Origin of the sequence: Candidatus Palauibacter sp., from assembly GCF_965208055.1 — a bacterium.
Lineage (GTDB): Bacteria > Gemmatimonadota > Gemmatimonadetes > Palauibacterales > Palauibacteraceae > Palauibacter.
Window position 1 is genome coordinate 2,011,511 of the sequence record NZ_CBDBNY010000004.1, and the last position, 115,343, is coordinate 2,126,853.

Consider the following 115,343-nt stretch of genomic DNA (forward strand, 5'->3'; position numbering starts at 1 on the left):
GGGCGCGAGGAAGGTGCGCGTCACGAGACTCACCCCCACGAGCACGAGCGCGGCGCCCAGCGCCTTGCGTTCCGCACGATTCAGATCCCACACCCCGCACCTCCCCCCATACCAGGACCGATTCCTGCACGAGGATCGGGAAGCGGATCAACCGGGCGTCAAACGGTCATGCGCGGGCGTGTCGGAGGGCGTTGGGATGCGTCGGGACGCGTCAGAAGATGAAGGTGATCTCGGCCCAGCCGTCGACCGGGTTTCCGTCGCGCAGCGCGGGCCGGTATTCCCACGCCCGCACCTGGCGCATGATGTCGCGGTTGAAGTCCTCGTCCGGAGTCGGAGGATCCAGTTCGACGAGACCTGGACGCCCGGTGGCGTCGACGAAGACGCGCACCGTCACTTCCATGCCGCGCACGGAGCCGGGGGGATCCCAGTGCGGCACGACGGATCTCGGCACGGGCGACACGTATCCGTCGCCCTCGCCCCCGCCCGCCCCGTCGTTCCCGGGACCGATCCCGGCCCCGCTCCCGGCGGAGGGCGCCGGCGCGCCGACGGGCAGCAGTTCGGAGGACACTTCGATCGCCGCATCCCGGACCTGGATGTCGGGCATGTCGACGGCGAGGACGGGCCGCGGAGGCGGCGGGATCTCGATCCTCCGCGGCATGGAGACCCGCAACGCCTGCAGACCGCCCCCGCCGGCGGGGAGATCCGGATCGGCGCCGGGCCGGGCCGCCCGCTCGAACTCGGGCGCCGGGCGCACCCACGCGAACAGGAGAAGCGCGTGCAGGAGCACGGAGGCGAGCATGCCGCCCCACCACACGGCCCGCTCCCGCGGATGTGAGCGCGCCCACGCGACCCTCGGTCGCCAACCCCGGCCCTCCCCTGTCGCGCGCACGATTCGATTCGACTCCCGGGCTGTCAGGCGGCTGCCGGCAGGCTGTCCGCCGGCCCACGAGGCATCCTACGGCAGGCCGCGGTTTCAGGTTCCGGCGCTTGCCGCCCCGTCAGACCTTCCGGCACATTGTGCGCCACCCGACACGTCTCCATCCAGGAGCCATCTTCCGTCTCCATGAAAGCGATCCGCAAACCCGGGGCGGTCCCCGGCCTCGTTCTGTGCGACGCCCCGGTGCCCGAGATTCGCTCCGGCGACGTGCTCATCAAGGTGCGGCGGGCGGGGATCTGCGGCACGGATCTGCACATCCAGCAGTGGGACCAATGGTCGCAGCACCGCGTGACTCCGCCCGTCACTCTCGGCCACGAGTTCATGGGAGAGGTGGCCGAGATCGGCCGGCTGGTGCAGAACATCGAGGTCGGCGACCGCGTGTCGGCGGAGGGACACCTCGTCTGCGGGCACTGCGAGTACTGCGGCACCGGGCACGCGCACGTGTGCCGGGAGACCCGCATCATCGGCATCGACCGGGACGGCGCGTTCGCCGAATACGTCTCCATTCCGGCGGCGAACATCATCCATATCCCCGACTCCATCGACGACGACCTGGCGGCGGTGCTGGACCCGCTCGGCAACGCTTTCCACACGGTTTTGCACACCGACGTCGCCGGTCGTGTCGTCGCCGTGGTGGGCTGCGGCCCCATCGGTCTGTTCGCGATCGGAATCGCGCGCGCGGCGGGCGCCTCGAGGGTCATCGCTGTCGAACCGCACGAGGGGCGGCGCGCGCTCGCCGCGAGCATGGGCGCGCACGACTGCCTCGACCCGCTCGAGGGGGACGTGGAGGCCCGGATCGCCGACCTCACGCACGGCTACGGGGCCCACGTGGTGTGCGAGATGAGCGGGCACCCGGACGGCGTGCGCTCCGCGTTCCGCATGTGCCGCAACGGGGGCCACGTCCGCCTGCTGGGGCTGCCCAAGGACGCGGTGGAGGTCAATCTGGCGCGCGACGTGATCTTCAAGGGGCTCAACGTGTACGGCGTCGTGGGGCGCCTGATGTACCGCACGTGGATCGAAATGCGGGACTTCCTCGTCGAGGGGCGTCTCGACATCGACCCCGTGATCACGCACCGGCTCCCGTTCGACCGCTTCCAGGATGGGTTCGACGCCATGAACTCGGGCGAGGCGGCGAAGGTCGTCCTCGCGCTGGACTAGCGGCCCGGCCCCCGTGGCGCGCGCCGCCGCCCCCGTCGTCCCGGCCCTCGCCGTCACCGTGCTGCTGACGGCCGGGTGCTGGCGCATCGGGGATCCCACGCCCAGCGACGCGCTCGTCACCTGGGCCGCCTACCCCGAGACGGTGCGGGTGGACGAACCCTTCTCGTTCGAGTTCGCCGGCCCGGTGTCTCCCGACCAGTGCGGGCGGCTCGACACCGCCACCCTGGCGATCACCGGCGCCTCGATCGAACTCGCCGCCGTGCGGAGCACCTTCAGCACCATGTGCTCGCCGCAGAACGTCAGCTTCTACGAGGCGCGGCCGCTGAGGATCGCGACGCCGGGAGCGTATCGCGTGCGCGGCTCGGCCGGGATCGATCTCGGCACCCTGATCGTCACGGACACCGGGACTTTCTCCGGCACCCGCGCGTGGGGGGAAGGCACCATCCGCGAGGCGGCCGGGTGCTGGCTGTTCGGGCCCGGGTGGATCGGAAGCCAGCGGGTATTCGCGCTCGACGGCCTGAGCCCCGAGCTTCGCGAGGCGGGGACCGACCGCGTCCTCCATGTCCGCGGGCGGCTGCGGGGCTTCATCTCGTGCGGCAACTGGGGGTCGCGCCCCAGAATCCGGGTCGACACGGCGTGGGCCACCGACAGGCGGGTCGGCGATCTCTATCCCTAGCGACACGAGTCCGGGAGGACGCGATCATGGCACGGTATCATGACACGGTATCATGACATTGTATGAGGAGCGGGATGTGATGACGGCGAATGTGAACCGGGGCCTCGAGCGCCGCCTCGTCTCCGAACTCGGGGAGATGAAGGAGAACGGGGTCCACAAGGAACTGCTGCACATCATGGGGCGGCAGGCGCCCGTCGTGGACATCGATGGTCTGGGCGAGACCATCAACATGTGCTCGAACAACTACCTGGGCCTGTGCGACGAACCCTCCGTGATGCAGGCCGTGAAGGACGGGGTGGACAAGTACGGGGCCGGGACCTCCTCGGTGCGCTTCATCTGCGGGACGTTCGACATCCACCGCGAACTCGAGGCGGTGATCGCCGACTTCCTCGAGACGCCGGCCTCCCTCACCTACACCTCCGCGTGGAACGCGAACGAGGGCCTCTTCGCGCCGCTCCTGGGGCCGGAAGACGCCCTGATCTCGGACCGCCTCAACCACGCCTGCATCATCGACGGGATCCGCCTCTGCAAGGCGCGCCGCTTCATCTACGACCACATGGACATGGGCTCGCTGCGCGAGGCCCTGGAGGCGAGCCGGGACGCGCGCCACCGGCTCGTCATCACGGACGGCATCTTCTCGATGGAGGGGGAGATCGCGCCGCTTCCGGAGATCCGGGAACTGTGCGACCGCTACGACGCGATCATGGCGGTGGACGACTCGCACGCGACGGGGGTGCTCGGCGACACGGGACGGGGGACGCCCGAGCACTGGGGCATGCACGGCGAGGTCGACATCGTCACGTCGACGCTCGGCAAGGCGCTAGGAGGCATGGCGGGCGGCTTCACGGCGAGTTCCGAAGCCGTGATCGACTTTCTCAATCAGGCGTCGCGCACGCAGTTGTTCACGAACGCCCTGCCCTGCCACTCGGCGGCCGGCGCCATGGCCGCCATCAGCCATCTGGAAGCGCACCCGGAACTCGTGGCCCGGCTCCGCGACAATACGGAGTACTACCGCGAGGGACTGATCGAACTCGGATACAAGCCGATTCCCGGCGCCACGCCCATCGTCCCCGTGATCGTCGGAAGGACGGCGGACGCGATACGACTCAGCCGCGAACTGCTGCGCGAGGGCGTCTTCGTCATCGGGTTCGGGTATCCCGTGGTCCCGCGCGGCGAGGCCCGGATCCGCTGTCAGTTGTCGGCCGCGCACGAGCGCGAACACATCGACGCCGCCCTCGCCGCCCTGAAGAAGGTCGGCCGGCGGCTCCACCTCATCTGACGCCTCGGGCGCCACGGAGACTGCGGGGAGCATGGAATCGTGACTGAGCGCGGACTGAGTCGGGAGATGCCCGGGGGGATGGTCATCGCCCCGTCGATCCTCGCCGCCGACTACGCGCGGCTGGGGGCGGAGGTGGCCGAGGCGGAGGCTGCGGGAGCGGAGTGGTTCCAGCTCGACGTGATGGACGGACACTTCGTCCCCAACCTCACGATCGGGCTGCCGGTGCTGGAGTCGCTGCGCGCGGTCTCCGACTCGTTCCTCGACGTGCACCTGATGATCGACAACCCGGGCGAGTTCCTCGAGCCCTTCGCGGCGGCGGGCGCCGACATGCTCACGGTCCACCAGGAGGTGTCGGCCCACCTGCACGGGGACCTGCACCGGATCCGGGAGCTGGGCTGCTACGCCGGCGTCGCGTTGAATCCGGCCACCCCCGCGGAGACGCTGTCGGAAGTCCTGGGGTACGTGGACCTCGTCCTCGTGATGACGGTGAACCCGGGGTTCGGAGGACAGAAGTTCATCGCCGAGGCGGTGCCGAAGATCTCCACGGTGCTCCGGATGGCGGCGGATCGCCGGCTGGCGCCCCCGGCCATCCAGGTCGACGGGGGGATCGACCCGACTTCGGCTCCGGTGTGCGCGGCCGCGGGGGCGTCGGTGTTCGTGGCCGGCTCCTCGGTCTTCCGCTGGGCGCCCGGCATCGACGCGAACATGGCGGCGCTGCGCGACGCGCTCGCGCCCTTCGGCTGAGATTGCGGTGAACGGCGGCGGGCTTTCGCGCGAAGAACTCATCCGCTACGGGCGGCATGTGAGCATCCCGGAGGTGGGGATGGAGGGGCAGCGGCGCCTGCGGGCCTCGAGCGTGCTCATCGTGGGCGCGGGCGGGCTGGGATCGCCGGCGGCGCTCTATCTCGCCGCGGCGGGCGTAGGACGGCTCGGACTCGTGGACCACGACCGCGTGGAACTCTCCAACCTGCAGCGACAGGTGCTCTACGACACGGATTCGGTCGGGACGCCGAAGCTCGCCTCCGCCCGGACGCGACTCGCGGGCCTCAACCCGCACGTCGCCGTCGAGACCTTCGAGGCGCGCCTCGATTCCGGGAATGCGATCGAGATCCTCGAGGGGTGGGATTTCGTCATCGACGGGAGCGACAACTTCCCGACCCGGTATCTCGTGAACGACGCGTGCGTGATGCTCGGGACGCCCTTCTCGTACGGAGCCATACTGCGCTTCGAGGGCCAGGCTTCGGTCTTCGCCGCGCCCGACGGCCCCTGCTACCGGTGCCTGTTTCGGGATCCGCCGCCGCCGGACCTCGTGCCCAACTGCGCGGAGGCCGGGGTTCTCGGCGTCCTGCCCGGGATCGTGGGGTCGATCCAGGCAAACGAGGCGATCAAGTGGCTGGCGGGGATCGGCGAGCCGCTCGCCGGGCGCCTGCTCCTCATCGACGCGCTCCGCATGGAGTTCCGCTCGCTGGATATCGCCCCGGACCCCGAGTGCGTGGTGTGCGGCCCCGAGCCGAGCGTGACGGACCTCATCGACTACGAGCGCTTCTGCGGAGAGACCGGGGGCGAGGCGGCGACGGGCGGCGAAGGCGGGGCGGAGGACGGCGCGGGAACGGAGGACACAGGGGACACCATGGAAGATGTCGACATCGATGTGCACGAACTGAAGCGCCGGATCGATGCCGGCGAGCGTTTCCAGCTCATCGACGTGCGCGAAGACTACGAGTGGGCGATCTGCAACCTCGAGGCGGCGGGGGCGCGTCTCGTGCCGCTCGCGACGCTCCCCGCGGCGGTCGAGAGCTTCGACGCGTCGGAACCGCTCATCATCCATTGCCGCTCGGGTCCCCGCGGCGACCGCGCCGTCGAGTACCTGCGCGCGGTCGGGTTCGACCACGCGGTGAACCTCGCGGGCGGGATTCTGGCGTGGGCCGAGGAAATCGATCCCGCCATGCCGCAGTACTGACGGCGGCCTGAGTCTGTGACATCAGCCGTCCGCATCGTCTCACTCCTCGCTTCGGGGACGGAGATCGTCGACGCGCTTGGACTCGGCGAGTGCCTCGTCGGCATCTCGCACGAATGCGACCATCCGCCGCACCTGCTCGACCGTCCGCGGGCGAGCCGGCCCCGCTTCGATCCCGAGGGGCTCACCAGCGGGGAGATCGACGCCGCAGTGCGCGAGGCGATGATCGAACACGGCAGCGTGTACGAGATCGACGAGGCCCTTCTCGCGCGGCTCGACCCGGACATCATCATCACGCAGGCCGTGTGCGAGGTGTGCGCGGTGCCGACGGGCGGGGTGCGGGAGGTGCTCGGCGCGCGCGGGATCGAGGCCGAGGTCGTGTCGCTGGATGCGCACACGATCGACGACATCCTCGCCTCGCTCGGGCAGGTGGCGCATGCGGTCGGGGATCCGGAGGTGGCTCGCGGACCCGGGAGGTCGCTCCGTGGGCGGATCGAGGCGGTGCAAGCGGCGGTGCGGGACGCCGTCCCTCCGCGGGTGCTCGGCATCGAGTGGTTCGACCCGCCCTTCGCGCCCGGCCACTGGGTGCCGGAGATGATCGAACTTTCCGGCGGCCGGAACCTGGTAGGCGAAGCGGGGCGGCCTTCCCGCGAGGTGTCGTGGGACGAAATCGGAGACCTCGACCCGGACGCGCTCCTCCTCATGCCCTGCGGCTACGGTCTCGAAGCGGCCCGTCAGGACGCCGACATACACGCCGCACGTCTTCGGAAGGTGGCTCCGCGCGCGATCGCCGAGGGGCGCGCCTGGGTCGTCGACGCCTCCTCCTACTTCAACCGCTCCGGTCCCCGTTTCGTCACGGGCGTCGAGATCCTGGGCGGACTGCTGCACCCGGACCGCCTCCCGCCCCCGGATCCGGCGGTCGCCGCCGCGTGGACGCCCTCCGCCTGACGGACGGGTCGCGGGACTCGGTGGGGACATCAACGGACCACGCATGAGGGGCGTTAGGGAGCCCCGACGCCAGCCGCTTGTCGGGCGTCAGTCGAAGTTGACCTGGCGTACCTCTTCGACTCCTTCGAGGCCCTCCAGCGCGCGCAGCGTCTCCGCCGGCAGTTCGCCGTCGATCCTCACCACGCCGAAGGACTGGCCGCCGCCCTTTCGCCGCGCAAGGTGGTACTCGGCGATGTTCGCGTGCACCTCGCCGAGCACCGTCCCCACGGCGCCGATCACCCCCGGCTGGTCACGATTGCGGATGAGGAGGCAGGTGCCGCGGGGCTCCGTCTCGATGCGGAAGGTTCCGACGCGCACAATGCGCGGTTCCATCCGGGATCCCATGAGGGCGCCGCCCACAACCCTTCCCCTGCGTCGCCCCGATGCCGCGGAGAGTTCCACGTAGTTCGTGTAGTCGCCCACGGCCTGCGTACGTACGCGCACGATCTCCAGACCCCGTTCCGCCGCGATCGACAGGGCGTTCACGACGTTGAGGGGGGGATCGACCCGGCGTTCGAGGAACCCGACGGCGACGCTCGCCGCGAGGGGTCCGAGCACGCCGTCCTGCGGTCCTCCGTAGTGCACGTCGATCCGGTTGGGGGGTGCGTCCTCGATTCCGGCCAGGAGGCGTCCCAGCCGGTACCCGAGATCCATGATGGGTCCCGCCCCGTCGCGATCCTCGGCTTCGAAGGGAGCGTTCAGCGCGGCGCTGTAGTCGCCCTCGACGAGTGCGTCACGCACGGAGACGGCGATCTGTCGGGAGACCTGACGCTGGGCTTCGTACGTGGACGCGCCCAGATGCGGGCTGAACACGAGTTGAGGGGCGTCCCGCAGCGGGCTGTCGGCGGGGAGCGGTTCCGTCTCGAACACGTCGAGGCCGGCGGCTCCGAGATGACCGCTGGCGAGCGCCTCGGCCAACGCCGCCTCGTCCACGAGCCCGCCCCGCGCGGCGTTCACCAGAATCGAGCCCGGGCGCATGGCCGCGAGTTCCCCGCGGCCGATGAACCCGCGGTTTTCGTCGGAGAGGGGGACGTGCACCGTAATCGCGTGGCACGTCGGAAGGAGTTCCTCGAGGCTGGCGAGTTCCACCCCCAGATCGCTTGCACGGTCGGCGCTCACGAAGGGATCGTGGGCCACGACGCGCATCCCGAACGCGCGCGCCCGCCACACGACCTCCGCTCCGATCCGCCCAAGCCCGATCACGCCGAGCGTCTTCCCGCTCAACTGTATGCCCCGCAGCTCCTTGCGTCTCCATTCCCCGGCGCGGATGCTCGCGTCCGCCTCCGTGATCCGGCGGGCCGCGGCGAGGAGCAGAGCGAAGGCGAGTTCGGCGGTGGACTGCGTGTTCGCGGCGGGCGCGTTGAGCACGGCGATGCCGCGCCGCGTGGCGGCGGGGATGTCGATGTTGTCCACGCCCACGCCGGCACGCCCCACGACTCTAAGCCGGTCGGCGGACTCGATGAGGTCCGGGGTGACCTTGGTGCGGGACCTCACGATGAGCGCCGATGCGCCTTCGAGTGCGCTGCGGAGCGCTTCGCGATCCGATTCCGTGTGATCCTCGACTACGAGCCCGGGGGCGGCCCGCAGCGTCTCGATCCCGTCCGGGAGGAGGGGGTCCGCGATGATGACGCGAAGGTCGCTCCCGTTCGAATCGCTCACGGATTCTCGCTCAAAGGACTTCGTCGAGGACGGCCAGAAGCGCCTCCAACTCGTCGATAGTGTGCTCGCCCATGTGTCCGATCCGGAACGACGGCTGTTTCAGGGGGCCGTAGCCCGCGGCCACCGTGTATCCGTGCGCCAGCGCGCGGGAGACGACTTCGGGACCCGTCAAACCATCGGGAAGCATGATGACGGTCACGCACGGCGAGCGGTAGCCCGCGGGCGCGAGCACATGCCACGACCGGCCCGTTCGCGCGGCCGTATGGTCCACCCATTCGTACGTCCGGCGGGCCATGGCATCGTGACGCTCCCAACGCGCCTCCAGCCCTTCCTCCATCATCCGGTCCAGTTGCCGCTCGAGAGCGAAGAGGAGCGAGACGGCCGGCGTGTTCGGCGTCTGCCAGCGCTCGAGGTTCTTCTCGAACTTGAGGATGTCGAAGTAGAAGCCCCGGTGTTCGACCTCCCGTGCGCGGGCGAGCGCCCGCTCGGAGGCGACGGCCAGCGCGAGACCCGGCGGCAGGGCCACCGCCTTCTGCGACCCCGTGAGGACGAAATCCAGTCCCCACTCGTCGGTCTTCACCGGCGCCCCGGCCAGGGAGGAGACCGTGTCGACGGCGATCAGCACGTCGTCGAACTCGTGGACGACGGCGGCGAGTTCCTCCAGCGGATTGAGGACGCCGGTCGAACTCTCCGAGTGGACGACGGTGACGAGATCGTACCGGCCGGGCGCCGCGGAGAGCGCATCGCGCAGCCGTTCCGGCAGGTTCGGTTCGCCCCACTCCGCCTCGAGCGCGTCCGCGGGGCGCCCCGTCGCTTCGGCGATCGCGTGGAACCGCTTGCTGAACGATCCGTTCGTGAGGCAGAGGACGCGGCGGCGCGTGAGGTTCGTGATGGCGGCTTCCATCATGCCGGTCGCGGACGATGTCGACAGATACACCGGACGCGATGTCCGGAAGAGTCGCGACGCGGCAGGCTGCATCGCTTCGATGAGGCCCGAGACCTCGGCGCTCCGGTGCCCGGCGACGGGCCGCCGCATGGCGTCGAACAGGTCCGGAGGCACTTCGGTCGGGCCGGGAAGAAAGAAGCGGCCGAACGAGATTGGTGGGTTCATGGCGGGAGATGGTATCGTCCCCGGACGCCTGTGGCCAATCGGTCCCGCGCGGTTCTGGAAGCGTCCGGTTGACGCGCCGCCGGGACGGCGGGATTTTGCGGCCCGACCAAGGGGTTCACACATGCGATACGTCACAATCACCGACCTGTCTCCGGAAGATGTCCTCGACCGCGCCAAGACGTTCTTCGGCCGGCATTCCGGGCTCGCCGTGCGCGAGGAGACGGAGGCATCCGTCACCTTCGCCGGGGAAATCGGCCTCGCGAGGTTCGCGGTCGACCGGGCGGGAGGGCACACGAATGTCCGGGTGGAGACGGATCGCGTCGTGGGCCTCGACGTGACCGACCTCGCGAAGCGTTTCCTCTACACGCTCCGGAACGTCCATTGACACCGGAGGCCGCATGAACGCCATCACGGTACGCCTCATCATGCCCGATCGCTGGCTCGAGCACGTGGCCGAAATACCGGCCGACACGACTGTCGCAGACGCCAAGGCCTTCGGCATCCGCGCGATGCTCCAGCGCTCCTCGGACGACCCCGGCGACTTCTACACCGAGTTTTCCGAGCGCCGCATCCGCGATGAGACGCGCACCCTCGCGGAGGTGGGGATTGCGTCGCGCGGCGTCCTCTCGATTCGGGCCTACGACCTCGGGCACTACCCGCCCTTCCGGGGCTAGCGGGACGGGCGGTTGAAGTAGCTCCGCGTCTCCCGCCATACGACGCCTGACAGGAGCAGGAGGCCCAGCAGGTTCGGCGCCGCCATGAGGCCGTTGAGGATGTCGGAGATCAGCCACACGACATCGAGTTCCACGACCGCCGCGAACCCGACGACGAGCACGAAGGCCAGCCGATAGGGGCGGATCACGCGTTCGCCGAAGAGGTAGGCGAAGCTCCGTTCCCCATAGTAGGACCACCCGAGCATCGTGCTGAAGGCGAAGGTCGCGAGGCTGAGCGCGACGATGATGTCCCCCGCGCCCGCGAGAAGACTCGTGTCGAAGGCCAATTGCGTCATGTTCGCGCCCTCGGCGCCCGACTGCCACGCCCCCGTCGTGAGGATCGCGAGTCCCGTGAAGGTGCAGACGACGATGGTGTCGATGAACGTCTGTGTCATGGAGACGAGGGCCTGCCGCACGGGCTCGCGCGTCTGCGCCGCCGCCGCGGCGATCGCCCCCGTGCCGAGCCCCGATTCGTTCGAGAAGATGCCGCGCGCGACCCCGAAGCGCATCGCCTGGAGGACCGTGTAGCCCAGGGCCCCGCCGGCCACCGCGCGCCCCCCGAACGCGTGCTCGAACACGAGCCGGAAAGCCGCGGGGATCTCCGCCGCGTTGGACAGGAGGACGATCCCGGCGACACCCATGTAGAGGACGATCATCGTCGGCACGATGACGCTCGCCACGCGCCCGATGGACCGGATCCCTCCGATGATGACGAGCCCGACGGCGCCCGCCGTGGCGAGACCCGTGACCCAGTGCGGCAACCGAAACGATTCGTTCATCGCGTCCGCCACCGCCTGGGACTGGACGCCGTTTCCGATGCCGAACGCCGCGAGCGTCGCGAAGAGCGCGAAGGCGATCGCCAGGCCGCGGCCGAGCCCGCCCCGGCCGAGGCCGTGCTCGAGGTAGTACATGGGGCCGCCCGCCTTCTCGCCCCGGGAGTCGGTCTCCCGGTAGCGGACGCCGAGCACCGCTTCCGCATACTTCGTCGCCATCCCGAGGAGTCCCGTCACCCACATCCAGAAGAGCGCCCCGGGGCCGCCCGCGCCGATGGCGGTCGCGACGCCCACGATGTTCCCGGTGCCGACCGTTGCGGCCAGCGCGGTCATGAGCGCCTGGAAGTGCGAGATGTCGCCCTCGCCGCCGGGTTCGCGGCGCTTGACGAGCGCCAGCCCGAGCGCGTGCCACAGGCGGCGGAATTGGAGGCCCCGCAGCAGCAGCGTGTACACGAGGCCCGTGGTGAGGAGGAGGATGATGAGGGGGACGCCCCACACCCAGGCCTGAATCGCCTCCAGGGTTCCGACTGCGGAAATTGCGGTCACCTCGTACTGGACGTCATCGGGGGAGCGCGCGCCGGACGGCCGCGGCGAGCGGGCCGTGACGTTAGACGCGCCTCCGAGCCGCCGTCAACGCAACGGGACGGGCATGGCGCTCGGTGCCCGGGCCCACCGCGTGTCTACGCCGCCTCCACGCCGGGTCCACTTTGGACGGACGGACGCCTTGAGTACCTTCCCACCGATGGGCGAAGGCCCGTGCACGACCCCTTGTCCAATCCGTTTCTTGGGATCCCGCTCTTGAACCAGGACCAGTCGGAACCCGCGGCGGGAACGGCCCCGCCGTCTCCGGAGACGCTCGAGACCCTCTCGGGCGCGATCGAGCGGGGACGCCACATCGCGCTCATTGCCGCCGAGGGGGCGGGCCTCGCGCCGCTCTACGCGGCCGCCGCCGTGCGGGATCTTGCCGCGGGCGAGGCGGGCGGACGCGCCTTCGTGCTCACCGCCACCGTGGACCGCGCGCGGCGTTGCGCGTCGCGCATGCATGCCGCGGCCCGCGCCGCCGGGCATGAGGTCGTCGTCGTGCCGGGCGCCGCCGCCGGGGCGATCTCGCGGGCCCCGATCCTCCTCGGGCCTCCGGCCGCGCTATTGGAAGGGGTGCGAAGGGGGGACATTCCGGCGGGGGCGCTGTGCACCCTGGTCCTCGACGACGTGCGTGCGCTCGAGCCGGCGCGGGCCGCCGTCGAGGCCGTGGTGCAGACCTCGGGCGAGGGGGCCCGTCGGATCGCGACGACCCACGCTCGCGATGCGGCGTTCGACGAGTTGATCGAACGCTGGCTGCCGCGCGCGCGCCGCTGGCCGAAGGAACTGTTCGCCGAGCCGCGGGCCGGGGCGTCGGCGGGCGGCCGCGTGGCGGGCACTCCGATCGCCGTCGCGAGCCGGGCGACGCGCGAGGGCCGGCTGGCCCGTCTGGCCGAATTGCTTCACGACATCACGCGGGCCGGCGCGGCCACCGCCGTCAGCGTCGAGGCGCCCGCCACCGCCGTCGCCCAGGTGAGCACGGCGCTGTCGCTAGCCGGGCTGCAAGTTGCCGACTCCGAGGGAGCCGAAGCGGCCGAAACGGACGGCGCTGCCGCGGTGCGGGTCGGGGCGTGGGGCGATGTCGACCCCGCCGCCCATGCCGTCGCGTTCGAACTGCCGCCGGCGCCGGAGCTCCTCGCCCGCGCGGCGGCAACGGCCGAGCGCTGTTACGCCATCGTCGACACGCTGCACGAGCGGCAGCTCGAGCTGACGGCATTGCGGGCCGGGCTGCAGGCCGCGCCCCTGGGCGATCCCGCGGACCCCGCGCTCATGGACGACGTGGCCGCCTTCCGGACCCGCGTCTCCGACGCCCTCGAGCAGCAGGATCTCGCGAGCGGTGCACTCCTCCTCGCCCCGCTCATTGAAGAGCACGGCGCCGCGCGCGTGGCCGCCGCCCTGGCCGGACTCCTCCGCGGGGTGGACCGGCCGGCCCATCGGACCGGCGACGCGGCACCCGGCGATGGCCCGACCCGCGACGGGCCGACCCGCGACCGCGCGGGCACACCGCCCGACAGGAGCGCCCAGCGCGCCACGCGGCCGACATGGACCAAGGTCTTCGTCGGCGTCGGCAGGCGCGACGGCGCCGGCCCCGGCGACCTCGTCGGCGCCATCACCGGCGAGACATCCGCCGCCGGCGGACAGATCGGACGCATCGACATCCGGCAGAACTTCACCCTCGTCGACATCGACTCCCTGATGGCCGACGAAGTCGTCCGGGGCCTCGACGGCAGCCAGATCAAGGGCCGGCAGGTCGTCGCCCGCCTGGACCGCGAGACCCGGTAAGCCCGATGAGCCCGAGGAGCCCGATCGGCCTGATGCGGCGCCTGTTCGACTTCAGCCAGTTCCGGGGCCGCCTCCTCGGAGCCCTCCTCTTCACGGGAGGTCTCTCGGTCGTGGGGACGGTCGGTTTCTCCCTCATGCCCGGGTACAGCCTGTCGGACGCGTTCTTCATGACCGTGATCACGGTCTCGGCGGTCGGGTACGGCGAAATCCAGACGCTGACCGACGGCGGCCGCGTGTTCGCGAGCTTCATGATCGCCGGCGGCATCATCACCCTCGCGGTCTGGTTCGCCCTCATCACCGCCACCCTCGTCGAGATGGATCTGGCCCAGGCATTCAAGAGGCGCAAAACAATGAAGAGGATCGACTCCACCCGGGACCATGTGATCCTGTGCGGCGCGGGCCGCACGGGCCTCGCGGCGCTAGGAAGGCTCGTCGCCCGCGGCACCCCTTACGTCGCGGTCGAGAGCAACCCCGCGCACGCCGCGGACGCGCGGAACGTCGACCCGGACGCACTGATCATCGAAGGGGATGCGACGGACGACGACGCTCTGATGGCGGCGGGGATCGACCGGGCGCGCGGGCTCATCGCCGCGTTGAGCGCGGACACCGACAACGCCTTCGTGTGCCTGGCGGCGCGCGAGCTGAATCCGAATCTGACCATCGTGGGGCGGGCGCGTTCCGAGGAATCTGTGAGCAAGCTCAGGAAGGCCGGCGCCGACCGCGTCGTCACGCCCAATGCGACGGGCGGAATCCAGATGGCCTCCCTCGTCCTGCGTCCCAACGTCACGCTCTTCGTCGATACCGAGACCTCCGGAGACGGCATGGGCCTGCTCCTGGAGCAGGCGTCGGTGGCGGAGACCTCGGAAGTCGCGGGACTCACGCTGGCCGAGGCGCAGATCCCGGCCAGAACCGGGCTCCTGGTCGTCGCCATCCAGCGCGGAGAAGGCGATCGCGACGGCGGCGATCGCTTCCTCTACAACCCGGGACCGGACGAGAGGGTGCGGCCCGGAGATCTCCTGGTCGTCCTGGGTCCGCCCCCCAAGTTCCCCGAACTCCACCGCCTCCTGAGCTGACGCAGGCCGCCCCGACCCGAGGCTGACCTGACGCGCACACCCGGCAGGATCAGAGCTTCTCGGGATTCTCCTGGAAGAAGGGCGCCCACTTCTCCTCGGGAGAGGCCGACGTGAGCAGGCTCACCGCGATCAGGAGGCTGAGCGAGATGAGGACCCCAGGGATCACGATGTAGTCGCTCGAAGCGAAATCGAATGCGGTCCCCCCGATCGTGGCGGTGAAATTCACGCCGAACCGGGACAGGAGCGTGATCCCGACGATGCTGCCGATCCCTCCGGCGATGCACGCCACGCCACCCTGCGGCGTCACGCGGCGCCACAGAAAGGCGGCGAGCAGCGCGGGCGTGAGGCTGGCCCCGACCAGCGAGTAGGCGTACAGCGCCATCTGGAGCACCGTGTCGAACTGGGTGAGCAGGAAGAGCCCCAGACCGCCGAACGCGAAGATGCAACCGCGCTGCAACCACAGTTTCGTACGTTCGCTGGCATCCGGGTCGACGAACCGCTCGTACAGGTCGCGGCTCACGTTGGTGGACGGCACGAGCAGGAACGTGTTCCCCGTCGAGAGCACGATCGCGACCGCCGCCGCGAGCAGGATGGCGCCCGCGAAGATCGGCAGACCGTTGGCCGCGATGTGAAGGATGATCGTCTCCGACGCGGCACGCCCCACCAGCGACACCTGCTCCGGATCCGCCAGCTCGGGGTACACCGCGCGTCCCACGATCGCGATCAGGGCAAGCGACGTCTCGATGAAGACGACCCCGAGGAACATGCCGACGACGGCCTTCTTCGCCGACCCGGCGTCCTTGGCGGAGAAGAACTTCTGGTACATCCCGCTCTCGCCCAGGATGAGGAGGAATGTGGGCAGGGCGACACCGAGCACCCAGAGGAAGTTGTGGCCCCCGAGCACCGTGAGATGCTGTTCCGGCAGTGCGGCGGCGATCTCCCCGACCCCGCCGTTGGCAAACACCAGATAGGGCAGGCCGATGACGATGCCGAGGGTGATGATGATTCCGTTCAGGAGGTCCACGGAGACGATCGACACCATGCCCGCGAGCGCCGTGAAGAGGACGATGGTGATCGCCGTGATGTACATGCCCGTCGTGGGCGAGATCGCGCCGTCGGTGACGATGCTCAGGATCCAGCCGCCGCCCCGGAACTGGTAGGCGGCGATCGTGACGTAGGCGAGGATGATCGCGACCGTGCCGAGGATGCGCGCCGCCGCGTTGTAGCGCTGTTCGAGGAGGTCCGGGACGGTGTACTTCGCGATCGAGCGCACGCGGGGCGCGAGGTAGAAGGCGACGAGCAGACCGACCCAGGCGCCGAAGGAGAACCACAGTTCCGCGATGCCCGTGCGGTAGGCCAGCCCGGCTCCGCCGAAGAGCGACCCCGACCCGATCCAGGTGCAGATGAGCGTGCCCACGAGGAGCGCCACCGGCACGTTCCGGCCCGCCACCATGAAGTCCGCGTGGCTCTTGATCTGCCTGGAGCGCCACACGCCGATCCCGATGAGGACGAGCGGGTAGCCGAAGACGGCAATCGTCAGCAGGTCCATCGGTCCTCCGGTCTCCAGAGTGGCTACTGGGTGGCTACTGCGTGGCTACTCCCCCTTCGACATCCGGCGCTTCAACTCCTCGAGCATCGCGTCGGCCCGCGCCTCCCGCAGCTCCCGCTCGGCCACGAAGTCCCGCTGCGGTGCGCCGGCCATCGGGTCGAGCGCTTCCTCCACCTGGCGGCGCGCGTCGTCGAGGTCGCTGCTTCCCTCCATCTTCTCCGCCATGCGGTCGAACGCGTCCGCGGAGTCGTACCGGTCGGAGGAGTGCTGGATCGCCTTCGCGCGCCGTTGCTGCACGCTGAGCGAATCCCGCCGCGCCATGGCGCTCTTCAGCTGTTCCACGCCCTGCGCGGCCTCGGCCTGCTGCTGCTGGAGTTCGGCCTGCGTCCCCTCGGCCTTGATGACGAGGACCTCGAGCCGCTGCCGGTGCCGCTCCGCGAACCGCTGCGCGACCTCGACCGTCTCGGCGTCCCCGATCTCGGCCGCCTTCGCCGCCCGCCGTTCCGCGACCCGCGCCGCCTCCTTCTCCCGGTCGGCCTGACGCACCTGTGACTCGAGCAGCCCCTCGAGTTCGGAGATCCGTGCCCGCGTATCGACGAGTTCCTGGCGCATGGCGCGGATGACGCGGTCGATGTCGTCCTCGGACGCGCCGGGCTGCTTCGCTTCCATCCGGTCGAGCGCCTCGTCGACCATCTGCCTGAGTTTCCTGAACATGGCCCTGAGTTTAGCAGCCCCCGGCGAAACGCCGCCACCGCCGACGCACCGGATCTGTCGGCGCGCCTCGCCGCTTGCCGATGATACAATACTCCTGTATAGTATATCCGACACAGGGAACGATCGACTCGGATGAGCGGTCGATGATGGACGCGAGCGTGGAGCGAGTGGCGGTGAGCGATGCGGGGCCGCATGCGATGGGGATCGCGGAGGGGACGAAAAACGACCTCGGCCGTCGGTTGGCCCGTATCCGGGGACAGGTCGGGGGCATCGCCCGCATGGTGGAGGATGAGCGGTACTGTCCGGACATCCTGCAGCAGTTCGCCGCCGTTCACTCCGCGCTCCGCGCGGCCGAGAAGGAACTCCTGCTGAACCACCTCGAGCGCTGCGCCACCCATGCCATCGAGGAAGGCGGCGACGCCGCGGCGGGAGTGCGCGCGGAGATCGCGGATCTGTTCATGCGCTTCGCCGGCAAATGATGCGTAAGATCTATCGGATCGCCGGCATGCACTGTGCCGGTTGCGTCGGCTCGGTGGAGAAGAGCCTCAACGCGGTCGACGGCGTGGAGGCTTCGGTGAGCCTGCCGGCCGAGTCGGCGACGCTGACATTCGCCCGCGACGTGAGCTTCGAGGAACTCGCCGCCGCCGTGGAGGGGGCCGGCTACGAGATCGAACCCATCGCGGAGGCCGACCGCGGGGCGGCCGAGCGTTCGCGCCTTGCGGAGACGGAGGCCCGCTCCCGTGAAGCGTGGCGGGCTATGTGGACCGCGTGGGCGCTCACCGTCCCGGCCATGGTGTGGATGCTGCCGGAGATGTTCGCCGGGGTGCGCTGGCCGTCGCCCCTCGTTTTCGACTTGGGCGTCACGCTGCTCGGGGCCGCCGTCCTCGCGGGCCCGGGGGGTCCGACCCTGCGCGGCGCGTGGCGCTCGGCGCGCGGCCGGATGCCGAACATGGACGTCCTCATCGCGCTCGGGGCGGGCGTTTCCGTGCTCACGGGCGTGTGGGCCGTCCTTCACGTCCTCGGGTTCGCCCCGATGATCATGAACTTCGCTCCGGTGGGCGCGATGATCGCCGCCATCCACCTCACGGGACGATTCGTGGAGGCGAAAGCGCGCGGGCGTTCCTCATCGGCGATCCAGGCCCTGCTGTCGCTCGAGGCGCCGACAGCCCGCGTCGAGCGGGAGGGCGCCGAACTCGAGGTTCCGACCCGTGAGGTCGCGGTGGGCGACGTGATGATCATCCGCCCGGGCGAGAAGATCCCGACGGACGGCGTCGTCCTCGAGGGGAGGAGCGCGGTCGATGAATCGCTCGCGACGGGCGAGTCGATCCCGGTCGAGAAGGAGCCCGGGTCTTCCGTCCTCGGTTCGACCGTCAATCACTCCGGCGCGCTCCGCGTGCGGGCGACGGGCGTGGGCGAGGACACGTTCCTGTCGAACGTCATCCGTCTCGTGGAGGAGGCGCAGGCGAGCAAGGTCCCGATCCAGGAGTTCGCGGACCGGGTGACCGCCATCTTCGTGCCCGTCATCCTCGTCGTCGCGCTGGCGGCCTTCGCGGGCTGGTTCGCCCTGCCCGGAGTCTTCACGGACGCGGCGCGCTGGGCCTCGGGGTTCGTCCCGTGGGTGAACCCGGAGTTGGGCCGCCTCTCCCTCGCGCTCTACGCCGCGGTCGCGGTACTCGTCATCGCCTGCCCTTGCGCGCTCGGGCTCGCCACCCCGACGGCGCTCATGGTCGGGACCGGCGTCGGAGCCACCCGCGGCGTCCTCATCCGGGACGGGGCCGCCGTCCAGACGCTGGACCGGGCGGACACGCTCGTGTTCGACAAGACGGGCACGCTGACCCGCGGCGCCCCTCGCGTGGTCGAGATCTTCGCGGCCGGCGACCGTACGGCCGACACCGAGGCGCGCGTGCTCGGGCTCGCGGCCGCGGTCGAAGACGCTTCGGAGCATCCGCTCGCCCGCGCCGTCGTCGACGAGGCGCGGCTTCGCGGCATCCCCTGCTCCCGTGCGGCCGACGTGGAGGCCCGCATCGGGATGGGCATCGTCGGCCACGTGGACGGCGCCCCCGTCGTCGTGGGGAGCGCGCGGCTGCTGCGCGGGGAAGGCATCCCGGACGAGGACATCGCCCGGGTCGAGCGGCGTCTCGGCGACGACGCGCGCACGACCGCCTGGGTGGCCGCCGGCGGGCGGCTGCTCGGCGCGCTCGCGATCGCCGACCCGGTGAAGGAGGACGCGCGGGAAACCCTCCTCGAGCTGAGCCGCCGCGGCTTCAGGACCGTGATGCTCACCGGCGATCATGAAGCCGTGGCGGCCGCCGTCGCCGAGCATCTCGGCATCGACGACTTCCGGGCCGGGCTGCTCCCCGCCGACAAGGTCGAGGCCGTGCGGCAACTCCGCGCCGAGGGCCGCACCGTGGCCTTCGTCGGCGACGGGATCAACGACGCCCCGGCCCTAAAGGCCGCCGACGTCGGCATCGCGGTGGGGACCGGCACCGACATCGCGATCGAAGCCGCGGACATCACCCTCGTGCAGGGAGATCTGCGCTCCGTGCTGCGCGCGACGAAGCTCGCCCGCGCCACCTTCCGCAAGATCCGGGAGAACCTCTTCTGGGCCTACGTCTACAACGTCGTCGCGATCCCGGTCGCCTTCCTCGGCCTTCTCCACCCCGTCATCGCGGAGGCCGCGATGGCGCTGAGTTCGATCTCCGTCGTCACGAACGCGAACCGCCTCCGCCGCACCCGGCTGTAGCGACCCGTTTCGGGCGACCCCGCGTCATGCGCCGCGACGTTGCCTTCGTCGCTGTCGGGGCGCATCATAGGCGCCGTCCGTTCGGGTTCATCCGTTTGCTTCCGAGAGAGGTTCGATGGCCTCACGCTGGGTCGGTCTCGCATTGGGACTCTGGTTCCTGGGCGCCCCGTTCATCTGGGGATATCCGTTCGGTTTCCTGTGGTGGCACAGCGTGGTGCTCGGCGGTTCCATCCTCGTCGTCACCATCACCTTCAACCTCGGCATCAACCGGATCAGCGGCTGGGGACTCATCGCCCTCGGCGCCTACAGCATGCTGTCGCCCTTCATCCACGGGTATCTCGCGAACGCGCAGGCCCTGTTCAACGACCTCATCTTCGGCGTCATCACCGTCGGCACCGGCACCGCGATGGGCGGGGCGGGAATCGAACACTCCGACGAGGCGCACAGCGCCGCCTGAGTCCGGACGTTCCCGCGGGAATGTGGGTCAGCGACGGTCCGCTCCCAAGCCCTTACCGCCTCAACACCCCCCGGACCGCCTCTTGCATGACAACACCCGAATCAACCGCCAATTGCCGCTTCCACGGTCGGCCGCGCCGGCAACCACTTCTTCCACGGCCTGCTAAAAGCAGACCTCGCCTTCGGGGCAACGTACGTCTGACTGCAACACCATCCAGAGCGCCTCTTCGTCGTAGTTGCGAAAGCGGGGGGCGATTTCGAAGCCCCAGTACTCCCGGCACGTCGGCCAGCTGCAAAACTCTGTCCGCTCGTCGGGAGGCTGGTCGGGGGGATGGTCGGGGATGTAGGGGGCAGGCGGATATTCGCTCCGACGGAACTCGAGCGTCCACTTCCTATCCGGCTCAAGCACCCACTGTGCCTGGCCCCCTGCAATTGGGCCGGAGGCGCGCGGTTCACCGTTGAAGAGGAGAGACACTTCGACGAAGACCCGGCCCCTGCCTGGGACGGAGAAGGGTGCGACCGGAAAGTCCTCCGCCGTGAAGGTGCGCTCAATGGCTCCGCTGAGTTCGACCCGGAGGCCGGCGAGGCCACGATCGTCTTCCATGGAGTTGTATTCGTCAGGGAAGGATCTTCCGCTGAAGGGCAGCGGCAGGTGGAGGGTCCCGTTCGTGATGCCCAAGACATCGAGGATGCTGCACCCACCGCACGAGAGGGGTACGAGTAGGAGCAGGAACCGTAGAAGCATGGGGATAGGGTCCGTTCTTCGCGGATTTCCGCCAAATCTAGCCCAGTAAGGGTCGCAGCACCAAGTGTCGGGGCGGCACGCCGTTCGGTGAACACCGTACGCGCTGCGGAACGCGGACCTGCTTCGGGGATCGACTCTGCCGTTGCGGCGCATCCGACGATCAAATGGCGACCGCCGACAACGCGACGTTTACGAACAAGGTATCCGCTCGCCATGCGGGATCTCCAAAGTCGTCCGGCGAACCGTAGACATCTATAAGCATGCTGTCGATCGATACAGACGCCAGCCCGGACCCCTCCGGTGGCAGGAACTCGAGGAACAGGCACCGCTGCCCGGCACCACGAGTAAACAGCATCTCACTGATTCGCGCGGTGTATTTTCCGTTCTCGTCCGCAATCCCGCCTCGAAATCCACGAGGCAAGGGGAACGTATCGCACTCGAAGTCCACGGTGTCGGTGTGGAACCCCTGCACGTGTACTTCGGCAACAGGAGCCCCGGCCGAGTCCGTCACAACCCCCGCTATCAGCCTGGCGGCCCAGCCTCCATCTATTAGGTCCACAGGTTGTTGCTGACAGGCGACCCAGAGTAGCGCTGCCAGGCACCTCATCGCGTTGCCGTGCATCTCCGCTCGTCCTTCCGAGAATCAGACACTCAACGTGGCCATCGCCGTTCGTGAACTGACCGGCATCCGCCACGACGCGTCCGGGGCCGTCGACCGCTCCCGCGATGAGCGCGGCGTCGTTTTTTGAATCCGCAAGAATCTTGATCATCCGGAGCCTCCGCCGAGAACCCGCTCGGGCTGTACGGATTCGGGCGGTCGGGCTAGGCTCCGAACTTCGCGAGGCGACCGGCGGTGGCCGCGGCGAGGCGCATGAGGTCGCAGCCTCGGACGCGGCCGTGGGCGCCGGTGCGGCAGGCGGTTTCGCCGAACGTGGTGGCGGCATCGTTGCGGGCCGGGCCGCCGTGGAGGAGGAAGGGCACCGGGTGCCAGCTGTGGCTGCGCATGATGGAGGGGGTCGAGTGGTCGCCGGTCACGAGGATGACGTCGGGTCCCGCGCCGACGAGGTCCGGGACGATGGCGTCCGCCTCCTCGATGGCGGCTACCTTGCGGTCGAAGTCGCCGTCTTCTCCGGCCTTGTCGGGAGGCTTGAAGTGAAGGAAGAAGAAATCTTGCTCGGTGAACCGCGCCCTGAGGGCGTCGACGAGCGGGGGCGCGCCGGCGGGCACCGTGCGCGCCTCCATGCCGACGAGGCGCGCGACGCCGCGGTACATGGGGTACGCGGCGGCGGCGGCGGCCCGCATGCCGAATACGTCGCCGAAGCGGGGCCAGTCGGGCTGGCTGGAGACGCCTCGCAGGAGCGCCATGTTCGCCCGCGGCTGGTCGGCGAGCCGTTCGCCCGCCGCTTCGAGCCACGCCGCGAGGAGCCGCGCCGTCGGTTCGGCCGCCGCGTTCCGCGCCGCGGGAGACCGGGGCGGTTGACCGGTGACGCCGGGGTCGGTGTCGTTGACGGCGTCGCCCGCCGGTGCGTCCGGGTGCAGGACGAGGACGAAGCGGTGTTCCTTCACGTGGCGCACGGAGCAGCGGGCGCCGTCGAGCGTGATGCCGTCGAGCCGGGCGGCCAGGGGGGCGGCTTCCTCGCACGGGATGCGGCCCGCGCGGCGGTCGGTCACCCGGCCCCGGGCGTCGAGGGTGCAGAAGTTGGCGCGCACGGCGATGTCGCCCGGCCCGAGCGGGAATTCGATGCCGAGGGCTTCGAGCACGCCGCGGCCGGTCTCGTACACGAGGGGATCGTAGCCGAACAGGGCCAGGTGGCCGGGGCCGCTGCCCGGCGTGATGCCCGGCGCCACGGGGTCGTGGAGGCCGCACGTTCCGGCGCGGGCAAGTTCGTCGAGGTGCGGCGTGCGCGCGGCCTCGAGTTCGGTCGGCCCCCTGGGCTCGCGCGGCAGCCCGCCCAACCCGTCGAGCACGTAGAGCAGCACCTTGCCCCCGCCACCCCCGGCGAGACGGGCGATCCGGTCGAGTTCCATGCGGCGGAACGTATGAGCGCCCCCGGTGGCGGGCCAGCAAACGGAGAGGGCGGATCGGCGGTCCCGGACCATCGCGGGGCGGGGCCGGATGCGCGCGGCGGGCGGCCGAACGCGCGCGGTCGCGGAGCGCGGCCGTGAGTACCGCGGTCGCCGCGGAGGGCGTCACCCGGCGCTTCGGGCGGCGCTGGGCGCTGCGCGGGGTCGATCTCGCCGTGCCCCGCGGCGCGGTCGTCGCGCTGCTCGGCGCCAACGGGACGGGCAAGACGACGCTCCTCCGCCTCATCTCGACGCTGCTCAAGCCGACGGCGGGCCGGCTGGAGGTCCTGGGTCACACCCTCCCCGCGGGCGGAGATGAGATCCGGACGGGCGCCGCGTTCATGACGGCCGGCGGGCACGCGTACGAGGAGTTGACGGGGGTCGAGAACCTGCGCTTCGCGGCCCGGATGTCCGCGACGGCACCCACGGACGACGACCTGCGCGACGCGCTGGCCGCGGTCGAACTCGGCGGGGCGGCGGACATCCCCGTGCGCGCCTGGTCGACCGGGATGCGGAGGCGCCTCGAACTGGCCCGGCTTCGGCTCCGTCCGCTGGAACTGGTGCTGCTCGACGAACCCTTCGTGAGCCTGGACGAGAACGGCGTGGGCCTCGTGCACGAGGCGGTCCGCCGGTGGCGCGATGCCGGCGCCGCCGTGATCATCGCCTCGCACCGGGTCGAGGACGCGACCCGACACGCCGACGACGTCGTGCGGCTGGTGGGCGGCCGCGTGGCCGCCGCGACCCCGTGAGCGCGCTCGCGCGGCGAGCCGCCGCCATCCTGTGGAAGGACATCCTCTCGGAGACCCGCACGCGGCAGGGCTTCACGGCGATGCTCTCCTTCGCCGCGCTCGTCCTCTTCATGTTCAGCTTCGCCATCGGGGTGGACAACGACCTGCTCGAACGGCTGGCAGGGGGTCTCCTTTGGGTGGCGATCGTCTTCACCGGCACCCTCTCCCTGGGCCGGACCTTCCAGAACGAGGAACTCGCGGGCGGATCCCGCCTGCTGCGGCTCTATCCCGGCGACGTGCGCGCCATCTATCTGGGCAAGCTGGCCGGCAACCTCGTCGTGCTCGCCGCGCTCGAGGTCGTCCTCTTCCCCGCCGCCGCGATCCTGTACCAGGTCGACTTCACCGCGCAGGCCGGCCCGCTCATCCTCGTGGCCGCCCTCGGCACGTTCGGCTTCTCCGTCATCGGAACCTTCTTCTCCGCGCTCACCGTCCACCTGCGGGCGCGCGAACTCCTGCTGCCGCTCCTCCTCTTCCCCGCCCTCGTCCCGGTCGTCCTCGGCAGCGTCGGCGCCACGGAGGCGTTCCTCGCCGGCGACCCGCTCGGGCGGGCCGGCGGGTGGCTGAGGTTACTCGCGTCCTACGACGTGATACTGTTCGTGGTCTGTCTGTGGATCTTCCCCGTCGTCCTCGAGGAGTGATGCGGATCTCATGAACAAACTGGCACTGCTGGGGTGGATGGCGATCGCCCTCATCGCCGTCGGCAGCGTGCTCGGACTCGTCGTGCTGCCCGCCGACGCGCTGCAGGGCGAGGTCCAGCGCCTCCTCTACGTCCACGTGCCGGTTGCGTGGGTGATGATGCTCGCGTTCTTCGTCGTCTTCCTGATGAGCATCCTCTATCTCGTGCAGCGCCGACTGAAATGGGATCTTCTCGCGGTCTCCGCCGCGGAACTCGGGGTGCTCGCCGCCGTCCTCACCCTCATCCTCGGCACCCTGTGGGGCCGGCCCACCTGGGGGATCTGGTGGGCCTGGGACCCGCGAATCACGACCACGGCGCTCCTCGTACCCATCTACACGGGATACCTCGTCGTGCGATCGATGACGGAGGATCCGGAGCAGCGGGCGCGCTGGGCGGCCGTCATCGGTCTCATCGCCTTCGTCCAGGTCCCGATCGTGTACCTGTCGGTGTTCTGGTGGCGGAGCCTGCACCAGCCCCCGTCGTCCCCGCAATCGATGTGGAGCGCGTACGGGCTGGTGATGCTGCTCGGATTCGTCGCATACACGCTCGCGTTCGCGTACCTGTGGCTGCGGCGATACCGGCTGACTACAACGGAACTCGAACTCGAACTGTCGGGACCGGAGGAGGGGTGAAGCGGGTATGAACGATCACTGGCTCTTTATCGGCGCCGGATACGGCATCACCTGGGCCACTCTCGGCTGGTATCTCCTCCGCCTGCAACGCCGGGAACGCACGGCGGCCGCGGCTTCGCGCGGGGCCGGCGAGGGAGCCCGAGCGAGGGGTCCGGGGTAGAAGCAGTCGGGAAAACGTGCGGTTTACTCCGATTTCCTCTATTATTTCAAGTTTGTATCAAGAGCGATCGGATCGAACCGTGGCGGGGCGGAGTTCCGGTTGGCCCACCCCGCGGCGATGGTTTTCGACAACCGACCCGGGTCAGGATTCGGATTTAATATGGCGAAGACGGCCACAAGCCGACGCATGTTCTTCGACACGCACGCGCTCGACTCGTTCGACCAGTATCTGCAGGATGTCGAGCGCTATCCGCTCATCGAGAGCCCGCAGATCGAGCGGGAGATCGCACGGAAGGCGCGGGCCGGCGACCGTCACGCGGCCGAGCGCCTCGTCACGGCGAACCTGCGGTTCGTGATCTCGTACGTGAAGAAGTACCAGGGCCGGGGGCTCAACCTGGCCGAACTCGTCTGTATCGGGAACGAGGGCCTGCTCAAGGCCGTCAAGAAGTTCGATCCCGACAAGGGCGTGAAGTTCATCTCGTACGCGGTGTGGTGGATTCGGCAGACGGTGCTGCAGGCGCTGGCCGAACAGACCCGCTCCGTACGCATCCCGCTGAACCAGAACTCCAATCTCGTCAAGCTCTCCCGGACGGAGACGGCGCTCACCCAGAAGCTGGGACGCTCGCCGACGGACCGTGAGATCGCCGAGGAGATGGAGGAGCCGGTGGAGACGGTGCGCGCGCTGCGGCGCGTGGCCTCCGCGGAACTCAGCCTCGACGCGCCGCTCGACAAGTCGGACCGCGACAGCGCGTCGTTCGGCGAGCGTTTTTCGGGGATGGACGACGCAGACATCGAGGAGGATGTCGAGGACCAGGCCCGGCGGGAGTTCCTCGAGAAGATGTTCGAGCGCTACCTCACCGAGCGGGAGCGGAAGATCCTCGTCCTCTACTACGGCCTCGACGACGGCGAGGAGATGACGCTGGAGGAGATTGGTTCGCTGCTCGGCGTGACCCGGGAGCGCATCCGGCAGATCCGGAACCGGGCCTTCGACAAGCTGCGCGCCTCGCCGGACGGAGAGGCCCTGGAAGGGTTCTGGCGCGCGACCGCCTGAAACCTCGGGGGCCGCCGGCCCCCGGCCCCGCACCATTCGCCGGAGAGTCGACATGACGCGCCATCGTTCGAGACTCGGCCTCCTGATCCGGCTCATCCGGCTCATCCCGCTGCTGTTCGGTCCCGCCGCGGGCGTGCACGCGCAGTCCGGGGCCGACGTGGCGCGCTCGTACCGGGAGGCCAACGAAGCGCAGATTCTGCGGGACTTCGCCGAACTCCTGACCTATCCCAACCGCGCCCGCGATCTGGAGGACGTGACGCGGGCGGCGGAGTACATCCGCGACGAGTTGCGGGCGGCGGGCGTCACGTCGGAGTTGCTCGGCATCGACGGCGTCGCGCCTCTCGTGTACGGCGAACTGCGGACACCGGACGCGGAGCGGACGCTCGGGGTCTACGTCCACTACGACGGGCAGCCGGTCGATCCCCGGAACTGGACCCACCCTCCGTTCGAGCCGACGCTGTACACGGCGTCGATGGAGGTGGGCGGGGCGCCGCGCGACTTCCCGGAGGCCGGCGAGCCGGCAGACCCGGAGTGGCGGATCTACGCGCGTTCCGCGGGGGACGACAAGGCCCCGATCGCCGCGCTTCTTCCCGTGCTTCGGGCGTTTCGGGATGAGGGCATCCAGCCGACATCGAACCTGGTCTTCTTCTTCGACGGGGAGGAGGAAGCGGGGTCGAGGCACCTGGGCCAGTACATGGAGATGGCGGCGGACCGCATCGAGGACATCGACGTGTGGCTCTTCTTCGACGGGCCCGCGCACCAGAGCGGGCGTCCGCAGCTCACCTTCGGCGTGCGGGGCTCCATGGGGATGGAAGTCACGGTCTACGGGGCCACCCGCAACCTCCATTCCGGCCACTACGGCAACTGGGCGCCCGACACCGGGAACGTCCTCGCCCGGCTCCTCGCCTCGATGAAGGACGAGTCCGGGCGGGTCCTCATCGAGGGCTGGTACGACACGGTCGAGCCGCTCGGCGCCGAGGAACGTGCCGCGCTCGAGGCGATGCCGCCGGTCGACGAGGACCTCAAGCGGGAGATGGGGCTCCTGTGGACCGAAGGGGAGCCGGAGACGCTGTCGGAGCGGATCCTCCTCCCGGCGCTCAACATCCGCGGCCTCACGAGCGGCAACACCGGCGCGCTGGCCCGGAACATCATTCCCAACACGGCCGTCGCCGCGCTGGGGATCCGGCTCGTGAAGGGCAACGAGGCGGCCCACCTGCGGCAACTCGTCGTCGATCACATCGAAGGACAGGGCTTCCACGTCGTGTCGGAGGACCCGGACATGGAGACCCGGCTCCGGTATCCGCGCATCGCCAAGGTCACGGGGGGCGGCGGCTATCCCGCGGCCCGCACGTCGATGGACGATCCGTTCGTGCAGGAGATCATCACGGCGGCCTCGGCGGCGGCGGATCGCGCGTTCGGGCCGGGGTCGCTCGTCCTCGCGCCCGGCCTCGGCGGCACCCTGCCCCTCTACCTGTTCACCGACGTGGCGGGAAAGCCCGCCGTGAACGTCCCGGTCGCGAACCACGACAACAACCAGCACGCGCCGGACGAGAACCTGCGCATCGCGAACCTCTGGTACGCGATCGACCTCTACGCGGCGCTCCTGACCATGCCGATCACGGCCTTCTGAAACACCCGACATCCGACCCTCTGACCGGAGCCGGTCCCATGCGACGATCCCTGCCCGTCTTCCTGTTCCTGGCTCTTGCCCCGGCGGCCTTCGCCCCGGCGGCCTCCGCCCAGACGAACCCGCTGTGGACGCAGGAGAAGGTGAAGAACTACCTGCCGCACATGACGGTGCCGGAGGTGCGGGACTTTCTCACGCGCAGCGACATGGTCCTGATCCCGGTCGCTTCGCTGGAACAGCACGGCAACCACCTTCCGATCGGCACCGACTACCTGAACGGGGTCGAGCAGGCGAAGCTCGTGGCGCAGCGGGCGGACGTCCTCGTGGCTCCGATCCTGCTGCCGGGCCAATCCCCGTATCACATGGGGTTCGAGGGGACGATCACCCTGCCCTCGCCGCTCGTGCAGGAGGTCTACGTCGAGGCGGTGAAGAGCCTCATCGCGCACGGGTTCAAGCGCTTCCTGATCATGAACGCGCACGGCGGGAACCGGGCCATCACGACGTTCATCGTGGACCGCATCAACCAGGAGACGGCGGGCATCGCCGTGGATCTCGGCGCCGTGTCGGGACCGTTCCGCGACCGGAACCGGATGGCCTCCGTCCCGAGGCCGCCGCCGGACGAACTCGACCGGCACGGGGGGACGCCCGAGACCTCGAGCTCGCTCTACCTCATGCCGACGCTGGTGGACATCGACGCGGCGGTTCCGGCGGAGATCACGATGCCGGCCCACCTCGAGGCGATGCTTCCCGACGTGCTGGCCGGCGACCCGACGGCGCTCGCCGTGTTCCTCGCCGAAGGGCTCAAGGACGAGTCGACCGGCAAGGGCACCTCATCCATCGAGATGTCATCCACGGGCGTATGGGGGACGCGCGACCCGGCCGAGGCGTCGCTCGAACGGGGACGGATCGCGACGGAGGCGATGGTCGACGCCGCGGTCGCCTTCATCGAACGCTGGAACGAACTCCGCCCCTCCGGTTCCTGATCCGGCCGGGGCAACGTGGCTTCGCGGCCGGAGTAGCCTTATCCTCGTGTTCCGCATGGACCCGTTCTGTCCGAAACCCTTGATCTGATCAACTACGGATCGGGCCCTTCCGAGGAGAGTTACTGGGAAGCCTACATCGACCAGGATTCGCGCTATGAGGTCTCGCTGACGGGCGCCTGCCCCGTCGACGAGCTGTCCGATGCCGAGCTGGAATTGGCGCGAACCGTGCATGCCGAGTTCGGGATGATGGACCGCTGGGCGGTCGTGGATTACGCGCATCGGTTGCCCGAATGGAGGGACCCGGGGGAGACCCGCGTCCTCCCCATTCGCTACGAGGACATCCTCGTGCACGAGAAGACGCCGGAGGAAAGCGAGCAGATTGTCGGCGATCTGCGCGCCATGGGGGCCGCCGAAGCGATCTTCGGCTAAGAAACGATCGTGCAGGCCGGAGAGTGCTTTCTCATCGGCGGGCACGGGCTCACGCCTCACCTCTGGATCGTGCTCACGCAGCCGTCAGGCGATCCTGCCCGCGTCCTGATCGCAAGTTGTACCTCTCGGAAACCTTGGTCGGACGACACTATCCTGCTCGACCGCGGCGATCACCCCTTCATCCGTAGTTCATCCTCGATCAGAACGATCGCGCGGATGTAGCTCCTAAGTCCGCCGAGAAAGAGCGCGGAATTCGGGAAGGGTGAGGAGGAAGATTCCCAGGGTGATGGCGGCGCTTCCCACGCACCAGCGGCAGATGGCGTGGATGACCCAGAGTTCGAGCGCCGTCAGGTAGGCGGTGAAGGCGAGTCCGCCCAGGGCGAGCACGGCCAGCGCACGCGGGATCCAGGCGGCGGCGCCGATGCCGTCCCGGGTACCCAGCATCGAGACGCCGAACACGGCCACGTACCAGCCCACGCCCCAGCCCGCGACCGGGAATCCGAGGAAGCGGGCCCAGCGCGAACCCTGCACGAGATCGCATCCGCCGCCCGCGCCGCACGCGAGTTCGCCGTAGTAGCCGAGCGCGTAGAGGAAGAGGTAGGTGGAGAGAAAAAGGCCGGCCAGCGCCAGGAGCGCGATCCCCCGGCGCCGGTTCAACTCATTCACGGGCTACGGTGCTCCCTGGCCGCTCTCCGAGGCATCGCCCCCGGAGGAGAGCGCATCGAGCCGGGCCTGGATGAGACCCTCGATGTGGCTGTAGGGCTCCACGCCCGCGAGGTCCACCCGCACGCCGTCGACGAAGAGCGTGGGCGTGGAGTTCACCCCGCGCGACACGCCGACCTGGTGCGACTTGGCGATGTCCTCGAGGGGGCGGCGCTCGCGCATGCACGCGTTCCAGGTATCGGCATCGACGCCGGCCTGACTCGCGATCTCCGCGATGGCGCCGCCCGGGTCGGCGAGCTGATACCAGCGCGTCTGACGAGCGAGGATGAGATCGTGCACCGGCCAGTAGAGTCCCTGCTCACCCGCGCAGCGCGCGGCCAGTGAGGCCGCGACGGAGTTGGGAAAACCGACCATGTAGTCGTACGAGACCCAGCGCACGGGAGCGTTCGCGGTCTCGACGTAGTTCTGGCGCAGCAGCTTGCCGGCGAAGCCCGCGAAAGTCGCGCAGTGAGGGCAGGACGGGTCGTAGAACTCCTCGATCGTGATCGGCGCGGACTCGGGCCCGATCGCCACGCCGACGGACGGATCGGCCTCCGCCTCGGCCAGGACCTCGAGAAGATCCGGGTGCGTCGCGGGCGGACCCGAGCCACCCTGCCCGCCCCCGACGAAGAGCCAGTACCCGCCGACGGCCACGATGACGACCAGGGCGATCGGGAACCACTTGTTCGAGCGCGAGGGAGGGTTCGTCTGCCGTGCCGTCTTCTGCGCCGTTTTCTGAGCCGTCTTCCGTGCCATCTTCCGTACTCTCCGTCCTAGATCAAATCCCGGGCCAGCCATGCCAGCGCTGCAGCGACAAAGAAGGTCACTATCGCGAGAATCGCCCATCGGCCCCGCTTCGACAAGCGTCGGGCGCGAAGGGCTGCCAGCGCCCTGAGGCCGGGGATCATGCGATCGGACCACAGGGCCCCGATTTCGAGGAGCGCCGCGGCGGCTGCGGACACGTACGCCCGGTCGAGCTTCGTCACCTCGTTCGTCCAGGCCCGGATCGCCTCCTCGACGCTCGCTTCCTCCGCCTCGGGCGGGGCGAGATCGCGCGCGTGCAACTGCTGCAGGAGGAGCTGCTGTCGGGCCAACGCGGCGTCGAACGCCGGGTTCAGGGCGCCAATGTACTTGGAAGTCGTCTCCCGCAAGGCGGGCTCGCCCGCGGCGGCCAGCGCCTTCTCGCCCTTGTCCCGGTCGAGACGCTTGGTTCTGACGACCGCCTGTACTTCGGCCGTGTACACGCGTACCAGCTCTTCCGTGACACCGCGAAACGCGGCGATCGCATCCTGCCGCATCTGCTCCGCATCCATGGCCTGAACGGCGCCGGCGACGGAGTCGGCTTCGAGCGCCGCGGAGCGCCGCAGCATGAGGGGGCCCAGCGCGATCTCACCGAGCGTCCGGAAGTGTCGATCGAAGTAGCGCCGATCGAAGCTTTCGCCGATCGAGGGGTCGATCCGCACGCGGTCGACCGCCGCCTCGCACACCCGTTGGAGCGTGTCCGCCCCCACGGAGAAGTCCGGCAGGGGCGCCCGCAACGGGCGCGCGACTTCCCCTTTGCCGAACATCTCGAGGGCCTCATCGGTGTCCGGCGGCGCCGGTACGGTGCTGGCGACCTGCAGGACGGCGCGGATTTCCTCCGGGAAGAGATAACGAATCCCGAAAGAGGCATCGCCCTTGCCGAGTTCGAGGACGGGGCGGCCATCTCCATGGGCGTCGCCATGAGCATCGTCGGTGGTCTCGGCCGCGTGGTCGGTCGGCCAGCGCAGGGTATATTCGTGATCTTCGGCGAAGAGATGCAGCCCGCGCCTCGTAAACACCGCGAGGTAGAGACCGTCGAGGGGCGTCTCGCCGATCGTGCCGGCGATCTCGGTGCCGGCGGTGCACACGACGACGTCGGCGGCCAGTGGCCGGAGGAGGGACCGCCGGCCCGCCACATCGCTACCCCGTTCCACGCTGCGAGCGAAGTCCTCCAGGTCTCCGCTTTCCCCGAAGAAGGCGACGGTGTGCCGCCGGGCGAAGACGAGAACGAGGCCGGCCCGCCTCGAGACCCAGAAGACGGACGGGAGCGGTATCTGCCGGTCTTCGAAGTGAATCCCGGCCGGCGTACAGACGACCGAGACCTGCGGCCGTACGTGCTCGCCCGCCGGGCGAACGTCGAATCGATACGCCTTCGGGTCGCGTTGCGGGCTCTGGTTCATGCGCTGGCCAGAGCCGACATCACGCGGCGGGTGTCCCCGAGAGAAGGAAGGGCTTCATCTGCGCCGGCCCGGCGCAGATCGTCCACGGAAAAGCGTCCGGTGGCCACTCCGAGCACGGACAGGCCGGACCCGCGGGCACACTCGATGTCGTGCGGGGTGTCCCCGATGATCCAGGTGCGGCCGGGGCCATACCGCGTTCCCGTATGGCGGAAGGCCCGCTCGAGCGCGATGGGCGGCAGCCGGTTCCGGTCCGCGTCGTCGCACCCGAAGGCGCCGAACGAAAAGCGGCGCCAGAGCCCAACCGCCGAAAGCTTGCCCTCGGCGCCGGCGACGATGTTGCCCGTCAGAAGCCCGAGCGCAGCCCCCTCCGCCTCGATCGCATCGAGGATCTCGGGAACGCCCGGCGTCGGACGCATCCGTTCGCGTCGCTCGTCGATCTCGTCCGCCAGCCGGGCCGCGTATGCGGGCCACAGCCGGTCGAACCCCGGGGCGATCTCGGCCTCGGAGAAGCCCTCGGCGCGGAGGAGCGTACGCACGATCTGCGGGTCCGTCATCCCGTCGAAGGGGAGATCGTCGATGGGACCGGGCGTCCCGTACACCTCGATCATCGCGTCCTCGATGGCCGCGCGGCCGACCCCCGCCGCGTGCACCAGCGTTCCGTCGATGTCGAACAGCACGAGCTCGGCGGTGCGTCCGGAAGCCCCTGCCCCGTTGGAAACCATCAACCGCCGATCCAGTCCGCGAGGAGCGCGGGCTCGATGTTGCCGCCGGACAGGATCGCCACGGTCTCCCCGCGCGCGGCGGGCGTGACCGCGCCGTTGAGCAGCGCCGCCACCGTGGCCGCTCCGGAGGGCTCCACCACGAGCCTCAGGCCGAAGAGCCAGCGCACGGCGTCCCGGATCGCCTCGTCGTCGACCGTGATGACGCGATCCACCAGATCGCGGCAGTGGGCGAAGGTGAGGTCGCCGGGGCGCACCGGCTTGAGGCCGTCGGCGACCGTGGACACGCGGTCGAGCGTGACGGGCGCGCCGTGCTCAAGCGAGCGCTGCATCGAGGCCGCCCCCGCGGGTTCGACGCCGATCACCGCGGCCTCCGGGCACCGGCGCCGCACCGCGGCCGCGACGCCCGACAGTTGCCCGCCGCCGCCGATCGGAGCCAGCACCAGCCCCGGTTCCCGAGCGCCGAGTTGCTCGATGATCTCGAGCGCCACGGTCCCCTGCCCCGCGATGATGTCCGGGTCGTCGAACGGCGGCACCATCGTCCCGCCGAGCTCCCGTTGAATCTGCTCGGCGCGCGCCTTGCGCTCGGCTGACGTCGTGCCTTCGAGTTCGACCTCCGCCCCGAGGGCGAGGGTCGCCTCGCGCTTCACGTCGGGCGCATCGACCGGCATCACGATCCGGGCCGGCACGCCGAACGCCCGGGCGGTCCACGCCACGGCCTGCGCGTGATTGCCGGACGAGTAGGTGAGGAGCCCGGCCGCCCGCTCTTCCGGCGAGAGGCGGCTCACGTAGTTGTACGCGCCGCGCGCCTTGAAGGCGGAGACGCGCTGGAGGTTCTCGCACTTCAGCCACACGCCGTCCGGCGCATCGGTCGCTCCACGCCCGCCCGCTTGCGGGAACGGGGCGGGGATCAGCGGCGTGCGCCGCACCGCTCCGCGAATCCGCTCGTGCGCGGCCTCGACGTCGGCGAGCGACACCAGGGTCGCGGTCGTGCTGCTCACCCGGCGTCCGAGTCGGCACCGGCGTCCCCGCTGGCGCCGGCCCCGTTGGCGTCGGCCTCGCCCTCCGCATCGGCGAGAGCGTCGGCCCCGGTACCATTGTCCGCCGCCGGATCCGTCCCGATCGGATCGATCAGACTCGCGACGTCCACGAGTTCGTCACCCTCGTCGAGGGAAACGAGCCGCACGCCCTGCGTGTTCCGTCCGATCACGCGGATTCCCTCGGCCGACTGCCGGTTGATGACGCCGTTGCGGGTCACGAACATGAGTTCGTCGTCGTCCGTTACCTCGCGCGTCGCCGCTACCTGACCGGACGTCGCCGTCACCTTCAGGTTTATCACACCCTGTCCGCCGCGTCGCGTCTTTCGATAGTCGTCCACGTCGCTTCGCTTACCGATGCCCTGGTCCGTCGCGGTCAACAGCGAGCCGCCACGCCGCGCGACCACCATCCCCACGACGGTGTCCTCCTCCTTGAGCCTGATGCCGCGCACACCCTGTGCGACACGTCCAACCTCCCGCACGTCTCCCTCGGAGAACCGGATCGCCCTCCCGCGCCGCGTAGCGAGCAGCACGTCGTTCGAGCCATCGCTCAGCTTCACATCGATGAGGCGATCGTCCTCGAGGATGTTGATGGCGCGCAGACCCGGCGCACGCACATTCCGGTACGCGGCGAGGCTCGTCTTCTTCACGAGGCCGCGGCGCGTGGCGAAGATGAGGAAGCGGTCGGCCGAGAACTCGCGCGCCCTGACGATGGATGCGATTTTCTCGCCCTTCTCCATCCTCAGCAGGTTCACGATCGGTTTGCCGCGCGCCGTCCGGCGTGCGAGCGGGATCTGGTACACTTTGAGCCAGTACATGCGGCCCGCGGTCGTGAAGATGAGGAGATAGTCGTGGGTCGAGGCGAGGAAGAGGTGCTCCACCCAGTCCTTTTCCTTGGTGCCCATGCCGGCGATCCCGCGCCCGCCGCGGCGCTGCGCCCGGTAGACCTGGGGCTCGATGCGCTTGATGTAGCCGGAGTGCGAGACGGTGATGACCATCCGCTCTTCGGCGATGAGATCCTCATCCGTGAGGTCCGACGTGTCGGGCACGATCTGGGTCCGGCGCTCGTCGCCGAACTTGCCGACGAGGGTGGACAACTCGTCTCCGACGATTTCCATTCGCCGGCCGCGCGACGCGAGGATGGCCTCGAGTTCCTGCCGGCGCGCACGGACTTTCTCCAGTTCCTCCTCGAGTTTCTCGATCTCGAGACCCGTGAGGCGCGCGAGCCGCATGTTGAGGATCGCATCGGCCTGGCGTTCGCTGAGATCGAAGGCGGACCGGAGTTCCTCCCGCGCGACCTCGGTCTCGGGGGAGGCGCGGATGATGCGGATGACCTCGTCGATGTGGTCGACCGCGACCTTGAGTCCCTCGAGGACGTGCTCCCGGTCCTTCGCCACGCCGAACTCGAAGCGCGTCCGCCGCTCGACGACCTCGTGCCGGTGCTCGAGGAAGTGCCGGAGCATCGTCTTGAGGTCCATCACCTGCGGCTCGCCGTTGACGAGCGCGAGCATGATGACGCCGAACGTGGACTGCAGCTGTGTGCCCTTGAAGAGCTGGTTGAGGACGATCTGCGGCACCGCATCGCGTTTCAGTTCGATGACGACACGGATCCCGTCGCGGTCGGACTCGTCGCGGAGGTCGGAGATGTCCGTGACGCGCTTGTCGCGCACCAGACCCGCGATCTGCTCGATGAGGCGGGTCTTGTTCACCATGAAGGGGATCTCGCGGACGATGATGCGGTCGCGGCCGTCCCGTCCCTCCTCGATGTCGGCCTTCGCGCGCATCACGACCCGGCCGCGGCCCAGGCGGTAGGCTTCGCGGATCCCGGCGCCGCCGAAGATCGTGCCCCCGGTGGGGAAGTCGGGACCCCGGATGATCTCCATCAACTCGTCGAGCGTCGTGTCGGGCGCCTCGATGAGGCGGTGACAGGCGGCGGCCACCTCGCGGAGGTTGTGCGGGGGGATGTTCGTGGCCATGCCCACCGCGATCCCCGACGAGCCGTTGACGAGGAGGTTGGGGAGCGCCGAGGGAAGAACGGTCGGTTCCTGCAGCCGATCGTCGAAGTTCGGCGTGTGAGCGACGGTGTCCTTGTCGATGTCGCCCAGAAGCTCGCTCGCGAATCCGGCGAGCCGGGCCTCGGTATACCGGTAGGCCGCGGCGGAGTCGCCGTCCACGGACCCGAAGTTGCCCTGCCCGTCGACGAGCGGATATCGGAGCGAAAACTCCTGAGCCATCCGGACGAGCGAATCGTAGACGGCCGAATCGCCGTGCGGGTGGTATTTTCCGATCACGTCGCCGACGACGGTGGCGCTCTTTCTGTAGGGTCGGGTCGGGCCGAGTCCGGCCTCGTGCATCGCGTACAGGATCCGCCGGTGGACCGGCTTCAGACCGTCGCGAACGTCGGGCAGGGCCCGCTGTACGATGACGCTCATCGAGTAGTCGATGAACGATTCGCGCATCTCTTCTTCGAGCGGTCGCTGCTCGACGCGTTCTATGCTCTCGGTGGTCATGGATTCCCGCTGGAACTGGCGTTTTCGAGATCTCGAGGACTGGGCGGCCTACGGCAGCTCCGGGGGAGCTCGGCCGCACTCGGTGAGACCCTGTAATCTACCGGATTTCGGGGCATTCCGCGACTTTCAGAGGCGCCACTCCACGCCTGCGGGACCGGCGTTTACGATCGGCGTATCGCCGGCTCGGGAGCGGACGCCCCACGAGCCGTGGATGTGGCCGCAGACGACGAGGCGGGGACGGGTCCGTTCGATGGTTTCGAGGACGGCTGTACTGCCCATGTGTCGACCCGACGCGTCGGCGTCCGCGTGGCCGAGCGGAGGGGAGTGGGACACGAGTACGGCTCGCTCGGGGCACGGTGCGAGGAGGTCCCGGGCTTCGTCTTCCGTGAAGTCGTAGCTCCAGGAGCCGAAGGGCGTCACCGGCACCCCGCCGCCGATCCCGAAGAAGGGCACGCCGCCGATGTCGACGCCCGTTCCGTGCAGGACGCGAGCCGCCGGCCAGCCGCGGCACGCCTCGGAAAGCTCGCCGGCGGACTCGCCGTTCCCGGGGACGAGGACGGTGGGGGTCTCGATCCCGGCCAGGACTTCGACGATCCCGGCCAGGCCGCGCCGCTTCACCGCGAAATCGCCGGCCCCGACGACCACGTCGAAGTCGGCCGCCCGCTCCACGATCGACGCCGCGGCCGCGAGATCGGTGTGAAGGTCGCTGAACAGAAGGAGACGCATGGCGAGTCGCTCCGTAGTTTGGGGACATGCGTGAATCGAAACTGCTCGTCTACGGCGCCACGGGATACACCGGACGCCTCGTGGTCGCCGAAGCGATTCGGTCCGGGCTGAGGCTCGTTGCCGGCGGCCGGGATCCGGAGAAGCTCGCCGTGCTGGCGTCGGCGACCGCCGCGGCGCCCGGTCTGGAGACCCGGGCCTTCGGGCTGGACGATCCGGCGGGGCTGGCCGGCGCGCTGGAGGACATTTCGGTCGTCCTCCATTGCGCGGGACCGTTCTCGCACACGGCCCTCCCGATGTACGACGCCTGCCTGAAGACGGGCACGCACTATCTCGACATCACCGGCGAGATCGATGTGTTCGAGGGGCTGGCGGCGCGCGGGCCGGAGGCTGCCGAGGCGGGGATCATGGTCATGCCGGGCGTCGGCTTCGACGTCGTCCCGAGCGACTGCCTCATCGCGGACCTCGCAGCGCGGCACCCCGGCGGCCGCTACCTGAGGCTGGGTCTCGCGGCCCGCTCCGGCGCCTCCCGCGGCACGATGCGGACGATCGTCGAGGGGATCGGCCACTTCCGGATCCGACGCGACGGCGCGATCACGAGGGTGCGACCGGGCCAACTGCGCCACGCGTTCGACTTCGGGCCTCCCCCGCAGGCCGCCATCGTCGGCGTGCTGGGCGACGTGTCGACGGCCTTCCATTCCACCGGAATCCCGAATATCGAGACCTATCTCCAGGCGACCCGCACCTTCGTGCGCCTCACGAGGATCCTCCGCGGTTTCCGCCCGTTCCTGTCCGCCCGCATGGGACAGGCGTTGCTGAACCGCCTGATCGACCGCGGACCGGAGGGGCCGAGCGTGGCGGCGCGCCGGACGGCGCACGCGATTCTGGTCGCGGAGATCGAGGACGCGGAGGGGAAGCGCGTGGCGGCGCGGGTGCGGACGCCGGACCCGTATGGCTTCACCGCAACGGCGGCCGTCGCCATCGCCGGGCGCGCGCTCGCCGGAGACGTCGGGGCGGGCTACCAGACTCCGTCTTCCGCGTACGGCGCGGAGCTGTTGCGGGAGTTCGATGAGGTGACGTGGGAGAGGATCGACGATCAGGCGACGGCCCGGTAGTCCTCGATCTCCCGAAAACCCAGAGCCTGCAGCGCCTCCCGGATTTCGCGGCGCGCGCCGGGCGTCCCCACCGCGAGGAGCATGTACGGGCGGGCGGGCGCGCCGAACGCCGGGAGGTCCTCCGGGCGGAGGACGACGGCTCCGTGGATGTTCTGCCCGATCTTGCGGGGGTCCAGATCCACGAACGCCTCCACCGGGCGGGCGCGACCCCCTGAGCCGTCCTGTTCGAGCCAGCCGCGCGCGAAGGCCTTGCCGACCTTCCCGGCGCCCCAGATCACGAGCGGCCGTCCCGCCGGTATGCGACCGTTCGCGAGGTGCGCGATCTTCAGGCGCCGGAACGCGGCGGGGCTGTAGCGGTCCGACCGCTCCGACAGTCGGTGCGGACCCAGGCGCCACTCGTGCAGAACCCGCGGCACGTTCGTCATGCGGCAGCCCGCCGCGGACAGCCGCAGGATAAGGTCGTAGTCCTCCGGCCCCCCGGTCGGTCCCTCCGCGTCGCGATAGCCGCCGACCGCCTCGAAGGCGTCGCGCCGCACCATCAGCGTGGGGTGGGCGATCGGACATTCGACGAACAGATCCCGCTCGACCGCGGCGGGCTCGGTGAGCCCGTTGATCCAGCCCTCATAGCGGAGGTAGCCCGAGCCGGGCCGGGGCCGCGGGATGTAGCGCACGCCCGTACCGCACGCGGCGATGCCGGGGCGCCGGGTCAGGAGGCGGAGTTGCGCGGCGAGCCGGCCGGGGCGCGCGACGTCGTCGGCGTCCATGCGGGCGAGGAGCGGCGACCGCGCCGCCCGCGACAGCCGGCGCCGCGCCGCGACGATCCCCGACCCGTCGCGGTCGACGAGGCGGACGCGGGGGTCCCGTTCCGCCCACGCCCGGAGCAACGGCCCGGTGCCGTCTCTCGAACCGTCGTCGAGGGCGAGCACTTCGAAGCGCGACTCGGACTGTGCGGCCAGACTCTCCATGCAGGCGCGCAGGAACGGTTCGGCGTCCCGGCACGGGAGAAGGACGGAGACGCGTGGCGCGCCCGCTTCGGTCACGCCGATTCCGCGCGGGCGACGGCCGCGTCGAGCCCGAGCCGCTCCGCCCGGGCACGGAGGAAGGCTCCCGTGCGCGAGGCCTCGGACTCCGCAATGCTGGCCGGCGGGCCCGCCGCCACGATGCGACCTCCGTCCTCTGCGGGCCCGGGCCCCATGTCGATGACCCAGTCGGCTTCCGCGACGACGTCGAGGTTGTGCTCCACGACGACGACGGCATGCCCTTCTCCCACGAGTTCCCGCAGCACCGCGACGAGCGTGCCGACTTCCCCCACCCCGAGGCCCACGGTGGGCTCGTCGAGGATGTACAGCCGCCGGCCCGCACTTCGCCGGCGCGCGAGTTCCCGGGCGATCTTGAGCCGCTGCGCCTCCCCTCCGGAGAGCGTCGTGGCCGGCTGGCCGAGCCGAAGATACCCGAGACCCACCCGCTGCAGGTGCCACAGCCGGGCGCCGAGACGGTCGTGCCGGATGAAGAAGCGAATCGCCTCGTCCACGGTCATATTGAGCGCATCGCGGATCGAGCGGCCGCGGATCCCGATCTCCAGCACCTCCGGACGGTAGCGCGAGCCTCCGCACGCCTCGCAGGGCACGGAAACATCGGCCAGGAAAACCATCTCCACCGTCTCCTCGCCCGCGCCCTTGCAGTGCTCGCAGCGCCCGCCCGGGCGGTTGAAGGAGAAATATCCCGCCTCGTATCCGCGGGAGCGGGCTTCCGGGAGGGCGGCGTACGCGCTCCGCAGCGCCGTGAAGGCTCCGATGTACGTTGCGGGGTTCGAGCGCGGCGTACGGCCGATCGGCCGCTGGTCGACGAGCACGACGTCCTCGAAAAGTTCCGCGCCTTCGAGCCGCTCCCAGGAGCCGGCGGGCTCGCCCAGATGCGGTTTGGCGGAGGAGCGGTTCGTGATCTCCCGCTCGAGGGCGTGATAGAGCACGCCGCGGATGAGCGTCGATTTCCCGGAGCCGGAGACGCCGGTGACGAGCGTGAGCGCCCCCAGGGGAATCGCCACATCCACATCCCGAACGTTGTGCAGGCGGGCGCCGCGCAGGACGAGTTCTCCCCCCGCCGCCGCTCCCCCATCCCGGGGTGCGCCGCCCCACCGCCCGGCGGCAGCCGCCCGCCGCGCGAGGGCCTGTCCCGTCCCGGTGTCCGACGCGAGAAGGCGGTCCCAGCCACCCTCGAACACGATCTCGCCGCCCTGCTCTCCGGCTCCCGGCCCCAGTTCCACGATGCGATCGGCCCGTTCCAGCACCGCGGGCTCGTGCTCGACGACGACGACGGTGTTCCCGCGGTTCGCGAGCCGCTCGAGGACGCCGGTGAAGGCTTGGATGTCGTGCGGGTGGAGTCCGATCGTGGGTTCGTCGAGGACGTAGAGTGTGCCGACCAGCCGGCTCCCGAGACAGCTGGCGAGGCGGATCCTCTGCATCTCCCCCCCGGAGAGGGATCGGGCCTGGCGGTCCAGCGTGAGATACCCGAGTCCGACTTCCGCGAGAAACGAGGTCCGATGCTCGAGTTCGCGCAGGATCGTCGACGCGACCTGTCGCTGGAAGGGGGTGAGGTCGAGTCCGTCCGCGAGCCAGCCGGAGATTTCCGTTATCGTCCGCCGGGCGACTTCGGCGATGTGCCGCCCTCCCACGCGGACGTTCAGCGCCTCCGGTTTCAGGCGGTAACCCTCGCAGCCGGCGCACCGCTCGGGAAGCTGATACTGGCGCAGAAAGACGCGGATGTACGCTTTGTACCGCTTTTTTTCCTTCGAGCGGAGAAAGGGGATCACGCCCCGGAAGCGTTCCGCCGCGAACCTTCCTCCGTTCAGCAGCACGTGGCGGCCATCCTCCGGAAGCGCCTCCCAGGGGAGCGTCGTGTCGAGCCCGGAGGCGGCGGCGAACTGTCTCAGGAGCGAGCGTTCGCGCCGGTAGCGGGGCTTCGACCACGGATCGAGCGCCCCCTCGTCCAGCGAACGGCCCGGGTCGGGGACGATGAGTTCGGGGGAGTACTCCAGCACCGCGCCGAACCCCGTGCAGGTGTCGCACGCTCCGGCGGGGCTGTTGAAGCTGAACAACTGGGGGGTAGGCCGCGGAAAACCGGAGCCGCAGACTCCGCAGCGATAGGCCTCCTCGAAATCGCGGCGCTCGGGCGTCGAGGCGCCGCGCCGCCAGACGAGCGCGACGGCGGCGCCCCCTCCCTCGGCGAAGGCGGCCGCCAGCGAGTCCGCGATCCGTTCGCGATCCTCCGCGCGTGACGTGACCCGATCCACGACGACGAGCGCCTCCCGGGCTCGGGTCAACGCACGAACTTCTTCCAGTTTTCCCTCCAAGTCTCCCTCCAGGTCTCCCTCCAGGTCTTCCTCCAGGTCGATGTCCGGCAGGTAGAGTTTGCGACCGTCGGCGAGGACGCGGACGTACCCCCGTGCCCTGAGGTTTTCCACCACTCTCGCGCCGTTCCCGCGCGCTTCGCGGGGGACCGGAAAGGCGATGGCCAGCCGTGCGTCGGGACCCAGGTCGAGGAGCGCATCGGTGGCCGACGTCACGGTGTCCGGCACGACGGAGCGCCCGCACTCGGGACACACGGTCGTCCCCACGCGCGCCCACAGCAGTCTCAGGTAGTCGTAGACCTCGGTGATCGTGCCGACGGTGGAGCGGCTCGACTGCACCCGGTTGCTCTGGTCGATGGCGACGGAGGGACTCACGCCCTCGACGAGATCGACGGCGGGCTTCGGCATCCGCTCGAGGAACTGCTTGGCGTAGGTGGACAGCGACTCGATGTACCGCCGCTGCCCTTCGGCATAGATCGTGTCGAAGGCGAGGCTGGATTTCCCCGAGCCGGAAGGCCCCGTGAGGACGGTGAGGGCCCCACGCTCGATGTCGATGTCGATGCCCTTGAGGTTGTGCTGCCGGGCGCCTCGGACCCGGATCCGGTCGCTCATGGGAGCATGATGGCCGGCGGCGGCGGGGCGCGCCAACCTGATTGGAACGGAGCGGCCGAATCCGTACTATGCGGGCATGCAGACACCGGACGGTCCCCTCCAGGAGGAAGAAGCGCTCGGGAAGGCGTATGACGCCCGTCTCATGAAGCGTCTGCTCGGGTACCTGAGACCGTACCGGGGCAAGGTCGCGATCGCGGTGCTGATGCTCGTGGCGGCCTCCGGTCTCGCGCTCGTCGGCCCCTGGCTGACGATGGAAGTCATCGACCACGCGATCCCGGACGGCGATTTCCGCGCCCTCCGCAACCTGTCCGTCCTCTTCTTCGTTTCGCTCCTCCTCTCCGGACTGCTGGAATATGGGCGCACGATCCTGACCACGTGGATCGGGCAGAACGTGATGCTCGACCTGCGGCAGGAGATCTTCCGGCACCTGCAGCGCCTGCGGCTCGCGTACTTCGACCGGAATCCGGTCGGACGCCTGATGACGCGGCTCACGAGCGACGTCGAAGTCCTGAACGAGATGTTCACTTCCGGCGTCGTCACGATCTTCGGGGACGTGTTCACCGTCGCCTTCATCATGATCGCCATGCTCGTCATGGACTGGCGGCTCGCCCTCGTGACGTTCGCGGTTCTCCCCCTCGTGTTCGTGGCCGCCTGGCTCTTCCGGAAGAAGGTGCGAGAGGCGTACCGCGACATCCGGATCCGGCTCGCGCGCATCAACGCCTTCCTGCAGGAACGGATCACGGGGGTGCGCGTCGTGCAGCTGTTCCGGCAGGAGCGGGCGGCGACGAACTGGTTCGGCAGGATCAACGATGACCACCTCGAGGCCCACCTGCGCTCGATCACGTACTACGCGCTCTTCTTCCCCGTCGTCGAGGTGCTCGCGTCCGTCGCGCTTGCGCTCATCATCTGGTACGGAGGCAACCAGGCCCTGCAGGGGACGCTCACGATCGGGGTCATCGCGGCCTTCCTTCAGTACGCGAGACGGTTCTTCCGCCCCATCCAGGATCTGTCCGAGAAGTACAACATCCTGCAGGGCGCGATGGCGAGCTCGGAGCGGATCTTCGGGCTCCTGGACGAGGCGCCGGGCATCGAGGACCCGCCGGACCCGACGGACCTCCCGACGGATCTGAAGGGCCGCATCGAGTTCGAGGACGTCTGGTTCCGGTATCTGTCGCCGGAGGAGGACGCGGCGGGGGTCACGACGCCCGCCCTGGCCCACGCCGCGGCCTGGGAGGGGGCGGAGGGGCGGCTCGACGAGGACGCGCCGGACGACGGCTGGGTGCTGCGCGGCATCAGCTTCACCGCGGAGCCGGGGCAGCGGCTCGCGGTCGTCGGAGCGACCGGAGCGGGCAAGACAACGCTGTTCAGCCTCCTCATGCGCTTCTACGAGCCGCAACGCGGGCGCATCACGCTCGACGGGGTCGACATCCGGGAACTCCGGCTCGCCGACCTTCGCCAACAGATGGGCCTCGTGCTGCAGGATGTCTATCTCTTCTCGGGCTCCGCCGCGAACAACATCGCGCTCGACCGCGAGCAGGTAGGGCGGGACGAGATCCGCGAGGCGGCCCGGCAGGTCGGGGTCGACCGGCACCTCGCGCGGCTGCCGAAGAAATACGACGAGCCGCTGAGCGAGCGGGGCGGGAACCTGTCGGTCGGCGAGCGCCAGCTGGTGTCTTTCGCCCGCGCGCTCGCGGGGGATCCGCCCATCCTGCTCCTGGACGAGGCGACGAGTTCGGTGGACTCGGAGATCGAGGCGGAGATCCAGGCGGCGCTGGAGCGCCTGATGGAGGGGCGGACGAGCCTCGTCATCGCGCACCGGCTCTCCACGATCCGGGGGGCCGATCGCATCCTCGTGCTCCACCACGGACTTGTCAGCGAATCCGGCACGCACGACACGCTGCTGGAGAGCGGAGGGCTCTACGCGCAACTCCACCGCCTCCAGTTCCAGAAGCCGACGGCCGCCGCATGAACGCCGTGCTGGACTGGGCGGCGGCGCTGGATCCGCGCCTCGTGCTCCTCTCCCTCATCGGGGTCCTGAACCTCTGGGCGACCGGCGTCACCGCGCTTTCCCGGGCGCCGACGCGAGAAAAGATGCTCTGGGTCGCGGTGATCTTCCTCTGCCCCATCGTCGGCAGCGTGCTCTGGTTCGTGTTCGGCCCGAAGCTCTGGGCGGAGCGGCGCTAGCCCCGCACGCCGGCGTGACAACGAGCATGGTTCTTCCGCGGTCCGCCTGAGGAACGGCGCGAGATTTCAACACACTCGTGGGAGGAGTCACCGCCCGTGCATCGGCGTAGGCCAATTGAAAATTCAATTTTGAATCGGCCTAACACTTCACAGGGACTCCCGAATACCCGGGCACCTCACGTCGCTCCCTCGGGTGGTGCCGGACCGCGGGTCAGGACGGCCAGAGCGGACGCAGCAGATCCGCCGTGCGGGCGCCGGCGCCGGCGCCCGCCTCGACGAACGCGCGGGCGGCCCGGGCGTGGCGCCGACGGCGAGGCGGGTGGGCCAGCCCGGCCAAGGTGTCCGCGAGCGCGCCGGCCGGGGAGACGAGCGCGCCGCCGGCCGACGCGAGGGCGCGGGCGTCGGCCCGGTCGTGACGCGGGCCGAAGATGACGGGCAGCCCGGCCGCGGCGGGCTCGAGCACGTTGTGGAGCCCGGCGCCCCCGAGGCCGCCGCCGACATAGGCCACATCGCCCGCCGCGTACAACTCCGCGAGCCGGCCCACTTCGTCGAAGACGATGACGGAGGCGTCGCGCCCCGCGGCCGTATCGCCGATCTCGCTCCAGCGGATGACGCGTTCCCCGCGGGCCGTGCAAGACGCGACGAGGGCGTCGACGTGCGCGGCGATCGGCTCGTGGGGCGCGATCACGAACTGCCAGCCCGGGCCGCCACCCCGTCGCACGGCCGCCGCGGCATCGAGCAGCGCCCGCTCGTCAACGGGCCACGTAGAGCCGGCGACGAGCCGTGGCGCCGACCGGTCCGCTGCTCCGTCCCCCGCTCGATCCCCCGGTCCGAGCGCTGAGAGGAAAAACACGGCCGAGCCGTCGGCACGAGCGCGGTCGGCCCGCTCGAGCGCAAGGTCGAACGCCGCATCCCCCGTCACCGTCATCGCCTTCGGCCGGACGCCGAGCGCCTCGAGTCGCCGCGCGTCCTCCGGGCTCGCGGCGCCGACCGCGTCCAACCGCGCATACGAAGCGCGGAAGAGCCGGCGGGCGAGGGCGCCGGAGCGCCGGCTCCCGTCGCGGACCGTGCCGTTGATGAGCGCGACGGGCACTCCGGCCCGGTGCGCCGCGGCCACGAGTCCGGGCCACACGTCCAACTTCGCGAACACGAGCAGGGCGGGGCGGACGGCGGCGAGCGCCGCATCGCAGTCCCGCGCGCGGTCGAGGGGCGGCGGGCCCGAATGATCCGGATCCAGCCACGCGAGCGCGGCCCGGCCCGATGGCGAGCCGTACGTGACGACGAGCTGCGCCCGCGCACCGGCGCGCAATGCGGACGACGAACGACGCAGACCCCGGATGGCCGGCGCCGCGCCGAGCAGTTCGCCGGCGGAAGCGCCGTGGAGCCACACGAGCGGCCCGGGCGCCCGACCCCACCCCCACGCGCCCAACTCCGCGGTGGCGCCCCGCCGGGCCGCCACCGCCCGCGCGATGTCCGGCCGGGCGCGCCGAAGCAGCGGCGCCGCCGCGAGCGCGACGCCGGCGACCGCCTCCGTAAGGCGCGCCCCGGCGTTCACGACCGTACTCCGGAACTTTTCGCCCGCATCCCGTCTCCATATTCTCCGGCGTGCGCTATCTCGGGAACAAAACGAAGCTCGTCCCCTTCCTGCTGGAGACCGTGGACCGGTTCCAGGAGGTGCCCGGCGTCGCGTGCGACCCGTTCGCCGGCACCGCCAGCGTGTCGGCGGCACTCAAGGAGCAGGGCTGGCAGGTCCATGCGGGCGACCTGATGGCGTCGTCCTACGCCCTCCAGGTCGCGCGCGTCCAACTCGACGCGCCCCCGCGGTATCCCGCCTCGCTCCTCCCGGCGGCGGCCGGCAACGGAAAGCGGGAGATCGGCTACCGCGCCCTGCTCAAGGGGCTGGACAGGGAGGGACTGGACGAGGAGAGGCCGGACGGCGAGGGGCCGGGCCGCCGCGGGTTCATCTTCGAGCACTACACGAGTGACGGAGCCGCCGGCCGGGAGCACGGACGCATGTACTTCTCCCCCGAGAACGGACGGAAGATCGACCGGGTCCGGACGCGGATCGAACGCTGGACCCGCGGATCCGCCCACAGCGAAGCCGCGGCCCAACTCCTGATCGCAACACTCATCGAGGCCGCCGACCGGGTCGCGAACACCACGGGCGTGTACGCCTCGTTCGTGAAGACGATGCAGCCGAACGCCCTGCGCCCTCTCGAACTCCGCCCCATCGACCCGACCCGGCGCCGGAAGGGAGCCGGAGCCTGCAGCGCGTTTCGCGGACCCGCCGCCCGGCTCCTGGAATCCGTCGGTCCCGTCGATCTCGTCTATCTCGACCCTCCTTACAACGGCCGGCAATATCCCGCGTATTATCACATCCCGGAACTCCTCGCGCTCGGCTGGGCAACGCCGCCGGAGATTCGGGGGAAGACGGGACTCATACCCGATGAGGCGCAGCGCTCGGACTGGTGCCGGAAGCACCGGGCCCCGGACGCGCTCCGGGAGGTGCTGGAGGCCGCGGACGGACGCCACATCCTGTTCAGCTACAATGACGAGGGGCACCTGGACTGCGCGGCCATTGAGGAGATGCTGCGCGAACGGGGCCTGCCCGACAGCTACGCGTTCCACGACCGGCCCTACCGCCGCTACCGGAGCGACGCGGACGGCCCGCGGCGGAGCTACCTGCGCGACGACGTGCGAGAACACCTCCACTACGTGAGATGCGCGTGAGCGCCGTGAGCCCGGAGAGCGCCGTGCGCCCCGAGAGCTCGGCGAGCCCCGAGAGCCCGGGCCTCCCCGCCTCCCGCGCGCGCTCAGTGTTCCGGCTGCTCCCGCTGCTCCTGCTGTGCGCGGGTGCGTGCTCGCCGGCGTACGTCCTGCGCGCGGGCTGGGAGGAGGCCCGCATTCTTTCGGCGCGCCGCCCCATCCGGGCCGTGATCCACGACACGACCGTGGCCCGCGAGACCCGTGACAAGCTCCGACTCGTCCTCGACGCGAGGGACTTCGCGGAACGCGACCTGGGGCTGCGCGCGGGCGCGAGCTACGAGTCCTTCGCGCAGCTCAATCGCGACACGCTGGTCCTGAACGTGCTCGCGGCCCCGGAGTTCGCGCTGCGCTGGAAGACGTGGTGGTTCCCCATCGTCGGCCACCTCCCCTACAAGGGATACTTCGACTTCGACGACGCCCGCGCGGAGGCCGCCAGCCTGGCCGAGGACGGCTATGACGTCTCGGTCCGGCCGGTCTCCGCCTTCTCGACGCTGGGCTGGTTCCCCGACCCCATCATGTCCACGACGCTGCGGCTCGACAGCCTGGGGCTGGTGGAGACCGTGATCCACGAGATCACGCACAGCACGTACTTCCCCACCGGGCAGGCGGATTTCAACGAGAGCTTCGCGAACTTCGTCGGGCACCGCGGCGCCATCGAGTTCTTCTGCGAGGCCGTGGCGGACGAGAGTGCGTGCCAGCGGGCGCGGTGGAGGTGGGAGGACACGCGCGTATTCGGCGACTTCTTCCATTCCATTCTCGCGCCGCTGGAGGAGGTGTACGCCTCCACCCTGCCGGACGAGGCGAAACGTGCGGCCAAGCGCGAAGTGTTCGAAGACGCGGCCCGGCGCTTCGAGACGGAGTACATCCCGCGGCTCCACGCGCGGTACGGCGCGATCGACCCGGACGGTCTCGACAACGCGTGGGTCATCTCGCGCCTTCTCTACTACACGAGGCTGGATGACTTCGAGCGTGTCTACGAGTCGCACGGCGCGCTGGTCCCCTCCGTCGAGGCGCTGATGGCGGAGGCCGCGGCCGGCGACCCGTGGGAGGCCCTGACGCGCCTGGCGGGTCCCGCGGACACGGGCTCGGGCGGCATGAGCCCCGGCGCAACCGACAACTCCGAAACCACGGAAGGTTCGAAATGACGGAAACGTTCGCCTGCGTTCGCTGCGACCGCGGCGACCGGGGCAGGATCGACCGCGTCCCGTTCCCCAGCGCGTTGGGCGAGCGGATCGTGGCTGAGATCTGCGCCGCCTGCTGGGAGGAGTGGAAGGAGCGCCAGATGCTCCTCATCAACCACTACGGGCTCAAGCTCCACGAAGCGCGGGCGCGAGAGTTCCTCTACAAGAATCTCCGGATCCACCTCTTCGGCGAGGAGGGCGCCGCCGCCCGCATCGATACCGACGCGGAAGGGTCCGTCGAGTGGTAGCGCACCCGCGCCAGCCGCCGTCGCTAGGAAACCACGAGGTTGAGCATGCGGTCCGGGACGTGGATCACTTTCCGGATCGCGACCCCGTCGAGGCGCCGGATCACGTTCGCCTCGGCCATCGCCGCCTCGCGCACGACGTCTTCGGGGGCTCCGCGCGCGACCCGGATCGTCGCCCGCAGCCGGCCGTTCACCTGCACCGGGAGTTCGACCTCGTCGACCACGAGCTTGCTCTCGTGCCAGGCCGGCCACTCGGCGTGATCGAAGATGCTCGACTCACCGCCGAGCCGGGTCCACAACTCCTCGGCGATGTGGGGCGCGACCGGCGCGATCATGATCACGAGCGGCCGCACCTCGTCGACCGAGGCCGTGCGCCCGCCGGCGCGCAAGGTGTTCAGGTAGTCCATCGCGGCGGCGACCGCCGTGTTGTAGCTCAGCGCCTCGAGGTCCTCCGAGATCTGTTTGATCGCGGCGTGCAGCGCCCGCTCGACGCCGGGATCATCGAATCCCGTGCGCCCCGCCTCGGCCGCGGCCGTCACGCTGCCCCACACCTTCTTCAGGAAGCGCTGGGGCCCGGCCAGACCGCTGTCGCGGAAATCCCCGCCCCGCTGGAAGGGGCCGAGGAACATCAGGTACATGCGGAACGTGTCCGCGCCGAACCGCGCGATGTATTCGTCCGGCAGGATCACGTTGCCGCGCGACTTCGAGATCTTGGCGCCGTCCCTGATGAGCAGGCCGTGCTTGCGGAAGCGATGGTACGGTTCCTCGAACTCGAGGTGCCCGAGATCGTGCAGCACCATCGTGAGGAAGCGGGAGTAGAGGAGGTGGAGGACGGAGTGTTCCTCGCCGCCGATGTAGCTGCTGACGGGTAGCCACTTCCGCATCCGCGCGGGGTCGAACGGCCGGTCGTCGAACTCGGTCGAGGGGTAGCGCAGGAAGTACCAGCCCGAGTCGAGGAAGGTGTCGGATACATCGGTCTCGCGCCGGGCATTGGCGCCGCACGCCGGACACGCCGCGGCGTGGAAGGCCGGGTCGCGCGCGAGCGGACTCACGCCCGTCGCCGTGGGGCGGAAGTCCTCCACGTACGGGAGGACGACGGGGAGGTCCTCCTCCGGCACCGCCCGCGGGCCGCAGTCGTCGCAATAGATGATGGGGATCGGCGGCCCCCAGTACCGCTGCCGGGAGATGCACCAGTCGTGCAGCCGGTAGTTGACCTCGGCCGCCGCGAGCCCGCGCTCCGCCAGCCACTCGGTGATCGCGCGCCCGCCCGCGTCGGCCTCCATCCCGCTGAAACGTCCGGAGTTCACGAGAATCTCATCGGCGGTGTGCTCGACGAAGGCGGTCTCCCCCTCGCCTCCGCCGACATCCGCGGGATCCGCACCCTCCGGGAGCGCCGCGCGGGAGCAGACGACCTGGACGATGGGCAACCCGAACTGTCGCGCGAAATCGAAGTCCCGCTGATCGTGTCCGGGCACGGCCATGATCGCGCCGGTGCCGTAGTCCATGAGGACGTAGTCGGCGACCCACACGGGAATGTCCTCCCCGGTGGCCGGGTTCCGCGCGTACCCGCCCGTGAAGACGCCGGTCTTCTCGCGATCGTCGGTCTTCTGGCGCTCCACCAGGTCCACGGTTGCGGCCGCGCGCACGTAGGCTTCCACGTCGGCGCGCCGTTCGTCCGCCGTGAGCCGCTCGACCAGGGGATGCTCCGGCGCGAGCACCATGAAGGTCGCGCCGAACAGCGTGTCGGGACGCGTCGTGAACACCTCGATGCGATCCCCCTCGCCTTCCGCCCCATCCCCGGCGCCGGAGAGCGGAAAGTGCAGCCGCGCGCCCTCGGAGCGGCCGATCCAGTTGCGCTGGGCCGTTTTCGTCGTCTCGGACCAGTCGATCCAGTCCAGGTTGTCGAGCAGCCGCTGCGCGTAGTCCGTGATCCGGAAGAACCACTGGCTCAGCATCCGCTGCTCGACCGCGGTGTCGCACCGTTCGCACAGGCCGGCGATCACCTGCTCGTTCGCGAGGACCGTCTGATCCTTCGGACACCAGTTGACCGCCGCTTCCTTCTTCTCGGCCAGACCCGCCTTGAAGAGCTGGATGAAGATCCACTGCGTCCACTTGTAGTAGCGGGGATCCGTCGTATCGACGGTGCGGGACCAGTCCGTCATGAGGCCCGCCCCCCTCAGCATCCGCTCGAAGTTCCGGATGTTCGAGGGGATCAGCTCCATCGGGTGCGTGTCGACCTTGAGCGCGTGGTTCTCCGAGTGGATGCCGAACGCGTCGTATCCGATGGGCTCGAAGACGTCATCTCCCTGCAGACGCCGGAAACGCCCGTAGATGTCGGCCCCCGTGAAGGCGTACAGGTTCCCGACGTGGAGCCCCTCGGCCGACGGATAGGGGTACATCATGAGGTTGAAGAACGGACGCGCCGCGGCGTCGAGATCGGGCTCGTTCGTCCCGTTCTCCTCCCACCAGGTCTGCCACCGCGACTCGATGGCGCTTGGATCGTACATGGGTCGCGGGTCCGCTCCGTCTACGGGATCACGCCGGGGAGATGCACGAGACGGCGGCACCCTGCGGAGGCCGCCGTCCGGCCGCACAAGATGGGGCCGGAACGGTGGCCGAACAACTTGCGGCTAGTCTTCCCGGCCGGGACCGGGGACCCTGTGGTCCAGGCTGAACGTTCCGCTGCCCGTCGTCCACAGGAAGAGGAAGATCGCGCAGTACAGCACGGCGAGTTCTCCGCCGTTCACGATCGGCCAGAACTCCATCCCGCGGGCGAAGAAGTGGCGCCACCAGTAGACCACGGCGAAATGCCCCGTGAGGATGAAGGCGACCCAGCGCGTCCGGATCCCGAGGATGATGAGGATCGGCAGGAAGAACTCGATGAGGCCGGCGATGCCCGCGGGCCAGGAAAACCAGTTGCCGACGGCTTCCCTTCCGAACATGCCGAGGAGCTTCTGTGCTCCGTGCTGCCACAGCATGAGGCCGGCGGTGACCCGGAGCAGGGCGTGGGTGGTTTCCTTCGAGACGGGTGCATTCATGGCGCCTCCCATAAGGTGGGCTCCGGCGTCCGGCCCCGCTTGCAGGCCCGGAAGTGCCGCCGTAGCCTTGCGACCCATGATGCCGGTTGATTCTCCGCGCGCACAAGACGGGACGTTCGAGGGCGAGATCCCCGTTCGCATCCCGCTGGCCCTCCTGCTGACCCTCAAGGACCTCGACACGCCCGAAGATCCGCGGGAACTCGAGGAGGTGGACCTCTCCCTGAACCTGCGGCGGCGGCTGGGGCTTTCGAGCGTCGTGCTCAAGCAGATTCGCCGCTACGAGGACTACGACGGGGATGTGGGTGCCGCCGAAGTGGCGAGCCTGTTCGAGCTCATCGCCAAGCGGATCGATGCTCCGGAGATCTTCGCCTCCACGGGATGCCGGGTCACGCATGAGGCAATCGGCCGCAACGCGCGGGTGACCCTTCGCCTCGGGTGGCGGTTGATCCCCCTCGGTCTCCGCCGGATCCTCGCCTGGCGGCGAGTGAAGAAAATCGGCCGCCGCCTCAGCCCCTCATCGGAGGTCCGGATTGCGAAGGGGATAAACGGGCTCGTGATCGAACGCGGCCTCCCGGCGCTGTCCACAGCCGGCAAGGGCGGCGGCGGCTGCGAAATCGTGTCCGGGATCATCGACGAGTCGTTCCGGACGTATCGGGCCGGGGAGGGCGACGTCTCGCACCCACAGTGCGAAGCTTCCGGCGACGATCACTGCCTGTGGGTCTTCGAGGCGAACCCGGGCGCGACCCCGAGCGCGACCCCGAGCGCGGACCCAAGCACGACGCCGGACTGACTCCCGGGGGCGGATCGCGGCGCCGGCGTCGGATCAACCCTCTCCGTTCCGTCCGTTCACATGCGGTTCGACGTGCACGGTCACGTCGGTGAATCCGATCTGGGCGGCGACCCGCCGCTCCACTTCATCGGCGATTTCGTGACCGCTGACCACCGTTTCGCCGGGTGCGACCTGGACCGTGAGTTCCGCGAAGCGCCCGACCGACTGCCCGCGCGAACGCACCCGCGTCACGGCACGCACGCCGGGCACCCGGCTCGCCACGCCTTCGATCTCCCGCGGATCGACGGCCCGCTCGTCGACGAGGACCGGGACGGTCTCGCGGAAGATCTTGTAGCCGGAACGGGCCACGACGAGCGCCACGACGAGGGCGAGCCATGCATCGGCCGCGGCCCAGCCCGTCCAGTCGGTGATCGCCAGCCCGACCAGGACTCCGGCCGTCACCAGGACGTCGGACGCCGTGTGCCGCGCGTCCGCCGCGAGGATCTCGCTCGACAACCTCCGGCTCGCCCGCGCTTCGCCCAGCGCAACGGCCGTGTTCACGACGATGACGGCGGTGAGCACGACCAGCATCTCGGGCTGGATGTCGGGGGGAGCGCCGCCCCGAACGAGGCGGTCGAGCGCGCTCTGTACGAGTTCGAAGCAGGTGACCGAGAGGAAGGCGGCGATGGCCAGCGCCGCGAGCGTCTCGAATTTGCCGTGTCCGTAGGGATGTTCGGCGTCCGGCGGGGCGGCCGCGAGGCGCATCGCGGCAAGGCCCACGACGTTGTTGATCGCATCGACGCCGGAATGGGCCGCGTCGCCCAGCACGGCGATCGACCCCGAGCGCAGCCCCACGATCAGCTTCGCCGCGATCACCGCCACGTTCGCGAGCAGCACCCACAGGAGGATGCGGCGCACTTGTCCGTGGCGCTCCGCGGGCGAATTCACCGCCTCGGACTCATCGCTTGAAGCGACGCCCCCGGCTGAAGTCCGGTTTCGAGGAGTACGGCTCGGACCCTTCCGCCTCGCCGTCTCCCTCGTCGTCTCCCTTTGCGACTTCCTCATCCCGCAGCACCGCGTCGAAGCGGCTCGAACGGGCGCGCTGCCGCCCCCCCAGCAACCAGCGCCAGGGCGAATCGCGCGGCGCCCTGCCCGTCGGCGCATGCTTGTCGTAGAGCCCCGGAGAGCCGAGCCCCACCCAGATGCCGAAGGCGAGGGCGAGGACCGCGCCCACGGAGCCGGCGATGATCAGGATCCGGGCCAGCGTGTCTTCGGTCATGAAACTCCGCGCTTGGTCGCACCGGTGCGTGGGGTTCTTGCCTGCGCCGCGGGGCGTCGTCTACTGTCACGCCGAGCAGCCCCCGGCCGGCTCGCTGGTGTCGACACTAGATGGCGCCCCCGGCGGCCCCGTGACAAGCGCGCCGGCCTGGTTCCCCCTCCGATTCGAGCGATTCCATGACCGAACAGCACCGGGAAATCGATGTCCTGCTGGACGAACAGAGGACTTTCGAGCCGTCGGCGGACTTCGTCGCGGCGGCCCACGTGGGCGATCGCAGCCCGTACGACGAAGCCGACCGGGACCGTGAGACGTACTGGGAGACGTGGGCACGCGAACTCGACTGGTTCACGCCCTGGAACCGCGTCCTGGAGTGGGATCCGCCGTTCTCGAAGTGGTTCGTGGGTGGCACGCTCAACGCCGCGTACAACTGCCTCGACCGCCACCTCGAGACGCGCGGTTCGAAGGCGGCGCTCATCTGGGAGGGCGAGCCGGGCGATGTGCGGCGCTACACCTACCGCGAGTTGCACGGGGAGGTGGGCCGCTTCGCGAACGCGCTCCAGGGGCTCGGCATCGGGAAGGGAGACCGGGTCGCGATCTATCTCCCCATGGTCCCGGAAGCCGCCATCGCCATGCTCGCCTGTGCGCGCATCGGCGCCCCGCATTCCGTCGTCTTCGGAGGCTTCTCGCCGCAGTCCCTGCGCGACCGGATCGAGGACGCCCATGCCACGTGCGTGATCACGGCGGACGGAGGATATCGCCGCGGCGGGATCATTCCTCTCAAGGCGAGCACGGACACCGCAATCGAGGGTCTCGACTACGTGAAGAGCGTCGTCGTCGTCCAGCGCTCCGCCGTGACCGACCCCGAGGCCGCGCCGCACGGAGACCGGGTGGACACGCCGTGGTGCGAGATGGCCGAAGGCCGGGACCACTGGTACCACGAACTGATCGCCGCGGCGGACGCCGAGTGCCCCGCCGAGCCGATGGACTCGGAGGACCTGCTCTACATCCTCTACACCTCCGGGACGACGGGGAAGCCGAAGGGCGTGATGCACACGACCGGCGGCTACATGACGCACGTGACCGCGACCGCGAAATGGGTGTTCGACCTCGGGGAGGACGACATCTACTGGTGCACGGCGGATGTCGGCTGGGTGACCGGCCACTCCTACATCGTGTACGGCCCGCTCTCGAACGGGGCGACGGTGGTGATGTACGAGGGATCGCCCGACTGGCCCGACCGGGGCCGCTTCTGGGACCTGTGCGAGAGCTACGCGGTGACCGTGTTCTACACGGCGCCGACGGCGATCCGCGCCTTCATGAGGTGGGGGGACGACTGGCCGGCGGGCTACGACCTTTCCAAGCTCCGGCTGCTCGGAACGGTGGGCGAACCCATCAACCCCGAGGCGTGGGTCTGGTACGACCGCCACATCGGGGGCGGCCGCTGTCCGATCGTCGACACGTGGTGGCAGACGGAGACGGGCGGAATCATGATCACGCCGCTCCCGGGGGCGATCGTCACGAAACCGGGGACGGCGACGGTCCCCTTCCCCGGTATCGAGGCGGCGATCCTCGACGAGGAGGGGAATCCGGCGGAGTCCGGCTACCTGGCGATCACGTCGCCGTGGCCGGGGATGCTGCGCGGGGTGTGGGGAGACGAGGAACGCTACCGCGAGACCTACTGGTCGAAGTGGCCCGACATCTACTTCCCCGGCGACGGGGCGCGGGTGGACGAGGACGGCTACTACTGGATCATGGGCCGCGTCGATGACGTGTTGAACGTGGCCGGGCACCGGATCGGGACGATGGAGGTGGAGTCCGCGCTGGTCGACCACGAGACGGTGGCGGAAGCGGCGGTGGTCGGGCGTTCGGACGAGATCAAGGGACAGGCGGTGGCCGCGTTCGTGAGCGTGGTGGAGGGGACGGAGACCTCCGAGGCGCTGCGCCAGGAACTGCGGGGGCACGTCGCCGCGCAGATCGGGGCCATCGCGCGGCCGGCCGACCTCATCTTCGCGGCCGAACTGCCGAAGACCCGCAGCGGTAAGATCATGCGGCGCCTCCTGCGCGATGTGGCGGAGGGACGGGCGCTGGGCGACACGACGACGCTCGCCGATCCCGCCGTGGTGAGAAACCTGCAGCAACAGTTCGCCGACAGCGAAGGCTAACAACCAGAGCCGGGAGAACCCGCCACGCCATCGCCCGCGCGCAGCCGCCGACGCTCATGACCCCGTCCTCGCCGGACACCGGTGCGCGGAGGGCGGGTCAACTCGCGCTGCTCGCGCTCGTCGATCTGCTCGCGATGAGCCTCTGGTTCTCGGCCAGCGCGGTCGCGCCGGAGCTGCGCGACGCGTGGGGGCTCGACGACTCCGGGGCGGCCTGGCTTACGACCTCCGTGCAACTCGGCTTCGCCGCGGGCGCCGTCCTTTCCGCGCTGCTCACGCTGTCCGACGTGTGGGACCCGCGCCGGCTCATGGCGGGGTCGGCCCTGCTCGGTGCGGCCGCGACCGCCGCGATCGCCCTCTTCGCGGACGGACTCGCGCTCACCGTCGTCCTCCGCTTCGTGACCGGGGTCGCGCTGGCCGGCGTCTATCCGCCCGGGATGAAGATGGTCGCCGGCTGGTTCCGCGCCGGGCGCGGAATGGCCATCGGGATCCTCATCGGCGCCCTCGCAGTCGGAAGCGCGACGCCCCACCTGCTGCGGCCGCTCGGAGGGATCGGCGCCTGGCAGACCGTGCTCCTGCTCGCCTCGGGCTTCGCGGTCGTGGCGGCCGTGCTCGCCGCGACGGGGCTCCGCCCGGGCCCCCACCAGGCGCCGGCCGCGCCCTTCGATCCTCGCGCCGTGCGGCGCATCTTCGCCGACCGGGCGACGATGCTCGCCAACGGCGGCTATCTCGGGCACATGTGGGAACTCTTCGCCATGTGGACGTGGATCCCCGCCTTCCTGGCGGCAAGCTTCGTCGCGGACGCGAGCGCGGGCACGACCCCTTCCCTGGCGTCATACATGGCGTTCGGGACGATTGCCGCCGGAGGGCTGGGCGCCGCCGTGGCCGGCGTGCTCGCGGACCGCGTGGGACGGACGGCCGTGACGAGTTGGAGCATGGTGGTGAGCGGTGCGTGCTGTCTGGCCATCGGACCCCTGTTCGGCGGTCCCGTCTGGCCGATCGCGGCGGTCTGTTTCGTATGGGGATTCGCGATCGTCGCCGACTCCGCGCAGTTCTCCGCCTGCGTGAGCGAGTTGGCCGAACCGGAATACGTCGGGACGGCGCTCACTTTGCAGACGGCGGTCGGCTTCCTGCTCACGATCGCCACGATCCGCCTCATCCCGGTGTGGGAGGCATCGCTCGGCTGGGAGTGGGCCTTCGCGCCCCTCGCCATCGGCCCGGCCCTCGGCACCTGGAGCATGCTCGCGCTGCGACGGCGACCGGAGGCCGCCCTAATTGCCGGAGGCCGCCGCTAGTAGGACAGGCTAGCTGTTTTGCCCCCCGGCGTGGTTGTGTCGGTCGAGCCCCGGGTCTACCGTGAGACGAGCCCACTCAACCTGGTCCGGAACCGGGAGTTCCTCCGTGACACGACACACCGGCCCGTTCGTACCATGGTCCCCGCGTATGTGCACGTTACTCGCCTTGGTCATCAGTGTTTCAACGGCGTGCGGGCAGGCGGAAGCCGGGTCGCGGACGGAGGACACGCCACCGGCCGCCGCAGATATCGAGTCGCAGGCGGCGGCCAACCGACTCTCGGCCGACGAGGCCGCGGAAGGCTTCGAACTCCTCTTCGACGGGGAATCGCTCGAAGCGTGGCGCGGGTTCCAGATGGATGACGTGCCCGCGGGCTGGAGCGGAAAGGAGGGCGCGCTCGCCTTCACGCCCGGTGTCGGAGGCGGGACTCTGATCACGCGCGATACCTACACGGACTTCGATCTGCGCCTTGAATGGAAGGTCGGCGAGGCCGGCAACAGCGGGATCTTCTTCGGAATCGTGGAGAGCACCGAGAGCGCCTTTCAGTCGGGGCCGGAGATGCAGGTGCTCGACAACGCCGGCCACTACGACGGCGGGAATCCGCTCACGTCGGCGGGCTCGAACTACGGTCTCCACGCGCCACCGGAAGATGTGACGCGTCCGGTCGGCGAGTGGAACGAGGTCCGAATCGTCCGCCACGGCAACCAGGTCGTGCACTGGCTCAACGGCGTGCAGGTCGTCGAGTACGAGATCGCCTCGCCCGAGTGGGAGGCGCTGGTGGCGGGCAGCAAGTTCATCCAGTGGCCCGACTACGGCCGGCACCACGAGGGCCATCTCGGCCTGCAGGACCACGGCGACCCCGTCTGGTACCGCAACATCCGGATCCGGCGCCTGTAGCCGAGCTGTTAGTCGGGATACGCTCGGCAGACCGCCCGAATCTCGCCCGTCACTTCTGAGCGGATCACGTTTTCACCGTTGCAGGGATCCGACGGGTTCTCGCATCCCGCCAGACAGGAAACGACAAGAAGCAGCAACACGCCCACCTTCTGTTTCGCGACCACGAAGCATCATCCTCGGTCCTGGTATCCGGCTCCCGTCCCACTCACCTAACGTCCAGTTCGGCTCCCGTGTGACGGCCTCGAGACCAGACCGCCGGCCGCGGCTGCGAGCCGCGGGGAACCCGACCGCGAGGTGGCAACCGGGCGGAAAAGAACTGACCTAAACGTCCAGCGTCCGGTGGGTGAAGCTCCGTCTGCCGGGTCCGTAGTCCGCCGCGCCCTGCCCTTCTCCGCGCAGCAGCCAGCGCGTCGTGAGGAGGCCCTCGACGCCGACCGGCCCGCGGGCGTGGATGCGGGCGGTGCTGATCCCCACCTCTGCCCCGAGCCCATAGCGGAATCCGTCCGCGAAGCGGGTGCTCGCGTTGTGGAACACGCTCGCGGCGTCGACCGCCTTCAGGAATCGCTCCGCGACCTCCCCGTCCTCGGCCACGATCGCGTCCGTGTGGCTGCTCCCGTAGGTGTGAATGAAGTCGACGGCCTCTTCCAGACCCGCCACGGTCCGCACCGCCAGCGTGAGGTCGCCGAACTCGAGTCCCCAGTCCTCTTCGGAGGCGGCCCCGGCCCACGGCAGGACCCGGCGGGAGGGCTCGTCGCAGCGGAGTTCGACCCCGCGCTCGCGGAGCGCCTCTCCGATCGGGCCCAGCCGCGGCAGGAACGACTCGTGCACGAGCAGCGTCTCGGTCGCGTTGCAGGCCGCCGGATAGTCGCACTTCCCGTCCACGGCGAGCCGCACCGCCATGTCGAGGTCGGCCGACGCGTCCACGTAGAGGTGGCATACGCCCTCCGCGTGCCCCAGTACCGGAATCCGGCTCCGCTCCTGGATCGAGCGCACGAGCGCCCCGGATCCCCGCGGGATCACGAGGTCGATGAGGTCGTCAAGCGCGAGCAGTTCGTCGACATCCCGCCGGTCCGGGACGCCGAGGACGGCACGTGGATCGAGGGCGGCCTCCTGCAGCGCCCGTTGCAGGCAACCGACGAGTACCTCGTTCGAGCGCGCCGCCTCGCGGCCGCCCTTCATGATCACCCCGTTCCCGGAGCGGATGGCGAGCGACCCGATCTGGATCACCGCATCGGGACGACTCTCGAAGATGATGAGAAGGACGCCGAGCGGACTCCGGACCGATTCGAGGACGAGACCCTCATCCAGTTCCGTGCGCGTGAGCACGCGGTCGATCGGATCGGCGCCTTCGACGAGCGCGTCGATGCCGTCGAGCAGACTCTCGAACTTGGCGTCGGGGAGCCCCAGACGGTGGAGGAGCGGCCCGGAAAGTCCTTCCTCCGCCGCGCGCGCCAGATCCTCGTCATTCGCCCGCGAGATTTCGGCCCGCGACCGGACCAGCACATCCTTCAGCGCTCGCAGCGCTGCCGTCCGGCGCTCCGCCGGCGCGCTCCCGATGGTGCGTTGCGCCTTCCGTACCCCGGCCGCCCGCTCCCGCAGCGTCTCAGACAGTTCTCGCTTCAATTCAACGCTTCCTTCAGGGTTCCTTGAGGATGAGATGCTCCCGCCCCACGAGTTCGACGCTCGCCCCCGCCTGGTGCGAGGCCGCCTGGAGGGCGAGCGTGGAGTCGAGCGCGACGACGCCCCGACCGACCAGGGACCCGTCGAGTTCCCGGACTTCAACCACATCGCCCCGCCGGAACGCGCCTTCCGCCTGTGCCACATCCCCGGCTCGCAGCGGCTCGCCGCCCCGGAGGCGTTCGGCCCCACCCTCCGCCAGGACCAGCGTCCCGCGCGGGTGTGAACAGTAGGCGATCCAGCGGCTGCGCGAGGAGAGCGCGGCGCGAGGCGGGACCCACGTGCCCTCCTCCTCGCCGGCCAGCACGCGGTCGAGCGCGCCCGGATCGACGCCCGACGCGATGACGGTGTGGCAGCCGCCGCGCGACGCGACCCGGGCCGCTTCCAGCTTGCTCGCCATCCCGCCGCGGCCGAGCCCGGAGCGCCCGTCCACGTCGAGTCCGTGCTCATCCGGCCGGTCGATCCGGCCGACCAGCCTCGCGTCCGGGTCGCGTCTGGGGTCGGCCGTCATGACCCCCGGCACATCCGTGAGAAGCACGATCAGGTCCGCCGCCAGTTCGCTCGCAACCAGCGCCCCCAGCCGGTCGTTGTCGTCGAAGATCGGCCGCTTGCCGGTTCCCCGGTACACGCGGTCGTTCAGCGAGATCGCGTCGTTCTCGTTCACCACCGGGACGACGCCGAGCCGGAAGAGGCTCTGGAGCGTCTCGTGCAGGTTCAGGTAGCGGACCCGGTCATCGAAGTCCGTCCACGTGATGAGGATCTGCGCGCAGGTGACGCCGAGCCGGGCGAACCCCTGCTGGTAGAGTTCCATGAGCCGGCTCTGGCCGATCGCGGCGCATGTTTGCTTCAACTCGGCCGTCTCGGGCGGTTCGGGAAGTTGCAGGGCGACGCGACCGAGTCCCACCGCCCCCGAGGTGACGATGAGGACTTCGCGGCCCTCCCGCCGCAGACGGCTGGCGCTCTCCACGACGCGGAAGAGGTGGGAGAGAGCGATCGTCCCATCGGCATGGGTGACCACGCCCGTCCCCACCTTGAGGACGATCCGCCGGGCGCCCACAATCGCCTCGCGCGTAACGGTCGGCGATCCGGTTTGGTCCGGGGGGATCGAGACTGAATGGAGCTGGCTCACGTCGAACGCCTCACAGCGAGCGGGACCGCTGCCGACCACGGGGCCGGCGGAAGGCAACCAAAGGTACACGGGCGCCCCCCCGGCACCAGTCCCCGGCACGGGCCGTTGCATGCCGCGCTCCGACGCACGACGCTTCGGGGGCGGGACCGGGGCGGGGCGGCGAGTCGCGGCGGGGGCGTAAGCGGAAGGCGGAGTTCGCGTGCAGGTCCACCTCATCGACGGCACCTACGAGTTGTTCCGGCACTTCTACGGAGCGCCCTCGGCGAAGAACGCGGGCGGCCACGAGGTGGGAGCGACGCGCGGGGTCGTGAGTTCGATGCTCGGCCTCCTCGAGGGCGGCGCCACCCACGTCGCGATCGCCACCGACCGCGTCATCGAGTCCTTCCGCAACAATCTCTGGCCCGGTTACAAGGACGGCTCGGACATCGACCCGGCGCTCTACTCGCAGTTCCCTCTCGTGGAGGAGGTGCTCGCCTCGGCTGGGTTCGTCGTGTGGCCGATGGTGGAGCACGAGGCGGACGACGGGATGGCCTCCGGCGCCGCGATGGCCGCCGCCGATCCGCGCGTGGAGCGCGTCTTCATCTGCACGCCGGACAAGGATCTCGCCCAGTGCGTGGAAGGCGACCGCATCGTGCAGTTCGACCGCCGGCAGCGGATACTTCGGGACGAGGCCGGAGTCATCGAGAAGTTCGGCGTGCCCCCGACCGCGATCCCCGACTGGCTGGCCCTGGTGGGAGACTCGGCGGACGGATTCCCCGGCATCCGGGGCTTCGGCGCGAAGACCGCCGCCGCGGTGCTCACCCGCTACGGCCGCATCGAGGACATCCCCTCGGACGGACGAGACTGGGACGTCTCTGTGCGCGGCCCCGAACGTCTTGCCCAGACGCTGCGAGGGGGACTGGACGACGCGCTCCTCTTCCGCCGCCTCGCCACGCTGGTCCGCGAAGCGCCGGTATCGAAGTCCGTGGACGACCTCGAATGGTCCGGACCGCGCGACGATTTCGACCTCGTCGCCACCGTACTCGACGCTCCCGACCTGCCCCCCCGCGTCCGCCGTCTGGCCGACGCGCGCAAGCCGCCGGCTTAGTCGCCGGTCGGAGGGACGGCCTCCATCAGCAGGGCGATCGCGGCGTTCAGGTTCTCTCCGCCCGGACCGGCGCCCGTGTACTTGCCGAGGCGCGTGATGACGAGGCCGCGCGCGGGGATGAAGACCGTGTACTGGCCGCCGGCGCCCGCGAAGGCGCCGTAGTCGTCCTCGATCGGGAACCCGAGATCCTTCCACACGAAGCCACCGCCGTAGACGGGACGTCCGTCGGCGATCCAGGCCGGGGCGACCTCCATCGCGTAGTCGACGTAGCCCTCCGGGAGGATGCGCTCGCCCTCCCACACGCCGTCCTGCAGGTAGAGGTTGCCGAGCCGGGCCCAGTCGCGGGCGGAGCCGAACTCGTAGCCCTGCGTGAGGAAGTTCCCGTTCGGGTCCGTCTCCATGACGAAGTTCCGGATCCCGAGCTTGTCGAACAGGTTCCGCTGCGGGAAGGCGTGATAGTCCCCGCCGCGTCCCTCCACGCCGAGGCGAACGAGGTAGTTGGTGAGCGCCGGGTCGGTGTTCCGGTACCGTCCCACCGTGTTCGGCTCCCACTGCTGCGGGCGGGTGGCCGCCCACTCGAAGGCGTTCTCGCCCGTGTAGAGGTAGAGGTGGTCGGGATACCCCATCTCCTCCGTGTACCCGGGGTCCTGCGGCGCGACGATCCGGATGCCGCTCGACATGCGCATGATGTCGCCGATGCGGATGTTCCTCCGGTCATCCTCCTGCCATTCCGGGATCGGGGCGGGCTGCCACAGCTCGTACACGCCCTGCTGGATGAGGACGGCCAGGAGCGTCCCGGTGAGCGACTTCCCCTTCGACCAACTCTCCAGCGGCGAGTGCATGTCGACATCCGGGCCGTAGCCCTCGCCGATGATCCGGCCCTTGTAGGTGACGACGAAGCCGAGCGTCTTCCCCTCCTGGTCCATCGCGATCTCGACCGCCTGTCCGACCTTCTCCATGTCGATCTCGGGCGGGTACGGCTCGTCCGGGAGCACGTCCCCCATCGGCCACGGCGTGGTGGCGGGATCCGGGGTCATCGGCTCGACGACCGACGGTGTGAAGTAGATGGAGTCCCGGCCCAGCGGATGCGTGATGCAGCCCTGGCTGCCGTACAGCTTGGCCGTGCGGGTGATCCCCGAGCCGAGCGTCAGGCTCACGGTCTGCGCCTCCATGTCGACGACCGTGTCGACGACCGCGCCGCGGTGCTGGAAGGGCGCGGTGAAGCCGCCCACGTTCGCGGCCGCGTCGCGCCAGTCGAGTCCGGTGATAAACGTCCCGGAGCACAGCGTCTTCGCGAATCCCGCCGTGTGGTGCACGATCGGCTCGCCCGGCGGCGGATCCCATTCCGTCGGAAGCTCCAGCGCTTCCCCGCGCGCGATCACGCGGTCCATAACGGATTCGCCGGAGGCTTCGTCCCCGCCGGCCTCGCCGGCGTCGCCCGGCGCACAAGCCAGAAATCCAAGGAGAGAAAGCGAAAACGCGACACGCAGGTGCGCCAGGGAAGCTCGATCACGGATGCAACGCATGGGTGATCCTCCGGTTCGTCCAGGTACGGTTGGGCTCATGTGCTCAGTTTGGCAGCGCGGCCGTCGACTGCCGCAGCGCCTGGTGAAACGTGGTCCGAGCGATTGCGCGTGACAAGCGGGGCGGCGGCGAGACCTTCAGCCCCCGAGCAGCCACGCGAGCAACGCCGTGGGAACGGCGGACAGCTCGGGATCGTCCAGGTCCAGCGCCCGCCTCGTCGCCACGAGGCCCCGCCAGGGAGATGCCCTCAGGGTGGGGGCAGCCCGCTTCCACCGGTCTCCGTCCACGTACTTCGACTCGATCGCGAGCCCCCCGAACCCGGGCCCGGTGAAGTCGATCTCCTTGCGGCTGGGCGTCCGGTGATGGAGAACGGCATCGAAGTTCGGATACCCCCCCGGATCCCTGCGCAGGAAGGAGCGGACCAGGGTCATCCCCAGCTGCTGCTCGGAGAGGAGCGAGAGGTCGACCGGCCTCCTGGGACGCGCCGACAGCGCCGCGAAGATGGGGTCGGTAAAGTACGTCTTTTCCTGTGACCGGAGGGCCGGCGCGAGGCGGTGTTCGCGGTAGCAGGGCCACACGACGAAGCTTTCACGGAGCGCATCGATCCGGCGGCGGACGGTGTTTGCCGACGTGCCGGTGTCGGAGGCAATATCGCTGCGGTTGGTCGGCGACCCGATGCCGGTCGCCAGTCGGCTCACGAAGGCATCGGTGTGCGCGCGCGACCAGGCGGACTGCCCGAAAGCCTCTCCCCGGATCACGTCGAGCAGGCTCTCCTTGAGGGCGCGGGCGATCGGCCCGCCGCCTGTTTCCGGGCTCGGGGCGTCGGTCGCGGCGTGTGCCGCCACGGCCTGTGGAAACCCGCCGACCGCGAGGTACGTCTCCCATCCGCGTACGAGATCCGGCAGCCACGGCGCCAGCCTCCTCGCGGCTTCGTCCAGAACCTCGGGCGTCAAGCCGGCCACAGGCAGAGGCGCTCCACCGGCGGGCGGGAGCCCCCCCCTTTCTCCTTCCGCGTCATCCTGCGCCCGCAGGAAGCTCCTGAAGGACATGGGCAGGAGCACGCGGTCCGAGTCCACCGCACCGCCGCGCCGCCCGGCGAAGGCCTTGACCGCTTCCGTGAGGTCGCGCGCGGAGGAGCCGGTGAGGACCACGGTATCCAGTCCGAAGCGCAGATCGTTGTCACGCAGCCACTTGATCGCCGGCGGCCATCCGTCCGGGATGGCCGTGATCTCGTCGAAGAACCAGAAGCGGCGCCCCGATGGGGGAGTGATCGAGGCTGCGGCGTCGACGACTCGTCTGAGGTCTGCGGCGGCGAATTCGTCGGCCGCAACGTGGATAATGCGGCGGGGATCCTCGCCACGCTCGATGAGACTCCGGACCGTCTTCTTGATCTCGACCGACTTGCCGACCCGCCGCGGCCCGCGAAGCACGTAGAGGCCGCCCGGAACGAGCGCCTCAAGCACGCCGGCGGTGTATTCGAACGGAGCCTCCCGCGCCCGGCGCAGATCCGGGTCGCGCCGAACCCACCCGTCGGGGTCCGCCCACCAGCCGATACGGGTCAGGATGTCGCGCAGTTCGGCCGTGCTGTGCAGGATCGCCCCCGTAGTGTCGCCCAACCAGCCGATGGAGGAAATTGTACACCAAATCCGCCATCACATGGAAGAAAATGTATACACAATCTCCCATGGACGCCAATTGTGCGCACAGGACGTTCCCGCGGGAACGTGAGCCGGGGCCGCCCGCGGCCGTTACGGCTGCACGATCCTGTAGTCGACCGGCGGCTCGGCGCCCATGAGGTGCTCGATGAAGTAGTCCCACGTGCGCCGGATCAGGTACGGCTCGCGCGCGTAGCCGTGGTTCCGGTTCGGGAAGACGAGCATGTCGAACGTCTTGTTCGCCTCGATGAGCGCGTCGGCCACGAGCAGCGTCATGTTCGGGTGTACGTTGTCATCCAGCGACCCGTAGTGGAGCAGCAGCTTCCCCTTGAGGTTCGAGGCGATGTTCTGGTTCGCCTGCGAGTCGAAGCTGTCCGTGCCGTCCGGGTTCCGTTCGAGCAGCCCGTGGTATTTCTCCCCCCACGGGAAGTGGTAGCCGCGCTGGTCGTGATTCCCCGCCCCCGACACCGCGACCTTGAAGAAGTCCGGGAAGGTGAGGATGGCGTCGGTCGAGGAGAAGCCGCCCCCGGAGTGGCCGAAGATCCCCACCCGCTCGATGTCGATGGGATAGCGGAGGGCGAGCGCCTTGAGCGCCGCGACGTGATCGGGGATCCCGTTGTCCCGCATGTTCCCGTAGTAGCTCTCGTGGAAGGCCTTGGAGCGGTACGGCGTGCCCATGGCGTCGATCGCGAAGGTGATGAAACCGAGCTGGGCGAGCGCGTGGCCCTGGCCCCGCGGCCCGGAGGTGAAGCCGGGCGTGCGAATGGGGCCGATCTGGGGGCCGGGGTAGACGTAGTCGATGACGGGATAGACGGCCCCCTCTTCCATGTTCGGGGGGAGCCAGAGATAGCCGTACACGTCCGTCACTCCGTCGCGCGCCTTGGTGGAGAAGCGCACGGGGGGATCCCAGCCGGCCTCGAGGAGCGGGGAGATGTCGCCCTGCTCGACCGTCATCACGGGGCGTCCGGCGCCGTCCCTGAGGACGGTGACCGGGGCCGTCGAGCGCGTGGAATACGTGTCCACGAAGTAGCGGCCGTCGGGTGAGGCGGAGACCGCGTGGTGCGCGTCCTCCGGTGAGAGGAGCGTCACCCCGCCGCCATCGAGCGACGCCCGATACAGGTGATGCCGGTACGGATCGCGCCCGGACTCGCGACCCACGCCGGTGAAGTAGACCTGCCGCGCGGCCTCATCGACCGCCAGGAGCTGGACGACGAGCCACGACCCCTGCGTGATCCGGTTCTTCATCTCTCCGGTGGCGAGGTCATGCAGGTAGAGGTGGCCCCAGCCCTCGCGCTCGGAGAACCAGATGAACTCGGTCCCGTTGTCGAGCACCCGCCAGTTGTAGGGCGTGCGGAGCTGGTTCAGCTCCACCCAGGTGTCGCCGCTCTCGACGATGACTCTGCGCGACGCGCCCGTCGTGGCGTAGACTTCGACGAGCGTCTGGCTCTTGAAATCGCGCGAATGGTGCGAGAACCAGACGCGCTCGCCGTCCGGCGACCACTGCGCGGCGTGCCAGGTCGTGTCCGCGCCGCCGAAGTATCCGACGACGGGATCGTAGTCGGCCCGCACCCGGGCTCCGGTCTCGGCGTCGAAGAGGTGAAGTTGCCAGGTCGGGACGATGGAATCGCCGGGGAGCGCGTAGCGGTAGCTGTGGAGGATCGGACGCCCCGTGGCGGCCTCGAGCAGGTGCAGGTCCTCGACGTCGCGCTCGTCGTAGCGGTGGGTCGCGATCCGGCGGCCGTCGGGGGACCACTCGGCCACGGGCGGCGGCTTGAACTCCCCGCGGCGGTTGGAGATCTCCTGGCAGCAGCCCTCGGGGGCGACGCCGTAGCCCCAGTGCGGCTCTCCGTCCGTCGAGAGTTGACGCTCCTCGTCGGTGCCCGTGTCGCGGACCCACAGGTTCTCGTCTCGCGAGAAGACGGCGAGCGAGCCATCGGGAGAATCGATCTCGTGCGTCGCCTGCGCGACCGAGTCCGGGCCGGTGCAGCGGTAGGCGCCGATGTCGCAGTCCCAGCGCTCGTCGGTGTCCGTCCAGAAACGGATCCCGCCGGACGCGTTGAACTCGAACTCGTCGAAGGGAAGATCCGTCGCCTCGTGGCTCTCGTCGGAAGCCTCGGAGAGGGCGGCGGCGAGCCGGTCGTGGTCGAAGGCGGGCCGGCGAGTGCGGGCGGCAGCGTCGATCATGATGAACTCGTGGCGGCCGAACACCTGGTTGCGGTACCAGAAGCGGTTCGCGTCGACCCATCGGGGGCTCACCGTGACGCCCGACGTGAGCTTCTCGGCGTGCCAGGGCAGGAACTGCTCGGCGCGCGCGTACTCGCTCGCGCTCACGGATTCCGGCTGGTAGGGCCGGGACTGGGCGGCGGCGTCAGGTGTCAGCGTGGCGAGCGCGAGGACGGCGAGCGCGGCGGGTGACAGGCCGAAAATCGAGGGGCGTCTCACGGGATCCTCCTGGGTTTCTGGACTCCGGAAAGAATAGACCGAAGCGTTCGCTGGCCGGTAGGGTCGCGAGGGTCGCCGCGCCGTTGCGGAGTCGAACGAAGCGGCGCTAGCGTGCCCGCCGACCCGATCCGAGGAGTTTTCCGTGAATGCGACGTCGTCGGCCGTCCGTCCGAGGCGGCTCTTCCTGGCCAGTTGCGTGTCGCTCATCGCGACCTCCGTCACGTTCGCGGTGGTCGGCGCGGTCATGCTCACGCTCAAGAGCGAGTTCACGCTCACGAACTACGAGGTCGGCCTCATTGGCGGCGCGGCGATCTGGGGCTTCGCGGTGTCGCAGGTCCTCTTCGCGCCCTTCTGCGACCTGCTGGGGATGCGGTTCCTGCTCCGGCTCGCCTTCGCGTGCCACCTTCTGGGGGCGCTCGTCCTCATCACGGCCGGCGGCTTCTGGCAGGCTTTCGCCGGGGCGCTCACGCTGGCGCTGGGGAACGGGCTCGTCGAGGCCGCCTGCAACCCGCTCGTGGCGGCACTTTATCCGGACCGGAAGACGGTCAAGCTGAACCAGTTCCACGTCTGGTTCCCGGGCGGGATCGTCATCGGCTCGGTGCTCGCCTTCGGGCTCGACTCGGTGGGGCTCACCGCGTGGCAACTGAAGATCGGCCTCATCCTCATCCCCACGCTCATCTACGGTCACCTGATGTGGCGGGAGGAGTTTCCGCCGACGGAGGGTGTGCGCGCCGGCGTAAGCATGTGGGAGATGTTCAAGGCAACGTTCATGACGCCCTTGATGATCGTGATGCTGTTCTGCATGGCGATCACGGCGTCGACGGAGCTGGGGCCGAACCGCTGGGTGCCGGCGGTGCTGGAGGCGGGCGGCATCCCGGGGATCCTCGTGCTCGCGTGGATTAATGGCCTGATGGCGATCCTGCGCTACAAGGCCGGGTTCGCGGTCGAGCGGCTTTCGCCGACGGGCGTGCTGTCGGCGAGCGCGGCGGTCTCCGTCCTGGGACTGCTCTGGCTCAGCTACGCGGAGACGACGCTGATGGCCTTCGCCTCGGCCACCGTGTTCGCAGTCGGCGTGTGCTACTTCTGGCCGACGATGCTCGGCTTCGTGTCGGAGCGGATCCCGCGGTCCGGCGCGCTGGGGCTCGGGCTGATGGGGGCGACGGGGATGGCGGTCGTGGGGCTGTGGACGACGCCGTGGATGGGACGGATCGCCGACGAGGTGGGGCACGAGCGGCTCCCGGCGGTCGAGACGCAGGCGCTCTTCGCCGATGCGGCGGCAGCCTTCGCCGGGGCCGACGGGAGCACCGCCCCGGATCTGACGGCGGCGGGTGAAGCGGTGGGGGAGGCGCTCGCGGGGGTGGGACCGGATGGCGCGCTGCCGGGGTCGGTAACGGCGAACGCGCTGCGGGCGATCATCGACTCCGGGGGCGATGAGACGCTCGTGGAGCGGGCGAGCGCGATCCTCGGGCCGGCGGACAACTATGGAGGACGGGTCTCGTTCCGGCGTCTCGTTCCGTTTACGGCCGTACTCATCCTCGTCTTCGGACTCATCCGCATGCGCGACCGGCGGGCCGGCGGCTACCGGGCCGTCCGGATCGGGACGGAGCCGGACGACGGATGACGCACGGATGACTCGTCGCCTCAGCTACGGGATGGTCGGGGGTGGCCCCGGGGCCTTCATCGGGGACGTGCACCGGATGGCCGCGGAACTCGACGGTCTCGCGCGCATCGCGGCCGGCGCCTTCTCATCGGACGCCGAGCGGTCGGCCGCCAAGGGGGCCGAGATCGGACTGGACCCGGACCGGGTCTTCGGGAGTTACGCGGAGATGGCGGAGTCCGAGGCGGCACGCGCGGGAGACGGCCGGCTGGACTTCGTCATCATCGTCACGCCGAACCATCTCCACTTCGATGTGGCGCGGACCTTCCTCCAGGCGGGCTTCCACGTGGTGTGCGACAAGCCCTTGACGACGGAACTCGGGGACGCGGAGGCGCTGTGCCGGCTCGTGGCCGGCGGCGACCGCGTGTTCGCCCTCACGCACAACTACGGCGGGTATCCGATGATCAAGGACGCGCGCCACCTGGTGCGCGGGGGGACGCTGGGGGAGATCCGCCGCATCCAACTCGAGTACTTCCAGGGGTGGCTGGCGACGCCGCTCGAGGAGACCGGGCACCCGCAGGCGGTGTGGCGCACGGACCCGGCGCAGGCGGGGGTGGCGGGCGCGCTGGGGGATATCGGGACGCACGCGCATCACCTGGCCCGCTACGTGACCGGGCTGGAAGTCGAGGCGCTGTGCGGCGAGCTGACGACGTTCGTGCCCGGGCGGCGGCTCGAGGACGACGCGAGCCTGCTCATGCGGTGGAACGGCGGGGTGCGGGGAACTCTCACGGTATCGCAGGTGGCTACGGGCGAGGAGAACGGGCTCGCGATCCGCGTGTTCGGGAGCGAGGGCTCGATCGCCTGGCGGCACGACGACGCGGAGACGCTGTGGCACCGGACGCCGGACGGGCAGACCCGGGCGCGGCGCCGAGGGCACGGCTGGATCTCACCCGCAGCCCGGGGCGCGTCGCGGGTTCCGCCGGGCCACCCGGAGGGGTTCATCGAAGGCTTCGCGAACCTGTACGGGAGTGTGATCTCGACCATCGGAGCGCTCGACGGAGGGCGGACGCCGGACGCGGCGGACCTCGACTTCCCCACCGTGTGGGACGGGGCGCGCGGGGTTCACTTCCTCGAGCGGGCGGTGGAGAGCGGGCGGCGCGGCGCGTGGGTGGACGCGCGCTACGCACCGCCGGGGGAACCGCCCGCAGAGCCCTGGGAGCCTGCGCCATGAGCACGCGACCGATCACGCTGTTCACCGGCCAGTGGGCGGACATGCCGCTGGCGACGCTCGCGGCCAAGGCGGCCGCGTGGGGCTACGACGGGCTCGAGCTCGCCTGCTGGGGAGACCACTTCGACGTTGTGCGGGCGACCGAGGAAGACGGCTACGCCGCCGGGCAGCGCGATCTGCTGACGGCCCACGGCCTCGAGGTGCATGCGATCGCCAACCATCTTGTCGGTCAGGCCGTGTGCGATCCGATCGATGCCCGCCACCAACTGATCCTGCCGGAGCGCGTGTGGGGCGATGGCGACCCCGAGGGTGTGCGGCGGCGGGCCGCGGCGGAAATGAGCCGGTCGGCGGCCGCGGCGGCCGCGCTCGGCGTCCCGGTCGTGAACGGCTTCACCGGCAGCTCGATCTGGGCCGCCGCCTACGCCTTTCCCCCGCACCCGCCCGGCTTCATCGAGGCCGGGTTCGCCGACTTCGCGGAGCGCTGGAGCCCGATCCTGGACGCGTTCGACGCGGCGGGCGTGAAGTTCGCCCTCGAAGTCCACCCCACCGAGATCGCCTTCGACGCCGCCAGCGCGGCGCGCGCCGTGGAGGCTGTGGGGGGGCGCCCAGCCTTCGGCTTCAACTACGACCCCAGCCATCTCGCCTACCAGGGCGTCGACTACGTCGCCTTCATCCTCGAATTCGGCGACCGCATCCACCACGCCCACATGAAGGATGTGTGGTGGTCGGACACGCCGACCCGCTCCGGCGTGTTCGGGGGCCACCTCGACTTCGGGCACGCGGACCGCGATTGGGACTTTCGTTCCATCGGACGCGGGCGCGTGGACTTCGAGGAGATCCTGCGGGCGCTGGATCGCGTGGGCTATGCGGGGCCCCTCTCGATCGAGTGGGAAGACAGCGGCATGGACCGCGAACACGGTGCCCGGGAGGCCTGCGAGCGCCTCCGGGCGATGACCTTCCCGCCTTCCGCGACCGCCTTCGACGCCGCCTTCTCCGAAGACTGACCCCGGGCTCGACGTGGTCGAGCGCGACGATTCTTCGAGCCCGGTCGTTTCTTGCAGCGCAACGCATGTTGAGTATATCCTACTCATATTATGAGTACGAGACTGCAAGTGGTCATGCCGGAGGCGGAACTCGATGAGATCCGCGACGCCGCGCGACGCAACCACCTCACAGTGTCCGCGTGGGTCCGGCGAGCGCTGCGGGGCGCGCGCGAGCGTGAGTTGCGGGGCGGAGGCGCCGCGGCCGTCCGCGAGACGGGTCCGCAGTACGAGGTCGCCGAGTCCGGGCTCCTCCGGTTCGTCGATCTCGAGTTGAGTTTGCCCGAGCGCGACCTGGAGGCGGTGAAGAAGCGGTACGGACTCGCCGATTGGTCGGCGGCCGTCAGGGAGGCGGTGGGCCGCCAGGCTGTGGTCCCGATGACGAAGGAGGAGGCGCTCGCCATGCGTGGCGCGGGCTGGGAGGGGGACCTGGACGAGATACGCGCGGACAGCCCCGCCGACATCCGGTGATCGTCGATACCTCCGCGTGGATCGAATACCTGCGCCGCACGGAGAGCCCCTACGATCTGTGTTTGGAGGATGCGGTACGAACCGGCGGCGCCATCGCCACGCCGGCACTCGCCGTCGCGGAACTGCTTGCCGGTTGCCGCTCGGAATCCGAAGCGCTGGACCTGTTGAGGCTCGTGAACCGCTTCGAGATCCTGACGCCCGACTCCCTGGACCAGTTCCAAAGTGCGGCGTTGATCTACCGCACCTGTCGCCTCGGAGGACGTACGATTCGGTCCATCGTCGACTGCATGGTCGCCGCCGCGGCCCTGCACGCGCAGCGGCCCCTGCTGGCCCGTGATCGTGATTTCCGCACGATTGCCCGCTACACGGAACTGGAACTCGTCGTTCCGGCGGCGCCGTCATCACAGCCCTGAGCGAGGCCTTCGGCCGGATCCGGAACGCTATGGAGGGACGCCGCTCCAGAGGGCGTTGACGCCGGTCTCGTAGGGTAAGACGTGGCCGGCGCTCGCACTGTCCGGGATGACGAAGATGGGCGTTCGGCCGGGGTGTGCCTCGATGAGGCGTGCGTTCGCTTCCGGTCCGAGATCCCGGGTCCAGAGTACGCCCGAGCCGCCGAGCCCGGGCAGATCCCCGCGCCACAGGTAGCTGGTGAGGCCCATCGCGCCGAGCCGGTCGGCCGCCGCCTCGCGCCGGCACCGATCGACCACCTCTTCCGGTCGCTGCGCTCCGACCAGGGCACCCTCGAGGCGGCACGGCGAATACTGATTGATGAGCGCCCGAACGCTGTCGAGCCGCATGGGCCGCGCGGCGAGCCGGGCGCCGATCCGGTCCTGCCACGACTCGTGCACGAACACGAGCGACGGGCCGGGCTCCGCGATCTCCGGGACGAGCGGGGCGCGGCTTCCCAGGCGCACGACGCGCTCGGCCCCCCCCACGGCCAGGCCGTAACCGAGCGAGACGAGGACGAGGACGGCGATCCCGTCCGACAGCCACGCGCGGCGGCCCGCGCGCGAGAGACCGACCGCCGCGAGGACGAGAAGCGCGCACCACGCGGGCACGGCCTCGCCGAGCATGCGCGGCCCGAACACGAGGTCGTGATGCCAGTAGAGGGCGCTCGCCAGGATCGGCAGGAAGGCCCACGCGGCGAGGATGCGCTCGCCGCGCTGCAAGCGGCGCGCGAAGAGCAGGTAGAGTCCGATGAGCGCGGCGACGGGCAGCGCGGCGCCGAAGAGTTCGCGCCCGACCGAAAGCAGTTCGGTCGACGTGTAGCCCAGCGCCTGCGTGAAGCCGTACATGCGGCCCCAGGGGTCGATGTGGAAGCCGAGGCCGTGGCTCGGGCCGGTGGCCGCGGTATAGCCGAGGGTGAGCGGGCTGCCGAAGAAGCGGGCGTTGAACCATCCGAAACCGACCGCGAACGGGAGGCCGCCCAGAACCCACCAGGCGAAGCGGCGCAGGAGCCACGGCCGGTGCAGGCCCGGTTCCCGGCGCGGCGCGGTCAGCCACACGCCGGCCGTCACGGCGGCGCCGATGAGCAGGCCGGAGACGGGGCGCGTCGTGACCATGAAGCCCATCGCGGCGCCCGCCGCAAGCGCCCACACGGCCCGGCCCGTCTCGGCCCGGAGCGACAGCCAGAGGGCGAGCGCGGCGAAAGCCGCCACGGTCGCGTGGTTCATGTAGGCCCCGGCCAGGGCCAGCAGCATGGGGCTGGTGACGGCGAGCAGCGCGCCGAGCCGGGCGACCGCGACCCGGTCGGGCAACAGGCGCTCGAACGACAGGACGGAGAAGACGCCGAGCATCCCCATCGCTCCCGCCATCGCGACCCACGGACCTCCCAGCCGGAAGCCGGCCGCAAGCCACAGGGCGTGGGCCGGCGGATACTGGGACACCCACCCCGCGGGCGTCTGCACCATGAACTGCATCGACCAGAACTCGGGCATCGAGAGCGGAGGCCCGGCCAGTTCCCCGGCGGTGAAGTAGCGGGCCTGCAGGAGTTGCACGCTCGCGTCGTTGACGAGCGTACGCCCCTCGTACACGGCCAGCGCGACCGCCGCCGTGAGCCCGGCGCCCAGAAGCCCGATGAACGCGGCTGCCAGCCACGCCGGCGGCCGCTCGATCGCCCGGCCGATCCGGGTGAGAACGCCGGACAGCCTCCCTCCCCCGAACATCCCTGCCAGAACGGCGACTCCGACCGCGAGGAGGGTCCAGACACCGGCCGTGACGCCCCAACTGTACGTCCAGTGCTCGAACCCCGACCGCCGCATGAGGTCGTCCAGCGCGCCCGGAGGCGCGGCCGGATCGAGCACCACGAAGACAGGGACGACGACAAGCACGACCAGCGCGAGTCCCACCACCCGCCGGCCCGCATCGAGGAATAGGTTCATGCCGGTGAAGCTACACCCGAGCTCCCCGCCTGTCTGCGATGATCCGCGGCTGCTTGCCCGCGGCGAGGCGCCGGCAAGCCCGGCGGTGCTTGACTCGCACCGCGCCCCATCTACTTTTCCCGCCTCCGTCGGGGAGACCCCGTCGCGGAGACGATCCGAACGCCGCCGCGGCGCGGGCAACAATTCGACCCCGCTCGACTGTCCATTGGCGGGTCAGCCCGGCGATATCCCGTCGACCACGGGCGGTTCGCACACTCCAACCCGGATCCGGCGTCACTCGCATGTCACTTGTATCGCTTACCGATGTTGTGAAGACCTTCGGCGAGACCGTCGCGGTCGATTCCGCGACCTTCTCGATCGACCGCGGCGAGGTCGTCGGCTTCCTCGGCCCCAACGGCGCGGGCAAGACGACGACCATGCGGCTCCTCACGCAGTATCTCGAACCCGATGGGGGCACGATCACGATCGATGGCCTGTCCATCGAGGACCACCCCGTCGAACTGCGCCGGCGCATCGGCTACCTGCCGGAGACGAACCCGCTCTACCGGGACATGCTGGCCGGCGAGTACATCACGTTCATGGGCCGGCTGCGCGGCATGGGCGCCGACGAGATCCGCGCGCGGACCGATGATGTCGTCGCGCAGACCGGCATCGAAGCCGTCTACTACCGCCCGATCAACCAACTCTCGAAGGGGTATCGGCAGCGGGTCGGCCTCGCGCAGGCCATCCTCTCGCAGCCGGAGATCCTCATCCTCGACGAACCGACCGAGGGACTCGACCCGAACCAGCGCGTCGAGATCCGGAGCCTGATCCGCGACGTGGGGACCGACCGCACCGTCCTCCTGAGCACGCACGTCATGCAGGAAGTCCGGAAGACCTGTTCGCGGGTCGTCATCATCAACGAGGGGCGCATCGTCGCCGATGGTTCCGTCGATGAACTCGTCGCCGGACAGGGCGGCGTCCGCGTGATGGTGGAACTGGAGGCTTCGGCCGACGCCGCCGGACACGCGCTGACGGAACTGCCCTCCGTGGCGCGGGCCGATGCCCTGGAAGCGGACGCCGGCGGTCGCGCTCGGTTCGCGGTCGAGGGCGCCTCCGGGCAGGACCCCCGACCCGATATCTCGAGGCTCGCCGCGGCGCGGGACTGGCCCCTGTGGGAACTCCACCTGGCCCAGGCAAGCCTGGAGGATCTCTTCCACAGACTCACGGCGGACGACGGCGGGCCCGCCGCGGAAGCCGCGGATGAGGCGCCCGTCGCCATGCCCGATGAAGCGTCTGGGGCGGCCGAGTCCGAAGCGGCCGGGGAGGTGGAGGAATGATCGGCCGCATCCTGACCGTCGCCAAGCGCGAATTCGCGGGCTACTTCGACCACGCGACCGCCTACATCCTCCTCGTCATCTTCCTCGGGATCAACTTCTATTTCTACTTCCAGGAGGCCTATCTCCTCGGCGAAGCCTCGCTGCGGCCCATGTTGTCGCTCCTCCCGTGGCTTCTGCTCTTCTTCATTCCGGCCGTCTGCATGCGGTCGTTCGCGGAGGAGCGGAATGCGGGGACGCTCGAACTCGTGCTCGCGCAGCCGATCCAGGTCGTGGAGTTCCTGCTCGGCAAGTTCCTCGGCGTCCTCTTCTTCCTGACGGTCGCCATGGCGGGGACGCTGGGCATCCCGCTCGGTCTGACGTTCGGCGCCGACCTTCAGTGGGGTGTGATCTTCTCCCAGTACCTGGGATCGATGTTCCTCATCTCGGCCCTCATCGCGGTCGGCCTGTGGGCGTCCTCGCTCACGAGAAACCAGGTGACGGCGTTCATCATCGGGGTCACGGTCGGCTTCGCCCTTTACCTCATCGGACTCCCCACGGTCACGCTCTCCCTCCCCGGCCCGCTCGCCGCGGTGGCGGCGCGCCTGGGCGTGCTCGGGCACTTCTCGAACGTGGCTCGGGGCGTGATCGACCTGCGGGACGTCCTGTATTTCGCGGCGCTCGGGACGGCGTTCCTCTCGCTCACGTATTTCTCCGTCATGCGCGAACGCCTGAGCCGCGAGAGGCCGGCGTACGGGCGGCTGCGCGTGGGCGTGCTCGGCCTGGTCGGGATCGCGATCTTCGCCGCGCTGGCGGGCGGGCAGTTGCGCGGCCGGCTCGACCTCACGCCCGGCAAGGTCTACACGCTGTCCCCGCCGACGGCCGACCTGCTGCGCGGCCTCGACGACCTCGTGACGCTCAAGCTCTTCCAGTCCGCGGAACTCCCGGCGCAACTCATGCCCGTGAGCCGGGACGTGGACGACCTCCTCCGGGATCTCGACGCCACCGGCGGCGCCAACGTGAACCTCGTCCGCGCGAACCCCGACGAGGATCCCGACGCCCGGGAGGAGGCGGGACTGCTCGGCATCGGGCCCGTGCCGTTCCAGGTCTTCGCCGATGACGAGGTGTCGTACCAGGAGCGCTATTTTGGGCTCGCGGTCCAGTACGCCGGCGAGAGCCAGATTGTCCCGCTCATCCGGCAGACGGCCGACCTCGAGTACCGTCTCGCCTCGATGATCCGGGCCCTCACGCGCCCGGAGCGTCCCGCCATCGGGATCCTGACCGGGCACGGCGAACTGAGCCTGGACGCGGGGCTTCGGATCGCCCGCGGCCGGCTTCAACTGGAATACGATGTGGTGGAGTTCCGCATCGACTCGACGACCGCGGCGGTGCCGGATTCGATCGATGTGCTCGTGATCGCCGGTGGCACATCGCCCCTGGAGCCCGCGGCCGGCGAAATCATGAGCCGGTTCGTCGACGAGGGAGGGAGCCTCTTTGTCCTCAAGTCCGGCGTGACGGCGGACATGCAGGCGCGCTACGCGGGCCCCACCTTCGATCCTGCCCTCGACTCGCTTCTGCAGGCGCGCGGACTCGGCATCGTCCCGTCGATGGCTTTCGACCTGCTCCTCAACGAACAGGTGCAGGTCCCGTCCCAGGGTGGCGCCTTCATCGTGGAGTATCCGCTGTGGACGCTCGCCCAGCCGGCCTCCGGACACGTGATCGTGGACGGCGTGGCGAACGTGCCGATCCGATACGGAAGCCCGCTGCTGGTCGAGGTGGAAGACAGCACGCTCGTGACGCCGCTTCTCACGACCTCCGAGGGAGGCGGACGACTGCAGACCCCGCTCTCGATCGACGCGATGCAGGAGTGGGCCGCGGTCATCGCGCCGGGCGGGGAGCTCTCGGAGGGAGATGTGGCGATGGAGACACTCGCTCTGGCCTACACCCAGCCGGACGGAGGCCGCATCGTCCTCGCGGGCTCCTCGTCGCTGATCCACGACGAGACGCTCTCGCAATCGATGTCCGGGCTGGCCGGGATGATCTTCTTCCAGAACGCGATCGATTGGCTCGCCCAGGACGAGGCGCTGATCTCGATCCGGTCCAAGGACCGCGCGCCGCCGCTGCTCCTCTTCCCCAACGAATGGCTCCCGGACGTGACCCGGTACGGGAACATGGCCGGCGTTCCGCTGCTCTTCGTCCTCGTCGGCGTGCTGCGGCTCGCGCGCCGCCGGCAGGTGCAGCAGCGTTCGTTCACGGAGGGAGGAGCGCTCGTATGAACGCCAGGCAACTGAAGGTCATCGCGGTCGTGCTCGGCGTGGCGGTCCTCCTCTACCTGCCCCGGCTGTTCAGGGACAGCGGCGCGGGAGGGACGCTGGATGTCGGGGACGGCTTCTCCTTCGTGGTGACGGACTCCATCGCGGGCGTGGACATCGTGCTCGCGGACGACGCCGGCACGGTGCGCCTCGAGCGGACGGACGCGGGGTGGACGGTCGACGGATACGTGGGGGACGAACCGAAGATCCGCGGCCTCCTGGACGTGGTCGGGCAGCTCTCCTCGTCGGAACTCATCGCGCGCAACCCGTCGAATCACGCGAGCCTCGGCGTCGCGGAGGGCGGCCGGCGGGTCGAAGTGCGGACGGTCGGCGGAGACGTGCGGCGGTTCCACCTCGGCGAGCGCGATACGCGTTCCGGGGGGTATTTCGTGCGTCTTCCCGGCGACGATGTCGTCTACCGGCTCGACGGTCCGGCCGGAGGTTACCTGAACCGCGACCGCGACGGGTGGCGCCCGCGCCTGATCGCCTCCGTGGACACCGCCGGCGTACGCGAAATCCTCATGCGCCGCGGGGACCGGGAGGCCGTGCTGCGGCGGAGTGACGACGGGTGGCTCGCCGGGGACGCGCCGGCGGATTCGGCGCTCGTGCAGAGGCTCCTCGCCATCCTGCCCTCCGTCTCCGCTTCCGGCTTCCCCACGGATGAGGAAGAGGCGGCCGCCGACTTCACGCTCGCGGACGGATCGTTCGAAGTGTTCTCGGAGGGGTCCGCGGACGTGACCGGCCGGCGCCTCGAACTCGCGATCCTCCTGCTGGAGGACGAGGAGCGCGGAGACTGGGTCGCCCGCATCGCGGACGGCACGGAAGCCTTCCGGCTCTCCAGCCTCACGGTGAACCGCCTGCTCCCGGAGGCGCTGCTCCCCGTCCCCTAGCGCAGCGTCAGCCGGGTTCGGTCATCGCGCGGAAGTCCAGGATGCGGTCGAGTTCGGCGGGATCGACCAGTCCCTGCTCCAGTACGAGTTCCTTCAGCGTGCGGTCTTCCGCGAGGCTGAGCTTGGCGAGTGCGGCCGCCTTGTCGTACCCGATGACGGGCGCGAGCGCCGTGGCGAGCGCCGCGGTGGATTCCGCGTTCCGAAGACAGCGCTCCTCGTTCGCCGTGATCCCCCGGACGCAGCGTTCGGCGAACTCGACGCTCACCGTGGAGAGAATCCGGACGCTCTGAAGCAGGTTGTGGGCCATCACGGGGATCATGACGTTGAGTTCGAGGTTCCCCGACTGCCCGCCCACGACGATCGCGGCGTCGTTGCCGATGACCTGCGCACAGACCTGAAGCACCGATTCCGCCATCACCGGGTTGACCTTGCCCGGCATGATGGACGAGCCCGGCTGCACCGCGGGAAGGTTGATTTCGCCCAGGCCCGTGCGCGGACCGGATGACAGCCAGCGCAGATCGTTCGCGACCTTGGTCAGGCTCACCGCGACGGTCCGCAGCGCCCCGCTCGCCTCGACCACCGCGTCGCGCGCCGACTGCGCCTCGAAGTGGTTCGACGCCTCCACGCACGCGACGGCGAGGATCTCGCTCAGCGCGGCCGACATCCGCGCGCCGAAGTCGGCTGGCGTGTTGATGCCGGTCCCCACCGCCGTCCCTCCGATGGCGAGTTCCGCGAGCGCGGGACGGACGGCCTCGACGCGCCGGATCCCGTGCCTCAACTGGCTGGCGTAGCCGCCGAACTCCTGTCCCAGGCGGACGGGCGTCGCGTCCTGCAGGTGCGTGCGCCCCGCCTTCGCGATGTGGTCGAATTCCTCCGCCTTCTCCGCGAGCGCCGCGCGCAGCCGTTCCAGCGCGGGCAGAAGTTCGCGCTCGATCGCGACCAGTCCCGAGACGTGGGTGGCGGTGGGGATCACGTCGTTCGACGACTGCCCCAGATTGACGTGATCGTTGGGGTGGACGGGGCTTCGCGAACCCACGACGCCGCCCAGAAGCTGGATGGCGCGGTTCGCGATGACCTCGTTCGCGTTCATGTTCGTCGACGTGCCGGACCCGGTCTGGAAGATGTCCAGCACGAAATGGGAATCCAGCTCCCCGCTCATGGCCTCCCCGGCCGCCCGCTCGATCGCCTCGCCGAGTTCGGGGTCGAGGAGTCCCAGGTCCCGGTTCACGCGGGAAGCCGCCAGCTTGATCGCGCCGAGCGCCTCGATGAAGCGGCGGCCGAAGCGGAGGTCGGAGATGGGGAAGTTCTGGCGGGCCCGCTCCGTCTGCGCTCCGTAGAGCCGGTCGGCGGGGATCGCCATCTCCCCCATGGAGTCCCTCTCTATGCGATGATCCATGCGTGGTTGTCCGTGACTAAAACTCGATGAGGTCGCCGATGCGGATGCCGTTGGCGTCGAACCACCCCTGGTTCATCTCCAGCGCATACATGGCGGGCGCGGCCGAGTCGTGGGTTTCCGTCGTCTGCGGCTCCATCTGCTGGATGTCGACGATGCGGCCTTCGCGATCGATGTACGCGATATCGAGCGGTATGAGCGTGTCCTTCATCCAGAACCCGAGGGTGCGCTGTTCGGGGTAGACGAACAGCATCCCCTGGTTCTCTTCGAGCGACTCCCGATACATGAGTCCGCGCTGACGTTCGTCGGCGTCATCGGCGATCTCGACCTGGATCTCGATCCCGCCCACCCGCAGCGGGACGAGTTCCGCGGCCTGGGCGACGGCGCCCGTGCCCGTCTCGACGGCTTGGCCGCCGTCCGCCACGTCGGGGTCGCGAACGCCCGCGTCCACTGTACCGCACGCCGGCAAAACGGCCGCGAGGGCCACCAACATCAGCCCGAATCCGGGCTCTCTCCATCGTTCTCTCAGCCGTTCTCTCAGCATGTCAGATCGTCGTCATCCGGGTCGACTCCGTTGCGGCCTCCGCTCTCACAGGGAAAACTAGCAGGCGAGGTTGGGGTATGGAACGAGGTGGCGGGGCCGACGGGCGGAGGACCACGGGTAAGGGGGGCGGCATGATTCTTCCGGATGTCAGAGCTTCCTTCGGCCGGGACGATGCGGCCCGGCTCGTCTACCTGCTTGCTCACGAGGGCGAGGACCGGACCCGCCTCGAGACGCTGGTCTCGGAGCGGGGGATCGACGCGCTGCTCGATCACCCGAAGGCGCCCGGCGCGCTCGCCGCCGAACCGGGGCTTTCGGCGCTCCCGCTGGCGCTCTTCTCCTACGTGTCGCTGCGCCACAGCCTGCTCGAGGGCGGCGTCGAGTCCCGTCTCATGGCCGACTACGTGACCTCGATCTTCCTCCACTTCGCCAGGGAGGCGCGGGCACACCGGATCGCCGAATACGACGACTGCGAGTACCACTATCTCGTCGACCTGGTGGCGGAGATCGCGGAATCGGACGGTCGTCGCGGCTTTCTGCTCAGCGCTCATCTCGGCAACTTCGCGCTCTGGCTGTCGGGCCTCTTCCCGGACTGGATCTGCACGCGGGAGCGACGGAGAGCGGGCCCCGACCTCGGCTACTACGAGGCGATGGGCCAGACCGGCTTCTCGCTGGCCGCCGACGCCCCCTTCGCCCGCCGCCAACGACTCGATGGCTGTTATCGCGACGCCGCGAAGACCTTCACCGCCCTCCGCGTCGCGCTGAACCGCTTTTCGGACCGATTCCTCACGCCCCGGCCGGCCTCCCCCGTCGACCGCCTGTTGAGGCAGGTCGTGGACGACTTCGAGGCGCAGCGGTTGCAGGCGTGACGAGCGCGCTTATCTTCTCAGCGCGTTGAGAACACCATGACCACGGACACCCTCGCTCCCCGACCGCCGCTCGGCTGCGCCGCCGTGATGCTCGGCCTCTTCCGGGCCGCGCTGCAGGAGCATCATCTGCCTGTCACCCATCAGCGGGAAGCGATATCCCGCGTGCTGTTCGAGTCGGGACAGCGACTCTCCGCGGACGAGGTCGTCGAACGCCTGCGGGGCGACGGCGAACGCGCGGGGAAGGCGACGGTCTATCGGACCCTGAGCCTCCTGGTTCGCGTCGGTCTCGCAACGGAGCACGACTTCGACGAGGGGTTCAAGCGATACGAGGCGAAGGTGGGCCGCGCGCAGCAGGACCACCTGATCTGCACGGCGTGCGGAGACGTGGTCCGCTTCCAGCGCGATGAACTCAACCGGCTCCAGACGGAGGTAGCCGGACAATTCGGTTTCCATGTACTGAGGCGTCAACTCAAGCTGTACGGGCTCTGCGCCCGCTGCGACGTCGAATCCGGCCAGGCGATTCGCCAGGTCAGCCAGGGGGTCCGCTGAATTCCGCTCATGATTCCGCCCATGATTCCGCTCAATCGAGACTTCTGAACCTGCTCGCCGAGCGCTCGTTCCGGCTCGGGGACTTCGTGCTCGCCTCCGGCGCCCGGAGCGACTACTACATCGACTGCCGGACGACGACCATGCACGCGCACGGGCAGGTGTTGATGGGCGAGGTCGGTCTCGCGGCCATCCGGGACGCCGGACTCCGGCCGGATGCGGTCGGCGGCCTCACGATGGGCGCGGATCCGCTGGCCTACGCGATCGCCGCCGACAGTTGGCGCGCGGGGGATCCGATCCACGCGTTTTCGGTCCGCAAGCGCGCCAAGCGGCACGGCAAGGGGCAGCGGATCGAGGGCTGCTTCGAACCCGGCGCCCGGGTCGTCGTCGTCGAGGACGTGATCACGACCGGCGGATCCGCGTTCCAGGCGGTCGAGGCGGTGAATCGGGCGCGCGGCGAGGTGCTCGGCGTACTCGGCCTCGTGGACCGCGAGGAGGGGGGAAGGGCCACGCTGGAGGAGGCGGGCCTGCGGACGATGGTACTCTATACGGCAAGCGATCTGAGGGCGGCGGTGGCCGCGGGAGAGAAATGACGTGTCCGACCAGGATTTTCTGATATTCACGGATGCCGCCTGCGAGCGGATCCGATCGTTCATCGAAGAAGACCCCGCGGAAGGCCTCGCGGTGCGCGTCAGCGTCCAGAACGCGAGCCCCATCGCGCCGGAATACGAGATGGCGCTCATCGAACCCTTCGAGCGGGAAGCGAAGGACCAGTCGTTCGACGCCCCCGGCTTCGAGGTCGTCATCGACGCCGGGAGCGCGGACATGCTTGCGGGCACCCGCATCGATTGGGTGGAGTCGCTCCAGGGCTCGGGCTTTCATTTCAACAATCCCAACATCCAGCCGCTCGGCTCCAAGCCGCTGGACGGGCCCCTCGTCGACCGTGTGCGCCGCGTCATCGACGAGCAGATCAACCCGGGGGTGGCGTCGCATGGCGGCACCGTGCGTCTCGTCGACGTCCGCGACAACGTCGTCTACGTCACGATGGGCGGCGGGTGCCAGGGCTGCGGCATGGCCTCCGTGACGCTCACGCAGGGGATCAAGCAGATGATCCGCGACGCGGCCCCCGAGATCGTCGACGTGCAGGACGTGACCGACCACGCCGCCGGCAGCAACCCCTATTACGCCTGAGTTACGCCTGAGTTACGCCTGACTACTTCTTCTTGCGCGGCTTGAGGAAGACGTGCAGCGCCGTCGCCACGATCGACATGATGAGCGCACCCCCGATCGCCGTGACGAGACCGTCGAGTTCGAACCCCGGGATCAGTGACGCGGCCAGTTGAAACATCAGGCCGTTGAGGACGAAGTAGAACAGTCCCAACGTCAGGACGGTGATCGGGAAGGTCACGAGGCGCAGCACCGGCCGCACGATCGCGTTGATGAGGCCGAGCGCGAGCGCCCCGCCGATGAGCGCCTCCGCGCTCTCGACCCGCACTCCGGTGAGGAGCCGCGCCGTCATGTACAGCGCCGCCGCGTTGACGAGCCAGCTCCGGATCAAGCCCATGAATCGCCCTCCGCGGCGGCCGCCGGCGCCGCCGTCAGAAGCCGGGCGTCATATTGAACTGCCAGATCCAGCCTTTTTCCGGGCGATCGAAGGGCCGGACGAAACTGAGTTCGGCGATCATGAGGCCGAAGAGGTTGACCCTCGTCAGCAAGCCGGCGCTCGACACCCAGTCCCGATCCTCGAAGCCGCAGTCCCCGGTCGGACAGTTGAGGGCCGTCTCGCCCGACCACGCCTTGCCCATGTCATAGAAGACGCCCACTTCGACCGGCGGTACGCCCGGGGCCCGGATCACGCCGATCCCGCCCAGGAGGGGAAGCCGCAACTCCAGGTTTCCTACCGCCACCCGGCTTCCCGTGAGGTTTTCGAACAGGGGGCACCTGAAGAGTCCGACCTGGCCGCCGGCGCCGGTGCACTCCGCGATCCCGATGGACCTGTTCCCGTAGCCGCGCACGAGAGACGGCACCCCGAGATAGAGTCGTCCGAGACGCCAGTCGTCCGAACCGCCCCCCCAGCGGCCGAAATGAAGGGCCCGGCCGGCCACCGTGAAGGGTCCGGCGCGGACGTACCGGCGGACGTCGCCCGTCACCGTCAGGAAGTCGAGGGTTCCCATCGCCGGCTCCACTTCCAGACGGTAGCGCTGTCCGGCGATCGGGCTCGTGCCGCCGAAGATGGAACTGTCGTATACGAGGGCGACGCTTCCGCTCGCCGTGTAGAGCGACTCCGGCGCACACGGATCCTGCCCGAATGACAGCGTCTCTCCATCACAGTCCCGCAGATCGGTCTCCTCCGTGCCCAGCAACTGGCCCGTGAAGGAGTCGATCCCGAACTCCTCGATCTCGCCGGAGAAGTCGATCTGACGCGCGGACGCGGAGAATTCGATCCGCGAGTTGCGGTTGAACGGATAGGCGACGATGCCGGTCAGCTCCCGGTTGATCTCGAACCAGCGGAAGTCCCGGAAGACGCTCACGGGCCGGTCCCCCACCAGGACGTGCTGCACCGACAACTGGCGCGTGACCAGCGGCACCTGCCCACCGATGAACGCCCAGTTCCAGCGGCTCGACAGGTTCTCGTAGCCGGCGAGAAGCGCCGTCCCTTGGACCACGTTCCCGAAGCTCGTGTTGACCTGCAGGATCGTCTGGAGCGTTCGGTTCCCGAGCAGGTCCGAGAAAAACAGCGCCGCGCCACCCGCGAAGAAGACCCCGAAGTCGCTCGCTCCGAAGGCGATCGTGGGCTGCGAGATGAAATCGAGGGACAGCTGCGAGCGGTACTCGTCGTCCTCGAAGGTGATCGGGTCGGCCAGGCCCAGGCGAGCGTTGGTGAGGAGTTCCGCGTGGGCGGTCGACATCCGCTCCCGGGGCGGGATGATCGAGGCGTCGACCCCCACGAGCATCTCCGGAGCGGGCTGGCCGGCCAGGACCTCCGGATCGTCGGCTACGTAGATCTCGTAGCTGAACGGCCCGCCCTTGTTGACGCTGAAGGCGACATCGCCCGTGCCGCGGGCCACCGAGATGGCCGGGCTGATGGCCGTGAGTCCGCTCACGCCGGTCCACAGATCGGTGATCAGGTAGCGCTCGCGCGTCTCGAGGTCGAGCCGGTAGAGATTCGCGATCCCGTCGTGGTCCGACACGAAGTACAGGTTCCGGCCGTCCGGGGCCCACTGCGGATTGTAGTTCCGGAACTGGTCGTCAAAGCCCGGCAGCCCCTGGATCTCACCGCTCTCCAGGTCCAGCAGCGCGATCTGGTAGGGACCCGCGACGAGCAACTCCAGGTCGGTCGTGTACCGATCCGTGGTGAACGCGAGCGACCGCCCGTCGGGCGACCAGGCGGGCTGGAGGTCCGCAAAGGGGTCCGCCGTGAGCCGCGTCAACTGCTCCGTCTCGATGTTGACGAGGTACAGATCCGTGAAGCCGGCGGAATGGCCGCTGAACGCGACGTGCGACCCATCGGGCGACCAGCTCGGCGTGAAGATCGCGCCCAACTGGAATCCCCGGAGTCGGATCTCCTTCACGATGTTCCCCGTCGCCGCCTCCATGATCGTGAGCAGGGGATCGCCGGTCTTGATGCCGGCGATCGCGAGCAGGCGGCCGTCCGGGTGCCAATCCCCCGCCGAATGGATGAACTGGAGACTCTCGAAGTGCGGGTCGACCGCATTGTTCGTCAGGCGGCGCTTGACCTCGCCCGTGCGCGCGTCCGCGAGGAACATCTCGAGGGAGAAGAGGTCGCTCTGCGAGACGTAGACCACCTCATTGCCATCCGGGCTGATCGCCGGACCGAGATTGAGCTTCCCTTCCTCGACAGGCTCGTAGATGACGCGGCGGCCGTATTCGTCCGGGGAGTTCGTCTCCTGCCGCGCATCCGCGAAATAGGTCTCGAGTTCGCTCTTCCAGCGGTCGGAGAGTTCCCCGATCGGGACTTCCAGCACGGCCTCGATCGCGGCCAGCGCGTTTCCGGTGCGCGCCGCGAGGTTGAGGATCCGGCCGATGCGGTCGTCCCCGAACGCGCCGCCGACGTAGGACCAGAAGGCGTGTCCGTAGCGGTACGGGAAGAACCGCGGGTTGCCGAGTTCCGGGATCGTCGGAAACCCGTCTTCCAGATCCAGGGCGTCACGCATCCACATCGTGGTGAACGGGTCGATGGGGCCGACGGAGAGATACTCGGCCATCCCTTCGATGAACCACAGCGGGAGCCGGATCGCGCCGGGAATATCCAGCCCGGGGCCGCCCGTCCCCTGCCCCGTCATGTCGAACTGGAAGGCGTGCACGAGTTCATGTCCGAGGAGGTGATCCGTCTCGTGCATCGAGACCATCATCGGCATGACCAGCCGTCGCTTCAGGATCTCGGTGAATCCCTGGGTGCCCTCGTCGATGAACTGTCCGGAGGTATTCGTCTGCTCGAAGTCCGGGTGGTCGGCGTAGAGGATGATCGGCTGGCGCTGGCGGAACTCGTGGTTGAGCACCCGCGAGATGCGAGCGTACCAGCGCTCGGCCTGGCGGCCGATCATCTGCGCGCCGGCCGCGCTCTCGTCGTAGTAGTAGATGTCGAAGTTCTCGGTCTTGAGCACTTCGAAGTCGAAGGACTCGTAGACGACCTTGTTCCGCCCGAAATACCGGCCGGCCTGCGCCTCCAGCGCGGCGGCGGCGGGGCCCGAGAAGACGGCGAGAGCGGCAAGCGCGACGAGCGCGTGGGTTCTCCGAAGCATACATCCTCCACCAGGAGACCACTGCGTTCGACCGTCCCGGGTTCCTGGTCCCCGGGGGGCCGTGCCGGCTCGCGGACGGCAAGCAGTCAGGGGGTGCCGAAAGTTACCCGCGGCACCGGACCTTCGCTATTCCGCTCTAGCACGACTGAAGCGCGCGCGAGGTCACGTCAACAGGGGCGCATGAACCCGCCGAGCGTTTCCAGGGCGCGGTCGGCCGCGGGCTCCTCCGCGAAGGGACCGGCCACGACGCGATACACATCCTCGTACGGCTCGATCGAGGCTTCGAACCCCGCCCGCGCGACCTCGTCCCGTTTCGCCTCGGCGCTTCGACGCTCCCGAAAGGAGGCGACCTGGACGACGACGCAGTCGCCGAGCGCCGAGACCGCGTTCGGCGGCCCGATGACGGTAATCCGTACGCGCGCCGTGCCGGGGCCGATCATTCCGAGCTCCCTCGCCGCCGCCCGGGATACATCCAGGATGCGGCCGCGCACGAAGGGGCCGCGATCGGTCACCGCGAGTTCGATGGAGCGGCCGTTGTCGAGGTTGTCCACGCGGATCGGGGTCCCGAACGGGATCGTCTGGTGGGCGGCCGATATGCCGTCCATGTCGTAGGTGCCCCCGGCCGCCGTGTTCCGGCCGTGAAACGGTTCGCCGTACCACGAGGCGATGCCGGTCTCCGCCCAGCCGATGGCGTAAAGCGGGGGGTCGTCGGACGGCGTGGTCGCGAGCGGCGCGGACCACACGCAGGCTTGCCCGGAGAGCGCGATGGCAAGCGCCACGCCGAACGCGGCCCTTCGCCGGTTCAGAGCGCCCCCCGCTCCCAGGGCCCCCAGATCGCGAACGTCTGGCCGAGATGCCCGGGACCCATCGAGATCGTGTCTCCCTGCAGGTTGACGAACAGCGTCCGGCCATCGGGACTAAAGCAGGCACCGGCGAACTCGCGGACGTTCAGGAGGTTCCGGGCGAAGGGGAAGATCTCCCCCGCAGGCGACAGCCCCCGGAGGTGCGTCGTGCCGGAGTTGTCTTCGCAGATGAGGATCCCGTCCCGGGGGCTCACCGTGAGGTTGTCCGGACCGGAGAGCACGTCCTCCGACGACGACTCGAAGACGAGCGCGAGCGCCTCCTCTTCCGGCACGTACCGCCAGACCTGGCCCAGCTGCGCGTCGCCCCCGTTCGTCGCGTGAAAGTAGATGCTCCGGTCCGCGTGCCAGCAGCCCTCGAGCCGGGAGAACCGGGCCCCGCCGGCCTCGAACCCTTCCGCCCACACCGTGGTCGCGCTGCGCTCGGCCTCGGGGGGATCGGGGTTCTCGATCGGCACCCATTCGACTTCGCGCCAGGCGCCCGGCTGCTGGCCGGTGCGGAGATCCACCTGCGGCGCCCCCCGCACGGCGAGCATCTCCAGAACGCCCCCATCCCGGAGAACGCGGGGAGTGTGGGGGCGAAAGCGATAGAACCCCGAGCGACGATTGTAGTCTTCCGTCTCGTAGACGAACCCCGTCTCGGGGTCCACCGCGATGGCCTCATGCGTGAACCGTCCCATGGCCCGTAACGGCTCGGCGCGGACCGCTTCGTCCGCATCGGCGGGGACCTCGAACACGTACCCGTGCGGCACCGTCCAGCCGCGCCCCGGTCCGAAGGTCGTTTCCTCGCACGTCAGCCAACTGCGCCACGGAGTCGTCCCCCCCGCGCAGTTGATCATCGTCCCCCCGGCGCTCACGAAGTCCCGCACGAGAACCGCACGCCCATCCGCCTCGATCCGGACCTCCAGCGTCGTCGTGCCGCCGCCCGCCAGGGGATCGTACGCCAAGTCGGGGGACACCAGCGGAACCGCGACGCCGGGAGGGTCCTGATCCTCGTGGTTTCGCACCAGGCGGACGACATCGTCGTTCACCGGGAAGAGTCCCATTCCGTCATGGGCGCGGGGCGTGGGGCGGCCGTCCGACATCGGGCGGCCCTCCACGCTGAGGACGGCGTAGGAAAACCCCTCGGGGAGGGCGAGTTCCGGGCCCGCCGGGCTCAGGGGGCCGTATCCGGCGGCTCCGCGGGCGGTCCGGCGCGTGGACGCGGCTGTGGGTCCGGCGCACGCCGCGAGACCCGAGAGCGAAGGCGCGAGCGCCGCGGTCCCCGCCCAGCGGCCGGCGCGACGCACGAAATCCCTTCGGTCGATCTTGTTCAGCGGCTCCTCCGTAAGGCTTCGGGCGGCACCCGCGGCATGTTGCGGGGTACGGGAAAGACCGGGGTTGCCGGTTTCCTGGCCGAGCCCCGGACTAAACGCGAACCGGACCGGGAGTATCCTAAAAGGTCGGTGGGTCGCTCGCACCGCGACCTCCATCGGCATCGGTACGGCACCGTGGGCATGATGGGCATGGTGGGCATCGTGCCGGCAGCGCGTGCCAGGGCCGAGAGAGCCATCGAAGAGGAGAGAGATCGACATGCGGCACCCGTTCGTGCGCCTTCAGGGACCTGTCCTGTTTCTGGTCGTCGCGAACTCCGCGGCGGCCCAGTCGTTCGTCGACTTCTGTCCCGGCGGGGACGAAGCGACGCAAGCGGCGGTCGTGGGCTATGTGACGGATCCTGAAGCGGAGACGATCGTCCCCGGTGCGACCGTGGCGGCGAGTTGGGTGCAGGAGGACGCCCGCCAGCGGATCGAAGTACAGACGGACATTCAGGGTCTCTATGCGCTTTGCGGACTGCCCCGGGACACGGAAGTCGTGCTGCGGGCGCTTCTCGGAGACCGGCGCGGTGAAGCCGTCCCCTATACCACGTCCGCCACGCTGGCCCAGTCGGATCTCTTCATTTCGCTTACCGGGGAGCCCGAGACGAGAGAGGAGGTCGGATCGCTGGCGGCCGGCGGCGGCAGGGGGCAGGCGTTCAGTTCGGAGGTCATCCGCGCGGAGGATCTCCTTCATCTGCCGGAGATGAGCGTGTACGAGCTTCTTCGCCGGCACCAACTCCTCAGATTCGACCGGGTGAGCACGCTGGGCGAGGTCATCCTCCTCACGTCCGCCACATCGAGCCTCCGCGCGGGCCGTCTGCAGTCCGTCCAGGTGAGGATCAACGAGCGGCGGGAGGTGGACGGCGTCGCGGCGATCCGCGACCTGTCGATCGATGAGATCGGCCGCATCGAGATCCTGACGCGTACCGAGGCGTCCGCGCGCTACGGCGGAGACGGTTTCGTCGGAGCGATCGTGATCACGACGCGAGGCCGCTAGGAGTCGACATGCCGCACTCGTTTGCGCGCCTTGCGGCGCCCGCGCTGATGCTCGTGGTCGCGAACTCCGCGGCCGCCCAGTCCTTCGCCGACTTCTGTCCCGTCGGGGATCCGGAGACGGAAGCCGCCGTCGTAGGCTACGTGACGGATCCGGAGGCGGAGACGATCGTGCCCGGCGCGACCGTTGCGGCCAGCTGGGTGCAGTTCGACGCCCGTCAACGGGTCGAAGCCGAGGTCGGCATGGACGGCCTCTACGCCATCTGCGGGTTGCCGCGGGACATGGAGATCGCGTTGCGGGCCGTCTTCGGCGGATGGCGAGGTGAAGCCGTCCCGTACACCACGGCCGTCACCCTGGCCCAGCAGGATCTCCTGCTCTCCCTGACCGTGGAACCCGAACGGAGGGAAGAGGTCGGGTCCCTCGCCGCGGGGGGCAGCCGGACCCGGATTCTGGGCTCTCAAGTCATCCGCGCCGAGGACCTCGTGGACCTCCCCGAGATGAGCGTGTACGAGCTGCTGCGCCAACACTCGCTGCTGAGGTTCGACCGGATGAGCACGCTCGGCGAGGTTATCCTCCTCACGTCGGTGACATTGAGTTCGTGGAGATCCTTCCGGGAGCAGGCGGTGGAAGTACGCATCGACGAGAGGCGCGAAGGCGATGGCGTCAACGCGATCCGCGAGCTGTCGATCGACGAGGTGAGCCGGATCGAGATCCTGACGCGTACGGAAGCCTCCGCGCGCTACGGGGGCGACGGTTACGTCGGCGCCCTCGTGATCACGACGCGCGACCGTTAACCGCCCCGGCCCCGTTCAGGGGACGAGCCTCACGAGGTTCGCCCAGGTCGTGCGCTCGATTTCGTCCACCGCCGCGGCGCGCTCCTCGATTCCGGCCCCCAGCCGGGCCAGCAGATCGATCTGTCCCCGTGTGGGCGGGCCATCGCCCATCGAGGCGAATCCCATCAGCCGCGCCAGCTTGCTGTCGATGGCGGTGGGGTTCGCGATCAGATCCTGCCCCGCGCGGGCTCGGTACTGCACGAGCCGCTCCTCGACCGGATAGAGTTCGCCGTTCAGTTCCGCGAGCGCGGCGCGCAGCGCATCTCCGCTTCCGCCGCGCTCCACGACCCGCTCGGCCTGGGCGCGCAGGTCGCGGATCCTCGCGACGAGCTCCATGGTTTCCGTCAAGCGATCTCTCGCCTCCAACAGGAACTCGAACTGCGCGCGGAGTTCCTCATCCGTCACGTCGACGCGCGGGTCGCGGACGACCGCGAAGGGCTGCGAGAGGGTCCGCTCGCCCAGATCCAGCTCGACGGTGTAGTCGCCGGGCGGCACGCGAGGACCCTGCGCGCTTCCCTGGAAGACGGCGTCGTCGAGCACCTCCGCGGGCCGCACGCGCAGGTTCCATACGAAGGTGTGCGCCCCGGCTTCGGCCGAGAGCGCCGCGCCCCCGCCGCCCAGGCCAAAGAAGTCCATCCCCGCCGGCGCCGCGGCCGTTTCGCTCGAGAACTCCCGGATCAGCGCCGCGCCCTCCCAGATGCGCAGCGTGACCCCGCCCGGCACGGTCTCGGGCAGGTAGTAGGGGATGACGACGCCGTCCGGCGGATTCGCGCCCGCCGGGTCGCCCGCGCCCGGCCGACCCATGGCCGAGAACAGGGCGGCAGGCGAGGCGCCGGGGTTGAAGCGCGTCGTGGTCGGCGGACGGAAGAGCCTCGGCTCGCTCGCCGCTTCCCCGGCCGCGAACTGATGGAGCAGATCCACGTTGTCCAGCACCCAGAACGAGCGCCCGTGCGTGGCCGCCGCGAGGTCGCCGTCGCGGAGCACGAGGTCGTGGATGGGGACGACCGGGAGGTTGAGGCTCAGCGGCTGCCACGAGTCCCCCGCGTCGAACGAGACGTAGACCGTGCGTTCGGTGCCGGCGTACAGGAGCCCGGCCCGCCCCGGATCCTCCCGGATGACGCGCGTGAAGTCGTTGTCCGGGATCCCCGCCACGATCCGCGTCCACGTCTCCCCGTAGTCGGTGGTCCGGTACAGGTACGGGGCGTGGTCGGAGAGCTTGTAGCGCGTCGCGGCGACATATGCCGTTGCAGGATCGTGAAGCGACGGCTCGAGGATGGAGATCAACGCAAACTCGGGCAGATCCGGGATCGTCACGTCCTCCCAGTTTGCGCCGCCGTCGCGCGATACGTGGATGTATCCGTCGTCCGACCCCGCCCACAGGAGCCCCGGCTCGAGCGGCGATTCGGCGAACGCGAAGATCGTGGCGTACCACTCGGGACCGTACGCCTCCCGCGTGATCGGCCCCCAGTATTCTCCCGTTTCCTCATCCTCGTACGCGGGCGTCGGCTCCAGCGTCCGCGGGTCGGCGCGCGTGAGGTCGGGGCTGATGACCTCCCAGCCGTGACCCTCGTCCGTCGTCCGATGGACGTGCTGCGAGGTGACGTAGAGGACGTCCGGATCGTGAGGCGAGGTCATCACGGGGTAGGTCCACCAGAACCGGTAGTTGATGTCGGCCGAGCCCCAGCCGTAGTGCGTCTCCGGGTTCGGGGAGATGTCCCGCACCTGCCGGTTGCGGTGGTCGTACCGGTACACCCAGTGGTGATCTCCCGCGTAGACGATGTTGGGGTCCTCGGTGTTCACCGCGATGTAGCCGTCTTCACCCCCGCCCACGGTGTACCAGTCCTCGATGCTGATGCGGCCGAAATCCGAGCGGACGGGGACGGAGATCGACGTGTTGTCCTGCTGAGAGGCGTAGAGCCGGTAGGGCGTCTGGTTGTCGGCGGTCACATGGTACATCTGCGCCGTCGCCTGATTGAGCAGACTCGACCACGAGAGGCCGCCGTCGAAGCTCACCGCGGCGCCGCCATCGCTGCCGTTGACCATCCGCCGGGGATTCGCGGGATCGATCCACAGGTCGTGGTGATCCGGGTGCGGCGTGAACACACGCTCGAAGGTTTCGCCGCCGTCCGTCGATTTCCAGAGGAAGACGTTGAGGACGAAGACGGTGTTCTCATCGCCGGGGTCGGCGACGATGTGGTGGTAGTACCAGGGGCGCTGGAGGAGGTTGGCGTCCTCGTTCACGCGGGTCCACGTCGCTCCCGCGTCATCGGAGCGGAAGATCCCCTTCACCCCGCGCGCCGCGTCGATGATCGCCCACAGGCGATCGGAGTTCCGTGGCGAGACGGCGATGCCGATCCGTCCCTTGAGACCGGACGGGAGACCGGGGTTGTCGGTCAGTTCGGTCCAGGTGTCGCCGCCGTCCGTGCTCTTGAAGAGTCCGGTGCCGGGGCCCGCGCTGCGGAAACCCCAGGGGAAGCGCCTCAGTTCCAGGAGCGACGCGTACAGGATGTCGGGATTCGCGGGGTCGAGAACGAGGTCGATCGCCCCCGAGTTCTCGTCCCGGTACAGGACCTTCTCCCACGTCGCGCCGCCATCGCGGGTCCGGTAGACGCCGCGTGCCGCGCTCGCGCCCCACGCGTCGCCGAGCGCGGCCACCCAGGCGATGTCGGGGTTCTCCGGATGTACGCGCACCCGGGCGATCTGGAGCGTCTCGGCGAGCCCGAGGCGCCGCCAGCTCGCTCCCCCGTCGTCGGAGCGATAGACGCCGTCGCCGTGCGAGGCGTTGCCGCGGATGCAGGTCTCGCCCATGCCGACGTAGACGATGTCGGGGTGGGAGCGGCTGACCTCGACGGCCCCGACGGAGCCCGTGCCGAAGTAGCCGTCGGAGACGTTGCGCCAGTTCGCCCCGCCGTCCTCCGTCTTCCAGACGCCGCCGCCCGCGCCGCCCTGGTAGAAGACGAGATCGTCCGTGGCGTGGCCGGCCACGCCGAGCACGCGGCCACCGCGCGTGGGTCCGATCGAGCGCCATTCGAGGAGATCGAGCCATCCATCGTTGACGGGCTGGGCGTGTGCGCCCGCCGACGCGGAAGTACCGAGCAGCGCCAACGCGAGGAGGGTCCGTACGATTCGGGTCACCGGTCGGGCGAAGGGAGATTCTGCCACGGGTTGCCGTATCCTTCGGGAGTCGTCCATTACAGCCGAACCCCGAATCTTGCGCTCCGCCCACGCGCCGTACAGCGTGGGAGGGTGGTGGGCGTCCGATGTGACCCGATGTGACCCGGAGCCGGTTCGGATCGTCTGTCATGAAGAAGCTGCGCCACGGACGCGCGCAGAGGCCGACGAAACCGGGGAATCGGAGCTCGATGCTTCAGAGAACGAGGGTCAGGCCAAACAACGTGACGAACTCTGTTTCCGGGCGCCCCTCGAGCCGGCGCCCATCAGTGCGCGGGCGCGTTGCGATCTCGCTGGGCGTGTCGGCGCTCGTGCACGTGGCCCTTCTCGCCTGGGTCGCCGTGACGATCCCGGAGAGTCCCCACGCCGCCGCCGGTTTCGACCGCTCCGGATCCACCGCGGAGCGACCGCCGAAACGGACCATCGAAGTCGTGCGGATCCAGCCCCCGGGCGCGTTGCCCTCGGGCGGAGCGGCGGGTTCGGCGGAAGGCGGCGGCGGACAGGGCGCGGCCCCTGCGGCGGCAGTGCCCGTGCGACTCCCCTCGGTCTCCGTGCCGCTGGCGGGGGGCTCGAACGCCGGGCTTCCGGCCTTCGCGGCGGCTCCCGCATCGCCGTTGGCGCTCCCCGCGCTGGCGCTGGCGCCGGAGCAGCCCGCCGCGTCGACGCCGAATCGGGGCATCCTCCGGCGCCGGCCCGAAGCCGGGGCGTTCCCGGGTCTGGGAGAACGTACCGGCAGCGGCTCCGGTCGGGGATTCGGCGGAGGAGGCGTCACCATCACGGGCATCGGGACGGATTGCATCATCCCGGGACGTACCGGCGTCGGAGGCCGCATCGGATTCGGGCTGCCGCTTTCGGGGCCGAGGGGGGGCGTCGGCGGTGTCGGCAGTGTTGGAGGCGGCTGGCCCCGACGCTAGGTCCTAGGTTGGCGCTCAGCGCGAGCGCGTGTGAACGTGCGGGATGACCAGGACGCTACTCCTCGCCGGCGCCGCGACGATCTCCGCCGCCGCGCCTTTCGTCGCCGAGGCGCAGTCGAGCCCGCCGGGCCGGGTACCCCCGGACACGCTCGCGCCCGAGGTCCGCGAAGAGAGGGATGCGTCCGTGGAGACCCTCTCGCGAGCGGACATTATCGAGGCCGGACAGGCCGAACTCGCCGCCGCCCTCAACGAACTCCTGCCATCCGCCTACTTCCCGCGCCGGCAGGTCGCGGACCTCACGTCGGGCGTTCGGCCGTTCGGGCTGCGCGGGCTATCGCCGGACCACACGCTCGTCCTCCTGAACGGGAAACGCCGCCACGCCACCGCGGTCGTGCACACGCCGGGCGGCGGCGCTTTTCCGGGCGCGAGCGGCGTGGACATGAACGCCTTCCCGCTTCACGCGATCGACCGCCTGGAGGTCGTACGCGACGGGGGCGCGACGCGGCACGGCTCCGACGCGATCGCGGGAGTCATCGACCTGCGTCTCCGAAACACGGTCTCCGCGCCCGAGTTCATCGCCTCCGTCGGCCATCACTTTCCGGACGAATGGGACGACGACGGGCTGCGCTACGACTTCTCCGGAAACTGGGGACTCGGGATCGGCCGCGCGGCTGTCCTCAACCTCACGGGCGCGTTCAGCCAGCGGGAACCCACGAACCGCGCGGGCGCCGACGGCCGCGATCAAGTCCTCCCGGGGGACGCGGATTTCGTCGACGGAGGTGTCGTCATCCGCAAACACAACGAGGTGGCGCAGCCGAACCACCTGTGGGGCGACGGCGAGTCCTCCAACTTCATGCTGTTCGCCAACTTCGAACTCCCCCTTTCGGCGCGCGCCGGCCCCGGCGCTGAACTCTATGCGTTCGGCGGCTACAGCCGGCGCCGGGAACGGAACGCGGGCTTCTTCGTGCGTTCGATGGACGACCGCAACTGGCCGGGGATCCATCCGCTCGGCTTTCTTCCGCGCTTCGACTCCGACACGCGGGACGTTTCTCTCGTCACGGGCTTGCGGCGCGTCGGGGACGGTCGGCCGGGGGCCGGGTCCGGGACCGGTTCGCGGTATCGCTCCGAGCCCGGCTTCGAGGGGGGCTGGAACTGGGACCTGAACGCCCAGTACGGCTCGAATCGACTCGACAACGACCTCTTCGACACGCTCAACCCGTCGCTCGGGCCCTGCCTCGAGTCGGCGTGCGCCCCCGGCGCGGACGGGGTACTCGGGACGGCGGACGATCCGGGGATTCCGAACCGGACCCGGTTCTCGACGGGCTCGCTCGAGAACCGCCAGTTCCTCGCGAATGCGGACGTGTGGCGCCGGATCGAGACGGGACTCGGCGCGGGGCCGGTGAGCCTCGGCCTCGGGGCGACGTTCCGTCTCGACGGCTACCGGATTCTGGCGGGGGAACACGCGTCGAGGATCGACGGTTTTCACCCGACCCAGAGCGGTGGCGTCGCGGCCGCGGGCTCCCAGCGCTTCACCGGCTTCCGGCCGGAGGAGAGCGGAAGCTGGCGCCGCTCGAGTTTCAGCCTCCACGGTGAAGTCGACGCGCCGCTTGCGAGTCAGCTCCTGATCTCCGCGGCGGGACGCTACGAACGCTTCGGAGACGTCGGCGGCATCCTGAACGGGAAGCTCGCGCTGCGCGTGGCTCTCTCCCGGATCGCCGTCTTCCGTGCGAGCGTGTCCACGGGATTCCGGCCGCCCGCGTTGAGCCAGTCCCACTACGGACACGTCGCGGCGGGGCGGCGCGAAGATCCGGACGAGCCGGGCGCCAGCCTCGGGTTCGAGGCGGGCACGTTTCCGGTGGAGGCTCCGGCAGCCCGGGCCGTCGGCGCGTCGCCTCTCCGGGGGGAGAGGTCGCGTTCCGTCAGCGCGGGGTTTGCGCTTGCGCCGACGGACGACCTGCACGTCTCGGTCGACGGTTATGCGACGGACGTCGACGACGCCATTCTCCTGTCCAACCCATTGGTCCGCGGCGTGAGCGGCCTCGTCGATCTTCTGCTGGCGGATCTTGCGGTGGAGTCCGTTCGTTTCTTCTCGAACGCGATCGACCTGCGGTCCTACGGCATCGATGCGGGGGCCACATGGCGACCGCGGGTCGGGAACGCGTCACACCTCGAGTTCAGCGCGTCGGCGCACTGGGGGCAGGTCCGCGGCCGCTGCCCCGACGACGACATTGCCGCCTGCGTGAAGGAGAACGAAGCGCTGCGGGACGAATCGTACCGGATCTACGACGGGTTCGACGTCTTCTTTCTCGAGGAGGGACGCCCGGACTGGCGGGGCGTGTTCCGGACGAAGTTCACGAGCGGAGCGTTCGAGTTCGGCCTCGGGGCGAACTATTTCGGGGCGCAGGAGGAACTGCGCGCGCTCGGCGTCGGCGAACACCCCCACAGAATCCGACGCCACGACCCGAAAGTCCTCTTCGATGCGGGAGTCCACGTCGACCTGACGGGACGGTGGCGCTTCTCGGTCGGTGGCGAGAACCTCTTCGATTCCTTCCCGACGCGGGTGGACACGTTCGGAGGGATTTTCCCCTACCGCTCGTTCTCGGCGATGGGGTTCAACGGCCGCTACCTCTACGCCCGCCTGCAGGTCTCCTAGCCGCCTGGCCAGGGGGGGCCCTGTTCGGCCGGTACACGGCCCATGCCCATGTAGACGAACTTCTGGATCCGCTTCCCGTCGTACGTCTCGGTCGTGTAGACGTTGCCCTGCGAGTCGGTGGCGATGCTGTGGACGCCGATGAACTGGCCCGGCTGCCGGCCCCCGTCGCCGAAGCTGGTCAGCACCTCGAGCGAGGCCCGGTCCACGACGTAGACTCTGTGGTTCGACCCATCGGCGACGTACATGTAGCGCTGGTCGGGATCGCGTGAGAAGGCGATGTCCCAGGTCGAGCCGGCGCCGAGTGTGCGCGGCGCAATCATCACCTCATCCACGTACGTCCCATCCGTCTGGAAGATCTGGATCCGGTCGCCGGCGCGGTCGCAGACGTAGATCAGACCGTCCAGCGAGGGGTCGGCGCAGTGGACGGGCGTGCGGAACTGCCGGAGGGGCGGCGCATCGGGATCGTAGGGCGGCGGGGGCGTGTCGTCCGGCGCGTTGCCGTAGGCGCCCCAGTACCGCTTGAACGCGCCCGTCGACGCGTCGAGCACCGCCACGCGGCGGCCGCCATAGCCATCCGCGACGTAGGCTTCGTTGGCCTCCGCGTCGAAGGCGACCTTCGCCACCCGGTTGAAGCGCGTCTCGCTGTGGCTGTCCGGATCGAGCCCCAATTGCGGCTGGCCGTATGAAGCGAGGAACTCGCCGTCGCGCGAGAACTTGAGGATGTGCGAATCGCTCGCTCCGTTGCCGCCGATCCACACGTTGTCCATGTGGTCGATGGTGATGCCGTGGTTCGATTCGGGCCACACGTAGCCGTCGGACGGGCCTCCCCACGAGTTCACGAGGTTGCCCTCCGGATCGAACTCGAGCACCTCGGGCGCGGCGCGGCAGCACTCGCTCGTCGGCGGATCGGCTTCCGCTCCCAACTCCGTACCCGGGTTGATCGAAGCCCGGCGATGGATGATGAACACGTGGTCGCGCGAGTCCACGCCGACGCCGATCGTGGAGCCCAGCAGCCAGTGTTCGGGCAGCGGTTTGGGCCAGAACGGGTCCACCTCGAACCTCGGCGCCTCGACGCCGGCCCCGTCTCCCGCGTCGGCCGAACCCGCGTCGGCCGAGGACGCGTCGTCGATGGCGGCCTGACCGCAGGCGAGGGCGATGAGGACTCCCGCGAACGCAACGCAGGACAGCAGGTTTCGGCGCTTCGCGTTCATGCTTCTCCCTCCTCGTCAAGCCGCTTCGAGCCGCGGCGGCGGGAAACCGCCCGCGGAACTCCTACTGGTCGCCGCGCGGCCAGGGCGGCCCCTGGTGCTCGGCCGGCACCGGGCCCATGCCCATGTACACGAACTTCTGGACGCGCTTCCCCTCGTAGGTCTCGGTCGTGTAGATGTTGCCGTTCGAGTCGGTCGCGATGCTGTGGACGGCGAAGAACTGGCCGGGCTGACGGCCGCCGTCGCCGAAGCTGGTCAGGATCTCGAGCGAGGCGCGGTCCATGATGTAGACCCGCATGTTCTTCCCGTCGGCCACGTACATGTACTGCTGCTCCGGGTCGCGCGAGAAGGCGATGTCCCACGTGGAGCCGTCGCCCAGCGTGCGCGGCGCGATCCGCACCTCGTCGACGTAGGTCCCGTCCGTCTGGAAGACCTGGATGCGGTCGTTGGGACGGTCGCACACGTAGACGAGGCCGTCGAGCGAAGGCTCGGCGCAGTGCACGGGCGTCCGGAACTGCTGGATGAGCGGCGCGTCCGGGTCGTAGGGCGGCGTACGCGTATCGTCGGGCGCGTTCCCGTACGCACCCCAGTAACGCTTGAAGGCGCCGGTCGAGGCGTCGAGCACGGCAACGCGGCGGCCGCCGTAGCCGTCCGCGAGATAGGCCTCGTTGGCCGCGGCGTCGAAGGCGAGCTTCGCCACGCGGTTGAAGTGCGTCTCGCTGTGGCTGTCGGGTTCAGGGCCCGCTTCCGGCTCGCCGTAGGAGGCGAGGAACTCTCCGTCGCGCGAGAACTTCAGGACGTGCGTGTCGTTCGGTCCGTTGCCGCCGATCCACAGGTTGTCCATGTGGTCGACGGTGATCCCGTGGTTCGAGCCGGGCCACACGTAGTCGTCGGAGGGGCCTCCCCAGGCGTTGACGAGATTGCCCTCGGGATCGAACTCGAGCACGGGGGGCGCGGCCCGGCAGCACTCGCCGATCGGCGGGTCCGCGTCGGCGCCGCCCTCGGTACGCTCGGTGAGGTTGCCGCGGTGCACGATGAAGACGTGGTCGCGCGAGTCCACGCCCACGCCGATGGCCGAGCCCAGTACCCAGTGATCCGGCAGTGGTTTCGGCCAGAACGGGTCCACCTCGAACATCGGCGCCTCGACGCCCTGCCCCTCGCTGGCCCGGGCCCCGTCGTCCATGGCCGCCTGGCCGCACGCCAGCGCGAGGGCGATGCCCGCGACCACACCGAAGATGAGGGTTCGCCGCTTCCCGTTCATGGCTGTCGCTCCTTGCGGATCCTGAGTCGCTGCCGAGTCGCCCGATCCTGACCATTCGTGGATCAGTTCACGCTACAGATGCCGTTCGCATTCGTCCAGAGAGCGGCCGGGGTCGACGGCGGGAGCCAGCCGCGCCATCGTGCGGGCGGACGAGGGGTGCTTTCCCAACCTCCCGGAGTTCGGGGATCGCGGATGAAGCGAGGACACACACGCCGCCCAATCCGGCGCACGGCGCTTCTGACGGGGTGCGTCCTCACGCTCTACGGCCTGACGAGTCTGGCCGGCGCGGCGCGGGCGGCGCCGGACCGCACGGCCGAGCGGGCGACGGCGGATCGCAGGGCCGCGGCGATCCCCGCCCTTCCGCACGAGATTCCGGCGGACGTCACCGTGCAGGCCTTCGTCACGCCGGAGGGAGGGCGGCTCCGCTTTCTCGTCCGGGCGCCGCTCGAGGCCATGCGGGACATCGAGTTTCCGCGGTACGGCCTCGGCTACCTCGCTCTCGAGGCGGCCGGCCCCTTCCTCGTCGACGCCGCGCAGTTGTGGCTCGCCGACTACGTCACGTTCTTCGAGGAGGACCGGCGGCTGGCGCCCCCCCGGATCATCGCGACGCGGATTTCGCTCCCCTCGGACCGATCCTTCGCCAGCTACGCGACGGCCCTGGCGCACTTTGACGACCCACCGCTCGACCCCGGACTCCAGCTTCCGTGGCGTCAGGCTCTGCTCGATGTCCTGCTGGAGTACGATATCGAGTCGGACGAGTCCCGTTTCTCGATCGATCCGGCATTCGCGCACCTCGGCCTGCGGACGGTCACGGTGCTGCGCCTGCGGCCGCCGGACCGGCCGGAGCGCGTCTTCCAGTACGTCGGCGACCCGGGACTCGTGCGGCTCGACCCCCGCTGGCACCAGGCGGCGCTGCGCTTCGTGTCGCTCGGCTTCACCCACATCCTCGACGGGATCGACCACCTGCTCTTCCTCCTCTGCCTCGTCATCCCGCTGCGGACGCTGTGGGGCCTGGTCCCGGTCATCACGTCCTTCACGATCGCGCACTCGATCACCCTCATCGCCTCCGCCTTCGGGATCGCACCGCGGGCGCTCTGGTTCCCGCCGCTGATCGAGACCCTGATCGCGCTCTCGATCGTCTACATGGCGCTCGAGAACATCCTGGGCGCGAAGCCGCGGAAACGGTGGCTGCTCGCATTCGGGTTCGGACTCGTGCACGGGTTCGGGTTTTCGTTCGCGCTCAGCGAGTCGCTGCAGTTCGCGGGCGGACACCTGCTCACCTCCCTGCTCGCGTTCAACGTGGGGGTGGAACTGGGGCAGTTGGTCGTGGTCGCCGTCGCGGCGCCGGCGGTCGAACTGCTCTTCCGCAAGGTGGTGGCGGAGCGCATGGGGACGATCATCGGCTCGGCGCTGCTCGCGCACACGGGGTGGCACTGGATGACGGACCGGGGCTCCGACCTGCTGGCCTACCGCTTCACGTGGCCCGCCTTCGACGGAGCGCTCGCCGCCGCGCTCATGCGCTGGGGGGCGCTGGCGCTCATCGTCGTGGGCGCGGCGTGGGCGATCAGCGGACCCTTCGGCAAGCTGGCGGCGAAAGCGAAGGGGGGTGGACGGACCGCTCCGGCGGAGTAGCCCGTTTCGAGACGCCCCATGCGCCGCTTGCCCGGTTTGCCGGTCACGTCCCATCGTCCCCGCCCGACATGACGCGGATGGCGCGGACCGGAAGCATAGGAGGATGGATGCGGAAGACAAGGCGAATCGGACCCATCGCGGTACTCGCGCTTACGGCGGTCGCTTCGGGCGCGGGCGCGCTCGCGGCGCAGTTGACGGCGCCGAACCCGTACATGGCCATGGACGGCTGGGGGCAGCTTCCCGACGGACGCGGCTGGGGCGCGACCAGCGCCGTCTACCCGGCCCCGGACGGGGAACACATCTGGGTGGGCGAGCGGTGCGGCGCGAACCTGTGCGTCGAGAGCGATGTCGACCCGATCCTGCTCTTCGACACGGAGGGGAACCTGGTGCGGAGCTTCGGCTCGGGGATGATCGCCTGGCCACACGGGATGTTCGTCGAGGAGGACGGCAGCGTGTGGGTCGCCGACGCGGTTGGATACGCGCCCGTTCCGGACGGATGGGGCCACGTGATCTACAAGTTCAGCCCCGAGGGCGAGGTCCTGATGACGCTCGGCGAGAAGGGCGTGGCGGGCGACGGCCCGAACCACTTCAACAAGCCCTCGGACATCCTCGTCGCGCCCGACGGCAGCATCTTCGTCGCGGACGGACACGACGCGGGCGGCAACAACCGCATCGTGAAGTTCGCGCCCGATGGCGCCTTCCTCATGGAGTGGGGGCGCATGGGCACGGCGAACGGCGAGTTCCGCGATCCGCACGCGCTCGCCATGGACTCGCAGGGACGCCTGTTCGTCGGCGACCGCGGCAACAGCCGCGTCCAGATCTTCGACCAGGAGGGGAACCATCTCGAGACCTGGTACCAGTTCGGACGTCCCAGCGGGCTGTTCATCGACGAGGACGATGTCCTTTACTCGACGGATTCGGAGTCGAACGCGCGCCGCAACAAGGGGTGGCTGCGCGGGATCTACATCGGCGACGCGGCGACCGGTTGGGTGACGGCCTTCATCCCGGATCCGGAGCCCAATCAGGATGCGTCGGGCACGAGCGGGGCGGAGGGCATCGCGGTCGACGCTTATGGCAACCTGTACGGGGCCGAGGTCGGCCCCCGGCAGATGCGGAAGTACGTCCGGCGCTAGCGAACCGCAGGTGTGCGGGCGACGTGCCGGGCGAACGGCACGAAGAAACCAGGACGGGAGTATTGAAATGAGACGCACAGCGAGCCTTTTTGCCCTCCTGTTCGCGTTCGGCGCGAGCGGAGCGGCGGCGCAGGACGAGAACATCAGCTTCTTCATCACCAGTTCGAATCCGGGGGACGGCGCGGATCTCGGCGGTCTCGACGGCGCGGACGCGTACTGCGAGACGCTGGCCGACGCGGCGGGTCTGCCCGACCGCATGTGGCGGGCCTACCTCAGCACGACGGGAGCGGGCGGCGTGAACGCTCGCGACCGGATCGGAGGCGGGCCGTGGTACAACCACGCGGGCACGATGATCGCCCGCGATGTCGAACACCTGCACAGCAACGGCCCGAACCTGACCAAGGCCACGATCCTCACGGAGAATGGCGATGAGGTGAACGGCCGGGGCGACCAGCCGAACCAGCACGACATCCTCACCGGGTCCCTCATGAACGGCATGGCCTCGGACGCGGACGGGGACACGACGTGCAGCAACTGGACGTCGGGCGGCGAGGGCAGCGCGCTCGTCGGGCACCACGACCGCACGGGTGGCGGCCAGAACCCGACCTCGTGGAACGAGGCTCACGGATCGCGGGGCTGCAGCCTCGAGAATCTGCGCGGGACCGGCGGTGACGGGCGCTTCTACTGCTTCGCCACGGACGGGCCGAGCGGGGGCGACGTGCTGCGCCAGCGGGAGCGGTAAGCCGACCTGGCAGCCAGGTCGTGCGATGTCCTGGTCGTCGGTGGGGGGCCGGCGGGCTGCGCCGCCGCGGCGTCGCTGGCGCGGCGCGGGCATGATGTCGCGCTGATCACACGGCCGGCCCCGCCGGCGAAATGGCTCGCCGAGTCGATCCCGGGCTCGGCGCGGAAGCTCCTCGAACGCGTGGGAGCGCTGGACGCGCTGGACGCGGCGGGCCTCGTGCCGAACGAAGGCAACACCGTGTGGTGGGCCGGGATGCCCCGCCGGGAAGAACGGTTCGGTGCGCCCGAGCGCGGCTTCCACGCGGAGCGGGCGGCGTTGGAGACCGCCTTTCACGGCGTGGCCCTCGAGGCGGGCGCGCGCCTGCTGACGGACGGGCCGGTCATCGAGACGGTCGAGGGGCCCGATGGATGGCGCGTGGCCACTTCGACCGCGCGCTACCGGGGCCGCTGGGTGCTCGACGCGTCCGGCCGGGCCGGGGTGCTCGCGCGGCGCGGCCTTCGAACGCGCGAACGCGGGATCGCGACGCTCGCGCTCGTCGGCCGCTGGACCTCGGACCGCGGCCACGCCCCGCCGGACCGCGGCTGTACTCTGATCGAGAGCTATCGGGATGGGTGGGCCTGGTCGGTGCCGACCTCGCGGCGTACCCGCTGCGTCACGGCGATGGTCGACCCGCGCCGCACGCACCTGGCGCGCGAGCGGGGCCTCGACGGCATGTGGCGCGCCGAACTGGCCAAGGCGGCGCGGCTCGGCGAGCGCCTCGAAGGAGGTCGGCTCGACGGGCCCGTGCGGGCATGTCCCGCGTCGCTCTACGGCGCGACCTCGCACGGCCGGCCGGGCCTGCTCCTCGTCGGCGACGCCGGCTCGTTCATCGACCCTCTCTCCTCGTACGGCGTCAAGAAGGCGCTCGCCTCCGCCTGGCTCGCCGCGATCGTGACCCATACCGGGATCGAGGACGACGCCATGGCCGGACCGGCCTGCGCGTTGTACGACGATCGGGAACGCGAGGTGTACCGCACCTACCGGGCATTGTCCGTCCCCTTCTTCGAGCAGGCCGCCGCCGCGAACGGTCACGCGTTCTGGGAGGTCCGCCTGGCCGCGGCCCGGGAAGCGGGCGCGAACATCCCGGGGCCCGACCCGGCGCCCGGAACGCCCGCGGTGTCGGAACCGGGAGACCGCTCGCTCGCCGAACGCCGGGCCGACGCCTTCCTGGCGCGCCCCGAGGTGCGGACGGCGTGGGAGACGATCCGCTCGCTGCCGGCCGTGCACCTCCGCCCGGCGGCGGGACTCTCCAGCGTACGCCGACCCGCCGTGGTCGACGACCGGATCGCCCTCGAGGCCCACCTCATCTCCGACCGGATCCCGGACGGCGCGCGCTACGTGCGCAACGTCGACCTCCGGCGGCTCGTGGAGGTCGCGCCGGACTCCGATCAGGTCCCGGACCTGTTCGAGGCGTACAACCGGCGCGAGACGGCCGTGGGGCTCCCGGATTTTCTGGCCGCCCTCTCCTTCGCCGTGGGCGCAGGCTTCCTCGAGCTCGCCGACCCGTGACGGTTCGACCGGCGGGCGGCCGGCGGGTGGCCGACGGGTGGCCGGCGGGTGCCCGGCGGGCGAGCGGAAGGCCCCTTTCGGGGTGGCGCGGCCGCACCGATTAGCGCACAATTGACCGGTTCGGAATGGGGGATGGATGAGACGCGAAGCGACGACGCGACGGGCACTTGACCGACTGCCGGCGGCCGGAATGGTCGTCGGTGCGCTCGTTTTCCTCTTCCTCGGCGCGCGCGCGCTTCCTCCGGTCCCGGGCATGCCCTCGGCCCCGGCCGCCCTCAATTCGGCGCAGGCCGACGACGAGGGCTACCCGATCGACCACGAGATCATCATCCGTCGCTGTCAGCGCTGTCACGAGCGCGATGACGAAGGGCGGATGACGCGGATCTCCTACGAACGGAAGACCCCGGAAGGGTGGCAGACATCCGTCCGCCGCATGATGGCGCTCAACGATGTCTCCCTCGGCCCCGACGAGGCGCGCGAGGTCGTGCGCTATCTCTCCAACCGGCAGGGTCTCGCTCCGGAGGAACTCGAGCCCGGCCGCTTCGAAGTCGAACGCCGCCTCATCGAACACGTGTACGAGGCGGACCGCGACGTCGAGAACACCTGCATCCAGTGCCACAGCATGGGCCGCGTCATCACCCAGCGACGCACGCGCGAGGAGTGGGAACTCCTCATGGCGACGCACCGCGGCCTCTACCCGCTCGTCGACTTCCAGGGCTTCCAGCGCGGGGGCGACGGACCTCAGCCGGTGGACGAGGCGATCGATCACCTTTCCGAGGCCTTCCCGCTCGAGACGCCCGAATGGTCCGCCTGGGCGGCCTCCATGCGCACGCCGCGCCTCGCCGGCACGTGGGCGCTGGCGGGGTTCGAGCCCGGGAAGGGTCAGATCTTCGGCACCGTGGAGATCTCCGCCGGCGACACGCCCGACGAATTCCGCTCCCGCGCTTCGTACACGTACGCGGAGTCGGGGCAGGAGGTGAGCCGCAGCGGACAGTCCATCGTCTACACCGGCTATCAGTGGCGGGGACGGTCGAATCCCGGCGGAGCGGACGAGTTGCGGGAAGTCATGACCGTGGACCGCGGATGGCGTGAGATGACGGGCCGCTGGTTCACCGGCGCGTACGATGAGTTCGGCCCCGACGTCACGCTCACGCGCGCAAGCGGGGGCCCCGTCGTATCGGGCGCACACCCCCGCGCGATCCGGACCGGCGCCTCGTCCACCGAACTCCGGGTCCACGGCATCAACCTTCCGGCGAATCCCGACGCGACGGACTTCGATTTCGGGCCCGGCGTCCGGGTCGAGTCCGTGACGGGCGGCGATGGAAGCCAGGTCACGCTTCGCCTCTCGGTCGATGAGGATGCGGCGGTCGGCGGGCGCGATCTCTTTGTGCGCGGCATGAGTCTGGCGGACGCGATTCAGGTCCATGACGGAGTGGACCGCCTCGAGGTGACGCCGCGCGCGGGCATGGCCCGGATCGGCGGTGCGAACTTCCCGAAGGGGTATCAGCCCTACGACGCGATCGGGTGGGACGACGGCCCCGACGGCGAGCCGAACACGGAGGACGATCTCCGGCTCGGTCGGGTGCCCGTGAGCTGGAGCATGGAGGAGTACACGGCCACCTTCGACGACGACGACATCCATTACGTCGGCGCGCTGGGGTCGGACGGGATCTTCACCCCCGCCATCGACGGTCCGAACTCCAGTCGCGAGGGCAGCCGAAACAACATCGGCGACGTGTGGGTCGTCGCGACGTACGCGGGTACCGGCGCGGATCCGGCTGACGCCGGCAGTCTCCGCGCCCGCGCCCACCTCATCGTCACGGTGCCGCTGTATCTCAAGTTCGACCCGTGGCAGGGCGTTCCAACGGGGAGGCTGGTGCCGTGATCAAGCCTGTCGGCCAACTGGCGCTGCGCGAATTCCACGCCTTCGAAGCGGCGGGCGAGCGGTTCCTCTACCTCGTCCCCTCGGCCGGCATCTTCCGGATCGATGCGGCATCCTCCGCGATCCTCGACCTGCTCAGCTACGGACCCCGCGCGCCGGGCGAGGTCGTGAACTCCCTCTCGGACCGATACTCCGTCGACCGGGTGCACGACGGGTTGCTGGAACTTCAGCAGATCCGCGCCATCGGGGAGGCGGGGGCTCCCGCCGAACAAGTCGTGAACGACCTGCCGCCCGACGGTTTCCCGCTCACGACGATGGTCCTCAACGTCACGAACAAGTGCAATCTCGCGTGCACGTACTGCTACGAGTACGGCGAAGACAAAATCGTCGACACCACGTGCACGGACGACCCGAAGTTCATGGGGGACGAGACGGCGCGGGAGAGCGTGGAGTTCCTCCTCAAGGAGTCGGGACCGCTCGAAGTCGCGCACCTCACCTTCTTCGGAGGAGAGACGCTGCTCAACTTCCCGGTGCTCCAGGACACGGTGGCCTACGCCCGCCGCCGCGCCGAGGAGGAGGGGAAGCGGCTCGAGTTCAGTCTCACGACGAACGCGACGCTCCTCCGCCCCGACATCATCGAGTGGCTGGCGGACAACGAGATCGGCGTGACCGTGTCCATCGACGGACCGAAGGAGATGCAGGACCGCATGCGGGTCTTCCACAGCGGCAAGGGCTCCTACGAGACGGTCAAGCCACGGATCAAGGAACTGCTGCGGCGGCACAGGTCGCGTCCGATCGGCGCGCGCGTCACGCTCACGCGCGAGAACCTCGACATCCATCGCATCTATCGTCACCTGACGGAAGAAATGGGGTTCTGGGAGGTGGGCTTCGCCCCGGTCACGACCTCCTCCGGACGCGACTACGAGATCGAGGACGAGGGATACGACCGCATGCTGCGCCAGTTCGGGGAGTTGGCGCGCGACTGGCTGGATCACGCGGCGGAGAACCGGCACCACGGCTTCTCGAACGTGAAGGACACGCTGGAGGAGATCCACAAGGGCGTGAGCAAGGCGTATCCGTGCGGGGCCGGGCTCGGGCTGATGGGCGTGACGACGGGCGGCGATGTCGCGCTCTGCCACCGCTTCGCCTACTCGAACGACCACAGCTTCGGGACGGTCGCCGAGGGAATCGACCGGGAGCGGCAGAAGAATTTCCTCGAGGATCACCACATCAAGAACAAGACGGACTGCCATACTTGCTGGGCCCGTCCGATCTGCTCGGGCGGCTGCTATCACGAGGCGCACACGCGACACGGCGAGACGACCGCGCCCAACCTGCACTTCTGCAACTGGGTGCGGACGTGGACGCACACGTGTCTGGAGATCTACGGAGAGTTGGCGGAGCGGAACCCGGAGTACCTGGCCCGCTTCGACCATTGACGCGGTCGGGCTCTTGTGTCGTCTAGCCCGGCCGACCTTCGCATGCGAGGGAGAACGCCGTGAAACACCTGAAGCCGATAAACCAGAAGGCCGGCCGCATCGAGGCGCAGGTCGCCCGCGAGGAGATGGACGTGGTGGGGCTCGAGAGCCGGCCGCCGGAGGGGCCGCACATTCCGCTGGGATGCTCGCTCGTGTTCTCGCCGGGCTGGGAGGTGGATTCGACCGGCGGCACCGCCGGGCTGTGCCAGCCGGTGGAACGGGACCTGTTCGACTGCCACCTCGCCTGCTTCTGGCCGGCGCACGTGCCCGACCAGCTCAACCACTCGCCGGACTGGACGTCGCAGTGCGCGTCCGCGCAGAAGGACTGGCGGAAGCTGGACCTCGTCTTCCCGTGATCCGCACGGGGTTCGCCATGGCTCGGAGCCGCCCGGGACGGACACCGAAGGTTGCCGGCATCGCCGCCGCAGCCGCCATCGCCTGCGCCCTGAGCGGGGTTCGGACCCTGGAAGCGCAGGGGAACGGCCGGAACGCCCACTGGTACATGGGTAACTACAGCAATGAAGTCCTCGTCTGGGACGAGGCCACCGAGAAAGTCGTGGACCGGATCCCGGTCAAGCGTCCGATCTCCCTTCGTCTCGATGTCTCCGAGGATCGATCGCGGCTCTACGTGATGGATCCGTTCTTCGAGACGATCGAGATCATTGCGCTCCCCTCCAAGGAGTCCATCGGAGAGTTCACGCTGAGCGAAGGCTCGACCCGGACGTGGATCCGTTCCTTCCAGGTCCACCCGAGTCAGGAATGGATGGCGATGTTCGTGCAGAGCCGCACGAAGCTCGCGGACCGATACCGGATCGACGAGCCGACGATCCTGCGCTTCGACCTCGCGACGTACGAGGTGACCGACACGATCCCGTGGCCGGACGAGGAGACGCGCCGGTCCGCCAACTTCCGCTTCTCTCCCGATGGCGATCTGCTGTACATGTTCACGGACGACCTCATCGCACTCGACTCCGAGACGTTCGAGGAAGTGGACCGCTGGGATATCACGGAACCGCTGGAGCCGGGGCTGGGCGAGATGAGGCTTCCCTTCGGCCAGAGTCCGTACCAGGAGGAGGACGGCGTGTACACGGGCCTCTTCCGCATGACGGACCCGCTCCAGAACCGCCGTCTGATGGGCATCGCGACCGTGGATCTTGCGGGGCAGGACGTGGAGTTCCATCCCATCGGCCCCTCCGAGGGGGTGTCGTTCGTGCTCTCTCCGGACGGGACGAAGGGATACGGGCTCAAGTCCGAGATCGGACACTACGAGATGTGGAAGTTCGACCTTCTGGACCGGCGCGTCGCCGGGCGCATCGCTTTCGCGGGGCGGCCGCGGATGGCGCTGATGCCGAGCGCCGACGGCACCAAGCTCTACATCTACAATGCCGGCAGCACGATCGACATCTACGACGAGGAGACGTTCGAGTTCCTGCGGACGGTCACGCTGGACGCGGACATGACGAGCGTCGTCGTGGTGCCCGATCCGGGTTGATCCCGCCGGGCGCGACGTGCTCGTGACGCCATGAGGTCCGGGTGATCCGGGACCCGCACCTTCGCCGAGCCCTCGCCTACGTTCGACCGTACACGGGGGCTTTGCTCCCCGTGGTCCTCCTCTCCACGGCCGGGACCGCGCTTGGACTCGCGCTCCCCTACCTGTCGAAGGCGATGATCGACGACGCGATCCTGGGAGGGGACTTCCCTCTCCTGCTCAGGATCGTCGGCCTCTTCATCGGGATCACGATCCTCGGCTTCGGGGCGAACGTCGCGAGCGGGATGCGGTACACGCGGGTGTCGGCCGGAATCCTCTTCGACATGCGGCTCGCACTCTACCGGCACCTCCAGAGACTCTCGCCGCGCTTCTACGCGCGGACGCCGATGGGGGACATCGTCTCGCGCATCAACAACGACATCGGCGAGATCCAGCGGGTGACGGCAGACGCGGCGCTCGGCCTGTTCGGGAACGTGCTCTTCCTCATCGGGACGGTCGGGATGCTCATCTATCTTGACGCGCGGCTCTTTCTCGCGGGGCTCGTCGCGCTGCCGCCGAGCCTGTGGGCGTTGGTGCGATACCGGAACAGGCTCGAAGGGCGCGTGATGCAACTGCGGGAGCGGAGCGCGGACATCGGGAGCTTCCTCATCGAGACGCTGCAGGGGGTGCGCACGGTGGTGGCGTCCAACGCCCAGGAGCGGGAGGCGGAGCGGTTCGGGCGCCACAACGACCGCTTCGTGCGGGCGCTCATGTCGATGCGCTGGTTCACGTACCTGGCGGGAGGCCTGCCGGGGGTGCTGCTGCAGACGGGGACGGCCGCCGTCTTCCTGTACGGGGGTTACCGCGTGATCACGGAGGCGACGACGCTGGGGACGTTCGTCGCGTTCATGGCGTATCAGATGCGGCTCCTCTTCCCGGTGCAGGCGCTGATGGGGCTGTACGCGAACCTGGCGAGCGCGCGGGCGTCGCTCGTGCGCGTGCACGAGTTGTGGGACACCCCGCTCGATGTGGTGGAGGCGGAGGGGGCGGAGCGGCTGGAGCAGGCCTCGGGAACGCTGGTCCTCGAGGACGTGCGGCTCGGCTTCGGGCGGGGAGGCGAGGTGCTGGAAGGCGTGTCGCTGGAGGTGCCCGCCGGGCAGGTGGTCGCGCTCGTGGGCGCGAGCGGGAGCGGGAAGTCGACGATCGCCGATCTGCTCTCGCGCCAACTCGACCCGGATGGCGGGAGGGTGCTGCTCGATGGGCGGGACGTGCGGGCGCTCGCCCTGGGGGACGTGCGCCGAAACGTGGCCGTGGTCGAGCAGGATCCGTTCATCTTCCACGCGTCGATCGCGGAAAACGTGCGGTACGCGATGCCCGACGCGACGGATCCGGAGGTCGCCGGGGCGCTCGCGGCCGCCGCGCTCGACGGGCTGCTGGCGTCGCTCCCGGAGGGGGCCGAGACGGTCGTCGGGGAACGGGGCCGGCAGCTCTCCGCCGGGGAGCGGCAGCGCGTGGCGGTGGCGCGGGCCTTCCTCGCCGACCCGGCCGTGCTCGTGTTCGACGAGGCGACCGGGGCGCTGGATCCGGCCTCGGAAGCGCAGGTGCTGGAGGGTTACGCGGCGCTGATGCACGGACGGACGACGGTGCTCATCACGCACCGGCCCGAGTTGGCGCGGCGGGCGGAGCGGGCGGTCGTGCTGCGCGACGGGCGAGTCGTGCAGGACGGGCGGCCGGCCGATCTCGACAGCCGGCCGGGTGCGTTCCGCGCCCTGTTCGCCGGGTGACGACGCGGTCGATGTCACGCTCGATGAACCCTTGATGGCACCCTCGATCGTGGGGATGCGCGCGGAGGCACTCCGGGGCCGAACCGGCCGCGGCGTCTCGATCGCAGTCATCGACAGCGGGGCGCACCCGGGCCACCCGCACCTGGGGCCGCTCGCGGGCGGGATCGCGCTCATGCCCGACGGGAGCGAACACGACGACCTGACCGACCGGCTCGGCCACGGGACCGCCGTCACCGCCGCCATCCAGGAGAAGGCGCCGGGCGCGCGAATCCACATCGCCGGCGTCTTTCACGACGAACTCGCGACGAGCGCCCGTGCGCTGGCGAAGGCGATCGACTGGGCCGCGGAGCGCGGTTGCCGCGTGGCGAATCTGAGTCTCGGGACGCCGCGGCAGAGCCGCATCGAGCAGTTGCAGCCCGCGGTCGAACGCGCCGCGCGGGCGGGAACGCTCGTCATCGCGGCCCATTCGCACGAAGGACAGCTTCAGCTGCCGGGCAGCCTCCCCGGAGCACTCGGCGTGTGCCTCGACTGGAACCTGCCGAGGCACAGTCTGCGCATCGCCCGGCGCGATGGACGGCGCGTCCTGTGTGCGTCCGGCTACCCGCGACCCATCCCCGGCGTCCCGCCAACGCGCAACCTCAACGGGATCAGCTTCGCCGTGGCAAACGCCACCGGCATGGTCGCCCTCGCACTCGAACTCTTCTGCGAAGCGCGCGGCCGGGCTGACGTCCTTGCGGCGCTGGCCGCGGTCTCGTGCCTGAGGGGACGTCGCGCGGCACCTGCGGGCGGCGGCGCCGGGCACCAGGTTGACGGGGTCCCCATCTCGGGCGGAACAGGAGGATGAAGCGATGAAGCCCCTGGCATGTGTGTTCGCCGTCGCAACTCTGGCACTCGTCGCCTCGTGCGGTCCGGAGATGGACGCTCCGGAGGCATCCGCGGCCGCGGCGGAAGGCGTCTTCTCCACCCTCGCCCCGTTCCGGAGTCACGGTCCCGTTCACGACGCGGACAACGTCGAGGCCATGCGGCCGCGCGTCATGGGCACGCACGGGGTGATCTCTTCCGGGCACTACCTGGCCACGCAGGCGGGGTACGACGTGCTCAGGGCGGGAGGCAACGCCTTCGACGCCGGGGTGACCGCCGGGATGGCGCTCAAGGCGCTCAAGATGGACTACGCGGGATGGACCGGGGTTGCGCCGCTCATCGTCTACAGCGCCGCCGAGGACCGCGTGATCACCCGGGTGGGGGCGGGAACATCACCCGCGCTGGCCACGCTCGACTACTTCCTCGAACACGGCAAGTCGCCCATCAACAACGCGCTGATTCCCGCCGACGTGGATGTCTGGCTCGCCGCCCTCGACCGTTTCGGCACCTTCAGCTTCGGCGAGGCCGCGCAACCCACGCTGCGCATCGTGGAGGAAGGCTATCACCTCTACAAAATGCAGAAATGGATGATCGAGGATCAGATGGAGGGGATCCTCACGTTTCCCTACAATCGCGACTTCTGGTTCCCCAACGGCGTCGGCGAGCAGCGTCTCGGGGATCTCATGGTGAACGCCGACCTGGGGCGGCTCATTCGGTACATGATGGAGGCCGAGCGAGAGGCGCTGGAGGCCGGAGGGAGCCGTTCCGAGGGGATCCGCGCCGCGCGGGACGCCTTCTACCGGGGCGACCCTGCGCGCGGCGTGGACCGCTTCTTCCGGGAGCATGACGGCATCGTCCGTTACGAGGACATGGCGGGCTACGAGGGTCGCTGGGAGGAGCCCCTGGGCACCAGCTTCAACGGCTACGACGTCCACACCGGCGACGGATGGAGCCAGGGGCCGCGCATCATCCTGATGCTCAACATGCTGGAGAACTACGACCTGCCGGCCCTCGGCTACAACACACCGGAGTACATCCACCTCGTCTCACAGGTCATCGACCTCGCAATGGCGGACGCCCACAGATACGTCGGGGATCCGGACTTTGCGCCAGCTCCGGAGGGGTTGTACGGGAAGGCGTACGCGCGCGAGCGCATCGGGCTCATCGACGAGAACCGCGCCTTTCCGGATATGCCTCCGTGGGGCGATCCGGAGCGGATGGCGGCGGTGGCGGCCGGCGCGCCCGCGAGCTTCGTGGTGTCGGGAGGTCGGCGCTACGGCGCCGCTCAGGACCGCCCGGGGTCGGACGGCGCCGATGCCGGAACCCCCTCCGTCGACACGTCCTCCCTGAACATCATGGACGGCGAGAGCAACGTGTTTTCCCTCACCGAGAGCGATGGCCACACCTTCACCCCCATGATCCCGGGATGGGGATTCGGGCTGGGCAATCGCATGGGCCAGTTCAATCTCGATCCTGACCTGGCCAACGTGATGGCGCCCGGCAAGCGCCCGAGGAACACCAACGCGCCCCTTCTGGTGACGAAGGATGGCGAGCCTTTCATGGGACTCTCCACTCCCGGCGGCGACCAGCAGATGCAGTGCCTCCTGCAGGTGTTTCTGAACGTCGCGGTGTGGGGGATGTCCCCCGAGGTGGCCGTGGATCAGCCGCGTTTCGGCAGCTACAACTTCCCGGCCACCGGGAGCGAGTTGAACCGCAACGCCGCCGTCCTCTACATGGAGGACCGGATCCCGGCGGAGACGGCCGATGCGCTGCGCGCCATGGGCCACGACGTGCGCTCGTGGGGCCTGTGGAACTGGCGCGCGGGCGCTCCCACGGTGACCTGGCGCGACCCGGAAACCGGGGTAATGACTGCGGCGGGGGACGTGAGGCGGGAGACTGCGTCGCTCGGATTCTGAACGTCCGCCCCCGACCCAGGTTGCCGCCTACAGCGGCTCGATCGCGGTCGATATGTGTCCTCCGGCCACCGCTTGGATCCCCTGGGCCAGCGGAAAGGTGTCGCGGCCCACGTGGACGACATCCAGACTGTGGAGCTCGAGGTGCCGCATCGCCGAGTGCATGGAAGCCGTGGCTCGAGGCGCATCGGTGCGCTTGAACTCGTAGCCCCGCCGCTGCCGGCCGCGAACCACGAGAAGATCCAGTTCCGGACCGCCGTGCACCGACCAGAAATAGCATTCGTCCGGCCGGGCACGCAGACGGCGCATGACCTGCTCCAGGGCGAATCCTTCCCAACTCGCACCGACCTTCGGATGTGCCGCCAGGTCGCGCGCGGTCGGGATGTCGAGCAGCGCGTGCAGCAGGCCGCTATCCGCTATATAGACCTTGGGCGACTTGACGACGCGCTTGCCGAGGTTCTCCCGCCACGGCCGCAACTGGCGCATAACGTACGCACCGGTCATGCGGTCGAGGTGGCGCCGGACGGTGGTGTGTGCGATGCCGAATGCGCGCCCCAGTTCCGATCCGTTCCAGATCTGCCCGTGATAGTGCGCGAGCATGGTCCAGAAGTCGTGCAGGAGCCGCGGCGGCATGGCGATGCCCAGGCCCGGCAGATCGCGCTCCACGAACGTCCGGATGAAATCGCGCCGCCACTCCATGCTGACCGCGTTGCCTCGCGCCAGCCATGCTCTGGGGA

The 115,343-nt window shown here is 69.6% G+C and carries 98 protein-coding genes and 1 pseudogene (2 of these 99 running past the window's edge); 59 read left to right on the forward strand and 40 right to left on the reverse strand.

Going from position 1 to position 115,343, the window contains the following annotated elements; translation table 11 throughout:
• Nucleotides 1–93: the start of a ComEA family DNA-binding protein gene (locus ACOGXI_RS08865; protein WP_419938499.1), read on the reverse strand. It extends 579 nt beyond the left edge of the window; only the first 93 of its 672 coding nucleotides appear in the window; the start codon lies at nt 91–93; its stop codon lies off the left edge, out of view.
• A gap of 118 nt (nt 94–211) precedes the next feature.
• Entirely contained in the window at nt 212–889 is a 678-nt protein-coding gene (locus tag ACOGXI_RS08870) for an energy transducer TonB family protein (protein WP_419938500.1), read from the reverse strand.
• A gap of 174 nt (nt 890–1,063) precedes the next feature.
• Here ACOGXI_RS08870 and tdh point away from each other — a divergent pair, with 174 nt between their 5' ends.
• The 6 genes from tdh (at nt 1,064) to ACOGXI_RS08900 (ending at nt 6,955) form a co-directional block, all read left to right on the forward strand.
• Nucleotides 1,064–2,095: an L-threonine 3-dehydrogenase gene (gene tdh, locus ACOGXI_RS08875; RefSeq protein ID WP_419938501.1), complete on the forward strand. Its 1,032-nt coding sequence runs from the start codon at nt 1,064–1,066 to the stop codon at nt 2,093–2,095.
• Nucleotides 2,096–2,108: 13 nt separating this feature from the next.
• Nucleotides 2,109–2,771, forward strand: coding sequence for a hypothetical protein (locus ACOGXI_RS08880; RefSeq protein ID WP_419938502.1), 663 nt, complete (start codon nt 2,109–2,111; stop codon nt 2,769–2,771).
• Between the two features lie 79 nt (nt 2,772–2,850).
• On the forward strand, nt 2,851–4,050 hold the full coding sequence (locus tag ACOGXI_RS08885) for a glycine C-acetyltransferase (protein WP_419938503.1): 1,200 nt from the start codon (nt 2,851–2,853) through the stop codon (nt 4,048–4,050).
• A gap of 66 nt (nt 4,051–4,116) precedes the next feature.
• Nucleotides 4,117–4,794 carry a ribulose-phosphate 3-epimerase gene (gene rpe, locus ACOGXI_RS08890; protein WP_419940182.1) on the forward strand — a complete coding sequence of 226 codons (678 nt, stop codon included), beginning with the start codon at nt 4,117–4,119 and terminating at the stop codon, nt 4,792–4,794.
• A gap of 7 nt (nt 4,795–4,801) precedes the next feature.
• Nucleotides 4,802–6,010 (forward strand): molybdopterin-synthase adenylyltransferase MoeB, encoded by a 1,209-nt coding sequence (gene moeB, locus ACOGXI_RS08895; protein WP_419938504.1) that lies wholly within the window; start codon nt 4,802–4,804, stop codon nt 6,008–6,010.
• Nucleotides 6,011–6,025: 15 nt separating this feature from the next.
• Entirely contained in the window at nt 6,026–6,955 is a 930-nt protein-coding gene (locus tag ACOGXI_RS08900; RefSeq protein WP_419938505.1) for a cobalamin-binding protein, read from the forward strand.
• An 87-nt stretch (nt 6,956–7,042) separates the two neighbouring features.
• Here the strand turns inward: ACOGXI_RS08900 and serA are convergent, their stop codons facing one another.
• Together serA and ACOGXI_RS08910 are read right to left on the reverse strand one after the other, a co-directional pair.
• Nucleotides 7,043–8,653, reverse strand: coding sequence for a phosphoglycerate dehydrogenase (gene serA / locus ACOGXI_RS08905; RefSeq protein ID WP_419938506.1), 1,611 nt, complete (start codon nt 8,651–8,653; stop codon nt 7,043–7,045).
• A gap of 10 nt (nt 8,654–8,663) precedes the next feature.
• Nucleotides 8,664–9,764 (reverse strand): pyridoxal-phosphate-dependent aminotransferase family protein, encoded by a 1,101-nt coding sequence (locus ACOGXI_RS08910; RefSeq protein ID WP_419938507.1) that lies wholly within the window; start codon nt 9,762–9,764, stop codon nt 8,664–8,666.
• Between the two features lie 121 nt (nt 9,765–9,885).
• On the opposite strand from ACOGXI_RS08910, the gene ACOGXI_RS08915 reads away from it, so the two are divergent.
• Together ACOGXI_RS08915 and ACOGXI_RS08920 are read left to right on the forward strand one after the other, a co-directional pair.
• Nucleotides 9,886–10,149, forward strand: a complete 264-nt coding sequence (locus ACOGXI_RS08915) for a hypothetical protein (RefSeq protein WP_419938508.1) — start codon at nt 9,886–9,888, stop codon at nt 10,147–10,149.
• 13 nt (nt 10,150–10,162) lie between these two features.
• Nucleotides 10,163–10,438: a hypothetical protein gene (locus tag ACOGXI_RS08920; RefSeq protein WP_419938509.1), complete on the forward strand. Its 276-nt coding sequence runs from the start codon at nt 10,163–10,165 to the stop codon at nt 10,436–10,438.
• Here the strand turns inward: ACOGXI_RS08920 and ACOGXI_RS08925 are convergent.
• Complete coding sequence (locus ACOGXI_RS08925) at nt 10,435–11,796, reverse strand: alanine/glycine:cation symporter family protein (protein ID WP_419938510.1); 1,362 nt, start codon at nt 11,794–11,796, stop codon at nt 10,435–10,437. The genes ACOGXI_RS08920 and ACOGXI_RS08925 overlap by 4 nt on opposite strands.
• A gap of 252 nt (nt 11,797–12,048) precedes the next feature.
• Here ACOGXI_RS08925 and ACOGXI_RS08930 point away from each other — a divergent pair, with 252 nt between their 5' ends.
• Both ACOGXI_RS08930 and ACOGXI_RS08935 read left to right on the forward strand, forming a co-directional pair.
• Nucleotides 12,049–13,611 (forward strand): DbpA RNA binding domain-containing protein, encoded by a 1,563-nt coding sequence (locus ACOGXI_RS08930; protein WP_419938511.1) that lies wholly within the window; start codon nt 12,049–12,051, stop codon nt 13,609–13,611.
• Between the two features lie 5 nt (nt 13,612–13,616).
• Nucleotides 13,617–14,684, forward strand: coding sequence for a potassium channel family protein (locus tag ACOGXI_RS08935; RefSeq protein WP_419938512.1), 1,068 nt, complete (start codon nt 13,617–13,619; stop codon nt 14,682–14,684).
• Nucleotides 14,685–14,733: 49 nt separating this feature from the next.
• On the opposite strand, the gene ACOGXI_RS08940 is transcribed toward ACOGXI_RS08935, so the two are convergent.
• The gene (locus ACOGXI_RS08940) at nt 14,734–16,233 is read right to left on the reverse strand and encodes a sodium:solute symporter family protein (protein WP_419938513.1); all 1,500 of its coding nucleotides are present in this window, start codon (nt 16,231–16,233) and stop codon (nt 14,734–14,736) included.
• A gap of 45 nt (nt 16,234–16,278) precedes the next feature.
• Entirely contained in the window at nt 16,279–16,947 is a 669-nt protein-coding gene (locus ACOGXI_RS08945; protein ID WP_419938514.1) for a hypothetical protein, read from the reverse strand.
• Nucleotides 16,948–17,090: 143 nt separating this feature from the next.
• Between ACOGXI_RS08945 and ACOGXI_RS08950 the strand changes: the two genes are divergently transcribed.
• From ACOGXI_RS08950 to ACOGXI_RS08960, 3 genes are all read left to right on the forward strand, one after another.
• Complete coding sequence (locus tag ACOGXI_RS08950) at nt 17,091–17,426, forward strand: metal-sensitive transcriptional regulator (RefSeq protein ID WP_419938515.1); 336 nt, start codon at nt 17,091–17,093, stop codon at nt 17,424–17,426.
• Complete coding sequence (locus ACOGXI_RS08955) at nt 17,426–19,690, forward strand: heavy metal translocating P-type ATPase (protein WP_419938516.1); 2,265 nt, start codon at nt 17,426–17,428, stop codon at nt 19,688–19,690. Before ACOGXI_RS08950 ends, ACOGXI_RS08955 begins: the two co-directional genes overlap by 1 nt.
• A gap of 115 nt (nt 19,691–19,805) precedes the next feature.
• On the forward strand, nt 19,806–20,147 hold the full coding sequence (locus ACOGXI_RS08960) for an SPW repeat domain-containing protein (protein ID WP_419938517.1): 342 nt from the start codon (nt 19,806–19,808) through the stop codon (nt 20,145–20,147).
• A 162-nt stretch (nt 20,148–20,309) separates the two neighbouring features.
• On the opposite strand, the gene ACOGXI_RS08965 is transcribed toward ACOGXI_RS08960, so the two are convergent.
• From ACOGXI_RS08965 to ACOGXI_RS08975, 3 genes are all read right to left on the reverse strand, one after another.
• Nucleotides 20,310–20,891 carry a hypothetical protein gene (locus ACOGXI_RS08965; protein WP_419938518.1) on the reverse strand — a complete coding sequence of 194 codons (582 nt, stop codon included), beginning with the start codon at nt 20,889–20,891 and terminating at the stop codon, nt 20,310–20,312.
• A 160-nt stretch (nt 20,892–21,051) separates the two neighbouring features.
• Nucleotides 21,052–21,513, reverse strand: a complete 462-nt coding sequence (locus tag ACOGXI_RS08970; protein ID WP_419938519.1) for a carboxypeptidase-like regulatory domain-containing protein — start codon at nt 21,511–21,513, stop codon at nt 21,052–21,054.
• Between the two features lie 200 nt (nt 21,514–21,713).
• Nucleotides 21,714–22,919: a 2,3-bisphosphoglycerate-independent phosphoglycerate mutase gene (locus tag ACOGXI_RS08975; RefSeq protein ID WP_419938520.1), complete on the reverse strand. Its 1,206-nt coding sequence runs from the start codon at nt 22,917–22,919 to the stop codon at nt 21,714–21,716.
• Nucleotides 22,920–23,053: 134 nt separating this feature from the next.
• Here ACOGXI_RS08975 and ACOGXI_RS08980 point away from each other — a divergent pair, with 134 nt between their 5' ends.
• From ACOGXI_RS08980 to ACOGXI_RS09015, 8 genes and pseudogenes are all read left to right on the forward strand, one after another.
• The gene (locus ACOGXI_RS08980; protein ID WP_419938521.1) at nt 23,054–23,704 is read left to right on the forward strand and encodes an ATP-binding cassette domain-containing protein; all 651 of its coding nucleotides are present in this window, start codon (nt 23,054–23,056) and stop codon (nt 23,702–23,704) included.
• Nucleotides 23,701–24,381, forward strand: a complete 681-nt coding sequence (locus tag ACOGXI_RS08985) for a heme exporter protein CcmB (RefSeq protein WP_419938522.1) — start codon at nt 23,701–23,703, stop codon at nt 24,379–24,381. Before ACOGXI_RS08980 ends, ACOGXI_RS08985 begins: the two co-directional genes overlap by 4 nt.
• Before the next feature lie 10 nt (nt 24,382–24,391).
• Complete coding sequence (ccsA, locus tag ACOGXI_RS08990) at nt 24,392–25,051, forward strand: cytochrome c biogenesis protein CcsA (protein WP_419938523.1); 660 nt, start codon at nt 24,392–24,394, stop codon at nt 25,049–25,051.
• Nucleotides 25,052–25,058: 7 nt separating this feature from the next.
• Complete coding sequence (locus ACOGXI_RS08995) at nt 25,059–25,211, forward strand: heme exporter protein CcmD (protein WP_419938524.1); 153 nt, start codon at nt 25,059–25,061, stop codon at nt 25,209–25,211.
• Nucleotides 25,212–25,370: 159 nt separating this feature from the next.
• Nucleotides 25,371–26,261: a sigma-70 family RNA polymerase sigma factor gene (locus tag ACOGXI_RS09000; RefSeq protein WP_419938525.1), complete on the forward strand. Its 891-nt coding sequence runs from the start codon at nt 25,371–25,373 to the stop codon at nt 26,259–26,261.
• A 52-nt stretch (nt 26,262–26,313) separates the two neighbouring features.
• The gene (locus ACOGXI_RS09005) at nt 26,314–27,891 is read left to right on the forward strand and encodes a M20/M25/M40 family metallo-hydrolase (RefSeq protein WP_419938526.1); all 1,578 of its coding nucleotides are present in this window, start codon (nt 26,314–26,316) and stop codon (nt 27,889–27,891) included.
• A 38-nt stretch (nt 27,892–27,929) separates the two neighbouring features.
• Nucleotides 27,930–28,871, forward strand: coding sequence for a creatininase family protein (locus tag ACOGXI_RS09010; RefSeq protein WP_419938527.1), 942 nt, complete (start codon nt 27,930–27,932; stop codon nt 28,869–28,871).
• Nucleotides 28,872–28,922: 51 nt separating this feature from the next.
• Nucleotides 28,923–29,300: pseudogene (locus ACOGXI_RS09015) on the forward strand (type II toxin-antitoxin system antitoxin SocA domain-containing protein); the annotation flags it as partial.
• Between the two features lie 225 nt (nt 29,301–29,525).
• Here the strand turns inward: ACOGXI_RS09015 and ACOGXI_RS09020 are convergent.
• From ACOGXI_RS09020 to ACOGXI_RS09050, 7 genes are all read right to left on the reverse strand, one after another.
• Nucleotides 29,526–29,966, reverse strand: coding sequence for a vitamin K epoxide reductase family protein (locus ACOGXI_RS09020; protein WP_419938528.1), 441 nt, complete (start codon nt 29,964–29,966; stop codon nt 29,526–29,528).
• Between the two features lie 3 nt (nt 29,967–29,969).
• Entirely contained in the window at nt 29,970–30,758 is a 789-nt protein-coding gene (locus tag ACOGXI_RS09025; protein WP_419938529.1) for a DsbA family protein, read from the reverse strand.
• Between the two features lie 17 nt (nt 30,759–30,775).
• Nucleotides 30,776–32,203: a hypothetical protein gene (locus ACOGXI_RS09030; RefSeq protein ID WP_419938530.1), complete on the reverse strand. Its 1,428-nt coding sequence runs from the start codon at nt 32,201–32,203 to the stop codon at nt 30,776–30,778.
• The gene (locus tag ACOGXI_RS09035; protein WP_419938531.1) at nt 32,200–32,925 is read right to left on the reverse strand and encodes an HAD family hydrolase; all 726 of its coding nucleotides are present in this window, start codon (nt 32,923–32,925) and stop codon (nt 32,200–32,202) included. The genes ACOGXI_RS09030 and ACOGXI_RS09035 overlap by 4 nt, the downstream gene beginning before the upstream one ends.
• The gene (locus ACOGXI_RS09040) at nt 32,925–33,923 is read right to left on the reverse strand and encodes a threonine ammonia-lyase (protein ID WP_419938532.1); all 999 of its coding nucleotides are present in this window, start codon (nt 33,921–33,923) and stop codon (nt 32,925–32,927) included. Before ACOGXI_RS09040 ends, ACOGXI_RS09035 begins: the two co-directional genes overlap by 1 nt.
• A complete protein-coding gene (gyrA, locus tag ACOGXI_RS09045) occupies nt 33,920–36,469 on the reverse strand; it encodes a DNA gyrase subunit A (RefSeq protein WP_419938533.1) in 2,550 nt (849 codons plus the stop codon). Before gyrA ends, ACOGXI_RS09040 begins: the two co-directional genes overlap by 4 nt.
• 126 nt (nt 36,470–36,595) lie before the next feature.
• Nucleotides 36,596–37,195: a metallophosphoesterase family protein gene (locus ACOGXI_RS09050; protein ID WP_419938534.1), complete on the reverse strand. Its 600-nt coding sequence runs from the start codon at nt 37,193–37,195 to the stop codon at nt 36,596–36,598.
• Nucleotides 37,196–37,221: 26 nt separating this feature from the next.
• Here ACOGXI_RS09050 and ACOGXI_RS09055 point away from each other — a divergent pair, with 26 nt between their 5' ends.
• Nucleotides 37,222–38,307, forward strand: a complete 1,086-nt coding sequence (locus ACOGXI_RS09055; protein WP_419938535.1) for a saccharopine dehydrogenase family protein — start codon at nt 37,222–37,224, stop codon at nt 38,305–38,307.
• On the opposite strand, the gene ACOGXI_RS09060 is transcribed toward ACOGXI_RS09055, so the two are convergent.
• Entirely contained in the window at nt 38,289–39,347 is a 1,059-nt protein-coding gene (locus tag ACOGXI_RS09060) for a glycosyltransferase (RefSeq protein ID WP_419938536.1), read from the reverse strand. The genes ACOGXI_RS09055 and ACOGXI_RS09060 overlap by 19 nt on opposite strands.
• On the reverse strand, nt 39,344–42,265 hold the full coding sequence (gene uvrA / locus ACOGXI_RS09065; RefSeq protein WP_419938537.1) for an excinuclease ABC subunit UvrA: 2,922 nt from the start codon (nt 42,263–42,265) through the stop codon (nt 39,344–39,346). Before uvrA ends, ACOGXI_RS09060 begins: the two co-directional genes overlap by 4 nt.
• Before the next feature lie 76 nt (nt 42,266–42,341).
• On the opposite strand from uvrA, the gene ACOGXI_RS09070 reads away from it, so the two are divergent.
• The gene (locus tag ACOGXI_RS09070) at nt 42,342–44,234 is read left to right on the forward strand and encodes an ABC transporter ATP-binding protein (RefSeq protein WP_419938538.1); all 1,893 of its coding nucleotides are present in this window, start codon (nt 42,342–42,344) and stop codon (nt 44,232–44,234) included.
• On the forward strand, nt 44,231–44,449 hold the full coding sequence (locus ACOGXI_RS09075; protein ID WP_419938539.1) for a PLD nuclease N-terminal domain-containing protein: 219 nt from the start codon (nt 44,231–44,233) through the stop codon (nt 44,447–44,449). Before ACOGXI_RS09070 ends, ACOGXI_RS09075 begins: the two co-directional genes overlap by 4 nt.
• A 211-nt stretch (nt 44,450–44,660) precedes the next feature.
• Here the strand turns inward: ACOGXI_RS09075 and ACOGXI_RS09080 are convergent, their stop codons facing one another.
• The gene (locus tag ACOGXI_RS09080) at nt 44,661–46,004 is read right to left on the reverse strand and encodes a 3-deoxy-D-manno-octulosonic acid transferase (RefSeq protein WP_419938540.1); all 1,344 of its coding nucleotides are present in this window, start codon (nt 46,002–46,004) and stop codon (nt 44,661–44,663) included.
• A 50-nt stretch (nt 46,005–46,054) separates the two neighbouring features.
• Here ACOGXI_RS09080 and ACOGXI_RS09085 point away from each other — a divergent pair, with 50 nt between their 5' ends.
• The 3 genes from ACOGXI_RS09085 to ACOGXI_RS09095 are packed head-to-tail and all read left to right on the forward strand — an operon-like array spanning nt 46,055 to nt 48,644.
• The gene (locus ACOGXI_RS09085; RefSeq protein WP_419938541.1) at nt 46,055–47,179 is read left to right on the forward strand and encodes a DNA adenine methylase; all 1,125 of its coding nucleotides are present in this window, start codon (nt 46,055–46,057) and stop codon (nt 47,177–47,179) included.
• Nucleotides 47,176–48,360, forward strand: coding sequence for an aminopeptidase (locus ACOGXI_RS09090; protein WP_419938542.1), 1,185 nt, complete (start codon nt 47,176–47,178; stop codon nt 48,358–48,360). The genes ACOGXI_RS09085 and ACOGXI_RS09090 overlap by 4 nt, the downstream gene beginning before the upstream one ends.
• Nucleotides 48,357–48,644, forward strand: coding sequence for a Fe(2+)-trafficking protein (locus ACOGXI_RS09095; protein ID WP_419938543.1), 288 nt, complete (start codon nt 48,357–48,359; stop codon nt 48,642–48,644). The genes ACOGXI_RS09090 and ACOGXI_RS09095 overlap by 4 nt, the downstream gene beginning before the upstream one ends.
• Before the next feature lie 23 nt (nt 48,645–48,667).
• Here the strand turns inward: ACOGXI_RS09095 and leuS are convergent, their stop codons facing one another.
• Nucleotides 48,668–51,148, reverse strand: a complete 2,481-nt coding sequence (gene leuS / locus ACOGXI_RS09100; RefSeq protein WP_419938544.1) for a leucine--tRNA ligase — start codon at nt 51,146–51,148, stop codon at nt 48,668–48,670.
• Between the two features lie 123 nt (nt 51,149–51,271).
• A complete protein-coding gene (locus ACOGXI_RS09105; RefSeq protein WP_419938545.1) occupies nt 51,272–51,679 on the reverse strand; it encodes a DoxX family protein in 408 nt (135 codons plus the stop codon).
• Nucleotides 51,680–51,755: 76 nt separating this feature from the next.
• Between ACOGXI_RS09105 and ACOGXI_RS09110 the strand changes: the two genes are divergently transcribed.
• Entirely contained in the window at nt 51,756–52,469 is a 714-nt protein-coding gene (locus tag ACOGXI_RS09110) for a hypothetical protein (RefSeq protein ID WP_419938546.1), read from the forward strand.
• Between the two features lie 33 nt (nt 52,470–52,502).
• Here the strand turns inward: ACOGXI_RS09110 and ACOGXI_RS09115 are convergent, their stop codons facing one another.
• Both ACOGXI_RS09115 and ACOGXI_RS09120 read right to left on the reverse strand, forming a co-directional pair.
• The gene (locus ACOGXI_RS09115; RefSeq protein WP_419938547.1) at nt 52,503–53,396 is read right to left on the reverse strand and encodes a cation diffusion facilitator family transporter; all 894 of its coding nucleotides are present in this window, start codon (nt 53,394–53,396) and stop codon (nt 52,503–52,505) included.
• Between the two features lie 10 nt (nt 53,397–53,406).
• A complete protein-coding gene (locus ACOGXI_RS09120) occupies nt 53,407–53,727 on the reverse strand; it encodes a hypothetical protein (protein WP_419938548.1) in 321 nt (106 codons plus the stop codon).
• 176 nt (nt 53,728–53,903) lie between these two features.
• Here ACOGXI_RS09120 and acs point away from each other — a divergent pair, with 176 nt between their 5' ends.
• The 3 genes from acs to ACOGXI_RS09135 all read left to right on the forward strand — a co-directional run bounded on the left by acs (nt 53,904) and on the right by ACOGXI_RS09135 (nt 58,076).
• Nucleotides 53,904–55,889 (forward strand): acetate--CoA ligase, encoded by a 1,986-nt coding sequence (acs, locus tag ACOGXI_RS09125; protein ID WP_419938549.1) that lies wholly within the window; start codon nt 53,904–53,906, stop codon nt 55,887–55,889.
• Between the two features lie 56 nt (nt 55,890–55,945).
• Nucleotides 55,946–57,181 (forward strand): MFS transporter, encoded by a 1,236-nt coding sequence (locus ACOGXI_RS09130; RefSeq protein ID WP_419938550.1) that lies wholly within the window; start codon nt 55,946–55,948, stop codon nt 57,179–57,181.
• A 166-nt stretch (nt 57,182–57,347) separates the two neighbouring features.
• Nucleotides 57,348–58,076, forward strand: coding sequence for a 3-keto-disaccharide hydrolase (locus tag ACOGXI_RS09135; RefSeq protein WP_419938551.1), 729 nt, complete (start codon nt 57,348–57,350; stop codon nt 58,074–58,076).
• Nucleotides 58,077–58,397: 321 nt separating this feature from the next.
• Here ACOGXI_RS09135 and ACOGXI_RS09140 read toward each other — a convergent pair whose 3' ends face one another.
• Together ACOGXI_RS09140 and proB are read right to left on the reverse strand one after the other, a co-directional pair.
• Nucleotides 58,398–59,699 carry a glutamate-5-semialdehyde dehydrogenase gene (locus ACOGXI_RS09140; RefSeq protein WP_419938552.1) on the reverse strand — a complete coding sequence of 434 codons (1,302 nt, stop codon included), beginning with the start codon at nt 59,697–59,699 and terminating at the stop codon, nt 58,398–58,400.
• Between the two features lie 13 nt (nt 59,700–59,712).
• Nucleotides 59,713–60,882: a glutamate 5-kinase gene (gene proB, locus ACOGXI_RS09145; RefSeq protein WP_419938553.1), complete on the reverse strand. Its 1,170-nt coding sequence runs from the start codon at nt 60,880–60,882 to the stop codon at nt 59,713–59,715.
• 199 nt (nt 60,883–61,081) lie between these two features.
• Here proB and ACOGXI_RS09150 point away from each other — a divergent pair, with 199 nt between their 5' ends.
• Nucleotides 61,082–61,969 carry a 5'-3' exonuclease gene (locus tag ACOGXI_RS09150; protein WP_419938554.1) on the forward strand — a complete coding sequence of 296 codons (888 nt, stop codon included), beginning with the start codon at nt 61,082–61,084 and terminating at the stop codon, nt 61,967–61,969.
• Here ACOGXI_RS09150 and ACOGXI_RS09155 read toward each other — a convergent pair.
• The 3 genes from ACOGXI_RS09155 to ACOGXI_RS09165 form a co-directional block, all read right to left on the reverse strand.
• Nucleotides 61,966–63,495, reverse strand: coding sequence for a serine hydrolase domain-containing protein (locus tag ACOGXI_RS09155; RefSeq protein ID WP_419938555.1), 1,530 nt, complete (start codon nt 63,493–63,495; stop codon nt 61,966–61,968). The two genes, ACOGXI_RS09150 and ACOGXI_RS09155, sit on opposite strands and share 4 nt — an antisense overlap.
• 135 nt (nt 63,496–63,630) lie before the next feature.
• Nucleotides 63,631–65,109, reverse strand: a complete 1,479-nt coding sequence (locus ACOGXI_RS09160) for an ATP-binding protein (protein ID WP_419938556.1) — start codon at nt 65,107–65,109, stop codon at nt 63,631–63,633.
• A 132-nt stretch (nt 65,110–65,241) separates the two neighbouring features.
• The gene (locus ACOGXI_RS09165) at nt 65,242–67,590 is read right to left on the reverse strand and encodes a DPP IV N-terminal domain-containing protein (protein ID WP_419938557.1); all 2,349 of its coding nucleotides are present in this window, start codon (nt 67,588–67,590) and stop codon (nt 65,242–65,244) included.
• A 142-nt stretch (nt 67,591–67,732) separates the two neighbouring features.
• Here ACOGXI_RS09165 and ACOGXI_RS09170 point away from each other — a divergent pair, with 142 nt between their 5' ends.
• From ACOGXI_RS09170 to ACOGXI_RS09190, 5 genes are all read left to right on the forward strand, one after another.
• Nucleotides 67,733–69,211, forward strand: a complete 1,479-nt coding sequence (locus tag ACOGXI_RS09170) for an MFS transporter (protein WP_419938558.1) — start codon at nt 67,733–67,735, stop codon at nt 69,209–69,211.
• A 7-nt stretch (nt 69,212–69,218) separates the two neighbouring features.
• Nucleotides 69,219–70,418, forward strand: coding sequence for a Gfo/Idh/MocA family protein (locus ACOGXI_RS09175; protein ID WP_419938559.1), 1,200 nt, complete (start codon nt 69,219–69,221; stop codon nt 70,416–70,418).
• Nucleotides 70,415–71,419 (forward strand): sugar phosphate isomerase/epimerase family protein, encoded by a 1,005-nt coding sequence (locus ACOGXI_RS09180; RefSeq protein ID WP_419938560.1) that lies wholly within the window; start codon nt 70,415–70,417, stop codon nt 71,417–71,419. The genes ACOGXI_RS09175 and ACOGXI_RS09180 overlap by 4 nt, the downstream gene beginning before the upstream one ends.
• A 108-nt stretch (nt 71,420–71,527) precedes the next feature.
• A complete protein-coding gene (locus ACOGXI_RS09185) occupies nt 71,528–71,926 on the forward strand; it encodes a hypothetical protein (protein ID WP_419938561.1) in 399 nt (132 codons plus the stop codon).
• Nucleotides 71,923–72,339, forward strand: coding sequence for a PIN domain-containing protein (locus ACOGXI_RS09190; protein WP_419938562.1), 417 nt, complete (start codon nt 71,923–71,925; stop codon nt 72,337–72,339). Before ACOGXI_RS09185 ends, ACOGXI_RS09190 begins: the two co-directional genes overlap by 4 nt.
• A gap of 27 nt (nt 72,340–72,366) precedes the next feature.
• On the opposite strand, the gene ACOGXI_RS09195 is transcribed toward ACOGXI_RS09190, so the two are convergent.
• Nucleotides 72,367–74,307, reverse strand: coding sequence for a hypothetical protein (locus ACOGXI_RS09195; RefSeq protein WP_419938563.1), 1,941 nt, complete (start codon nt 74,305–74,307; stop codon nt 72,367–72,369).
• Between the two features lie 308 nt (nt 74,308–74,615).
• Between ACOGXI_RS09195 and ACOGXI_RS09200 the strand changes: the two genes are divergently transcribed.
• Genes ACOGXI_RS09200 through ACOGXI_RS09210 form a run of 3 tightly spaced genes read left to right on the forward strand, consistent with a single transcriptional unit; the run spans nt 74,616 to nt 78,804 of the window.
• Nucleotides 74,616–75,626: an ATP-binding cassette domain-containing protein gene (locus ACOGXI_RS09200; protein ID WP_419938564.1), complete on the forward strand. Its 1,011-nt coding sequence runs from the start codon at nt 74,616–74,618 to the stop codon at nt 75,624–75,626.
• A complete protein-coding gene (locus tag ACOGXI_RS09205; protein ID WP_419938565.1) occupies nt 75,623–77,878 on the forward strand; it encodes a Gldg family protein in 2,256 nt (751 codons plus the stop codon). The genes ACOGXI_RS09200 and ACOGXI_RS09205 overlap by 4 nt, the downstream gene beginning before the upstream one ends.
• Nucleotides 77,875–78,804: a DUF4340 domain-containing protein gene (locus ACOGXI_RS09210; protein ID WP_419938566.1), complete on the forward strand. Its 930-nt coding sequence runs from the start codon at nt 77,875–77,877 to the stop codon at nt 78,802–78,804. The genes ACOGXI_RS09205 and ACOGXI_RS09210 overlap by 4 nt, the downstream gene beginning before the upstream one ends.
• A gap of 7 nt (nt 78,805–78,811) precedes the next feature.
• On the opposite strand, the gene ACOGXI_RS09215 is transcribed toward ACOGXI_RS09210, so the two are convergent.
• Both ACOGXI_RS09215 and ACOGXI_RS09220 read right to left on the reverse strand, forming a co-directional pair.
• Nucleotides 78,812–80,200: a class II fumarate hydratase gene (locus ACOGXI_RS09215; RefSeq protein WP_419938567.1), complete on the reverse strand. Its 1,389-nt coding sequence runs from the start codon at nt 80,198–80,200 to the stop codon at nt 78,812–78,814.
• A 16-nt stretch (nt 80,201–80,216) separates the two neighbouring features.
• Nucleotides 80,217–80,690 carry a DUF192 domain-containing protein gene (locus ACOGXI_RS09220; RefSeq protein WP_419938568.1) on the reverse strand — a complete coding sequence of 158 codons (474 nt, stop codon included), beginning with the start codon at nt 80,688–80,690 and terminating at the stop codon, nt 80,217–80,219.
• A gap of 182 nt (nt 80,691–80,872) precedes the next feature.
• On the opposite strand from ACOGXI_RS09220, the gene ACOGXI_RS09225 reads away from it, so the two are divergent.
• Genes ACOGXI_RS09225 through ACOGXI_RS09240 form a run of 4 tightly spaced genes read left to right on the forward strand, consistent with a single transcriptional unit; the run spans nt 80,873 to nt 83,344 of the window.
• Nucleotides 80,873–81,607 (forward strand): hypothetical protein, encoded by a 735-nt coding sequence (locus tag ACOGXI_RS09225; protein WP_419938569.1) that lies wholly within the window; start codon nt 80,873–80,875, stop codon nt 81,605–81,607.
• A 36-nt stretch (nt 81,608–81,643) separates the two neighbouring features.
• The gene (locus ACOGXI_RS09230; RefSeq protein WP_419938570.1) at nt 81,644–82,156 is read left to right on the forward strand and encodes a Fur family transcriptional regulator; all 513 of its coding nucleotides are present in this window, start codon (nt 81,644–81,646) and stop codon (nt 82,154–82,156) included.
• Nucleotides 82,157–82,206: 50 nt separating this feature from the next.
• The gene (gene pyrE / locus ACOGXI_RS09235; protein WP_419940183.1) at nt 82,207–82,746 is read left to right on the forward strand and encodes an orotate phosphoribosyltransferase; all 540 of its coding nucleotides are present in this window, start codon (nt 82,207–82,209) and stop codon (nt 82,744–82,746) included.
• A 1-nt stretch (nt 82,747) separates the two neighbouring features.
• Nucleotides 82,748–83,344 carry an iron-sulfur cluster assembly accessory protein gene (locus tag ACOGXI_RS09240; protein ID WP_419938571.1) on the forward strand — a complete coding sequence of 199 codons (597 nt, stop codon included), beginning with the start codon at nt 82,748–82,750 and terminating at the stop codon, nt 83,342–83,344.
• A gap of 22 nt (nt 83,345–83,366) precedes the next feature.
• On the opposite strand, the gene ACOGXI_RS09245 is transcribed toward ACOGXI_RS09240, so the two are convergent.
• From ACOGXI_RS09245 to ACOGXI_RS09260, 4 genes are all read right to left on the reverse strand, one after another.
• On the reverse strand, nt 83,367–83,717 hold the full coding sequence (locus ACOGXI_RS09245; protein ID WP_419938572.1) for a phage holin family protein: 351 nt from the start codon (nt 83,715–83,717) through the stop codon (nt 83,367–83,369).
• Nucleotides 83,718–83,751: 34 nt separating this feature from the next.
• Nucleotides 83,752–86,916 carry a BamA/TamA family outer membrane protein gene (locus ACOGXI_RS09250; protein ID WP_419938573.1) on the reverse strand — a complete coding sequence of 1,055 codons (3,165 nt, stop codon included), beginning with the start codon at nt 86,914–86,916 and terminating at the stop codon, nt 83,752–83,754.
• Between the two features lie 167 nt (nt 86,917–87,083).
• The gene (locus ACOGXI_RS09255; RefSeq protein WP_419938574.1) at nt 87,084–87,695 is read right to left on the reverse strand and encodes a septal ring lytic transglycosylase RlpA family protein; all 612 of its coding nucleotides are present in this window, start codon (nt 87,693–87,695) and stop codon (nt 87,084–87,086) included.
• Between the two features lie 23 nt (nt 87,696–87,718).
• Nucleotides 87,719–89,065, reverse strand: a complete 1,347-nt coding sequence (locus tag ACOGXI_RS09260; protein ID WP_419938575.1) for an alkaline phosphatase PhoX — start codon at nt 89,063–89,065, stop codon at nt 87,719–87,721.
• 283 nt (nt 89,066–89,348) lie between these two features.
• On the opposite strand from ACOGXI_RS09260, the gene ACOGXI_RS09265 reads away from it, so the two are divergent.
• Nucleotides 89,349–90,128, forward strand: a complete 780-nt coding sequence (locus ACOGXI_RS09265; RefSeq protein ID WP_419938576.1) for a TonB-dependent receptor — start codon at nt 89,349–89,351, stop codon at nt 90,126–90,128.
• Nucleotides 90,129–90,136: 8 nt separating this feature from the next.
• Nucleotides 90,137–90,919: a TonB-dependent receptor gene (locus tag ACOGXI_RS09270; RefSeq protein WP_419938577.1), complete on the forward strand. Its 783-nt coding sequence runs from the start codon at nt 90,137–90,139 to the stop codon at nt 90,917–90,919.
• Between the two features lie 15 nt (nt 90,920–90,934).
• On the opposite strand, the gene ACOGXI_RS09275 is transcribed toward ACOGXI_RS09270, so the two are convergent.
• Nucleotides 90,935–94,120, reverse strand: a complete 3,186-nt coding sequence (locus ACOGXI_RS09275) for a WD40/YVTN/BNR-like repeat-containing protein (protein WP_419938578.1) — start codon at nt 94,118–94,120, stop codon at nt 90,935–90,937.
• A gap of 278 nt (nt 94,121–94,398) precedes the next feature.
• Here ACOGXI_RS09275 and ACOGXI_RS09280 point away from each other — a divergent pair, with 278 nt between their 5' ends.
• Nucleotides 94,399–95,043 (forward strand): hypothetical protein, encoded by a 645-nt coding sequence (locus tag ACOGXI_RS09280; RefSeq protein WP_419938579.1) that lies wholly within the window; start codon nt 94,399–94,401, stop codon nt 95,041–95,043.
• 43 nt (nt 95,044–95,086) lie between these two features.
• Nucleotides 95,087–97,696 (forward strand): TonB-dependent receptor plug domain-containing protein, encoded by a 2,610-nt coding sequence (locus ACOGXI_RS09285; RefSeq protein WP_419938580.1) that lies wholly within the window; start codon nt 95,087–95,089, stop codon nt 97,694–97,696.
• Here the strand turns inward: ACOGXI_RS09285 and ACOGXI_RS09290 are convergent.
• Both ACOGXI_RS09290 and ACOGXI_RS09295 read right to left on the reverse strand, forming a co-directional pair.
• On the reverse strand, nt 97,693–98,907 hold the full coding sequence (locus ACOGXI_RS09290) for a hypothetical protein (RefSeq protein WP_419938581.1): 1,215 nt from the start codon (nt 98,905–98,907) through the stop codon (nt 97,693–97,695). The two genes, ACOGXI_RS09285 and ACOGXI_RS09290, sit on opposite strands and share 4 nt — an antisense overlap.
• Nucleotides 98,908–98,968: 61 nt before the next feature.
• A complete protein-coding gene (locus ACOGXI_RS09295) occupies nt 98,969–100,165 on the reverse strand; it encodes a hypothetical protein (RefSeq protein WP_419938582.1) in 1,197 nt (398 codons plus the stop codon).
• 192 nt (nt 100,166–100,357) lie between these two features.
• Here ACOGXI_RS09295 and ACOGXI_RS09300 point away from each other — a divergent pair, with 192 nt between their 5' ends.
• The 11 genes from ACOGXI_RS09300 (at nt 100,358) to ACOGXI_RS09350 (ending at nt 114,609) form a co-directional block, all read left to right on the forward strand.
• Nucleotides 100,358–101,797, forward strand: coding sequence for a HupE/UreJ family protein (locus ACOGXI_RS09300; protein ID WP_419938583.1), 1,440 nt, complete (start codon nt 100,358–100,360; stop codon nt 101,795–101,797).
• A 107-nt stretch (nt 101,798–101,904) separates the two neighbouring features.
• Complete coding sequence (locus tag ACOGXI_RS09305) at nt 101,905–102,930, forward strand: peptidyl-alpha-hydroxyglycine alpha-amidating lyase family protein (RefSeq protein WP_419938584.1); 1,026 nt, start codon at nt 101,905–101,907, stop codon at nt 102,928–102,930.
• A gap of 67 nt (nt 102,931–102,997) precedes the next feature.
• The gene (locus ACOGXI_RS09310; RefSeq protein WP_419938585.1) at nt 102,998–103,672 is read left to right on the forward strand and encodes a hypothetical protein; all 675 of its coding nucleotides are present in this window, start codon (nt 102,998–103,000) and stop codon (nt 103,670–103,672) included.
• A 30-nt stretch (nt 103,673–103,702) separates the two neighbouring features.
• Nucleotides 103,703–105,220, forward strand: coding sequence for an NAD(P)/FAD-dependent oxidoreductase (locus ACOGXI_RS09315; protein WP_419940184.1), 1,518 nt, complete (start codon nt 103,703–103,705; stop codon nt 105,218–105,220).
• 136 nt (nt 105,221–105,356) lie between these two features.
• Nucleotides 105,357–107,105 (forward strand): quinohemoprotein amine dehydrogenase subunit alpha, encoded by a 1,749-nt coding sequence (gene peaA / locus ACOGXI_RS09320; protein ID WP_419938586.1) that lies wholly within the window; start codon nt 105,357–105,359, stop codon nt 107,103–107,105.
• A complete protein-coding gene (gene peaB / locus ACOGXI_RS09325) occupies nt 107,102–108,541 on the forward strand; it encodes a quinohemoprotein amine dehydrogenase maturation protein (protein ID WP_419938587.1) in 1,440 nt (479 codons plus the stop codon). Before peaA ends, peaB begins: the two co-directional genes overlap by 4 nt.
• Before the next feature lie 59 nt (nt 108,542–108,600).
• Nucleotides 108,601–108,936 (forward strand): quinohemoprotein amine dehydrogenase subunit gamma, encoded by a 336-nt coding sequence (gene qhpC / locus ACOGXI_RS09330; protein ID WP_419938588.1) that lies wholly within the window; start codon nt 108,601–108,603, stop codon nt 108,934–108,936.
• 17 nt (nt 108,937–108,953) lie between these two features.
• Nucleotides 108,954–110,072, forward strand: coding sequence for a YncE family protein (locus tag ACOGXI_RS09335; protein WP_419938589.1), 1,119 nt, complete (start codon nt 108,954–108,956; stop codon nt 110,070–110,072).
• A 41-nt stretch (nt 110,073–110,113) separates the two neighbouring features.
• A complete protein-coding gene (locus ACOGXI_RS09340) occupies nt 110,114–111,832 on the forward strand; it encodes an ABC transporter ATP-binding protein (protein ID WP_419938590.1) in 1,719 nt (572 codons plus the stop codon).
• Between the two features lie 34 nt (nt 111,833–111,866).
• The gene (locus ACOGXI_RS09345; RefSeq protein ID WP_419938591.1) at nt 111,867–112,676 is read left to right on the forward strand and encodes a S8 family serine peptidase; all 810 of its coding nucleotides are present in this window, start codon (nt 111,867–111,869) and stop codon (nt 112,674–112,676) included.
• Between the two features lie 4 nt (nt 112,677–112,680).
• Nucleotides 112,681–114,609 carry a gamma-glutamyltransferase family protein gene (locus tag ACOGXI_RS09350; RefSeq protein WP_419938592.1) on the forward strand — a complete coding sequence of 643 codons (1,929 nt, stop codon included), beginning with the start codon at nt 112,681–112,683 and terminating at the stop codon, nt 114,607–114,609.
• A 27-nt stretch (nt 114,610–114,636) separates the two neighbouring features.
• Here the strand turns inward: ACOGXI_RS09350 and ACOGXI_RS09355 are convergent, their stop codons facing one another.
• Nucleotides 114,637–115,343: the 3' portion of an ATP-binding protein gene (locus ACOGXI_RS09355; RefSeq protein WP_419938593.1), read on the reverse strand. It continues 460 nt past the right edge of the window; the window shows 707 of its 1,167 coding nt (coding positions 461–1,167); the start codon falls outside the window, past its right edge; the stop codon is at nt 114,637–114,639.

Coding starts and splice junctions, on each gene's coding strand:
- tdh (WP_419938501.1), top strand. CDS start 1,064: ATGAAAGCGATCCGCAAACCCGGGGCGGTCCCCGGCCTCGTTCTGTGC.
- ACOGXI_RS08885 (WP_419938503.1), top strand. CDS start 2,851: ATGACGGCGAATGTGAACCGGGGCCTCGAGCGCCGCCTCGTCTCCGAA.
- rpe (WP_419940182.1), top strand. CDS start 4,117: ATGCCCGGGGGGATGGTCATCGCCCCGTCGATCCTCGCCGCCGACTAC.
- ACOGXI_RS08910 (WP_419938507.1), bottom strand. CDS start 9,764: ATGAACCCACCAATCTCGTTCGGCCGCTTCTTTCTTCCCGGCCCGACC.
- ACOGXI_RS08915 (WP_419938508.1), top strand. CDS start 9,886: ATGCGATACGTCACAATCACCGACCTGTCTCCGGAAGATGTCCTCGAC.
- ACOGXI_RS08920 (WP_419938509.1), top strand. CDS start 10,163: ATGAACGCCATCACGGTACGCCTCATCATGCCCGATCGCTGGCTCGAG.
- ACOGXI_RS08935 (WP_419938512.1), top strand. CDS start 13,617: ATGAGCCCGAGGAGCCCGATCGGCCTGATGCGGCGCCTGTTCGACTTC.
- ACOGXI_RS08940 (WP_419938513.1), bottom strand. CDS start 16,233: ATGGACCTGCTGACGATTGCCGTCTTCGGCTACCCGCTCGTCCTCATC.
- ACOGXI_RS08945 (WP_419938514.1), bottom strand. CDS start 16,947: ATGTTCAGGAAACTCAGGCAGATGGTCGACGAGGCGCTCGACCGGATG.
- ACOGXI_RS08950 (WP_419938515.1), top strand. CDS start 17,091: ATGATGGACGCGAGCGTGGAGCGAGTGGCGGTGAGCGATGCGGGGCCG.
- ACOGXI_RS08955 (WP_419938516.1), top strand. CDS start 17,426: ATGCGTAAGATCTATCGGATCGCCGGCATGCACTGTGCCGGTTGCGTC.
- ACOGXI_RS08960 (WP_419938517.1), top strand. CDS start 19,806: ATGGCCTCACGCTGGGTCGGTCTCGCATTGGGACTCTGGTTCCTGGGC.
- ACOGXI_RS08965 (WP_419938518.1), bottom strand. CDS start 20,891: ATGCTTCTACGGTTCCTGCTCCTACTCGTACCCCTCTCGTGCGGTGGG.
- ACOGXI_RS08970 (WP_419938519.1), bottom strand. CDS start 21,513: ATGCACGGCAACGCGATGAGGTGCCTGGCAGCGCTACTCTGGGTCGCC.
- ACOGXI_RS08975 (WP_419938520.1), bottom strand. CDS start 22,919: ATGGAACTCGACCGGATCGCCCGTCTCGCCGGGGGTGGCGGGGGCAAG.
- ccsA (WP_419938523.1), top strand. CDS start 24,392: ATGAACAAACTGGCACTGCTGGGGTGGATGGCGATCGCCCTCATCGCC.
- ACOGXI_RS08995 (WP_419938524.1), top strand. CDS start 25,059: ATGAACGATCACTGGCTCTTTATCGGCGCCGGATACGGCATCACCTGG.
- ACOGXI_RS09000 (WP_419938525.1), top strand. CDS start 25,371: ATGGCGAAGACGGCCACAAGCCGACGCATGTTCTTCGACACGCACGCG.
- ACOGXI_RS09005 (WP_419938526.1), top strand. CDS start 26,314: ATGACGCGCCATCGTTCGAGACTCGGCCTCCTGATCCGGCTCATCCGG.
- ACOGXI_RS09010 (WP_419938527.1), top strand. CDS start 27,930: ATGCGACGATCCCTGCCCGTCTTCCTGTTCCTGGCTCTTGCCCCGGCG.
- ACOGXI_RS09025 (WP_419938529.1), bottom strand. CDS start 30,758: ATGGCACGGAAGACGGCTCAGAAAACGGCGCAGAAGACGGCACGGCAG.
- ACOGXI_RS09030 (WP_419938530.1), bottom strand. CDS start 32,203: ATGAACCAGAGCCCGCAACGCGACCCGAAGGCGTATCGATTCGACGTT.
- ACOGXI_RS09035 (WP_419938531.1), bottom strand. CDS start 32,925: ATGGTTTCCAACGGGGCAGGGGCTTCCGGACGCACCGCCGAGCTCGTG.
- gyrA (WP_419938533.1), bottom strand. CDS start 36,469: ATGACCACCGAGAGCATAGAACGCGTCGAGCAGCGACCGCTCGAAGAA.
- ACOGXI_RS09050 (WP_419938534.1), bottom strand. CDS start 37,195: ATGCGTCTCCTTCTGTTCAGCGACCTTCACACCGATCTCGCGGCCGCG.
- ACOGXI_RS09055 (WP_419938535.1), top strand. CDS start 37,222: ATGCGTGAATCGAAACTGCTCGTCTACGGCGCCACGGGATACACCGGA.
- uvrA (WP_419938537.1), bottom strand. CDS start 42,265: ATGAGCGACCGGATCCGGGTCCGAGGCGCCCGGCAGCACAACCTCAAG.
- ACOGXI_RS09070 (WP_419938538.1), top strand. CDS start 42,342: ATGCAGACACCGGACGGTCCCCTCCAGGAGGAAGAAGCGCTCGGGAAG.
- ACOGXI_RS09075 (WP_419938539.1), top strand. CDS start 44,231: ATGAACGCCGTGCTGGACTGGGCGGCGGCGCTGGATCCGCGCCTCGTG.
- ACOGXI_RS09095 (WP_419938543.1), top strand. CDS start 48,357: ATGACGGAAACGTTCGCCTGCGTTCGCTGCGACCGCGGCGACCGGGGC.
- leuS (WP_419938544.1), bottom strand. CDS start 51,148: ATGTACGATCCAAGCGCCATCGAGTCGCGGTGGCAGACCTGGTGGGAG.
- ACOGXI_RS09105 (WP_419938545.1), bottom strand. CDS start 51,679: ATGAATGCACCCGTCTCGAAGGAAACCACCCACGCCCTGCTCCGGGTC.
- ACOGXI_RS09110 (WP_419938546.1), top strand. CDS start 51,756: ATGATGCCGGTTGATTCTCCGCGCGCACAAGACGGGACGTTCGAGGGC.
- ACOGXI_RS09120 (WP_419938548.1), bottom strand. CDS start 53,727: ATGACCGAAGACACGCTGGCCCGGATCCTGATCATCGCCGGCTCCGTG.
- acs (WP_419938549.1), top strand. CDS start 53,904: ATGACCGAACAGCACCGGGAAATCGATGTCCTGCTGGACGAACAGAGG.
- ACOGXI_RS09130 (WP_419938550.1), top strand. CDS start 55,946: ATGACCCCGTCCTCGCCGGACACCGGTGCGCGGAGGGCGGGTCAACTC.
- ACOGXI_RS09155 (WP_419938555.1), bottom strand. CDS start 63,495: ATGCGTTGCATCCGTGATCGAGCTTCCCTGGCGCACCTGCGTGTCGCG.
- ACOGXI_RS09175 (WP_419938559.1), top strand. CDS start 69,219: ATGACTCGTCGCCTCAGCTACGGGATGGTCGGGGGTGGCCCCGGGGCC.
- ACOGXI_RS09180 (WP_419938560.1), top strand. CDS start 70,415: ATGAGCACGCGACCGATCACGCTGTTCACCGGCCAGTGGGCGGACATG.
- ACOGXI_RS09195 (WP_419938563.1), bottom strand. CDS start 74,307: ATGAACCTATTCCTCGATGCGGGCCGGCGGGTGGTGGGACTCGCGCTG.
- ACOGXI_RS09205 (WP_419938565.1), top strand. CDS start 75,623: ATGATCGGCCGCATCCTGACCGTCGCCAAGCGCGAATTCGCGGGCTAC.
- ACOGXI_RS09210 (WP_419938566.1), top strand. CDS start 77,875: ATGAACGCCAGGCAACTGAAGGTCATCGCGGTCGTGCTCGGCGTGGCG.
- ACOGXI_RS09215 (WP_419938567.1), bottom strand. CDS start 80,200: ATGGATCATCGCATAGAGAGGGACTCCATGGGGGAGATGGCGATCCCC.
- ACOGXI_RS09220 (WP_419938568.1), bottom strand. CDS start 80,690: ATGTTGGTGGCCCTCGCGGCCGTTTTGCCGGCGTGCGGTACAGTGGAC.
- ACOGXI_RS09225 (WP_419938569.1), top strand. CDS start 80,873: ATGATTCTTCCGGATGTCAGAGCTTCCTTCGGCCGGGACGATGCGGCC.
- ACOGXI_RS09230 (WP_419938570.1), top strand. CDS start 81,644: ATGACCACGGACACCCTCGCTCCCCGACCGCCGCTCGGCTGCGCCGCC.
- ACOGXI_RS09245 (WP_419938572.1), bottom strand. CDS start 83,717: ATGGGCTTGATCCGGAGCTGGCTCGTCAACGCGGCGGCGCTGTACATG.
- ACOGXI_RS09250 (WP_419938573.1), bottom strand. CDS start 86,916: ATGCTTCGGAGAACCCACGCGCTCGTCGCGCTTGCCGCTCTCGCCGTC.
- ACOGXI_RS09265 (WP_419938576.1), top strand. CDS start 89,349: ATGCGGCACCCGTTCGTGCGCCTTCAGGGACCTGTCCTGTTTCTGGTC.
- ACOGXI_RS09270 (WP_419938577.1), top strand. CDS start 90,137: ATGCCGCACTCGTTTGCGCGCCTTGCGGCGCCCGCGCTGATGCTCGTG.
- ACOGXI_RS09285 (WP_419938580.1), top strand. CDS start 95,087: ATGACCAGGACGCTACTCCTCGCCGGCGCCGCGACGATCTCCGCCGCC.
- ACOGXI_RS09290 (WP_419938581.1), bottom strand. CDS start 98,907: ATGAACGCGAAGCGCCGAAACCTGCTGTCCTGCGTTGCGTTCGCGGGA.
- ACOGXI_RS09295 (WP_419938582.1), bottom strand. CDS start 100,165: ATGAACGGGAAGCGGCGAACCCTCATCTTCGGTGTGGTCGCGGGCATC.
- ACOGXI_RS09300 (WP_419938583.1), top strand. CDS start 100,358: ATGAAGCGAGGACACACACGCCGCCCAATCCGGCGCACGGCGCTTCTG.
- ACOGXI_RS09305 (WP_419938584.1), top strand. CDS start 101,905: ATGCGGAAGACAAGGCGAATCGGACCCATCGCGGTACTCGCGCTTACG.
- ACOGXI_RS09310 (WP_419938585.1), top strand. CDS start 102,998: ATGAGACGCACAGCGAGCCTTTTTGCCCTCCTGTTCGCGTTCGGCGCG.
- peaA (WP_419938586.1), top strand. CDS start 105,357: ATGAGACGCGAAGCGACGACGCGACGGGCACTTGACCGACTGCCGGCG.
- ACOGXI_RS09335 (WP_419938589.1), top strand. CDS start 108,954: ATGGCTCGGAGCCGCCCGGGACGGACACCGAAGGTTGCCGGCATCGCC.
- ACOGXI_RS09345 (WP_419938591.1), top strand. CDS start 111,867: ATGGCACCCTCGATCGTGGGGATGCGCGCGGAGGCACTCCGGGGCCGA.
- ACOGXI_RS09350 (WP_419938592.1), top strand. CDS start 112,681: ATGAAGCCCCTGGCATGTGTGTTCGCCGTCGCAACTCTGGCACTCGTC.